Genomic DNA, 115,343 nt, shown 5'->3' with positions numbered 1-115,343 from the left:
TCGCCGCGTCCGGCGAACTGAAGGAGAACTCGCTCGCCGCCCGGCTGCCCACCGACGGCTGGAAGACCCTGGAACTCTCCGAAGGGGTCGACAGGGAGCGGCGGTTGACGGCGGGTCAGGGCCGCGCCTTCGGCCGCCACCACGTCCACGAGGTCCTGAACGAGTCCACCACCGAGCACGCCGTCTCGGTGCACGCCTACTACCCGCCGCTCCCGCAGATCCGGCGCTACAGCCGCACCGGCCAGACCCTGCGCCTGGAGTCGGTGGAACGCCCGGAGGACTGGCAGTGAGCGACTTCCCGAACGATGCCGCGCCGCACGTGGACCCCGTGGGCATCGACGAACTGCTGGAGCGGGTACGGTCCGGGCTCGACCGGATCGAGGCGCCGGAGGCGTTCGCGGCCGCAGCGGCCGGCGAGGCGCTGCTCGTCGACATCCGGTACGCGGCGCTGCGCGAGCGCGACGGCCTGATCCCCGGCGCCCTCGTGGTCGAGCGCAACGAACTGGAGTGGCGCCTCGACCCGCAGGGCAGCCACCGCGCTGCGGAGGCGACCGGACACGACCTCCATGTGGTGGTCGTCTGCAACGAGGGCTACGCGTCGAGTCTCGCGGCCGCCTCCCTGCGACAGTTGGGGCTGCGCCGGGCGACGGACCTGGTGGGCGGGTTCCAGGCGTGGCGCGCTGCGGGACTTCCGGTGACCGCCGGCTGACTCTGCTCGCATGACGCGAGGGTGCCCCTTACGGACATGGCTTCCGTAAGGGGCACCCTCAATGGCGAAGCGCTCCTTACTCCTTGGCCGTTGCGACGGTGACGGGGCGGACCCGCAGCGCCACGCGGCCGGGCAGCGCCGTCGCAGTGAGCGCGAGCAGTCCGGCGCCCGCGACCACGGTGACGTAGGTCAGGGGCAGTACGGCCGGGGCTGCCGTACCCGTCATGCCGAGGCTGAAGGCGCTGAGCACGGCGGCCGCGATGCCGCTGCCGAGCGCCACGCCCATGAGGACGACGGTCAGCGCCTCGATGCGGAGCATCCGCAGGACCTGGCGCCGCGTCGCGCCGGCGAGGCGGAGCAGGGCGAACTCCCGGATCCGCTCGGACACCGACATCGCGAGGGTGTTGACGACGGCGATGGCGGTGAAGGCGAGAACGAGGGCCATGGCGATGAGGTTGACCTCGGCGTTGGCCTGCTGCCGCGCCTCCTGGAGCCCGTCGGCGGCGTCCGGCGAGAGAACTCGCACGGCCGGGAACTCACGGAGCGTGTCCGCGAGTTGTTCCTGTGTGCGGCTGGTGGAGACGAGCACGGAGGAGGCGAGCGGATTGTCGATGTGGCGCGAGAGCAGATCGTGGGAGACGGTCAGATCGCCGAAGCCCAGACCGCGGGCGTAGACGGCGGCGACGGTGAGCGTGGCGGGTGTGCCGTCGCCGAGCGTCAGCTTCAGCTTGCTGCCGGGCTTCAGGTGCTGCTGATCGGCGGCCAGTTCACTTACGGCGACCGAGCGCTCCCCGAAGCGCGAGAGCGAGCCCGCGGTGACGTCCGGGTCCCAGGTGCGGGTGAGCCCGGTCGGCGTGACGCCTTGCACCGGGTACTTGTCGAGGCCGACGCGGACCGTGGAGCGGACGACCTCGGTGACGGTGGTCCCCTTGTCCGTACGCAGATCACGTACGGCCGCGTCCGGGATGCCGGGCCCCTGAGCGGCGAGCACCCAGTCGGCGCGCACGCCCTCGCGGGCCTGGGCCCGCGCGGCGTCGCCGAGCGTGGGCTGGACGAACAGCACGGTGCAGGTCATTCCGACGAGGAGGGTGAGCGGGGTGACCACGGCGGCCATGCGGGCGGCGTGGCCGCGCAGGTTGGCGGTGGCGAGCCGGGCACCGGGGCCGACCGCGCGCAGCGGAAGACCCAGGACGGCCATGGTCGCCCGGACCAGGAGCGGCCCCAGAAGGGAGACGGCGACGGCGAGGACGACAACGGACAGGAAGGTGACGGGAGTCGAGGCCGCCTCGGTGCGCAGCCCGCCGAGGACGACGACGAGCACGGTGCCGCCCGCGAGGGCGACGAGCCCGGCGACGGTCCGGAGCACGGCGGGGCGTGTCGGTTCGACGCTCGCTTCGGCGAGCGCGGCGGCAGGGCGGATCCTGGCGATGCGTCGGGCGGCGACACGGGTGGCGGCCCAGGCGCCGAAGAGCGTGGCGGCGAGTCCCGCGACGACCGGGAAGAAGCTCACAGTGCGTTCCAACGTGGCGGGTACGGCGCCGAGTTCGACGAACCGCCCGTAGAGCCAGCCGCCGAGCGGCAGGCCCGCGAGGGAGCCGACGACGCCGGCGGCCGCGCCGACGATCAGCGCCTCGCACCCGAGCAGCTTGCGGATCTGCCGGGGCGTGGCGGCGATGGCGCGCAGCAGGGCGAGTTCGCGGTGGCGCTGCTGCACGGACAGGGCGAAGGTGCCGACGACCACGAGGACGGCGACGAGCAGGGACGTGCCGCCCATGGCCCCGCCCATGCTGACGAGCTTCACCCGCGCGGCGGCCCCGTCCAGGAACTCGACGGGGCCGCGCTCGTCCCCGGAGGTGACGCGTGCCGTCGTCCCCTTGAGCGCGTGCGCGACGTCCTGCTTCAACTCGGCCACGTTCCGGCCCGGTTCGGGCACGACGCCGATCGCCGTGACCCGGCCGGGGTGCGCGGCGAGCCGCTCGGCCTCGGCGGTGGAGAAGAACAGCGACGTCTGCCGGGTGACGGTGGCGCCCGCGCCGGGTGCCGCGATACCGGTCACGCGGTACGTCCGCGGGTCCTGGGTGGACTGCACGGCGAGTCGGTCGCCGACGGCGAGGTGGGCGCGGGCCGCGAGGTCCTTGTCCACCACGATGTCGCCGCCGGACCGGGGCGCGCTTCCCTCGGCCAGCTTGTACGGCGTGAGGGCCGCGGAGTCCCAGGCGTGCCCGAAGGCGGGCCGGTCGGGATCGACCGCTCCCGATGCCGAAGGCTCGGCGAGGAAGGTGAGTTCGGGGACGGCCTGCCGCACGCCGGGCACCGCCCGCACCTTCCGTACGAGGTCCTGCGACAGCCAGGCCCGCTCGGCGATCGGCTTGGCCTTGTGCTTGACCTTCGTCTTGCCCTTCTTGTGCTTGACGATGGTCTGGTGCACGTTCTGGTCCGCGGAGACGAGGACCGGCGCGGCCGCGTAGCGCTCGGTGCGCACCGAGCCGCGCAGCCCTGTCTCCAGCAGGGTGCCGCAGGCGGTGACGAGGGCGGCCGCGCACATCAGCGCGAGAAAGGCCCCCAGGAACCCGCCCTTACGGTCCCGGACGGTCTGCAGTGCGTAGCCCAGCATCATGACGTCCCCCGGCGAACCGTGCGCATCTTCAAGGTCATGCGTCAACGATGGCCCGCGCACAGGGTCCGACACACTGCGGCGACCAGGCGTCTCGAGGTGGGGTAAACCCCACCAGCTCCCCTCAGGGGCGCGAGGAACTGTGCGAGCGACCACGCACAAGGCGCGCGTTCAGACGGCAGGCAAGCGTGCAGGGGGTCTGGGGTCACAGCCCCCAGGAACGGGACGAGAAGGGGAGGAGGGGGCGCCCCCAGGAACCCCAGCCACGACGCCCGAGCACCCGGCCACTGGCCAACCGCCCCGGACCACCGCTACTCCGCGAACCCCAGGTCCTCGGTCTCCTCCCCCTCTTCCTCCAGCGCCTGCCGGACCACCCTGAGCGCCATCCCCTCGGGATACCCCTTGCGCGCCAGCATCCCCGCGAGCCGTCGCAGCCGCTTGTCCCGGTCGAGCCCGCGCGTGGAGCGGAGCTTGCGCGCGACGAGTTCGCGCGCGGTCTCCTCCTCCTGATCGGAGTCGAGCTGCCCCACCGCATCGTCGATCACGGTGGAGTCCACGCCCTTGGTGCGCAGCTCACGTGCGAGCGCCCGGCGGGCAAGGCCTCTCCCGTGGTGCCGGGACTCCACCCACGCATCGGCGAAGGCACTGTCGTTGATCAGCCCGACCTCCTCGAACCGGGACAGCACCTCTTCCGCGATCTCGTCCGGGATCTCCCGCTTGCGCAGCGCGTCGGCGAGCTGCTTGCGCGTGCGCGGGGTCCCGGTGAGCAGGCGCAGACAGATGTTCCGCGCCCGCTCCGCCGGGTCCCCTGACGGTTCCCCCCGCTCGGCCCTCGACGAGTCAGGAGGGCCGTCGTCCTGTGCGGCGCCGGACGGATCCCCGAACCCGCCCTTGCGCCGACGCCCGCGCGGCCCGGCTCCGCCACGCGAACGTCCACCACGGCGCGGTCCACCCGCCGCGCCGTCCCCCGATTCCCCGTCGTCACCGGCCGCCCCGTGCGCGGCATCGTCGTACACCCCGGCGCCCTCGCTGCCCCGGAGGGAGGCGGGGCGGGCGTCGTACTCGGCCCAGTCGGTTCGTCGTGTCACGGCGGATTAGCTCTTGGCCGCCGTGGCCTTGGACTTCGCGGCCTTGGGTGCGGGCACCGCCTTCGCCGCGTTCACCGCGTCCTCGGCGGGGACAGCGGCAGCCGCGTCCGCAACCGGCTCGCCGACCGGCTCCTCCGTCTTCTTCACGCCGACGCCGAGCTTCTCCTTGATCTTCTTCTCGATCTCGTTGGCCAGGTCGGGGTTGTCCTTCAGGAAGTTGCGCGCGTTCTCCTTGCCCTGGCCGAGCTGGTCGCCCTCGTACGTGTACCAGGCGCCGGCCTTGCGGACGAAACCGTGCTCCACGCCCATGTCGATCAGGCCGCCCTCGCGGGAGATGCCCTGGCCGTAGAGGATGTCGAACTCGGCCTGCTTGAAGGGCGGCGCGACCTTGTTCTTGACGACCTTGACGCGGGTGCGGTTGCCCACCGCGTCGGTGCCGTCCTTCAGGGTCTCGATGCGGCGGATGTCCATGCGCACGGAGGCGTAGAACTTCAGCGCGCGGCCACCGGTCGTGGTCTCCGGCGAGCCGAACATCACGCCGATCTTCTCGCGGAGCTGGTTGATGAAGATCGCGGTGGTCTTGGACTGGTTGAGCGCGCTGGTGATCTTCCGGAGGGCCTGGCTCATCAGGCGGGCCTGCAGACCCACGTGCGAGTCACCCATCTCGCCCTCGATCTCCGCGCGCGGCACGAGGGCCGCGACGGAGTCGATGACGATGAGGTCGAGGGCGCCGGAGCGGACCAGCATGTCGACGATCTCGAGCGCCTGCTCGCCGTTGTCCGGCTGCGACAGGATCAGGTTGTCGATGTCGACGCCGAGCTTCTTGGCGTACTCGGGGTCGAGGGCGTGCTCGGCGTCCACGAAGGCCACCGCGCCGCCCGCGCGCTGGGCGTTGGCCACGGCGTGCAGGGTCAGGGTCGTCTTGCCGGAGGACTCCGGGCCGTAGACCTCCACCACACGGCCGCGCGGGATGCCGCCGACGCCGAGCGCGACGTCGAGCGCGGTCGAGCCGGTGGAGATCACCTCGATGGGCTCGTTCGGCCGCTCGCCCATGCGCATGACCGCGCCCTTGCCGAATTGCCGTTCAATCTGTGCGAGCGCGGCGTCGAGCGCCTTCTCGCGGTCGGTTCCTGCCATGGGTTCCACCCGATTTGCTTGAGTCGATCGCTTCACGTCAAAGACGCTAACGCCTGCCACTGACAATCGGCCTCGACGCCCGTCCGGCCTGTGGATAACTCGAGGCTCCTCGCCCGGGCACTCTCTTCGAATCCCTTGGGAATGCTGGGGTGAGAGCCCCTGGACACTCCATAAGAATGGATGTTCGATTTCGGTGTCAAGCGCACCACGCGGCACGGGAGGAAGACGTTCCGGCACCCCGCCCCGTGCCGGCGGGCTTGGATCGGGCAGGCCCGCGGCCGTGAGATCCAAGGCTTGAGACCTCCCCGAAACCGTTGACTCTTCGCCCGGGCCGCGGCCTACGTTCAGCCGCATGGCTGACGACTGCTTCGCCCATCCACGGCTCGCGGCGATCTATGACCCGCTCGATCCCGACCGCGGCGACCTGGACGCCTATCTCCGGCTGACGGACGAGCTCTCGGCGCGCCGTGTCCTGGACATCGGCTGCGGCACAGGGGTGTTCGCGCTCCTCCTGGCCGAGCGCGGGGTCGAGGTGGTCGGTGTGGATCCCGCCCTGGCCTCGCTGGACGTCGCGCGGGCCAAGCCGGGCAGTGGGCGCGTGCGCTGGATCCACGGCGACGCGACGGACCTCCCACCGCTGCGGGTCGACCTCGCGACGATGACGGCGAACGTGGCCCAGGCCATCGCCGACCCGCAGTCGTGGCGGAAGACGCTCCAGGGGGCCCGTGACGCGCTGCGGCCCGGCGGACACCTGGTCTTCGAGACCCGTGTCCCGGCTCGGCGGGCCTGGGAGGAGTGGACCCGCGCGTCCTCCGACCAGGAGACGGAGATCCCTGGCGTGGGCTCCGTCAGGAGCTGGGTCGAGCTGATCGATGTGAGCCCGCCCCTGGTGACGTTCCGCTGGACCTACGCCTTCGCCGCGGACGGCCAGGTGCTCACGTCGGACTCGACCCTGCGCTTCCGGGAGCGGGAGGAGATCGAGCAGGACCTGAAGGCGCACGGCTATGTGGTGCGGGACGTACGCGACGCTCCCGACCGCCCGGGAAGAGAGTTCGTCTTCCTCGCGCGACGTCCGTGATCTTCAGTGGCCCGCCGTCCGACGCGGCCGACGGCACGGCCGGGCGTGATCCCTACTCCCCGTGGCGTACCGCGAGTGTCTTCGGCCGGACGACGTCCGGGCGGGTCCGCGCGAGGACCCTTGTGCCCATGGAGACCGCCCGCGCCATGGACCCCGCCCTCGCGCCCCGCCGCACAGACGCCCTGTGGCGGACGGCCCGCCCCGCCGAGCGTCTCTGTTACGCGACCGGTGCCGCCCTGATGGCGTCGGGCCTCGTCCACCTCGCCGTGTTCGGGGTCGACGGCGGTCCGTGGAACGGCCCGGTCTCCTGGCGCAAGCCGATCACCTTCGGGCTCTCCTTCGGCCTGACCCTGATCGCTCTCACCTGGGTGACGTCGTACCTGCAGATCGGCGCCCGGCGAAGGAACGCTCTGCTCGTGGTGTTCGCCGCGGACTGTGTCCTCGAGGTCGGGGGCATCACCCTTCAGGCATGGCGCAAGGTCCCCTCGCACCTCAACATGGAGAGCGCCTTCGACACCGCCGTCTCCCTGTCTCTCGCCGTGGGCGGCGGCATTCTGGTGGTGCTCCTGACGCTCTTCGCCGTCGCCGCCTTCCGTAAGCGGCCGAGCGGCCCTACGGGAATGCCGCTCGCCGTGCGCTCCGGTTTCGCCGTCCTCCTGGTGGCTCTGGCGTCCGGCGCGGCCATGATCGCGCGCGGGGTGACGCTGACCAGGACCGGGCACCAGGAGGCGGCCTATCACTCGACAGCCGCCCTCAAGCCGCTGCACGGGGTCAGCCTGCATGCCGTGCTCGTCCTGCCGGCCCTGGCCTGGCTGATGTCCCGTACGACATGGACGGATCGTGCCAAGGAGAGCGCCATGTGGATCGCGGTGGCCGCCTACGGCGTGGCGGTACTCGCCGCAGGCGCCTGGGCGGCGGTCACCTACTGACCGGTCCGCCCACCGGCTTCGGAATCGCTCTGGGACGCCGCGCCCGGCTCGTTCGGCCCCCTCAGGGCACGCCGCATGCGCGCGAGCAGCGGCGCCCCGCCACGTCGGCGGTGCCCGTGCACCCGCGGGTCGTCCGTCACGTCGTACCGCTTCACGTACGCCCCCAGGAACGCCTGCAGCGTGGCGACGGCGGGGATCGCGATGAGCGCCCCGACAGCACCGAGCAGCGCGGTACCCGCGATGACCGACCCGAAGGCGACCGCCGGGTGGATGTCCACCGTCTTCGAGGTCAGCTTCGGCTGCAGCATGTAGTTCTCGAACTGCTGGTAGATCACCACGAAGATGAGCACCCACAGCGCGTACCAGGGATCCACCGTGAAGGCGATCAGCATCGGCAGCGCGCCCGCCAGGTAGGTGCCGATGGTCGGGATGAACTGCGAGACGAGGCCCACCCACACGGCGAGCACGGGCGCGTAGGGCACCCCGAGCGCCTGCAGCAGGATGTAGTGCGCGATCCCGGAGATGAGCGCCATCAGGCCGCGCGAGTAGAGATACCCACCGGTCTTGTCGACGGCGATCTCCCAGGCGCGCAGCACCTCGGCCTGCTTGGCGGGCGGCAGCACCGAGCAGAGCGCACGCCGCAGGCGCGGGCCGTCGGCGGCGAAGTAGAACGAGAACAGCCCGATCGTCAGCAACTGGAAGAGTCCGCCGAGCACCTGCGCGGAGACGTCCAGGACGCCGGTCGCGCTGTTCTGCACGTACTTCTGCAGCCAGTCCGAGTGCAGCAGGCTGTCCTGGACCTCGACTCGGCTCAGGTCCGTGTGGAACGTCTGGTTGACCCAGTTGATGACCTGGTCGAGGTACTGCGGGAAGTCCTCGACCATGTCGACGATCTGGCCGGCGAGCATCGATCCCATCAGCACGACGAAGCCCGCGCCCGCGACCAGCACCGCGAGGAAAACCAGGAACGTGGCCAGGCCGCGACGGAGTCCACGCGCCGACATCCAGCTCACCGCGGGCTCCACGGCGAGTGCCAGGAAGAACGCGATCAATACGTTGATCAGCAGCCCTGTGACCTGGTGAAAGGCCCAACTGCCCAGCTGGAAGCAGGCGATGAGGGCCAGAGCGAGCACCATGGCGCGCGGCAACCAGCGCGGCATGCCCGCGCGCGGAGTCACCGCCGGGCCCGGCGGCCGCTCGGGCGGTGTCGTGCCGGGCGGAGCGGCGTCGGTCGCCACCTGGAGGTTCTCGTCTGTCGCTGCCACGGTGCCAGTCTCGCCCACGTCACCGACAATCGACGCCAGGCCCCACGCATCACGCCGCTCGGCGGGCCTCGGGGTTCTCAGCGGCTCTCAGCGGTTTTCCTGAGGCACGTCCATCGTGCTGCACACCACACGCCAGACCTCCTTCGCCTCCCAGCCGGCGTCGAGCGCCTCGTGGACCGTGCGCCCGCCGAGCCCCGCCATCACGTGGTCGCGCGCGAAGGTGTCTGCGTACCCGGACCCGAAGTGATCCGCCATCTGCTGCCAGAAGACCGTCAACCGCATGACTCCAGTATCCCGCCCCTGAGAGTGCAGCCGTGTCGGGGAGGCTTGCCGAGAACGCTTTCCGTCCTACGGTCGGTGCATGGCCGAATCCGGAGCATCCCCACTCCCCTCATCGCCGTCGGCACGCTCCCCGCTCTCCCGTGCCGAACACTTCATCTGGCTGACCGCGCGCGTCCTGGAACAGCGCCGCTTCGCCTATCACTTCCTGGAGGACCGGGCAGTCGCCGCCGACGCCGTGGAGGCCGCCCTGGCCGCGTACCGCAACGAGGACGACGGATACGGGCACGCCCTCGAACCGGATCTGCGCGGGCCCGTCAGCCAGCCCCTGCACACCGGTCACGCGCTGCGTGTCCTGGACTCCATCGGGCGCTGCTCCGGGCAGCGCGTGGAACGCGTGTGCCGCTATCTCACCGCCGTCTCCACTCCCGAAGGCGCCCTTCCGGCAGTGCATCCCAGCCAACGCGGCTATCCCTGCGCTCCCTTCGTCCCCATCGTGGACGACCCGCCGAGCGAGCTGCTCGCCACCGGCCCCGTCGTCGGCCTGCTGCACCGCAACGAGGTGTGGCACGCCTGGCTGTTCCGCGCCACCGACTTCTGCTGGACCGCCGTCGAGTCCCTTAAGGCGTCGCATCCGTACGAGATCCAGGCGGCGATCGCCTTCCTGGACGGCGTTCCGGACCGCCCACGCGCGCGGGCGGCCGCGGACCGGCTCGGCCGTCTCGTGCGTGAGCAGCGTCTCGCGGTGCTCGATCCGGACCGCAGGGACGACTGGCCGGTGGCGCCCGGCTACGCACCGGGCGAACACCACTTCCCGTACGACTACGCGAAGGTCCCCGAGTCACTGGCGCGCTCCTGGTTCACCGAGGAGGAGATGACTCGTTCCCTCGATCACTTGGCGCACGAGCAGCAGGAGGACGGCGGCTGGCCGGTCAACTGGCGACAGTGGGCACCGGGAACCGCATTGGAGGCGCGCCCCATGGTGACGATCGAGGCGCTGCGCACTCTGCGCGCATACGGGCGCCCTTTGTAGCGGCCCGTCGCGGTACTCGTCGTCGTGCGGTCAGCCTTCGGAGTCGCGCAGCAGCAGGGCGGCGATCGCGAGGGCCGTGCCGCGCGGCGACGACAGGTCGATGCCGGTCTGCTCGGCGATCTTCGCGAGCCGGTTGTCGACCGTGTTCGGGTGCAGCGCGAGCGCGGCGGCGGTGGCCCTCCGGTCCTGCTGGTGGGACAGGTGCGTGCGCAGCGTCTCCAGGAGCTCGGGACGCTCGGCCACCGGGTCCAGGAGGGCGGCGATGCGATGGCTGCTCTCGTTGCGCCGCGACAGGTGGTACTCGAGCAGGACGTCGTCGAGGCGGTGCAGTGCGGGCGCCAGCCCGCACACGCGCGTGATGCGCAGGATCTCGGTCGCGGTGCGGCCCGCGTCGGTGATGTGCTCGGGACCGTCGGCCCGCACCGCGGCCACCCGTACCTGCAGGCCGCTGGCCTTGCCGAGGCGCCGGGGCAGGTCGGCGGGCGGAGCGCAGTCCTTGGGGACGATGACGCGGCCCCCGTCGCCGTCGAGCAGCGCCAGTACGTCCAGGCCGAAGGCGTGGTCCAGGACGGTCTGCACCCGCCGCAGCCGGCGCCGCACGGCCACGGGGTCCTCCGGGGGCGGCGAGTCCAGACCGAGCGCCAGCACGAGCGACGGGCCTTCGAGCCGGAGCTGGTCTAGGAGCACGTGCCCGGGCGGCACCATCCCGTCGAGCAGTCCGCGGACCAACGACCGCTGCTGGGCGCGCTGTTCGGCCTCCAGCGCGGACCGCTCGTCCAGATAGGTCTCGGCGACCGCGCCGACGACGCCGGGGTGGGTCTGCAGCAGGATGTCGACCAGTTCGACGAGGGCCGCCTCCTCGCCGGGGTGCGCCACGTCGCGCAGTGCCTGCCACAGGACGTAGACGCCGAGGGCGTGGGTGCGCAGCAGGAGGTGCAGCGCCATGCCCTCCTCGGCACGCTGAGCGGCCCTCTCGCGGAACAGCCGGTGGCTGCCGGGGTGGTCCAGGTCCGGGTCGTTCACGCGCCGCAGGAACAGCCGTACGCCGTGTCGGGCGGTCGCGGCGATCTCCAGGTCCTTCACGTCGTCGGGCAGCTCCGCGTAGCCGGGCAGCTCCTCGAAGGACTCCCGGGCCATGCGGCGGGCCAGTTCGTTGACGCGCGGTTCGCAGCGCGCGGCGAGGGAGCGCGCCTCGGGCGACAGCGGCACGGATCCTCCCTCGGGCCGTTGCGGGGCACATCGTTGTGACGCGTCACATTACCCAGCCCGCCCTTGTGTGACGTCGGGCGGTGTTCGACATCACAGACGGCCCCTTAACTCGTGTGCAGCCGGTGCACGACAGCCCCCGCACGGCGACGGACCGCCCGTACACGAGGAGCCGCACACATGACAGAGCACAACGAAGCGGAGAAGAAGGCGGCGGATTACACCGCCTACACCGACCGGGTCTGGCAGGGCACCGAGACGCTGCTCCCGCATCTGTCGGGCGCGTTCTCGGGGGACGAGCTGGTGCGGCTGCGTGAACGAGTCGGGTTCTTCCCCGCGTTCGCCAACGTGACCGCCTTCGACACCGGTGACGGCGTGGTCCTCGTCGACTCGGGCGACTTCCGCACGGCGGCCCGACTGCACGCGGCGGTCAAGGAGTTCGGGGCGGGTCCGGTGCGGTCCGTGATCTACACGCACGGCCACGTGGACCACGTGTTCGGAGTGTTTCCCTTCGACAAGGAAGCGCGGGAAACCGGCACCGACCTCCCTGAGGTCATCGCGCACGAAGCCGTTCCGGCACGCTTCGACCGCTACATCCGGACGGCCGGTTACAACTCCTGGATCAACCGCAAGCAGTTCGGCGTGCCGTCCCTGGAGTGGCCCAGCACGTACCGCTACCCGGACACCGTCTACCGGGACCGGCTGACCGTCCGCCGCGGCGCGCTGACGTTCGAGCTCGTCCACGCGCGCGGGGAGACCGACGACCACACCTATGTGTGGATCCCGGAGCTGAAGACCCTGTGCACGGGCGACCTGTTCATCTGGAACACGCCGAACGCGGGCAACCCCCAGAAGGTGCAGCGCTACCCGGAGGACTGGGCCCGCGCGCTGCGCGCCATGCAGGAGCTGGGCGCCGAACTGCTGCTGCCCGGCCACGGCGTGCCCATCGTGGGCGCGGAGCGCGTGAACCGGGCCCTGGACGACACCGCGCGCTTCCTGGAGTCGCTGTGCGAACAGACGCGGGCCCTGATGAACGCGGGCCACCGGCTCGACGCGGTCATCCACGGCGTCAAGGTGCCCGAGGAGCTCCTGTCGCGCCCCTACCTCCACCCGGCCTACGACGAGCCGGAGTTCGTCGTGCGCAATCTGTGGCGGCTGTGGGGCGGCTGGTACGACCAGAACCCGGCCCACCTCAAGCCGGCTCCGGAGGCGGCTCTCGCGGCCGAGTTCGCGCGAGCATCGGGCGGCGCCCACAAGCTCGCCGAGCGGGCCCAGCAGCTGCTCGCCGAGGGCGAGTCGCGGCTCGCGGCGCACCTGGCCGAGACCGCCGCCCTCGCCGCGCCCACCGACATCGAGGTGGCACGCGTGCGTGCCGAGGTGTACGCACAGCGTGCCAAGAAGGAGACCTCCACCATGGCTCGCGGCGTCTTCACCTGGGCGGCCGCCGAGTCCGCCGCGGTGGCCGAAGGGACCGACGTGACGACGGAGTTGACGCGCTCCCCGGAAGGCCGCAAGGCCGCCGAGGGCATGATCAGCGTCGGTATCGTCGACGAAGACGAAGACGACGGGTGCTGCTGATGCGCGGGGCCTGGCGCACGACCTGGCTCCTGCTCGCCTTCATGGTCGTGAACTTCGCCGACAAGGCGGTCCTCGGGCTCGCGGGCCCGGAGATCCGAGCGGACTTCGGCATCAGCCGCGCGGAGTTCGGCACCGCGCAGTCGGCGTTCTTCGCGCTGTTCTCGGTCGCGGCTCTGGGCGTCTCCGCCCTCACGAAGCGGGTCCGTACGACGACGCTGCTCCTGGTGCTCGCCCTGATGTGGTCCGCGGCGCAGCTGCCGATGCTGTGGGGCGCGGCCGGGTTCGGCATGCTCGTGGCCACGCGCGTCCTCCTGGGCGCCGCCGAGGGGCCCGCGTCGCCGGTCGCGATGCATCACGTGCACGGCTGGTTCCCGCAGCGCGAACGGACGCTGCCCACCGCGATCCTGCTCGTCGGAGCGGCGGTCGGCGTCGCGGTGGCCTCGCCGGTGCTGAGCTGGGTGATCTCGCACTGGGGCTGGCGCTCGTCGTTCGGCGCGGTGGGTCTCGTGGGGATCGTCTGGGCGGTGGCGTGGCGCATATGGGGCTCCGAAGGCCCGATGGCCCCTTCGGTCGGCAAGGAGGCGGCCAGGGCACCCGAGGCCGCGCTCACGGTGCCGCTGCGGGCGATCCTGCTCTCGCCCACCTTCCTGACCGCGGCCTTCGGTTCGTTCGCCGCCTACTGGTCGATGAGCACGCTGCTCACGTGGGCGCCCGACTACTTGGAGAGCGTCGTCGGCTGGGACCTGCACCAGGCGAGCACCATGGTCGGCTTGGGCGCGCTCGCCAATGGCGCCGTCCTTCTGGTGCACGGTCTGCTGTCGCGTCGCGCGGCACTGCGCGACACGCCTCCGCGCATCCCTGTGGGCGCGGGTGCGGGCATCCTTGTCGCGCTCGCGGGCTGCGCCACCGCCGTCTACGGGACGACCGGCTCCCTGGCCGTGAAGATGCCCATGATGATGGGCCCGATGGCGCTCGCCATGGTGATGCTCACGGTCGCGTCCACGGCGTGCGCCCGCATCACTCCGCCGTCCCGACGGGGCCTCGTCCTGGGCGTGCTGACCTTCGTGTACGCCCTCGGCGGCATCCTCTCGCCGCTCGTCCTGGGCAGCATGGTGGACGGCGCCGCGACCGTGTCCGCGGGGTACGAGCACGGCTGGCTGCTGACCTCGGGCCTCCTGGTGGCGGGCGGAGTCCTGGCGGCCCTCTTCTGCCGCCCCGAACGTACAGCCCTCGAGCTCGGTGTCCCGGAGACCCAGGGCAGCACTGCGGCCGTCCCCGTGGCCCACTGACCACCGCTGACACGGAGGGGGTGGGTCCCACGACGTGAGCCCACCCCCTGCGCCTCACGGGCGCCTCACCCGGTGAGCGCGCGCACTCCCGCCGTCACCACCACGGCGGCCGCGACGATCACCAGGAAGGGCGCCCGCAGCATCAGTGCGACGGCGGCCGCGGCGAGGCCGGCGGCCTTGGCGTCGAGGACCAGCGTGCGGCCGTCCGCGAAGGTCTGCTGCGCGGTGAGAGCGGCGAGCAGCGCGACGGGCAACAAGGCGGAGAGCCGCTTCACCAAGGGCCGCTCCAAAGCCCCCGCGGGCACGAGCAGACCGATGAGCTTGGCTGCGTAGCAGCCCACTGCGGTGACGCCGATGGCGATCCAGATGTTCAACGGTCTTCTCCTTGCGGCGCGTTGGAGGTCTCGGCGCGGCGACGTCCCTCCAGGTAGAGCACGATCGGCGCGGCGAGCGCGGCCACCAGGACGGGCACTCCGCCGGGCAGCACGGGCAGCAGTCCGAGCATCAGGAGCACGGCGAGACCCGCGACGGCCCGCTCCGTGGTGGTCTTCAGCATGGGTGCCAGCAGGGCCAGGAACACCGCGGGCCCGGCCGCGTCGATCCCCCAGGCGTCGGTGTCGCCGATGGCTTCGGCCCCGAGGGCGCCGAGCAGCGTGGTCGCGTTCCACAGCACGTACAGGGTCAGCCCGGTGACGGTGAACCCGATGCGCGCACCACGCCGGTCGGGCTGGGCGAGCGAGACGGCCGACGTCTCGTCGATGACCCAGTGCGCGGCGAACGGCCGCACCGCGCGTGGGAGCGCGAGCAGTTGCGAGAGACGCAGCCCGTAGAAGGCGTTGCGCACGCCGAGGAAGAACGCCCCCGCGGCGGCCGTGAGCGGGTTGCCGCCGGCCGCGAGCGCCCCGACGAGCGCGAACTGGGATGCCCCGGTGAAGACGAGAAGGCTGAGCGTGCAGGTCTGCAGCACGCTGAGGCCGCTGCCCGCCGAGGTCACTCCGAAGGCGAATCCGGAGAGTCCGACGGCGATGCCGACCCCGAGGGCGTCGCGGACGACGACGGCGTCGGACGTGCCGGTTCCTCCGGCGCGCCCGCCGACGGCTTCGGGGGCACGGTCCGCGGTGCGTTCGTCTCGTATGTCTGCGGGTGTTGTCTGTTCTGCCACGTCCCCGACGGTACGAGCAGGCCGGCGTCCGGGTCTTGTACGTTCTTGCGCTCCCGCTGGTACGCCCCCGGGGGCACGCCGACGATCCGGGTGAAGTGCCGGTTCAGGTGCGGCTGGTCGGTGAAACCGACGGAGACGGCGGCCTCGGCGGGCGCGGTGCCCCCTTCCAGGAGACGTCGTGCGGCGCGCACCCGGACGTTGGTGAGCCAGGTGTGCGGCGGCATTCCGTAGGCGTCGCGGAAGGCCCGTAGGAGGGCGAACGGGCTGGTCCCGAGTTCGCCGGCGAGGGTCTCCAGGGCCGGAGGATCGGCCATGCGCCCTTCGAGGAGCTCACGCGCGCGTGCCGCGGCCTTGGCGCCCGCGGTCCTGCGGGGACGTTGTTCGAGCGCCGTGCCGTGGTCGCGCAGCAGCCGGGCGACCACGATCCTCAGGAGGCTGTCGGCGGCCAGCGCGTTGCCCTGCTCGGCCGCGCGGTGCACCTCGCTGATCATCCGGGCGGCCTGCGGGTCGGTGACGATCTGCTCCCCGAAACCCGCGGTGCCACGGACCGTGGTGGTCTCCGCGGCGATCTCGGCGACGACCTGTGCCGACGGGTAGAGCGTGGAGTACGACCACCCCTCGGGGGCGCCCGCCTGCGCGGTGTGGGCCACTTCCGGGTTGATCATGACGACGCTGCCGGGCCCCGCGAGCAGGGTGCCGTCGGGCATGCCGACCGCCTCGACACCGCCGGTGACCGCGCCGAACACATATCCGTCGTGGCTGTGGCGCGGAAAGGTGTGGCGGAGGTAGCGGGCACGCAGCAGGTCGAGGCCGGGCAGCTGCTCGTACCGCCAGTGCCGTGCCCATTCGCCCTTGCCCGCCATAGCCCCATTCTGCGTCATTCCCGGCGCGCCGAACCACCCGTTTGCGCTGGTCACAGCCGTTGTCAGTGGTGGGGTGCAGGATGGAGGCATGGTCAGCTCCAGGCAGGGGGCCCACAGCGCCCACGACCCCCGTGGCGCCCTCGGTGCGCTTGACGGGTTCTCCCCCGCGACCCGCGGCTGGTTCACGGGGGCCTTCTCCGCGCCCACGTCCGCGCAGGCCGGAGCGTGGCGGGCGATCGGCGAGGGCTCGGACGTGCTGGTGGTCGCGCCGACCGGCTCGGGCAAGACGCTGGCCGCGTTCCTGGCGGCCCTCGACCAGCTGGCGTCGTCGCCACCGCCCGCCGACCCCAAGAAGCGCTGCCGGGTGCTGTACGTGTCGCCGCTGAAGGCCCTGGCGGTCGACGTGGAGCGCAATCTGCGCAGCCCGCTCACCGGGATCCGCCAGGAGGCCGTGCGCCTCGGCCTGCCCGAGCCCGAGGTGAAGGTCGGCATCCGCTCCGGCGACACCCCGCCCGCCGAGCGGCGCGCCCTCGCCACCCGCCCGCCGGACATCCTGATCACGACCCCCGAGTCCCTGTTCCTGATGCTGACGTCGGCCACGCGTGACGCGCTGACCGGCATCGAGACGGTGATCCTGGACGAGGTGCACGCGGTGGCGGGCACCAAGCGCGGGGCCCACCTGGCACTCTCCCTGGAGCGCCTCGACGAGCTGCTGCCCCGCCCGGCCCGCCGCATCGGCCTCTCCGCGACGGTCCGTCCGGTCGACGAGGTGGCGCGCTATCTCTCCCCGCAGCGCAAGGTGGAGATCGTCCAGCCGCCCTCCGGCAAGGAGTTCGACCTGTCGGTGGTCGTCCCTGTCGAGGACCTCGGAGAGCTGGGAGGCTCCCCGGTCGCCGACTCCGACCAGAAGGCCGAGCGCCCCTCCATCTGGCCGCACGTCGAGGAGCGCATCACGGACCTCATCGAGGCCCACCGCTCCACCATCGTCTTCGCCAACTCCCGCCGTCTCGCGGAGCGGTTGTGCAACAGGCTGAACGAGATCGCGTACGAGCGTGCCACCGGCGAGGCGCTCCCCGAGGACCACTCCCCGGCCGAGCTGATGGCCGAGTCGGGTGCCGCCAAGGGAGCTCCCCCGGTCATCGCGCGCGCCCACCACGGTTCGGTCTCCAAGGAGCAGCGCGCGCTGGTCGAGGAAGACCTGAAGGCGGGTCGGCTGCCCGCCGTCGTGGCCACCTCCAGCCTGGAGCTGGGCATCGACATGGGCGCCGTGGATCTGGTCGTCCAGGTGGAGTCGCCGCCCTCGGTCGCCTCCGGACTGCAGCGCGTGGGCCGGGCGGGTCACCAGGTGGGCGCGGTTTCCACGGGAGTCGTGTTCCCGAAGTACCGCGGCGACCTGGTCCAGTCGGCGGTCGTGACCGAGCGCATGCGGTCGGGCTCCATCGAGTCGCTCCGCGTCCCGGCCAACCCTCTTGACGTGCTCGCTCAGCAGTTGGTCGCGATCACCGCCCTGGACACCTGGCAGGTCGACGACCTGATCGCCCTGGTCCGCAGGGCTGCCCCGTTCGCCTCGCTCCCCGAGTCGGCGTTCACCGGTGTCCTCGACATGCTGGCGGGCCGCTACCCGTCGGACGCCTTCGCCGAGCTGCGCCCTCGCGTCGTCTGGGACCGCGTCGCCGGCACGGTCACGGGCCGCCCCGGCGCGCAGCGCCTCGCCGTCACCTCGGGAGGCACGATCCCCGACCGCGGCCTCTTCGGCGTCTTCCTCGCGGGAGCCGACCCCAAGAAGGGCGGCGGCCGCGTCGGTGAGCTCGACGAGGAGATGGTCTACGAGTCCCGCGTCGGCGACGTCTTCACCCTGGGCACCAGTTCCTGGCGCATCGAGGACATCACGCGCGACCGCGTCCTGGTCTCGCCCGCCCCCGGCGTCCCCGGCCGGCTGCCGTTCTGGAAGGGCGACCAGCTGGGCCGCCCGCTCGAACTGGGCCGTGCGGTGGGCGCGTTCCTCCGCGAGGTCGGCTCCCTGAAGCCCGACGACGCGCGCGTGCGGCTCGCCTCGGCGGGCCTCGACACCTGGGCCGCGGACAATGTCCTGTCGTACCTGTCCGAGCAGCGCGAGGCCTGCGGTCACATCCCGGACGACCGCACCATCGTGGTCGAGCGGTTCCGCGACGAGCTGGGTGACTGGCGCGTCGTCGTCCACTCCCCCTTCGGCGCCCAGGTGCACGCCCCGTGGGCCCTCGCGCTGGGCGCCCGCCTCAGCGAGAAGTACGGCATGGACGCCCAGGTCATGCACGCCGACGACGGCATCGTGCTGCGCCTGCCCGACGCCGACCTGATGGGTCTGGACCTCCTCGACCAGGAGCCCGCCAAGCAGGGCATGGAGTACGACACCGAGCAGGCCCCCATCGGAGCGGCGGACGTCGCCTTCGACAAGGGGGACGTGGATCAGATCGTCACCGACCAGGTGGGCGGATCGGCCCTGTTCGCCTCCCGCTTCCGCGAGTGCGCGGCCCGCGCGCTGCTGCTCCCCAAGCGCAACCCGGGCAAGCGCACTCCGCTGTGGCAGCAGCGGCAGCGCGCCTCTCAACTCCTCCAGGTGGCGAGCGAGTTCGGATCGTTCCCGATCGTCCTGGAGGCGGTGCGCGAATGCCTCCAGGACGTCTTCGACGTTCCCGGCCTCGCCGAGCTGATGGGCGACATCGAGTCCCGCAAGGTCCGCCTCGTGGAGGTCACCACCCCAGAGGCCTCCCCCTTCGCCCGCTCGCTCCTGTTCGGCTACGTGGCGCAGTTCCTCTACGAGGGCGATTCTCCGCTCGCCGAGCGCCGCGCGGCCGCGCTGTCTCTGGACGCACGCCTCCTGGCGGAGCTCCTCGGTCAGGCCGAGCTGCGCGAGCTGCTCGACGCGGACGTCCTGGCCGAGCTGGAGCAGGAGCTGCAGTGGCGTACCGAGGACCGTCGCGTCAAGGACACCGAAGGTGTCGCGGACCTGCTGCGCCTCCTGGGGCCGCTCACGGACGCCGAGTTGACCGAGCGCGGAGCGGAGCCCGGCTGGGCCGAGGACCTCGCCGCCGCCCGCCGGGCCATCCGCGTCCGGATCGCCGGAACCGACCACTGGGCGGCGATCGAGGACGCGGGCCGCCTGCGCGACGCCCTCGGCACGGCCCTCCCGGTCGGCGTCCCCGAGGCCTTCACGGAGCCGGTCAAGGACCCCCTGGGCGACCTGCTGGCCCGCTACGCCCGCACCCACGGCCCGTTCACGTCGACAGGGGCCGCGACCCGCTTCGGCCTCGGCACGGCGGTCACCGAGGGCGCCCTGCAACGCCTGGCGGCCAACGGCCGGGTCGTACAGGGCGAGTTCCACCCGGCCGGCATCGGCCAGGAGTGGTGCGACGCCACCGTCCTGCGCCGCCTGCGCCGCCGCTCCTTGGCGGCACTTCGCCACGAACTCGAACCGGTACCGCCGGCGGCCCTCGCTCAGTTCCTGCCCCAATGGCAGCACTTGGGCGGTCACGGCCTGCGCGGCATCGACGGTCTGATCCGCGCCGTCGAGCAGCTCCAAGGCGCCTCGGTCCCTGCCTCCGCCCTGGAGAAGCTCGTCCTCCCGTCCCGCGTCTCCGGCTACGCACCGGCGATGCTGGACGAACTCACCGCGTCCGGCGAGGTGTTGTGGGCCGGGGCCGGATCGCTGCCCGGCAAGGACGGTTGGGTCAGTCTGTATCTCGCCGACTCCGCCCCACTCCTGGTGCCACCCGCGCACCCCCTGGAGCCGACGGCACTCCACCAGTCGGTCCTCGACACCCTCTCCGGCGGCTACGGCCTGTTCTTCCGCCAGATCGCCGACCAGGTCCGCGCCACCACCCATCCCGAAGCCACCGATCCCCAACTCGCCGACGCGCTGTGGGAGCTGGCCTGGTCGGGCCGGCTCACGAACGACACGCTGGCCCCGATGCGCGCCCTCCTCGGCTCCGGCCGCACCGCGGGTTCCACCGCCCACCGGGCTCGCCGAGCCGTCCCGCGCGGCCGCTACGGAAGCCTCACCGCGGCGGCCCGGCCCACCTCGCGCACCGGCCCGCCCACGGTCGCCGGCCGCTGGTCTTTGCTGCCCGCCCAGGAGCCCGACCCGACCCTGCGCGCCCACGCCCTGGCCCGCACCCTTCTGGACCGGCACGGCGTGGTGACCCGCGGCGCGGTGGCGGCCGAAGGCGTCGAGGGCGGCTTCTCGGCGACGTACCGGATCCTGTCCGCCTTCGAGGAGAGCGGGCAGGCCCGGCGCGGCTATGTCGTGGAAGGACTCGGCGCGGCACAGTTCGCCATGGACGGCGCGGTGGACCGCCTGCGCGCGGCGGCGAACGCACGGGAGCGCGGTGCACCCCCGCCCGACCCCTACGCCCCGGTCGACGCCCCGGCCCGGAAGTCCGCCGCGTCCCGCGCCCTCGTCCTGGCCGCGGCCGATCCGGCGAACGCCTACGGGGCGGCGCTCCCCTGGCCCGAGCCGCCCACCGGCGCGGGCCACAAGCCGGGCCGCAAGGCAGGCTCCCTCGTGGCTCTGGTGGACGGCGAGCTGGCGCTCTACATGGAGCGTGGCGGCAAGACGCTGCTCGCCTGGCCCGCCACCGAGGCCACAGCCGCAGCGGACGCGTCGGACCCCACCCCGGCCCAGCTCGCCGACGACCCGCGCCTGCCCGCCGCCGCGCAGTCCCTCGCCGAGGCGGCCCGCTCCGGAGCCCTCGGCACGATCACGGTCGAGCGGATCAACGGCACGGCGGCGCTCACCTCCCCGTACGCCCCCCTCCTGGAAGGAGCCGGCTTCCACGCGACACCCCGGGGCCTCCGCCTACGCGCATGAAGGCGCACGCACACCGCACCCGCACCCGCACCCCACAGCCACACAGCCACACAGCCACAGCCACAGCCACAGCCACAGCCACAGCCACAGCCAGCGCAACACGCCCCACCCAAGCCCACTCGAGCCCGCGCGAGCCCACCCAAGCTCCAACCACATCACCACCACGCCCGCCGCCACCCGCAGCATCAGCCCCGGCACCCCTCCCGCCACCACACGCGCCACCGCTCCCGCCACCACGCACACGCCTACCCTGAACCCATGCCCGAAGGAGACTCCGTCCTCCACGTCGCGAAGCGGCTGCACAGCGCCCTGGCGGGCCAGGTGCTCACCCGCTCCGACCTGCGCGTGCCCCGGTTCGCCACGGCCGACCTCACCGGCCGCGAAGTCCTGGACGTCACCCCGCGCGGCAAACACCTGCTGACCCGCATCGAGGGCGGCCTCACGCTCCACTCGCACCTGCGGATGGACGGCGCCTGGAAGATCTTCGCTCCGGGTGAGCGCTGGCGCGGCGGCCCCGCCCACCAGATCCGCGCGATCCTCGCCAACGACACCCGCACAGCCGTCGGCTACCGCCTCCCCGTACTCGAACTCCTGCGTACGGCAGAGGAGTTCAAGGCGGTCGGCCATCTCGGCCCCGACCTGCTCGGCCCGGACTGGGACCCCGATCTGGCACTGCGCAACCTGCTCGCGGACCCGGCACGCCCTCTCGGCGAGGCGCTCCTCGACCAGCGCAATCTCGCCGGCATCGGCAACATCTACAAGTCCGAGGTCTGCTTCCTCCTCCGGGCCACACCCTGGCTGCCCATCGGCGAGCTGCCGGCCGACACCGCCACCCGCCTGCCCCTCCTCGCCAAGAAGCTCCTCGAAGCCAACCGCGACCGCCCGTCCCGCGTCACCACGGGCCGCCCCCGCCCCGACGAGCGCCTCTACGTCTACGGCCGCGCCGCACGCCCCTGCCTGCGCTGCCGCACCCCGATCCGCGAGGCGAACCAGGGTGACGGGTCACGCGAACGCCCCACCTACTGGTGCCCCACCTGCCAACAGGGCCCCACTCCGTGACCAGCCGGCCACCCACACCGGAGACACACCCACACTTCAACCCGCGCAAGACAATTGACGACCCGTCAGAAATGCTCGTACGGTCCCCTCATGCCTGTCACGGCGTACGACCTCACCGGACGCACCGCATTCGTCACCGGCGCGGCGAGCGGCATCGGCCGCGCGTCGGCCGCGCTGCTCGCTCAGGCGGGAGCCACCGTGCACTGTGCGGACCGCGACGAACAGGGCCTGCACGAGACGACGGATCTGATCAAGCAGGCCGGCGGCACCGCGCACCCACACCCCCTCGACGTCAGCGACCGCACCCAGATCACCGAGGCGATCGCCACCGCGGCCCGGACCTCCGGCGGCAGCCTCGACATCATGGCCGCGATCGCCGGGATCATGCACAGCAGCCCCGTCCTGGAGACCCGCGACGAGGACCTCGACCGGGTCCTCGCCATCAACTTCAAGGGAGTCCTGTACGCCTGCCAGGAGGCCGCCCGCACCATGATCGCGTCCGGCACCCGCGGCAGCATCGTCACGATGGCCTCGGGCGCCATCGACACCGGCGGCCCCGGCCTGCTCTGCTACGGAGTCACCAAGGCGGCCGTCGTCCAGCTCACCAAGACGCTCGCCACGGAGGTGGGTCCGCACGGCATCCGCGTCAACGCGGTCGCGCCCGGCTGGATCCGCACCCCGATGACGACCCGGCACGACGACCGCGCCCAGGCCCACACCGAGTCCTTGATGGTGCGCATGTCCCCGCTCGGCCGAGTGGGTGAACCCGAGGACATCGCACACGCGGTGCTGCACCTCGCCTCGGACGCGGCGGCCTTCACGACGGGCCAGATCCTCCGCCCGAACGGCGGCGTCGCCATGCCCTGGTGACCCGCCCCTGAAGCCCGCCCGCGACCTCCCGCCCCGCCCGCAGCGCCCTGGCCCGCACCCGCCGCGCACCGTGGTGACCCGGCGCTCCCGCGACCCCCGCGGCCCTCGACTTGGGCAACGCGTGCACCGGCAACAGACTCAACCCCCAGCCCCCCGCCGCGACCGCCCCCTCGAACGCCCCGGCATCCGACGCGAAGGCCAGCCGCAGCACACCCCACCACCACAGCACCCCGAACGCCACGGCCGGTATCCAGTACAGCAACCGCCTCCCAGCCACCGCCACCGACCGCTCACCTCCACCCGTCGCGCACTCGAAGCACACCCACCGCACCCAGCCACACACGCCGCACATGGGCGCTGAAGACGCTAACGACGCTCGAACCCCACGGACAGGGCGCACCGGGAGCACGCCACCGAGAAGGTGACGCGCCCCCGGTATCCGCGTGCCCCCCCGCTCGGCCGGAGCCACTCGGTAAAGATCCACCCAACCCAGCCTGCTCAGCCGACCCAGCCGACCCAGCCAGCCAGGCCGTCTCAACCGGACCGCCCCAGCCGGACCGCCCCAGCCGGGCCGTCTCAGCCGCCGTTCTCGGCCTGGAACATCCAGTGATGCTTCTCCAGATCCGCCGTGATGCCGATGAAGATGTCCTGACTCACCGGGTCCGCCTCGCCGGTCGCCTCGATCCGCTCGCGCATGCGAGTGATCACGGCACCGAGGGCGTCCACGAGCGTCCCCACCGCATCCACGTCCTTGACCCAGCCGTCGGCGATCGCGCCGATCCCGCTGGTCGACGCCACGGTCTGGGCCCGGCCGTCGGGCGAGACTCCGAGCGTGGAGGCCCGTTCGGCCACCGTGTCGGAGTGCAGCCGCGCGGTGTCCACGACCTCGTCGAGCTGCAGATGCACCGACCGGAAGCGGGGGCCGACCACGTTCCAGTGGACCTGCTTCGCCACCAGCGAGAGGTCCACGAGATCGACCAAGGCGCCCTGCAGTGCCTCGGACACCGTCTTCAGGTCAGCATCGGACAGCGGGCTCTTCACGACGTACATCCGTTACCTCCGTATCGAAACCACCTTCAACAATGGCACATACGAACCACTACGGACACATCGGTAAAAAGGCATGACCGCCGACCTCCCTACGCACAGCAGAAGGCCCCGGCCGGATTCCCCGGCCGGGGCCTTTCCACATGCACGCTGAGCGCAACTGCTACGCCGCTACGACGTCCACAGCCTCCGCAGGCGCCTTGATCGTCACCCGTTCCGGCGGGACACCGGTCACGGAGACGGAACCGAGCATCGGACGAACCGGCGCTGGCACCGGCTCCGACGGAACGGCTGCTGCCGACTGGGCCAGCTCGGCGAGGCTGAGCTCGTCGCTCACCTCGCGCATCAGCTCGGACATCCGTACGTCAAGCGCGTCGCAGATCGCGGAGAGCAGCTCGGAGGAAGCCTCCTTCTGCCCCCGCTCCACCTCGGAAAGATAGCCGAGCGAGACTCGGGCGGACGAGGAGACTTCGCGCAGAGTACGGCCCTGGCGCTGGCGCTGCCGACGCAGCACGTCACCCAGCAGGCGACGGAGCAGAATCATCGGTGGCTCCCTCCTCGGACCGCGTAACCGCATCCTTCACGCCCCACCGTACCGCCTCGTGCCGCGGCCGTGCGGGGAGCGATGTCGTGTTCACTCAGGGCTGCAAACATCAAAACCCCCCGGAGAGTCGCTACAGCGCTGTCACCTGCGAAGAAGCCAGAATAACCGTCCCTAAGGCTACTTTGGGGGCTACTTACGTCTTTCACTCCGTCCCGGGCTTCACTGCGGTACCTGCACGGACGGGCCGCAGGGGAGGCATCAGAGCGTCGAGCGAGGGGCCGCTGCCGCCAGGCAGAAGAGTCCAACATGTGGACGCGCGGCGTGAGCTGCGTCACTCGCCACCTTCGAATGCCCACCAGCCCCCACATCCCCTGGCTACTCGACGCGTGAAATTCTCGTTCCCCACGCTGAGGGTTACACCTCGATTCTCGCCCATGCTTCATGGCGCTCCTTTTACCCGTTAACGGGTCGACACATCCGCTTCATTCCAACTTCTCCGGGCGGGCTCGAGCGACGTTCAAGGAGGCGGGCGCCGGGGCGCCGGCATTCGCGGCCCGCGCAGAAGAATCACCACTGCGTCATGCGTCGATTCCGTTACCGACAGGGCGTGTGCGGTGCAGCAACTTGAACGCCTCGCGCAGCTTTCGCTCCATGCCCGCAGAGCCGGAGCCGTCGGGGGCAAGGGAGTACAGGACGGAGCCACCCCTCGCCATGATCCATTCATGGGCTGGATGCATTACGTACCTCTCATGAGGGCCTTGCTTGATGTACCCACGGTGCCGGCCGACTCGACCGCGCACTCCGCGCCGCCCGCCCTCCCCCTTGCCGAGGTACACGATCGAGGACTCCCCGCGCGGGTAGGCGATCTTCTTTCCGCCCGCCAAGAACACGTAGACCCCTTGCTGCGTCGGGAGGTCGAAGCGCCCGTCACTGAGCAGGTCGAACGTGCCGCTGAACGGAGGCCACCCGTTGGCTTCGAGGACGGTCTCGTTGAGGTGGCACAGCGTGGGGTCTGGATGCTCGTTCACCGGCATGACCGTACGGGCGGGGTCTGACAGTGGGCCGGTGAGTGCGACGTGCGGCACCATCGGCGCCTGGAGCGTCGTCCATATATACGTGCGGGGCCCCGGCCGTCCCCCCTTTGGTTCGGTCGGGACCCCGCACGAGCTTTGATCGGCCGACCGGCGGTCGGGGCTCGGTTCGAACGGCGACGTTGCGCGCTCGCTCGGCCGTTACGCGCGGACGGCCGCCCAGGTTGACCAGCCGCCGCGGTCGCCGCGGTGCTGCCCGATGGATTCGGCCCAGTTCCGCACGGTGAACATCCCCGGCTCCTCTTCAGCCGGCGGGAGAGCGATGTCCATGTCTCCGATGGTGATGAGCGCGTGTGTGCCGTCCCAGGCGAGGTGGCCGGTCAGGTCGGTGCCGGGGATGCGGTGCCTGGCGGTGATGTCGACGAGTTCGTTGATGACGGCAAGCGCCCCTTCGGTGAGGGTCGCCGTGGAGTGCGCGGTGTCCCCGAGGAGCATCGGCAGCGTGCGGCGCACGAGTGCGACGGATCGGGCCATCGCGTCGACGGGCTTGACGGCGGGGCCCACACAGAAGGTGATCGTGCGGTCCATCGCCAGATCCGGCCAGGACGTTGTCGACGCCTGACGGTCTCGGCCTGTGCGCGAAAGCATCGTGGATCCATCCCGTCGCTAGAGCACCCGTTGTCGAATGTTCGTTCGAACTATGCTGCGATCACCATACGGCGCCCAACACGCTTGCCGCGAGAGGAAAGCGTGGCCAGTGCGATCAACCTGAGTTGATATCGTAAGCCTCACTGCACACCAGAGCGAAAATCGAGGTCAACTCAGATGTACGAGAGAGGTGAGGTCCGCTGTGACTGACTCTCATGGGGCGTCAGGCTCGGCGGGGGCTCCTGACGGGGAGAGCTTCGCTGAGCGGCTGGACTTCCTGTGTCGGAACGACCCCCGCGGGCCGTTCACCAACCCGACTGTGGTCCGGCTGCTTGAGGAGCAGGGCCTCCCCACGTTCTCCACCACGTACATGTGGCAACTGCGCACCGGCCGGGCCGACAACCCGACCAAGAAGCACATGGACGGGCTTGCCGCCTTCTTCGGGGTGCCGGAGGACTACTGGGCGAACCGGGCCACCGCCGAGGTCTTCAACGGGATCATCGAACGCCTCAACGGGTTCAAGGAGAACGGGGCCGCCCCCGAGCAGCTTCATCGGCAGCTCGTCCGTTTCACGAAGCGGGTGAGCGAGGGCGCAGCCCCAGAAGCGCTGATGGCCCAGCTCGAAGAACTGGCCCGGATGAACAAGAGCGGAGTGACGGCCGATACCGTAAAACGCCTACAGGACGCGCGAGTTGCCAGCATCGCGATGCGTGCCGCCGCCCTCTCCGACGAGGGCCTCAATGCCGCAGCAGCCATGATCGAGCAGGTTCGCCGACTCGAAGGTCTACCCGCGGAGACGGAACCCCCCACTGTCGGGCCCGGGACACCTTAAGACCAGCGCAAGGAGCTTAGATGAGGCGCCGCTCACGCCGCACCGCCCGAGGATTTCAGGAGCCGACCCCCCTGTCGGCGGACCCGGTCCTCAACGAATGCAGAGTCTTCGTTGAGTCCCTAGGTCTACCTCGCGTCGGCAGCGTGCGTGAGCTGCGTGGATACATCGAGGAACTCATCGGTGAGCCGATCATCATCGGGCCCGGGCAGCCCACCAGCAAGGACACGCCCTGCGGGATGGTCATCCGCAGGGGCGGGGTCAACTACATCTTCTACGACCCCGACACCAGCGAAGCCCACCAAGATCACATCATCGCCCACGAGTACGCGCACCTGCTCAAGGGCCACCGCATCACCATGGCCGCGCAGAAGCCGGACGGCGACACCGACGACGAGGACGCAGTCATCCTCGGCGACGTCGACGACGAACTCATGTCGATCATCCTCGGCCGCAGCGACTACAACGACGACATCGAGCGGGAAGCGGAAGGCATCGGATCCTTCCTGCAGGCGTACGTCATCTCCAGCCGTCCGGCTCCCCAGAGTGAGTCGGCGGATCGCATCACGCGCACGCTCATGCGGCGCGGGGACTGACAACGGACCAAGTTGAAAGACATCCTTCACCCGCTGTGCTTGTTCATCGCGGGCGCTGGCTTCCTCCTGCTCATGCGCGATCTGCGCACGGCATGGCGCAAGCCCGAGCAGCGTGACCCGGCACTGGTCGCGCTCGCCTTCACGTACCTCTTCTCGGCCCTGAGCTACGCGATATCCCTGACGTGGGTCTGGGTCCGCATCGACGGCGTCTTCGGCGTCACGAACATCGCCGTCCCGCTCGCCCAGGGCTGCGTCATGCTCGTCTTCGGCCTGCAGGCGTCCGTCCTCGCGTACTGGACGAAGGAACCCGCCGCGGCCCACCGCCGGGCCCGCTGGATGATGGCCGGCGCCCTCACGGTCATCGCCATCATGGGCGTGCTGTTCGTGATGCTGACCCCGGTCTCACAGCGGCCCACCGACTTCACCCTGTACTACGCCCACGACCCCGCGTTTCAGGCGTACTTGCTGCTCTACATGGGCGCCTACTCGGTAGCGGAAATCTACCTGGCCCGGGTGTGCTGGAAGTACGCCGGAGAGATCAAGGACCCGTGGATCAGCCGCGGCCTGCGCCTGATCGCCGTCGGCGCCGTCATCACCCTCGGCTACAGCGGCATCCGTCTGTGCGCCATCCTCGGCGCCGAGTACGGGTTCAGCGTGAAGCCCGCCGAGCCGTACGCCTGGGTCTGCGGCGACGTCGGCGCCACCCTCACGCAGATCGGCTACTTCATGCCGATCGTCGCCAGCCGCATCGTCGGCGCCCGCCGCGAGCGCACCGAAGCCCGCCAGTACCAGCAGCTGGAGAAGCTGTGGCAGGCCGTGTCCGCCGCCGAGCCCGGCATCGTGTTCGTCAACCCGACGGCCAACTCCCGTGACCTGACGTTCAATCTGTACCGCCGAGTCATCGAGATCCGTGACGCGCAGATCGGACTGCGGCCCTACCTCGCCCCCCAGGTCCGCGACCGCGCGGAGGCCGAGCACGCCGCCTGGTGGATGTCCCGCCAGCACCGCGTAGCCGCCGTCACCGCCGCCCAGATCCGCGCCGCCCTGGACCAGCGCGAGCACGGGCCAGTAGCCGAAGCGGCCACCTATGGTGACGCCGCCCTGGACACCTCGACCCCGCACAAGGACCTGCGCCACATGGTCCGCGTCGCCCGCTACTTCACAGCGCCGACGCCGACCGCGCAGGCCGCCCCCGCTTCTGGAGCACGCACGTGAACCGCAGAACCCTCCTCGCCGCCACCGCGACCGCCGCGGCCACCGTCACCCTGCCGCGCACAGCCTTCGCCGCCGACGCCACCACCACCAAGGAAACGATGACCAGCACCGCCCTGTACCGCTCCACCGCGCGCGCCCAGCTCGCCGCCCTGCGCACGGGCGCCATAACGGCGCGCGACCTCCTGGAGCAGGTCCTCGACCACCACGCCAAGGTCAACAAGGACCTGAATGCCGTGGTCACCCTCGACGCCGACGCGGCCCGCGCAGCCGCCGACAAGGCCGACGCCCACCTCGCTTCCACCGGCGAGACCCTCGGCCCGCTCCACGGCCTGCCCATCACGGTCAAGGACGCCCTGGAGACCAAGGGCCTGCTCACCACGTGCGGCTCCACCACCCTCGCCGACCACGTCCCCGACCAGGACGCCGACGTCGTCGCCCTACTGCGCGGCGCCGGCGCCGTCATCGTCGGCAAGACGAACGTACCGACGATGTGCCAGGACCTGCAGACGTCGAACCCCATCTTCGGGAAGACGAACAACCCGTACGACGAGACGAAGACCGCGGGCGGCTCCTCCGGCGGCCCGGCCGTCGCCGTCGCCACCGGCCTGTCCGCCCTGGAGGTCGGCTCCGACCTCGCCGGATCGCTGCGCCTCCCGGCCGCCTACTGCGGCGTGTACGCGCTGCGCACCTCCCGCGGCACCGCGGGCCCGATCGTGCCCACCCACGGCCACATCCCGCGCCCGCCGGGCTGGCTCACCAGCTCCGACATGCTCACCCTCGGCCCGATCGCCCGCACCGCCGACGACCTGGCGCTGCTCCTCAACGTGATGGCCGCCCCGTCCCCCGCCGACGACACCGCATGGTCGGTCCGCCTCCCGGCCCCGGCAAAGACCCGACTGGACCAGTTCCGGGTCGGCGTGTGGGCCGATGATGACTACTGCCGCGTCGACACCGCGACCGCGAACGTCCTGGCCCAGGTCGTCACCGCGCTGCGGCAGGCCGGAGCCCCCCTCGACGAGACCACCCGGCCCGTCGACTTCAAGGACTCCAACGTCCTGTTCGAGCGCCTCATGTACGCCACGAGCGCCGCCACGGCCACCGACGAGGCGTTCGCCGGGGAAGTCGCGGCCGCCGACAAGGTCGCCGACGACTCGCCGTCTGCCCTGTACCTGAAGTCGCGCACCATGCGGCACCGCGACTGGGCGCGCGCCGACGAGGACCGGCAGAAGCTGCGCGCGAAGTGGGCCGCCTACTTCACCGACCACGACCTACTGATCGCCCCGGCGACGCCGACCGCCGCCATCGACGACCAGACGGACACCACCGACCGGTACATCACGGTCGACGGCGCCAAGCGCGACTTCTACGACCAGACGAGCTGGGTCAACCTGGCGTCCCCCGTGGGCCTGCCCGCGATCGTGATGCCCGCCGGGCGCACCAAGGAGGGTCTGCCGCTCGCCATCCAGATCATCGGCCCGTACCTGTCCGACCGGACCGTCGTTGCCGCGGCGAAGGCCCTCGCGAATGTCCTGCCCGCGCACGTTGCGCCGCCCGCCTTCAACGCCTGAGCAACATGTGGGGGCCCGGCCGTCTACAACGGCCGGGCCCTCACGCATGCATTGGGTGGTCAGAACAGTCCGGATTGGCCCGCGTCCTCGAGGGCCTGCCGCGCCGCGGCCGCCTTCTCCTGCGCCTCCTGCTGTCGCAGGAGCACGACGACCGGCGCCTGTCGTTTCGCGTGTGCCAGCTTGGCAGCCTGCAGCTCCGCAGACGTCGCCCACCACACCATCACCTCGTGGTCGCCGGTGTCGGGCGCTTCGGCGTCCACCGTGCGCTTGCCGTACGGATGCTCCAGGTGTCCGCGCAGCTTGCGCAGGGTCCTCAATACGTTCGGGCGTACGGCTCCGAACGGATCCCTCCCACAGGTTGTTGCGGAACGCGGACGCCTCGACGATCGAACGTAACCGAGGTCGCCGCGATCCTCACCCAGACCGGCGCCGCCGCGCCCGCTCCTGTTGGGGCGTTTCCCATTTGAGAGGTCACTCGACACGGAAGACGAGGCGGAGTAGACGCTCGGCGCGTTCCCGCACTTCGGGGTCAGGGTGACCCATAGCGATTGTCAGCAGGCCCACGAGGGCCGCGCTGATTGAGCTTCTTCGAGTTGGCCACCGATCGGGTGATGGGCCGTGGAGCGCAACGAGCGAGGCTCCCGGGCTGTTGGTCGAGATGTCTGACGTCTCAATCACGTTGCTCGGGGGCCTCGTTGGTCGTCCATCCTGCCGCACTCGACCTGCCGCATGCACTCGTGGAGTGGGTCACGATGCTGATCGTCACCCGTGAGGGCGACCGGCGCTGCAAGCTCCGTCCGTCTCAGCGCGCGATGGTGGCACTGGTGTACCTGCGCGAACACACCACTCTCGCGAAGATCGCCGCCGGGTTCGGGATCAGCGAGTCCACCGCCCACGCCTACACCAGCGCGGTCGTCGACCTGCTCGCCGAACGTGCACCGGGCCTGCTGAAGACGCTGCGCGAGCACGAACCCGACTTCGTCCTGCTCGACGGCACCCTCGCCGAGTGCGACAGGGTCGGCGACGGCCGGGCCGACTACTCCCACAAACACCGGCGCCATGGTGTGAACGTGCAGGTCGTCACCGACCCCGGCGGTCGGCTGCTGTGGCTCTCGCCCGCCCTGCCGGGCCGCGCCCATGACCTGACCGCGGCCCGCACCCACCGGATCATCCGGATCTGCGAGCACCAGGGCGTCCCCATCCTGGCCGATCTCGCCTACCAGGGCGCCGGCCCGTGGCTGACCACCGGCATCAAACGCAGGCCCCTGCAGGAACTCACCCCCACCGAAAAGACCCTCAATCAAGCACTGGCCGCAGCGCGAGCACCTGTCGAACGCGGCGTCGCTCGGCTGAAGTCCTGGCGGATCTTCCGCAGGTCCCGATGCAGCCCCAACCGCATGACGTCAATCGCCAAAGCCATCCTCACCCTGGAGCGTCGCCGCTGAAGAAGCTCATTGTCTTAGCTGTTCTTAGCAGGCATGACATCCGCCGCACCGGCTGCGCTTGTATTGGGAAGGCAACGCACCGTTGCTGACGCCAATGGAGCAATGGCGGCGAGAGCGAAGATCGTGCCAGCCAAAGTAACGACTACATATTCTCCAAATTGCGAGGCCAGAGGGCCCACACAGAGCTGCCCAATAGGGATGGCCCCGAACGAGAGCAGGTCGTCATACGAGGTCACCCGGGATAGAACGCGTGAGGGTACGTGGTCCTGCAAAGATGTATCCCAGGCGATCGCTCCGACACAGCCTCCCGCGCCTGCAATAAATCCGCCGACTATGAGCCACGCGGGCCCCGCATGCGCCCCGAGAAGAAGAAGAGGAACCGCACCTAGCGCGCTGAAAAGTTGACCCGCCCGTAGCAAATATCTCGAGGTGAATCGGAACATCAGCGTGTTCATCACCAAGAGGCCAACACCTTGCGCACTGAGCACGAAACCCCACGTGGCTTTACTGCTCAACTCCTCCGTCAGGCTCGGGCCAAGGATCTGCCACGTCCCGGTTTGCACCAAATTGATCACACAGAACGCGAGCGAAACGCGCCAGACCCAGGAAATGCCTCGGTACTGGCTCCATCCGTCTCGAATGTCTTTAAGAAGGCCAGCCGATCGTCTTACCGGCGCACTGGTCGCAGAGTTCAGCCGAAGGAGACACCCGGCTGCGAGCAAGTACGTAAGAGCGTCAACTGCAATTGCCGGGCCACTGCCGATAGCAACGACGCAGATTCCAGAAATACTGGGTCCGAGAATCTTCGTGGCGCTGCGCGTCCACCCCAAAAGCGCATTAGCCTGCTGCAGGTGCCCCTTACTCACAAGTTCTGGAACAAGACCACGCAACGCCGGATTGGTGAAAGCAGTGAGTACACCATTAAGACACTCAAGAGTAGCCACTAGCGAAATCGAGAAGTGCCCCGTAAGAAAGATTGCCGCTACACAACCTTGCGTCACTGCCGCCCCTGCATTGGAGCATACGAGCACTGCACGACGTGAAAACCTGTCGGCTGTGGCGCCACCCACCAAGAGGAACCCGAGGAAAGGAATCATGTGGGCCGCAAGTACTACGCCCAAGGCACTGGCACTGTCTGATGCATCCAGGACCGCGAAGGCCAGGGCTACAGGAGCCATTGAGCTTCCGATAAGCGATATTAGGCGCCCGCAGAAGAACCAGCGAAAATCTGACGAGCGACCGAGCAGAGCGCGCACATCGCCGAATCGGCTCATATCGCACCCTCTTGCTTCTCTCGAATCACCACGACTCGGCCGCGATTGTACGGAACGTTGATCTTTTCGTTAGCGCACATTTCAGCGAAGTTCTGGAATCCTTCAATCTCAGGACGCTCAAGATGAGGATTCTCAAGGCCGAGAGCGCTATAGTCGATGTCCAGCTTCACCTCCACATCTGTGGGCGCCCAACTGGCCAAGGCGACAACCGTGTACCCATCGCCGACCCACGATGTCGCAAGCACGTCACTGCGGCCAGTGGTCACGGGAGGGGTTGCTGACCACCACCCGATCATCTCCGCCTCGGATAGACCAATTTCGTCCCAGAAACGCCACATAGGTCGCGGGTCAACTCTGGGTGCTCGTGCAGTGGCTCCGAACACAAGCCCTTTCCAGGGATTACCGCCGCCCTCAAGCATCTCGCCAAGAACTCCGAACGGGACACCAGACAGCTCTATTAGCCACTGAACGGGCCCGATCTCGTCATAGTCAACATACTCGGAGAACCAAAGGCGGTCGACATACGGGAGGTGCTCCATATATAGATTAGCCGAGGAAGCGAAGCCATCTGCTTCATGAAATTGACTCGCCGAGTGCAGATCGATAAGCGGCTGTTCCCGGTGCCGAGAGAGCACCTTACGAACTCTTTTCATCGTATTTCTGTCGAATCCGACCTCATCGAGATACACTCCGTCGATTTGGCATTCGCGAGCAAGCCAGTCAATCATTTCGACATACAGATTAAGCCAGCGTGACGCACCGCTCGTAACGATGGGTCGATCTTCGACATTCGAGGACACATAACCTGGAACGACGCTAGTCGGCAAGTGCTCTTGCAGCCAGATATGTCCCACGTTAATTCCTCTTGGCCCAACTGCAGGGCCGCGTGCGTATACCTCACCGTCGAGAGCTCTAAGCGCATGCACTTCAGGACTTTCTGAAGGCAGTTCTCGTACCGTGTTGTATATCTTCACCCGCAAGCCGACGTCATGCGCGCTGCGAACGTAATCCGCAAGTGCTTTTGCGCTCAGCATCGGATCGTTTATGTACGGCATCACGGCTGTGGCATGGTGAACGTTAACGACTGTGGCGCCATACTCACGCACCGATTCTGGGGAGCCGGGGTGGTTGATAGGAACTGGACGCGTGCCGTAACCGCTGATCTCCTCGACGCGGTTCGGGGCGTGAAAATAGCGTTCTGTAATTTGCCGTTGCGGTGAGATCATCTTGAACGGCGTTATCAGAAGCCGGAAGTCGAAACGCAAAGGGCCATCGACACTCAGCTCGATTGGGCCCGAGTATGCTTCAACTGTTGTCTCGGTTCGGCCCTTAACTACTCGGACACCACCGCGCCCGCCGTTACTCCAAGACTTTGGCGCTCTCAGCGGTTGTGAACGGTACCAGTTGCTGTTCAAAGGCCGCTGATAGTCTTCATCTCGAAGAGAGATCTGAAGACCTGCGTTGACATCGCCGATCCATACAGAATCTTGGTTTTTGTTAGCAACATCCCACGACCAATCAAGCGTATCGGGGCAAGTGCCCCCTTGTACTCCAAGCCCCATCAAAAAGCGTGAGGCGTCGGGATGGATCGGAATCGTCAAGCGGACATCCGGGAGCGAAAGAGTAGATTGAATGGCACTCAATTCGCAGTTGTATGCCAAATGCCCATCAGCCTCCAGGGTAGCCTCTACCTGAAGGATGCAGCCGTCTGCCGAGAATTCTTGCCGCCAGAAAACTTCGGCTGGCCCCTTCGCCTCAACATGAGGCTCTCCGTGTGCCACCACTTCCCGTCCGATATTAAACGAAATCGGGCGGCTCAAAATGCTCTTTGGATGATCAGTCAGGGTTGTGATATCACTGGAGAAATGAGATGAGATTTGAGCAGGAAATCCGTCATCTCCGATATCGACTCGCCTTCCCAGAATGGACATGGCGCGCTTATCTGAATCAAACCGTACGGCCTCATAGGGTGCTATGAGCGAGCAGTCGTGCGCGATAGAGGAGTCTAGCCAACCAAGGCGGGCCATCGAGTCCAATTCCCGGACGCCGCCGTCAGCAACGATAGCGTTCTCGGTTGATGTGAGCGTGACTTGTACGGTCTCTCCTCCGATAAGGAGAGAGCCCTCGTGGACGCCGAGACTGCAGTTCAACGGTATTGGGGTGACAAACCATAGCGCGGCAACCTCTCCCTCGCGCACCAATATCGTCTTTCCCTGGAATGAACTGCCGTCTGCGCGCACACCCTCTGTCATCAATGAACGTGTGGGAAAAGGCATGCCGGCAGTGTCAACTTCGACGGCGACATCGGTAAGAGCATGGACGCCAACTTGAAAACAGAAAAACTCGCCTCGCCGAATTACCCCAGACAGACGTGAAGGTGTGCGATTCAACCAAAGTGCAGGGATGTGTCTAACCATCTCGATCGGGCGAAAGCGAGATTCCGGAAAAAGGACAAAGCGTTTACCCTGATGCTTAAGATGAAGTTCCTTCAATTCCCGATCGGTAGCCGGGAATCCCATCGGGGCGAAAGTATCGTGCTTTGAAATTGCCTGATAGGTAGTAGCAGTCGCTCGGGGAAATGAGTCCCAGGACGCGGGGTCATCCACACCGCTGGCGAATCGCCACTCTGGGCTCTCTAGAGGTCGCCACGGAAGGTAGAAAGCGTCTGGGTAGTTGCGGCCACCGATAAGTGCGTAGGGCAGATAGTAGAAGTAGTACTCACCGGCGCCAGCCGTTGGTTCGAAGATGATGTCGCCGCAATACTGCTCATCGCACAGCCGAACCACATTTCTCACACGCTCGCCAGTGGCGCGCGCTATGACAATTAGATCGACGCGCTCGGGCCGTTCATCCTGACGTCGCCATGGCAAAATGACGCGAACCGCCTGGGCCGGGGTGTCGACGAGAACCAAGATTCGATGGTTGCCCAGAAGTCGAGCATCCCAGTCCCCCAGCGAGCACTCGAGCTCAGGATGCAAGTTGTCGCCCCTTGTCTCTTTCACAGTTGCTCCCCTACTCGTGTGCGTAAGACGTCTTTCTCAATCTCTCCCCCGCGGCCGGCAGGCTCCGCCAGTAGGGCGCAGGGCGTGGGGGCCGGCGAGGACTGGTGTGCACCAGAAGCGACTCCTCGCAGGATGGCTCACTTCCTAGGTATGCTCAACGAGATCCACTACAGAGCTGCCCCGCCAAACAGGAAAGTCCGCTCATGTGGAATTACTGAGTCGTTGGTGAAGTTCGTAAGTAGACTGGCAAGCATCATCAATTAGGCGTTCACATGATTGAATGTCAGACCCCTCGACTAGCACCATGGCTACGCACACTGTGCTCGTGGTGGCTTCCGTCATGACCTCACCGAGCGGAACCCTCATTCGAACGTGACGGACACCGGGCAACGCTTCAATGTCTGCGTGTGAAACCCCGTTGCGTCTCCCGGGACTGACAGGCAGACAGGCGAACCCGAAGGCCGCATCGGTCTTGGGGTGGCCTAGCACAACATCGGAGCCAACGAGCGAGCGAACATGGGCGGTCCACAAATCCAGGCCGATGGTATTAACCGCTACCAAGCTGGCCAGGGCTCCTGACGGTCGCCAGGCCAGTTCACCGGCGACGAATTGCCCCGGCTCCCCAAAGACTTCGAGGTGAAACACCCCACTGATACCGTTCAGAGCGCTGACGGCAGCTTGTGCGAAATCGCCTGCATCCGCATAGAGACTTACATGTTGATGCGGCGGAAAGGACACTGAGCGATTAGTCAAGCCTCTTTTTGTCTCAAGCAACGGCGCCAAGTATCGCGACACCATGAGATGTTGGACTCGACCGTCTTTCAGAACGCCGTCGAAATGCCACTCGGTGCCATTTTGCTTTTCCTCCACAACAGCGTGTCGCAACGCAGGGTTGTTACTCAGCAGCACGTACACTTCATGCGTGGTTGAGCACTCAGAGACGAGCGTACTACCACCCATGGCTGGAGGTTTGACGATGAAGGGGCCTTGAAGCTCCCCAAGTTGTGTCTCCAGATCTGCGAGGCTCTGCGGAGTGTTAGTCAGCGCGACATGTCTGGATGTCGGAACGCCGCAACGCTCCCACAAGGACTTCTGGAATGCCTTGTCGCGGCCCGCCATAGCAGCTACAGGTCCATGAGCCGCAGGGAGCTGCAGTGCATCATTGAGGAAGGCAGCGGTGGTGACGGCCATCTCGTGTACCGGTATCACACTATGCACGTCATGCGTTGCACCGAGGTGAATCAGAGAAGCCCAGGCAAGCTCCGGACAGTCATACGAGGGCACGAAGCCGCTTCTCTTGATTCGGTCAGCCGCTCCGAGTACCGCATCACGATTGCGTTCGGTGTACAGAACAGTGATTTCGTGGCCAAGATCAGCAAGGGCATGAACGGCCGCAGCCTCCGGACCAGGGCCTAGCAGGACGAAGTGCATGTTCCCGTCCTCACTCCTATAACTTTCACTAATGTTGGGTGAAGCGGACAGGAAGGGAGTCCATGCTGCGCACTGTTGCGGTCGCCCGGCGCACCGGCTGATCAACCATTTCCAACGTGGCCGGCGTACCCAGAAGGCACCGGATAATCTCCTGGATGGCCACATTTCCGAAACGGGCACCGAGACAAGCGTGGGGTCCCCAACCAAAGCCCAGGTGCCGGTTCGGGGAGCGGTTGAGAACCAACTCCTCTGGGCGGGGGAACTCGTCTGGGTCGCGATTAGCTGCCGCAAGTAGCGTGATAATCGGTTGGCCCGCCTCGATGGTTTGCCCGCCAAGTTGGCTCCGCTTCACGGCGATTCGGGTGGTGCCCTGAGCTGGACCGTCGAAGCGAATCAGCTCTTCCACCCCACGTGCCATGATCTCGTCATCACGAAACTGCTCGAGTGTGCCGGGATGGTTGAGCAGGGTGTACACAAAGTTGCCAGCTGCAGCGAACACCGTCCCGTAGCTGGCGTTGAACATCACGCCCGTCGTGTTCCTAATGTAGTGCTCGGGGACTCCACTGCCTTCCAACGTTTCCTTGATGGTCGTGAGCAGACCCGCCTTCGCGTAATGGCTGTCCAACCACTGATCTGCGAGAGAGTTGAGTTCCTTGCGCGCCTGATCGCCGGCAAGCACGACGCTCGGGTCAAGTCCTGCATCCATCCGCCTAGTGATGGCATCGGCAATCTGCGTATACCTGTCGAGGTCAGGCTCGACTATGCCGAACAGTTCCGAAGTAAGTGTCAAGGCCACTGGTGCAGCAACCTGGCTGATCCAGTCAAATTCGGGCTCATCGAGAAAACGGGTGAAGATCTCGCTGACACGTGCCCGAGTTCGGAAGCCGACTTCTTCGAGGTCCTGAGAGTGAAACGCATTCATCAGCAGACTTCGCAACGGAGCGAGTTGCGGCGGGTCGAGTGATTGCAGGTTTTGACGGAACTCCGGCACGTCTATGCCTACACGCCGCCGATCGCGCGCGTACCTCGCGTGGTTGCGGAGGACCTCTTGGCAATCTCGATAGCGCGTGACTACCCACGACTCCATCTGGTCATGCCAGAAGACCGGATATTCCTCTCGCAGTTTCCGATATACGGGATATGGGTCAGCGAGCACCGTAGGGTCGAGCGGGTTGTAGATCGGTTTGGAAACCATGACACCCATTCCTTTAGGACGGATTTATTCACTGGTATCAATTTGAAAAAGAAGCTCGTCCCGCAGGACCACCCATGAGCACTCCGAAGTCACGAAGAAGATTTCTCGTTGGTTTACTCGTACCGCGTTAATGGCCCCGTGCTTCTTCCGCTCGTAGCGCGGCAGAGGACCCCAGTAATAAAGGTGTCCACCAGGAGCTCTAAGCCACCGGAGACCTTCAGGTAGTGGATTCTTGCGAGTCCCTGAATTCAGGCCGCGGATCAAATTTCGCATGTATTGAATATGTCCGCGAACGAAGTCTGCTCTCCACTTTGATTGCCCGTATTCATCCTTGATGTCCAGCAGATCTCGACCATGGATGCGCATATCTAGGAGAAGGTCCTTGAGCGAGCTATCTTCAACGCCTCCCATGGAAAAGGTCACCACAGGTTCAGTAGTCAGATAATTACCCAGATCCCGACCATATTCCCGGTCATGGGGGCTGAAGTGATTGTTGTACAGGCCGACGACTAGGCCACTGCGCGTGACTGCCGTCCAGTAGACACGAGAGGTGTAGGGCGTATCCCACCATCCCAGGCCTGTGGGCTTCCATGACCATTTGGAAATTGCAAGAAGCAAAATTCCAATGCTTAGTCCACATGGAGCGATTCCAAAGGCAGTTGAGAAGTCCTGAGGATGGCAGAGGACGGTCAGTCCGATGGTCAAAGCTATCCCGATATTCTCCCAAAAGAAGAGGCCGGAAAGTAGCGCTACCATTACGTTGAAAACGATTGCCCCCATTAGCGCTGTAATCAGACACCATGGGGTTGTGTACGCCACGAGCCCAAGAGCTTGAGTTACTAGCGTCGCAGTATTAATTGGGACAACCCAGGGGGAGAGGCGTCGGATCAAAGAACTCACGCGCTCTTGAGGTAGGAAGCGTCCCCACCCCCATGCGTATGCGTTCGCTACTAGGAGATCTGTACGATTGTTAGCGATCCATTTCCAAGGATTCCCGGCAAGAACAGTCTTCGTCTTGAATGCCACAACGTAATGAGAAAGAAAGACTGTGCCGAAAAGGACCAACTGGCCAGTGGTAGATATGGGGCGGCTAGACCCGAATGCGATAACTGCGAACCCGTCAACGAGCATCCAAGCACAGGACATTTTAACGATGCGTAGACATGCCTTGGAGTGATGTGTCCAGGCTCCGAGTCGCCCACACAGAAATATTATCGCAGCGAGCTGCAGGGGTTGATAAATTGGGGCTGCGACTCCTAGCGCCAGGGCTACCATGCGATCGATTCGTTGCCACGAAATGTCCCTGGCAACGTCATAGTCGGATGTCAAGCATTTCCAGAGGACCAGACCTAGCGCGGCCCCTGGAACAAGCGCGATGGTCTCCCAATCGAATTTGAAAATGACACAGAGAACCAAGGTGGCCGGCAGCACGATCGCGACTACTCGAATAGTCTCGGTGCGCGCTGCGCTGCCCTCTGGATACGCCCCGTTTAGCGAATTTTGCGGATAGTCACCCGCTCCCAATTTCCTTGCAGCCCAACGGATACACGGGGAAACCAGATACCGGTAGGCCATGATGCTTGCAGTGAGCTCACCGGCCAATCGGAGAACGGCACTCATCACGCCTCCCACCAAATGTACATGTTCACAAGGTCATCAAGAGAAGCCATTGGGCTCGGCCGAAGCCGAGCCCAATGCACATATTTAGTGGTCGTAGGTCATGATTACCCTCCTTTCGTGTAAGTAGGTCTATTGAACGGAACTGAACTGGCTCTGCACGCGGTGGTACATCGCATCTCGGTTCTGTTCCGAGTCGTAGGTGATGCAGAGCATCCCACCTTTTCCCTGCCCGGTAGGAAGGAAGGGAACGGACAGCATCACACCAAGTCGGGAATCTGAGTCGTAGAGGTCACCGGACTCTTCCATTGCCTTCAGGAACTGGTCCACACAGCCGACGTTCCATGAATCCGGTATGTCGTACTCCGCAACGTATCGCCGAGGGCTATCAACGGTGCGGATAATCTTGTCAGCGATGACCGAGTAGAGATGCAGTGAGCCGGAAACTTGTGAGTTGGCTTCCGTGAATGTCACTTTCCCAGAGGGGTCTACCAAGGCGTCGGCCGAAAGGTATCCTCGGTAACCTATTGACCGGTACACCTCGGCAAGTTTTCGACCTTCATCGATGAGCGTTCGAAACGATTTGGCGCCAAGATTCTCCGGCTGAAGCGGCACAATCTGTGCTGCAAGCTGTCGATTCTCATAGGAGAGAATTCCGCTGCCTGTTGCTGTCACGCCTCCATCGTCGACGTGGTACTCCGAGTAGACGGACTTTGCTTCAGGAACGAACTCCTCCAACACAACTGGGAAGCGTCCGTTTACTGATGCCCAACTCCACTGCTCAGCCCAGTACTTATCGACCGCATCTGGTCCATGGTCCAGAGCGTAGAGGTGGCGCGCCCCCGCCTGTCCGACTTCCACTTCGCTGCGCAGCACGAGTTGATTTCCGTTGCCGGAACCATTATGGGCCTGCTTGACAACCACCGCGTCTGAGTTGGACAACAGACTCACCATGGCCTCGCGTGCCTCAGAGACGGAGTGGCAGACCGTACCTGCAGGTATCGGAACGCCAGCGCCTCCAGCAAAGGCTCGGAAGTAGGCTTTCGAGTTGGCTAGCGCGCCGCCAGCTTGCTCGATGAATGCCGCGCCTGCCAGATTTTCTCGGAGACCCAAGGCTTTGGAAAAGGCAGCTACATGCGGTGAAGGCCACAAGGCGAACACCTCCGTGCAGTTACCCAAGCCATCGTTGACGTCACGCAGAAAGTTCTTGTCAGTAAGACTGCTGGAGTCGAGCGAACCTCCAGGTGGTACGTAGAACCGGATGGTGTTGGCGTCAGCTCCGGTCAAAGCGGTCACGTGACGCACGTAGTCTGGGTCTGGCTGCGCAGGCAATACCACTACGTCCTGCGAACCGGCGAACCAGATGATTCGCTGTGCCGAGCTGCGTGTGTCCTTGCGTTCTCGTATGGAGCGGTCGGCGTCGTTTCCTATCAAGATCCTCATGCCGCCTGCCTCCCGGGCGACTCGTACTTGCCGCGTCTTGTCATAGCTGATTCGCCGCTCGGAACATAAGGGCCGTACTGTCGTCCGTGTGACTGTGCCCAACGCCAGAAATGGTCACCAGCTCAGCATCCGGCCATGCTTCTGCAAGCAACCAGGCCATGTCATAGGGATTAGCGCGATCCTCGCGTCCGTGCAAGATGAACCCTGGTATTCCTTTGAGTCGATCAGAATTTCGAAGTATCTGATTCTCGTCCAGCCATGCATCGTTACTGAAATAGTGTGTAACTATGCGTGCGAACTGCATGGCAAAATCTGGATCGGTGTATCGCTTCGAAGGCTTCCAACCCGGGTCCAGGCTTGAGATCACGTCTTCCCAGGCACACCAATTGCGGGCCGCTTCACGCTGAACGATCTCGTTGTGCTCAGCGTTGAGGAGCCGGTTATAGGCCGTCAGGAGATTATGATCACCGCTTGTGTCGTTTCCAGCTCCCGCCCGGAAGGAGTTCCACTCTTCCGGGAAGTATCTCCCCATCTCCTGGTACAACCAGCGCAAATCTCCCTTCCGCGCGAGCATCATGTACATGAGAAGTAGAGAACGTACACGCTCAGGATGTGTTTGGGCATAGATCAACGCGAGCGTTGTTCCCCACGAGCCACCCCACAATCCCCACTGCTCTACGCCGAGATGCTCGCGAAGCCGTTCCATGTCGGCAACGAGATGCTGGGTAGTGTTGTGGGTGATCCGGACGGCTGGATCTGCCGCAGACGGCGTGCTTCGTCCACAGTTTCGCTGATCCATCTGGATAATGCGGTACCGCTCCGGGTTCCACATCCTTCGCAAGCCGGCGCCACTGCCTGATCCGGGTCCCCCATGCAGGGTCAGAACTGGCGATCCCTCTGGGTTGCCGCTCGTTTCCCAGTAAATCTCATGTCCGTCACCGACGTCCAGCATTCCGTCGGCATAGGGCTCGATCTTCGGATACAGGTCCAACGCTCGTCCCTCCACTTCCTGAGCCACCCAAAGGACGACTGAGGCATAGCGAGATTGGGAACTCTCCAGGACGCTCCCACTCACAGTGCGTCCCGACCGAGTCCATTCTGAAACTGGGGGCCTTGCAAGGACTTCGTAAATTTCAGCTGGGTGTACTTGCTGTGTACAGCCACCCGTTCCCCCCAAGTGATCGACAAAGCTAGATAGCGCTTGCTGTAGGCGTCAAGCATCGACCGGGAACTCGGATCATACGTACATGTTTGACCGGTTTCGGCAGTTTGTATTCGCTTGCGCTATAGGTCGTCACAGAAGCGTTATGGCGCCCCTGCCCGGGGGGTTGACCTGTGATGATCGGCAAGCAAGACTCCGGATCTCGGGGCGACTTGCGGCTCTCATGCTTACGTGCTCGAGCAGTGTGCGCCCGCATCCCCGATTCAATGGGTGGGTATTGCGCAGTTCCAACGCGGCTCGCGTTGACGGAAACGTCTGGATACTTAAATGTGTGTGGAGTCCATCGTTTTTCGGGCGCACCGGCTCGGTTCCGCGGTTGGCTTCGTGTGATGCCGCGCTCCTGATCCTTGGGCAGGAAAGGTATGTTCCATGCAACTCAACAGCCATAACGACTGGTCCCCGCTGCGAGAGATCGTGGTTGGGTCCGCCGAGAACTACACGTCCCATGACCGCGAGCTCTCGTTTGATCTCTTTTTTCACGAGAACATTTTCCGGTCCGACTGGGCGTATCCCCGCCTACAGCAAGCAAGCGGCTCGTCAGTGAAGAGCCGTAGTTGGGAGATTAAGCAGCGATACGTCGAGGAGCTGCACGAGGACGTTGAGGCTCTTGCTGGCACCTTTTCAGAGTTGGGCATCACGGTGCACCGTCCGAAGCCGTTGGCGCCCAACCCCGAGCCGATCAGCGGCTTCGGCTGGAGTGCCGCCCCTGTTCCTGCGCTGAACATCCGGGATAACACGCTAGTCCTGGGTGATGAGATCATTGAGACGCCGCCTGCGATTCGATCTAGGTACCTGGAGACGCGGCTTCTGGCCCAGGTTTTTCAGCACTACTACGATCACGGCGCCAAATGGACCACTATGCCCCGTCCGCTGCTGACGGATGCTTCGTTCGATCTCTCGTATGCGCGCGATACCGAAACGACATTGGGTGGTCCCACCGAGCCGATCGAAGACCCCCACCCGTCGCCCTACGACGTCGGTTACGAAATGATGTTGGATGGCGCCCAGTGCCTGCGGCTCGGCCGAGATCTCATCATCAATATCGCGAACGCCAACCATGCTGCAGCATGTGACTGGCTCGAGCGGCACCTTGGGGATTCGTATCGCATACACCGCGTGAGTCGCATGGCCGACAACCACATCGACAGCATGCTGCTCGCGCTGAGGCCGGGCACCTTCCTTGCGCGCCACGCTGGAATCAGGGACTTTCTGCCAGCACCCTTCAACAAGTGGAAGTTCATCGTCCCGCCAGAGCCTGGTACCGGGCATTTCCCCACGTATGACGGCGATGATCTTGTGCTGACCAGCCCGTACATCGACCTCAATGTCCTGTCGGTAGATCCGAACACCGTAATGGTCAACCAAGACTGCATGGAACTCGTCAAGACACTTGAGCATGAGGGCTTCACGGTCGTCCCGGTGCAGCACCGGCATCGGCGCCTATTCGGCGGTGGGTTCCACTGCTTCACCCTTGACACGGTCCGCGAAGGAACGCTCGAGGATTACTCCGCCTGATGCGCATGCCAGTACCTACGTGCCGGTGATTCGAGCGGTCGTGGTTACATCGCCAACGTCGCAGCTCCCGACGGTCCGCTATGACGGATAGCAGAGGCTGGGAGTCTTCCCTGGTCTGGCCGCGGTTCCAACTCGACGAGGTCGACTCGCCGAGTGCCCGTAGGGTGATGATTGAGCGGCTGGTGATGGGGCGCATCGGAGTGTTTCTCGTAGCCCTGCACCAGGGCGGTCAGCCTTCGGAGTTGGTCCCTCCCCTTGCTGAGCGCAGCACCCGGAGGGACCAACTCCGAAGGCGCTGACAGATCTCTAGCGGGATGTCCATCGTCCCGCCCCAGGTCAGGAGCTTCTTCGGAGCATGGATGCGGCGATAGTCGCCGTGGCGAGGTCGGCCGCACTCAAGCCTGGACACTCGCGTTGCTGTCTCTTTTATCGCACTCACGGCCAGAGGCGCTGCAGCACTTAAAGAGACTCAGCTGCAGGCCGCAGAGACGAAGGCACTCTTGAAGCGAAATCGCTCGACTTCACGAGCCATTTTTCTGGCAGGGGTTGTTCGTGGACTGATTCTGTCGATTCGTGCCAGCGTTTGCTGTCCTGAATGCGTCGCGCTTCTAGCTCGCGGTATCGACCCCCTTGGATTTCATGATTCATCTGCTGGTCCGGATGCGCGGCAGACTTCGGGCAACAGACACAACCGAAGGGGTGGGGAGGGCGAGAGCACGCCAGTGAGTCGTTGATCCTTTTCAGCGTGGCCACTGAGCGGGTGACGGGGCGGTGTGAGGCCGCGGTACCCAACGGACAGGGCTCCCGTGCCGTTGAGAGAGGTGTTGAACGTCTCGACTTAGCAGCTCAGGAGCTCTGTTGGTTCTGTATTCTGCCGCACTTGACCTACCCCACACCTTGGTCGAGTGGGTCACCATGCTCATCGTCCCCCGCGAAGGCGGCCGGCGGTGCAACCGCGGCACCAACGTGCGCTGGCCGCACTCGTGCATCTGCACCGCCACGCCACCTCGCCCGGACCGCTACGGCCTTCGGGATTTCCGTCGACACCGCCCACACCTACGTCACCGGGCTACGCGCCGAGCAGGCGCCGGGCCTGCTGAATTCGCTGCGCGTGCACGACCCAGACTTCATCCTCCTGGATGGCGCGCTCGTCTTCGGCATTGCCGGGCCGGACCCATGATCTGACGGCCGCCCGTATCCACAAGATCCTTCATATCTGCACACGCCAGGGCGTCCCGATCCTCGCCGACATGGCCTTCATCAGCGCGGGCGACCGGGTCACCACCGCCAAGCGCCACCCGCCAGGTGGTGAACTCACCCTCACCGAACGGACCGAAAGCCGGGCCCTGTCTTGGACCGTGCATCCGTAGAACTAGGCATGTCCCGGCTGAAGTCCTGGCAAATCTTCCGCAGGTCCCGCATCAGTCCCGACCGGATAAGCGTCACCACCAAAGCCATCCTCGTCCTGGAGAAGCAAGGCTCATCGTCCGGGCTGATCGGACGCCCGCCAGGTCGGGCACCTCAATGGTCAGCAGCGACCCGCCCTCCGTGCGCCGTATCCCGGAGGAGAACAGCACGTCGGAGTAGGCCGCGTTGCGGTCGTCGTTCCGGCCCCGGAACGACGGGTCTCGGCGGCCTTCCGGCGTGTAGCCGCGCAGGCCGACGTCCCTCCACATCCGATACGCCCTCGGCGTGAGCCACTTCACGTTGCTGGCGCGGGCGTCCTTCGCACGAGCGGCGGGAACACTGATCATCTGCCCGTGACGGCCCATGACCTCGCGCTCGACCACCGGGCTCACGGCCATGTAGCGCTTGCCCACCGCCCACTTGTACAGCCGCCGCAATGCCGCCAGCTCACGGTTCCACTTCGAGCTACCGATCCGCTGCGGATTCCGCGGCGACCACCGGCGCCAGTCCTCGAAGTCCAGCAGGTCTTCGGCAGTCACCTCGTCCCAGTTCTTGCCCCGCTGCCACAGGAAGTTGAAGAACAGGCACAAGTCGGTGGCGTAGTTCTTCCGCGTCGAGACAGCGAGCCTCGCGTACGCCGAGCGCGTCGTGTACAGCGTCAGCCGTGGATCAACCCGGCTGTTGGGGTCAACGAGGATCGAGTCGCCCGGATCGATCCGCAAGGCGGCCTCACGGTCCACGAGGTCGGCCCACCTCTGAAGGATCGGACTGTCACTGACTGTTACCGGAGACTCGTTCGTCACCCAGCACACATGCCATTCCGTGCTCAACGTGCTTCCTTCCATGCGCAACACAAACAGGTGTAACACGTAGATTCAATAGAGAAGACGTCGCAGTAGCTCTTGCGGATCTTCTCGCCGAGCTGCTCGAAGACGTACGCCTCGACCGCGGCCCGGTCCATGCCGTCGGTGTCGATCAGCGGGTGGTACGGCTCGCACACGATGCGCCCGGCGTCGTGGTTGATGCGCTCCTGGATCACCGAGTCCTTCGCCGCCCTGGGGCGCTCCCCCGCGTGGTAGCCGATCACGCGCCGGAACGTGGCCGTGCCGAACTCGTACGCGGCCCACGCGTCAAGGCACCAACCCTTGAACCGACTTGAGCACGTGCGCCGCCCGTTCGCCATCTGGAGCACCGTGCCGGCCGCGCGGAGCTCCACTGACAGCCGCCACGGCCCCGACGCCCAGATCCGGTGCGGGGTACGGGAGTCGTCCAGGATCACCACCCCGTCGGCGTCCCGACGGCCGCCGCGCGCGATCTGCACCGTGCGCACCTTCCGGGCCGCGAGCAGCGGCAGCACCAGGCGGTCGACGTACGAGAGGGAATCGGGCCACTCGTCGCCGGTCACCGAGTGCACGACGATCAGGTCCGACAGGGCGGGCTCGAGACCGTACGCGGCCGGGTCGGCGAGGAACTTGAGGAGGATCGCGGTCGAGTCCGCGCCCAGCCCGTACGACAGGACGGTGGGCCGCTTCCCCGCAGGCTCGGCGGGGGCGGGCGCCGGATCGGCCGGTGCGGGCAGCTCGAAGAGGGTCTGTGCCGTGGCAACCACGTGCAGGGCCTTTCGGTTCAGGTCGGGTGGGGCGGCGGTCGCTCTCCGCCGCCCCGGCTGGATGTGGGCTACAGGTCGCCCTCGGCGTCGGGGTGCTCGGGGCACGGCCCGTACTGGCCCTGGGTCAGGGGGTGGACGTGGCGACGGCCGGAGAGGCTGCACCCCGACCGCGGGTCCTCGGCGCAGTTGATGACGCACGTGCACTCGTCGTCCGCCTGGAGCGCGGGGCCGACCGCCGCGTGCGCCAACTCGGCCAGCGTGGTTGTGCCGCTCTCCGCGCGGCGTGCGAGGTCACGGACGTACCGGATGGAGTGGTGGCGGGTCAGCTGCCGTACGAAGTGCTCGCCGAACAGGTTCAGCTCCGGCCACTTGGTGAACGCGCTGGCGTACTGCTCGTCGGTGAGCGGTGCGACGCGCCATTCCTCGGGGCGGGTCTGACCCTGGGAGCGGGTCAGGTGCTCGTCCAGGGCCTTCCAGGCCGCCACCAGCGTCTCGGCCGTCTTCTCGCGCTCCTCCGAGCGGTCGATCTGCCAGCCCAGGGTCTGTGAGTAACGGCCCGCAATGCTGGCGTCCATGCTCTCGGTCCAGGTGGCGACTTGCTCGCGCACGAGGGCGAGCGCTTCGTTCACGTCCAGGGGCTTCTTCACGGGGTCTCCGGTCGGTGGATGGTGGAGGGGCGCGCCGCACGGGTGGCGGTGCGACCCCGGGGGAACGGGGCGGGCTGGACGCCCGGCGCGGTGCTACAGGTCGTCCTCGTCCCACCCCGGCAGGCGCAGCGTCACGTTGCTGATGTACTCGCTGCGCTCCAGGAGGGCCGGGAGGTCCTTCAGCAGCGTGCCGGGGCGCGGAGTGGAGACCAGAACGATGTGGGAGGCGGGGTAGCTGATCACGATGTTGCGGACCTCGGCCGTCAGGGGCTCCTCGCCGTCGCCCAGGGGGAGTTCGACGGTGGCGCCGGGGACGAACGGCAGGTCCGGCGGGGTCAGGTCGAAGCGCAGCTCGGCGCCGTCGATGACCAGGATGATCTTCATGGGTAGCTCCGTGGTGTGTGGTGTGGTGCAGGGGTGGACGGGGGCCGCGCCGTGCGGGCGGCGGCGCGGCCCCGGGGAAGGGCTCAGGCGGCTCTGTGGGCCTGCGGGAAGCCGGAGGTGAGGCGACGGCCCAACTCGGTCACGTACGGGGCGTACAGGGGTCCGCGGACGCCGTCGTCACCGTCGCCGGTCTGCACGGTTCCGTCGGCGTCCCGGTACTCGACCAGGCCGTCACGGTGCAGGGTGCGCGCGGTCGGCCACGCGGTGCCCGCCGGGAGGCGCCCGTCGGCGTCGGCGCCGTACAGCGCGGTGCGCCCGGCCTCCGTGAGCAGCGCGGCACGGCCACGGGAGTTGATGGACAGGAACGTCGGGCCGTCGTACCCGGCCCAGCGGGCTCCGGCGGCGGCGCGGCCATCGTTGGTCACCTCGGTCACCCAGTGCGCCAGGTCGATGGCGTCCAGGACGCGGGTCGAGAAGTGCCCGGGGACACGGCCCTTGGGGTCGGCGAGCGAGGCGAGGAGAGCGCGACGGTGTGCGGGGGTCGGGGTCGTGCGGGGCTTGCGTGCGGTCATGACTGTGACTCCTTTACGGAGGGGCGCAGGACAGGTGGGCCCTGCGCCCCGGGGCGGGTGAGGGAAGGTCAGATCAGGTCGGTGGAGTCGTAGAAGGTCGCCATGCCGCCGACGAACCGCGCGCGGCCCACGGGCAGGGTCGGGCGGGCGAACTCGGCGCACACCTGCCGCTCGTACTCGGACTCGATGACCAAGCGGACGTCGTGGTCGACGGTGCGGAACCCGGTGACGTTCCACGCTTCGACGGCGTACCGGGTGGTGCGCTCCACGGGGTCGATGTACTCAACGGCCCGGATGATCAGGACGGGGCCGGTCGTGGAGTTGATGACGGACTCGCGCAGCGTCTTCCCGCCCAGGACTTCCAGCGAGTACACGTCGTCGAGTTCGGCCGCCACGTCGGTGTTGCCCGTGTGGTCCAGGACGGTGCGCAGCGGCCCGTACAGCTTCGTGAGGGTCTCGACGTTGTGCAGGTCGATGGTGATGGACACAGGGGTCCCCTTTCGGTTCAGGTCGATGGCGGTCGCTCTCCGCCAACACCTCAGATATTACAGGACCCGTCATGATGGGGGTAGGGGTTCCCGAAAAATCCGCTCCCCCCATCCCCCTGCGACGTCCCCTGTACTGTCCGCGCGGGCCTGCGCCTAGTTCGTCTGCTGGTTCGTCAGGTGCTCGCCCACGTACCCCACGACCAGACGGCCGGCATTCGGCCCCTGGCTCTCCTTCACCGCGTCCAGGAAGTACAGCCGCGGTGCGATCCGGCCCCCGCCGATCTTCAAGTGCGCCTGCATCTCGACGCGCTCGCCGTCCAGGCCCGGGAACTGCCGCTCGTCCCCGTACTGGCCCATCGTCTTGCCGCTCTCCGCCATCGCGAGCTGCTTACGCGGGTACGGCTTTGCCCCGGGCGGCGGCGTCGTGCAGAACTGGTAGAAGCCACCCTGGAACCCCTCGCGGGCCGCCGTGGCGTACGAGTCCAGCGACACCAGCGCAGACCAGCACTTCGCCGCCCACGTACGCGACAGGGTGTGCTCGTCCAGGGCGACCGCCGTCTCCGGGTCTGCGGTGACCGTGACGCCCTCCAGCTCCCCCAGACGCTCCCACAGCTCCTCGAACGAGCCAGGAATCCCCGGAAGGCCTTCTGCGGCCTCTGCAACGTCCTGGGAGCGCCCCTGACGCAGCAACAGCACCCGGAGCCGGTCCGCTTCCGCCCGGGCCTGCTGCAAGGCGTCCAGCGTCTCCAAGTGGTCCTCGACCTCGCTGTCCCGCTCGGCCGCGACGGTGCGGAGCTGCTCCTGTGCCGACGTGCTCGCCCGCTCCGCGAGCTCCACCGACCGCGACAGCTCCCCGAGCTCCTTGTCGGCCTGGCCCAGAAGCCCGTTCAACAGGGCGACCTCGGCGCGCAGCTCCTCGTCGTGCTCGGCCGTGCGCTGCGATGGGATCGCCTCGGCCAACTGGCGGGCCTTGTCGATGGACTCGCGCCGCTCCTGCCGGTGCTGCTCGGCGACCCGGTCCGGGAACGTCACCGCCGACAGGGCAGACGGCAACGGCCGCTCCAGGGCGAGCGCGTGGACCCGGCGGGCCACACCGTTCCATGCGGAGTCGGCAGGGTTCATCCACCGTGCGGGGCCCAGCACCCGGTGCCGTGCCGCGTCCGGCACCCATGCAGGGTCGACGCCAGGCAGGAAGGTGCGCACCGCGCCCAGACCGACCCGGTGATCGTGCCCGATGGCCTCACGGAACGCGTCGACCGCCTCGACGTCCCACAGCAGGTACGTGGACGCGTCCCCGGCGAGCTGCTGCATCGTCGACGACACCCGCTTCGACCACAGGGGGTCAGCCAATGCCGGCCGGGCCGCCACCACCGTGGGCATCACGCGCTCGGGGTCGCACAGCTTGTCGATGAGCCGGTCGACGTGGCTCCCGGTGACACGGAGCGCGTTCCCCGACAAGCGCGACATGCCGTCGTACGGCTCCAGCTCGCGGACCAGGTCCCGTACGAGGTTCGGCTTACCGGTGCGCGGCATGGGCCCCGTGTTCGGGAAGCACTCCAGGTCGACGCACACGGTGCCGGACTCGCGGTCGGTGGAGCGGACGGCCGTCACGGTGGTGCGCCAGGTGGCATCCGGCCTGTCCTCACGGAGCTGCAACCGGGTCGCGTACTCGGCGCCGCCGTCGTCGTACGCGGCCTGGGAGAGCAGAGACGCCCCATCGTCCAAGGTGTGCTGGCCCGTGCCCAGCTCGACGGCGGTGCGCGGGAACTTCTTCTTCAGCCAGGCGCCGGACACCCAGCGGACGGTGTCGAGCAGCGTGGCATCGGGCACGGAGAACACGCTTCGGTGAGCAAGCGTGGTGGCAGGAGTGGTCACGAAAACCTCAACGTGGACTCGGCCTGTCCTGTGACAGGCGAACGGTCAGGGGGAGGAACACGCGGGGGAACTGGCCCTCACTCGTCACCAAGGGAGTCGGTGACGTGGGACAGGGCCGCGAAGCGCGGGGCGCCCGCCGATCACGGGCGCCCCGGGCAGGTCACACAGAGAAGAAGCCGCGCCCGTCGGGGCGGATGTTCAAGTTCGCCCGCACACACAGGTGCTCGGTGTCCGGCACGAAGTAGCTGTCTTCGGTGTTCCACCCGCTCACGCCGACGACGAACCCGTACCAGTGGCCCGCGCCGTACCGCATCGACGCCTCCAACTGGTCGATGGAAACCATCTCCCGCAGCTCCAGGCCGAGCTGGGTGAACGCCTCACGGCCCGGACCGACCAGGGCCTCGAAGATGGTCCGCATGGTGCGCGTCTGCCAGTCCTGGGCGTCGAACGAGCGGGACTCGAAGTAGCTGCCGTCACCGTCCATGTGGCCCTCAGCGGCAACGGCAAGGCACGCCGCCACCGCATCGGGCAGCAGGACCACACCCCGCCCGTAGGGGTCGACGGAGAACGTGACGGACTCGACGGACAGCTCAACGGCGAACGTGGCAGCGGTGCTCACAGTGGGATTCCTTCCAACGGGGAGAGACGAATTTCGAGCGTTTTGAGCGGCCTCTACGCACGCGCACGCGTAAGAGCGCGCTGTTTCACGAAGTTGAGGCCGGTGTGACTGGTGGGGCTGGTGGGGCGCCGCCCGCCCGATGTGGGGCGGGCGGCGCGGCCGGTCAGAGGCTGCGGAGGACCGTCTCCGCGTCGCGGATGACCTGCTCGCCGTAGAAGGTGCGGCGGGCGATCCCGGCGGCGTGCGCGGCGCTCTTGGCGTACACCTCGGTGAGGGTGTGGCCGGGGGCTCCGGCGATCTCGGCGAGGAAGTCGGCGCGCTGGAACTCGCGCTCGACGTCGTTGTTGGAGGCGCGCTCGACGTGGAGGACGTCGCGGTGCGGGGTGGTGGGGAGCGGGCTCCACTGGCCCTCGTCGTCGGAGAAGACGAAGAACATGCCGGTGAGCTTGCGCAGTTCCACGCGGTAGGCGGGGGCGACGTCCATGTCTTCGGGGCGCGGCGCGGGGGTCTTGTTGAGGGAGACAGGCATGGGGCTCTCTTTTCGGTTCAGGTCGTGCGCCCGGTCGCTCTCCGGGCGGTTGGCGGGGTGTTCCTTGCCAACACCTGCATAGTACAGGACACGTCACGACGTTGTGAAGTCGAATCCCGAACTTTCACGCTGAACTGCACTTATGATGTCGCCTCACCCTCTCTGAATGACGCCACCTGTACTTTCTGAGTGAACGTGTGTAGCGTGCGGAGCGCACCAACGGCCCGGAGAGCGACCGGGCCGCAGACCTGAACCGAAAGGGATCTCCCATGCGTAAGCGCATCGCGTTCCGCCGCCCCCGCCCCGCCGTGCTCCTGGCCGCTGGGCTGGCCACCGCCGCACTCGGCACCTTCGGCGTTCTCTCCACGGACGCGACCGGTACGGACCGCCCGGCGGCCGGCCCCCAGGCAACGGCCACCGCCACGGCCACCCCGCGCGCCAAGGTCAGCGTTGTCACCGCGTACAACAAGGGCTGGCGCGAGGGCGTGGCCGCGCTCGGCGCGAACGGGAAGGCCGCCGCCGCGCCCGCCCTGTCGCCGACGTCCCCGTACTCCTGGGACCCGTACGCGACCGCTTGGCACGACGGCTGGGTCGACGGGCAGGCCGACGCGCTCGGCGACGACAACCGCGACGGGAAGGTCACCCGGGGGGAGACCGGCTACAACCCGTGCGCCGGTGAAGTCGAGTTCATCGACATGTGCAAGGCCATCGCGAAGCACCCCGCGTACGCCTTCACCGACGAGCAGGACCGCGTGCACTCCGTCGCCTCCGGCCGCGCGCAGCTCGTCCAGCTCCGGCAGACCGGCGTGCGCCCGGGCACCGACCGGTTCGCGGCCGCGCTGTCCGAGCTGGACACGCAGTGGGTCCAGCACAACGAGAACTGACCGCGCGACCTTGCCGGGGCGCAGCCTCCACGCTGCGCCCCGCGCCCCCTCGTGGCTCTCTCGCCCCCTTTCAGCCCCCGCCCGGGGCCCTGGCGCCGAACGGCGCGCCCCGGGCCCTTGCCGCCCTCCTGGAGGACTTGTGTTCACCCTTGATGCGTTCTGCCACACCGCCCCGCTGCCCGCCCCGACGGCGGCGCCGGTCAAGCCGCTCCGCGTCGTTGGCGAGATCAGCGACCGCCGGTTCCTGCCCGCCGACGTCGACATGGCCGTGATGCGGTTCGTCCGTGCCCAGGACGTGCGGCGCGGCGACCTGGTCATCGGCACGCTGTCGAACACGTCGCTGGCCGTGGGGGACGCACGCATGGGCGCGCTGCCGTACCCGTTCGTCGCGGACGGCGCGGTGCCGTTGGAGGACCGGTCGTGCAGCTGCTACATGTGCGTGCCTGACACCGCCGGGGTGACCGACTACCAGGGCTTGAACCGGCTCGTGCACTTGGGCAAGTTCGTCGTCACCGACGGGAACGAGCCCAACGTGCACTGCGCGGTGTCGAGGGCCAGCCAGTTCATGTGTGTCATCCCGGCGCTGCGCCCGGGCTACTCGTTCACGCTCGCCGACACCGGGGAGCAGCGGACCATGTCGCCGCGCCCGCAGCACGAGACGTTCGAGGCGCTGCCGTACGGGCTCACCCTGGACGACGCGGTCGCCGTCCGCGCCCACCAGGTGGCCGCCGGGGACGTCGTGTGCGCCACGTTCGGCAACGGGACGCGGCAGAGCCCTCCGGCGCACGTCCCGGCCCCGTACGAGGCGAACCCGCACACGATGGCGGAGTGCCCGTGCGAGGGCTGCGACGAGTGCGACGACATGGAGTCGTGGACGCTCGCGGCCCCGGAGCGGGTCGCGGACCTCGGTTGGCGGTTCGTGTGCCTGGCGCCCGCCGAGGACGGGGAGCCGTGCGAGATATGGCCCCGTGAGCGGCCCGTGGTGGTGCTGCGCGCCGACGTGGTGGAGTCCGCCCGGATGGCAGCCGAGGAGGCACAGCGGGCCGAGGAGGCGCCGGTGCGCACGTTCGGGGTGACGTGGACCGCCGACTTCGAAGCGTCCACGCCCGAGGAGGCGGCGCAGCTCGCGTACGAGCAGCTCAAGAGCTACGCCGACGCGGACGCGTGGGCGCCGGTGCTGGTGGTCGAGGACGAGGGCGGGACGTCGACGACCATCGACCTGCACGGCGACGAGCAGGCGGAGGCGGACCGGTGACCGGGCGGGACTGGACGCAGATGGGGCGCGCCGACTTCGACGAGGGCGCCCCGCCCGCCCTGGTCGACGTGCGCGACGCGCGGGCCAGCACCCCAGTGCCGGAGGTCTCGCCGTCGCGCGTGCGGGCACGGCGCCCGGGGCCGGCCGCGGCCAAGTGGGCGGCGATCTCGGCAGCAAGCGGACCGGTGAGCGCCTGCGAGCGGACAACGCGTTCGTCGGGCAGTCGTACGACGAGGTGCCGTGGCCGAGCCGCAGGGCCGGTGAAGCCGACGACGGCGCAGTCAACGGTCTGGGTGTGCCGCTGCTTGAGCCACTTCCTTTTCCCGCCCTCGTAGCGGCCGCTGGTCAGCTTCCATACGAGCCCTTCAACGCCCCTGTCGGCGAGGGCCTCGAACCACAGGTCGGCGGTCTCGCGGTCCTCGGTCGCGGGCACGACCTGGATCGGCGGGCCGAGCGGCGAGACGAGGTCGTCGAGGAGCGCCCTGCGCTCGCGCCACGGCCGCATCCGGACGTCGCCGAGGTCGGGGTGGGAGATCACGTCGAACGCGACGTACGAGGCGGGGAGAGCGGCCGCCAGCTCGCGGGCCCGGGCAGGGGTCGAGGCGGCCCGTGACTGCGCGGCCGAGAAGTCGATGCGCTCGCCCACGTAGATGCACGCCTCGCCGTCCAAAATCGGGCCCGGGCGGAGGCTCATTCCGGCTACGGCGAGATCCATCCTTGCCGTGGTGACGTTGTTCCCGGAGCGGGCCTGCAGGATGACCGTGTCCGCGGTGCGCCACATGGCCTGACGGTGCCCGTCGATCTTCCACTCGGCCGCGTACGGGCCGGTCGGTGGCGCCTGGATTGGTGCGGCGAGGGCGAGCGGCACGGGGAATTCCACAGGGTCAGCGTCACCCGCTGTGTGGGTGGGGTGCTCGGCCCAACCCGCCAATCGGACGTAAAGGTTCCGCGCGGTGCAGGGTGCACCGCTTTGCCCGCGCGCCTCGCTCCACCGACTGTGGCCGCCGACCGAAGCGGCCCCGCGGCCGCGGGCGGAAGGGAGCCCTTACGTGCAACCGCACGTCATTCAGGCCCTGCACGACTGGCGCGGAGCGTGGACGGTCCACGAGCGCGCCGCCCAGGCCGCGTTCACGACGGCGTTCCCCGCGCTGAACGTCTCCGATCCGCGCTGCTACTGCTTCGGGCCGACCCTGCGCTACAGCACGCCCGGCGAGGGCGAGGGCAAGGTGTGCCTCGACGACCACGGACGCGCCACGTTCGAGTGCGAGAAGGTGCCCGTGTCCGCCGTCGCCGCGGCGATGCTCGAAGTGTGGGGCGTCGACTGGTTCGGCGAGGGCCCGGCCGGCTTCGGGGAGGCGCCGCCCGGCGCGTACCACTACGAGGACGAGCAGACGTACGCCGAGTACGAGATCACCGTGCACGACGACGGCACCGCCGACGTGTCCATCGCGTACGTCAAGGTCGACGACGTCGTGACGATCCTCGACGCCCTGGAGCGCGCCCTGGACGTGCTGCGCCCCGCCTGACCCGCGCGTGAGGTGACGTGACGTGGCGGCGCCTGCACCCCGCACGTCACGTCACCTCTGGGGTGGGGCGCGTCAGGCGCGGCCCTCGTTCAGGTACTGCCGCGCCTGCTTCAGCAGTTCGGGAAGGTCTTGACCGAGGCTCGCACGCGCTTCGTTCCACATTCGTGCGCCCCCAGGGCTGTCCCTGTCGATCACTACGATGCGCCCACCGTTGGGGAGCCGCTGGCCCCCAAGCCGGCACGCGTTGTGGTACATCCGGTCAGCGATTTCAGCAAGGTTCTCGGGACCTTCCAACGCGACCATGTCGGCCGCTTCCTCCAGCGCGTCGAGAGCTGGGGGGACCTGCGCCTCCACCGCCGTGTCGCCCGCCACCTCAAAGGCTTCAAAGACGGTGGAGAAATGTCTAGCTGCGCGGTAGAGCTGAGCGTAAGCCTCTCGCTGGGAGGTCCTCCGGACCGCGTCGACAGAACCGCGGTAGGTGCCGCGGCCCTGTGCACGCCCAGCGGCCCAGGCCGCAGCAGCAGCGATCAGAACGGCTGGTGCACCGACAACTGCCGTAAGGACTTGGGGGTTCATGCGCTGGGATTCTAAGAGGGTTCTTCCCTGTTCTCTGGTCCGTCGTTGAAGCAGCCCGAGGGAGTTGGGGCCCGCAGTCCGCGACGTAAGCCGTGGCCGCCGCCCACTCTCCGCTCCTCGCCCCGCCGCCCCAGTACGCGGCCGCACCCGCGGCCTGGTGGCCGGACAGGACGGAGACCGGCACTGTGGCTCGACGCCGTACCGGCCCCACCGACGTGGTGAAGGCCCTCGTTTACGAGCGGGATGGCGGCTGGTGCGTGCGCTGCACGGCCCGGCACGACCTGACCATCCACCACCGTGTGAACCGCGGCATGGGTGGCGCCCGCGAGGAGTGGATCAACCAGGCGCACAACCTGCTGTTGGTGTGCACGCGGTGCAACAGCTGGTTCGAAGACCACCCGCGCGAGTCGTACGCGGCCGGATGGAAGGTGCGCCGGCCGCAGCTCCCCGCCGAGGTCCTCGTGCGCTACGCCGACATGATCGAGTACCGGCTCTCCCCCGACGGGGCGCGCACGGCGGTCGCCACCGTGGTGGTGCGCTGATGCGCGGCGCCCCGGGGTTCGTTGACGTCGGCCGGTGGACGGCGGGGACCTGGACGTCGACCAGGCCCGGCACCTTGCTCTCGCTCGGCTACGCCTTCCGCGGCGACGCCAGCTCGTACGACCGCTGCGGGCTGACCGTGGCGGTCGGACGCCGCACCTGGGCGGTGTTCACCCTGTACTCCCGCGCCGAGTACCGGGACCGGAAGCGGGACCCGTGGGCGAAGGCGAGCGAGGAGTTCCAGCCGCTCTCCCGCGCGCGTTCGGGCCGGTGGGGCACGGTGGCCGACTGGGTGGAGGGCGTGATCTGGTGGTGGTGAGGCGGCTGATGGGACTCGGGAGGGTGCGCTACGGCCGCGCGGGCACCGCCGTCGGGCGTATCGCGTTCACCACGCCCCCGCAGACGGACGGAGCGGCCGCTACAGACGACGTCGAGGGGCGGTTCATCACCCTCGGGCCGGTCGGGTTTGCCCTGCTCAGGAAGGTTCGCGTAAGCCACAATGACAAGTCGTGACGAGCGCTGTACTATTTCGGCGTTCGTTCGGCATGGGGTTGCCCCAGCCTTCGCCGGCACCAAGACCCTTGGCGCCGAATCTTCAACGGAGGCCAGTTATGCCTACTCTCACCATCACCGTTCCCAACCACGCCAAGCTGCGCGCGGACGCCGAGAAGTCGGTCACCGAGGAACTGGGCAAGATCGCCCGCCCCGACGACCGGTTCAAGCGGGCCTGCGAGATCGTGCAGCAAGCCGACCTCGAGATCGCCGCCCACCAGGACGAGCGCAACCAGGCCGCCCTGAGCCTGTGGTTCTACGACGACGTCCGCGGCCTCAACAAGATCATGGGGATCACGCCCAACGCGTACTCCGAGATGCGGCGCATCGCGCTGCGCGGCGACCGGAAGGCGACGATCAACCACGGCGGCAGCATGCAGGGCCGCCTGACCGCCGAGGAGCGCGCCGCGGCCGCGAAGGAGGCAGGCGTCCCCCACGTCGAGGACGCCGCCGAGACACTGTCGGAGAACTCCCAGATCGTGTCCGTCGCCACGGCACGCCGCTCGGCCGCGATGCCGTTCCTCCAGGACGCCGCGCTCGCCCTGACCGAGGCGCCGTACGAGATGACCACGAACGAGCTCGCCGAGCTCGGCAACGTCACCCCGAAGTACGCGCGCGACGTGAAGAACGACGCGAAGCGCCGCCGCCAGCGCTGACCTGCTCGTTTCCTGTGACCGGCCCCGATGCACCACCGGGGCCGGTTTTTCAGGCCCCGGTGACCGGAGCCTGATTTTCCGGCGCCGGTGAACCCGGCTTCCGGTGGATCGGGTCCCGGAAGATCAGGCCCCTTTAGTAAGAACATCAACTAGAACAATCAAGTAGTTACGGCGCCTTCGCTTCGCTCAGGCACCGTCGGATGCAGCATCCGAGGGAGAGAGCTGGCCAAAAGCGCGGCAGCGCCAAGTAGCTCGACGAGAGGGCAGACTCCGAGGCACGGTGCCGAGTAACCTCACCGATGGTGAGCGGCTGTAGCCGGTCACGACGGAAGGCCCTCCGCTCCTGCCAGAGCAAGGTCCATCCACACAGCAGTTCACGACCCTGCTCGTCCAACATCCGAGCAGGTGCGTGCGAAGTTCAGGAGCCCGGTCGTCCTTCGGCCGGGCTCTCTGCATACGCAGCACCGAGCCCTGCAGGAAGCGGGCTGTAACGGATTCGGGCCCGGGCCCGTTCCGATCACCATGACGACGACCCTGCCCAGCCCCGTCCCGCTGGCCCGCCACTACTACGAACTGCGCCGCCAGGTCCTCGAAGCCGGCGGCGTCACACTCACCCCCTGGTACCAGCTCAGCGAGAACGAACGAGCCGTCGCCGTCACCGAGGGCGTGATCATCCTCGAAGCGCTCGAACGAGCCACCACGGAGCAGACGCTCATGACCGACGCCATCCGCCGGGCCGGTGTCTCCCCGGGCGCGCTCGCATGACCTACTACGTCGACGGCCACACCGTGCGCCGCCCGCCGTCCACGTGCGGCTGCGGCTGCCCCCACTTCCGGCCCGTCCACGAGTACGAGAACGACCAGGGGATCGGCCCGGCCTGGGCCTGTGTGGACTGCGGCAACATCTACGACGGCATCTGACCTGCTCACCGCAGGTGTAACGGATCCGGTCCGCCGCACGTACCTATAAGTGCTGAACCCCCGCACGGCCCCTCTCCCCCCGGCCGGACGGGATCCGGGCGCGCGATCCCCCAGCAGATCGCACTTCAGTCAGGCGCCCCGAGCACGCGGTCTGGCCGGACAGTCTGGGCATGGGCACCCGGCCAGACCGCGACACAAACGCCGCCCGGACTGCACCTTCGCCCTTATGTCCAGCACGCAGCCTGACCAGCCGACACGCACCCGCGTGGCCCCCTCGGCGGCCAAGCTGCAGCACGCCCGCCCTGGTGTCATCTCCCGGGAAGGCGCCAGCGTCGCCGACACCCTGCTCCGACTCCCTCCGCTGCAGCGCCGCCGCGCGTTCAAGGACCACTTCACCGCCCGCGAACGCGCCGTGATCATGACGGAAGTCGAGCGGGAGACCGGCTCCCTGTACGGCCTGTGGCGCGACACCCCGAGCGGGTTCGTCGAGGACGTCCTTGGCGAGAGCCTGTGGTCGAAGCAGCGTGCCGTCCTGGACGCGATCGTCGACCACAAGCGCGTCGCCGTGCCCGCAGGGTTCGGCGTGGGCAAGACCCACCTCGCCGCCCGCGCCGCCGTCTGGTTCGCCAACGTCTATCCCGTCGGCACCGCCCTGTGCATCACCACCGCGACCCGCTTCCGCCAGGTCCAGCGGCAGCTGTGGCCGCACATCCGCAAGATCGTCCCCCGGGCCGGACTGCCCGGCGTATGCGACACCGTCCAGTACAAGATGCCCACCCCGCAGGGCCACGACTTCGTCGCCGCGTACGGCTTCTCCGCCCCCGCGAACGACGAGGCCGCCATGCAGGGCATCCACATGGCGCACATCCTCCTCATCGTCGACGAGGCCGGCGGTATCGCCGCGAGCATCGGCCACGGCACCAACAACTTGCTGACCGGCGGACATGCCGCGATGCTCGCCATCGGCAACCCGGCGATGGACGACCCGAACTCGTGGTTCGAGGGGTTGTGCAACGACGGCTACAAGCCCGAGCACCCGGGCACCACGACCATCCCGATCTCCTCACTCGACTCCCCCGCCATCACAGGCGAGCGCGTCCCGTTCTGCACGGACTGCCCGCCCACTTCCGGCGACATCCACACTCTGGCCCGGCACATGCCCGACCAGGACTGGGTGGACGACACCATCCGGGCCTACGGCGAAGATCACCCGTACGTCATCGCGAAGGTCTACGCGAAGTTCCCCAAGGGCGGTGGCGGAGTCGTCATCCCGCCGAGCTGGATCGAAGCGGCCACCTCCTACGAGGACCCCACGGGAGAGGGCTGGCACCGCCTGTGCGACCTCGGCCTCGAAGACGAGACGGCCACCCACACCGTCCGCGAGGGCGCGTGGGTGCGCCTGGGCGTGGACGTCGCGGCCGACGGTGGCGACGAGTTCACGGTCTACCGCACGGTCGGCGACGCCGTGGAGTTCCGGCACGCCTCCTCCGGCGCCGCCAACGACAGCCAGGTCACCGTCGCGGAGAAGGTCCTCGAGGAAATCTTTGCCGCGCAGCGCCTCGCCAAGGCCCTGAACTCCCCGCACCCCGTGCGCGTCAAGGTGGACCAGAACGGCATCGGTCACGGCGTCGTCAGCATGTTGCAGCGCTGGGCCGAGACGGGCCGCCACCAGGCGCAGATCGTCGGCGTGATGGTCTCGGAGTCCCCCAGCCAGGACGACCCCGGTGCGCTCATGAGGCCGTGGCGCAAGCGCGACGAAATGTGGCTCGCGACCAGGGCACTCCTGCAGCCCGACCCATCCACCGGCATGGGCCGACTTCGCCTCCACGTCGACGAGACCGCCTCCAAGCAGCTCGCCACCCCGAAGCTGCTCTCCACGACGTCCGGCTACACACAAGTCGAGTCGAAGAAGGCGATGAAGGCCCGCGGCATGTCCTCACCCGACCGCGCCGAAGCCGTGCTCCTGGCCCTGTACGAGCCGGAGCCGCTTAACAAGCCGCGTCGCCGCGGTCTGCTGAACTGACGCCGCCCTGGTAAGTGCGATCGCACGCCGCAGAGAACCTATGCGGCGTACCTCGCGCCCTCTCTCAGCCTCGCCTACCGCGGATGCTGCAAAGCCTCACGAGCCTCACGGAGGAACGCGTTGCTCGCCTCCATAAAGTTGGGGAGATTCAGATTCGGGTCAGGGGCGGAGTCCCTGGGTCCGCAAAGAGCCATGATCAATCCGATGTCCAGCTGCATGCGGGCGAACAACTGGCGTAGTTCAGACAGGATTTCTGCGCTGCTGTCCTCGGTCGTGCCGATCGTGTGCCAGGTTCTTTGAGCGGCTCTGATCAACTCCCAAGTCCGATCTGCGTGCTCCCTATGGGTGTCTGTCCGAGCTGCGACCTGCTGCATCGCGCTTCGATGGCGCGCGTGTCCCTGAGTCACGATGGCCAGTCTCTCGGCGGAGTTCTGCAGTTCCCATGCGGCCTGGGCCACTTGCTCGGGCCCCTCCAGCCGCACGACCCAGCCTTTGTGGGACATGTCTGCCGCCAATGGCTTGAACGCCGCACTCCACGCGCGCCGTTCGTCCTCCTCGCATGGAAAATCCAGGTTGTGAGCGTGATCGTGGTAACTCAGCACCGCTTGGAGAAAGGCCGCATAGGCGTCTCGCTGGATCCCCCGCCGCCATTGAACGTGTTCTATCTGCCCTTGCGCTCGCACGGCGTCCAAGGCAGCGCGATAACTTGCGTCTGCCTGAGCCAGTCCGGCCTGTGCGGTCGCGTCCGCCGCGCGAAGGCCCGCCCGGAGCTGCCAGCGCCCAGCCACGAGCGCCCCCGGGACGCCGACGAGGGTGACTGCCGCTGCGGCTACCGCCCCAACTCCCTGTAGATCCATGCCCCGATGATCCCCTAGCTCAGACCGCAGGCGGGACGTTTTCCGTACAGCCTCAGGGCATGCTCATGGCGCGTTGCCACGCAGAAGGGCGCAACCACGATGTACCGATGGATCACTCACAAGGCGCGGAACGTCCGGTGAACCCGCCCGTCAAGAGGGCTGGGTTGTTCACGCGGCTGGTGTTCACGTACGCCTTCCCGCCGCCGCCCGGCCCTCCGCAGAAGCAGACTCCCCTCACCAGGGCCATCACCCGCTCTGCTCAGTTCGGGCCCGCACGACCTGCGGGAGCGGACTACCAACGACGCCCCATCGGAGGCCCTTCCATCTGCCAGGACGCCGGCAGATGGTGGCCGACATGGCACTCCGCAGAGCCTCGCGCTCCACGGCGCCCAGTAGGCCCGCTGACGGAGACATGGGTGCAGCCGGGGACGATCCCTCGCTGGTACGTGTGGTGGCGCCTGTGGGGCCTCCAGAACGGCCGCTGCGCAACCTGTCCAGGGCCCTGCGAGGTCGTTGATCACGACCACACCACCGCGCGCGTCCGGGGCCTGCTCTGCTACGACTGCAACCACAAGGAATCCCTGCACGCCCGCGACCTCGTCGAGAACCGCCACCGCGGCGAACGCTGCTGGTTCCAGGCCTACTGGGACACCCCGCCCGCGAGCCCCTTCAACTGGTACTGGCCACACGAGAAGCGCACCGCCACGGTCTTCCACACTGAGCCGCCCGCATGGGCCCGCACAGAAGCCCCACGAGCGCTGTGTCGCCGTAGCGCCTGCATCACCCGACGACGGGGCGCCTACGCCCTCCCAAGGCCGTCGGCGTCGGCGCTAACCTGCCTGCCATGACGGACGTGTTCAGCGCAGCGCTCGCCCATGCCACCCGCACCGTTGTAGCCCGCACCCGCGGGGAACTCCGCGTTGCGGCGCCCGCCGACGCTGCCAACCGGCCCAGCGGCACGATCGCGCATACCTTCTGCTGCCATCAGGACGTGGCGCTGTGCGGCCTCGAAATCACCGGCACACCGGCCGCCACCGAAGACGAACAGGACTGCGTCGTCTGCGCCGACCTCACTCTCAACGGCGGCGGCTGCCCGCTGTGCAGCAACGACGCCACAGCATGAAGCAGACGTAGACGGCCCGTTCCTGACGGGGGGACAGGAACGGGCCGTATGTACTTAGTACGGGCATGCTTGTGCTGCCTGTAGTGCTGAAGAGGCGCGGGCGCGGAGCAGGGGAACCGTCAGTCGGCAAGCCGCGTTATTGGTAGAGCGAAAGGGTGAGCATGACAAGACGGGGGGCCCATGAGCACCATTCCAGATGCAGATCCGCCTACGGTGCCCCCGGACGGGGACAGACCGTCGCCCCACGTCCCCCCGGCACGGCGGCTTGGTGAGGTGGCGGCGGCCGTCTCAGCAATCGCGGCCGTACTCGGAGTCGTAGTTGGCTTCCTCGGCCTGCCCGCCGTTCTGCGGTCGCCGACCTCAAAGGAACCGACGGTCGTCACCGTCACCGTGACGGCCTCTCCCGACGACGAATCGAGCGCTGGCTCAAGTCCATCGCCAGGCGATGGCCCGTCCGGCTCGGGCTCGTCCTCGACCAAGCCCGGCCCCACACGAACGGCTGAGTTCGACCTCGTCGAAGGCTACGGATTCGACCTGGATGCAACCCCACTCCGCCCCGGCAAGACGGCGGGCAGCAAGAACGCCGACTTCTATTGGAGCACCACCCAGGAGCTTCTTTGGGCCTCTGGCGAGAAATTGGTCGACGCCGGCGAAACCACACGCGACGGCTGCCTCAAATCCACTCGATACAGCTTCGACATAAGCCTCTTCGATGTCTTCGTCGGACAGACCTTGTGTGTCATCACCGATGATCGTGTCGCGCTCATCGAAGTCACGAACACCGACCTGGGCAACCACAATTCCCGCTTCATCAGCATGAAGGTCACGTCCTGGGCCAAGCCGTGACCCACACCCCACTGCCGACGATCAAGTCTCTGTGTGGGCAACGGCTGAGGGCCGACAGACGTGAGTCTGTCGGCCCTCAGCTATCGAATTGGCTACGCCTTGATGTACGAGCCCGACACGGTGATGATCTCCGCGTCCGTGGCGCCCTCGGCGTCGCCGTACAGGTGGACGATGTTGAGCAGCGCGGCACCGTTGGAGTCGCTGGTGGCGCGGAGCCGGTCGACGCTCTTGCCGTCGGATCCCGCCCACATGACCGCGTTGCCGGTCCACACGCCGTGGTCGGCGTCCCGGCCGTCGAGCTCCAGGTTGAACACGACCCGGGTACCGGTCTTCGCCGGTACCGGCAGGGTCAGACCGAAGCCGGCCGACGACGCCGCGGTCGTCTCGTGCTTGGCGACGATCTGCGCGGTGAACGTGACCGAGCCGTTCACCTCGGTCACGTAGTAGCCCTCGGTGGCGGTGCCGTCGCTGCCCTTGATGTTCGTCAGCTTCGGGGTCCAGTTGGTCAAAGGGGATCCTTCCGTCGTGCCTACCCTGGTGGGCAAGCTCGCGGAAGGATCAGGCACCCAAGTACCTACCGTCGCGTCCTGCCGATCACGACCCCAGAGCCCCTGCCCCGTACGGATCCGAGGGGCAGGGGCCGGTGACTTCGGGCTACTTGGTGGGGTGCTGGTCGAGCCACTCCGACAGGTCGTTGCCTGAACCGAACACCTCGTCGCGGTTCGACCGGACCCCGGCCGCGTCGATGCTCTCGCCCTCCTGCGCTCCACCCAGGTCCTCGCCGACGTCGAACCCCTCCTCCATGGTGTCGATCAGCGTGTACGCCTCGCTGTAGAACGAACCGTCCACCGACTTGTCGGCGTTCATCGACTTCCGGAGCTGCCGGGCGCTCTTGAGGAAGTTCTCCATCTCGCCCCAGCACGAGCCGGGCTCCATCGTGTCGCAGTCCCTTGACGCGACCACGTCCTGGTACTTCTCTGCCGCAGCCTGCACGCTCATCGTCTTCGGCTTCGCGGCCGGCTTCTTCTGCGCCTTGGCCTCCCCGCCGCACGCACTCGTCCCCAACACCGCGGCCGCGATCAGTACGCTCGCCACGGTCCTCCCCCAAGTGGATCTCCCCATAGCAGCGGATCATGCCACGCGATCACCCGATCGGGAGGGCGCTTGGAGCCCTCGATCGCACGCACGCCGCCGGCCTCGCATACCCGGAGCAACGACCACCGACCTGGTGCCGTACCGTCGCAGGGCCGATGCTGCCCCAACCTGACAATAGGGCGGGGGCAACAGCAGAGGGGCCCGGATGCGTCCGGGCCCCTCACCTCACCGTGATGCCTTCTGCCGTCCAGGCCGCCGGCGACTACTTCTTCTTCCCCCCAACCAGGCCCCGCAACATCCGCGCCGCGAACGCGACGCACAGCGCGCACGCCCCGGCCGCTATCAGCGTCACCACCAGGCCCACGAGCAGCATCACGGTGATCGACGCCGCGGCGAACCCGATCGCGAGGTAGCGGCCCCACCGGTCCGGCTGCTTCACGATGATCTGCTGCACCGCCGGTCCGTGCCCGTGGCCGCACTGGCACGATGCGGGCAGACCGGCCTGGTACTGCTCGACGGGCAGGTGCTGGGCCAACTGCTCGTACGGGTACGGGTACACGTTCGTCGGGTACACGGGCTTACCGGGCAAGAGCGTTCTCCTTCTCAACGGCCGACGCAGCGGCGGGCTCGGGGGTGTGGTCAGCGGCAGTGAGGACGTAGACCTTCGCGGTGCCGCGCGTACCGGAGTCGTCGACCCAGCCCTTCGCGACCCACTGCGAGACGGGGCCCTGCACCGAGGTGCGGTGGCCCAGCTTGGGCAGGCCCAGCGCGACGACCTCCTGCAGCGTCATCCCGTCGGATCCGGCCTGCTGCAGCGCCTGCCACAGCGCGAGCCGGTTGTCCGGAATACGCGCTCCGTCGGGGTACGTGGGCACCGCGCGCAGCCGCGGCCGCTCCACGGGTGCCGTGGGCACCGGTACGGGCGTTCCGCCGCCCGTGCCTCCGCCGTTCGGGCCCTGCGGGGGCCCCGCGGGCTCGAGAAGATCCCCGAGACTGCTGACACCCCCGTACTCGGCGATCGTCGCGGCGATGTCCTCGTCCGTCGGGTAGTACGCGCGGCGCTCCAACGGCGCCTGGTGGGCCTTGTCGCGGGAGGCGATCATCAGCTTCCCCGGCAGGTTCAACTGGTCCAGGCGCCAGCCCTCACCGTGCGCGCCTGGGCCCATGATGAGGTTCGTGGCGGTCGACTCGGTCACGCCCAGGCCGATGCGGACCTGGTACTGCTGCCGGGCGTCCGTGCTGTCGCCGAACACCTTCGAGGACGGGGACTGCGTCGCCTCGATGAAGGTGATTGCCACGAACCGGGCGAGCTGCTTGAGGGACTCAAGCTCCTGTGCCAGGTGCGGGGCGCGGCGCATCAACTCGGCCAGCTCGTCGATGACGACGAACCAGGCCGGACGGCCGTGCTTGGCCGGGTCCCACTTCCGCACCGGGACGCCGGTCTCCCGGCGCCACCGGGACATCTGCTCGCCGCGCTCCTTGATCTCCTGACGGACCATCGCGAACAGGGCCTCGGCCTTGTCCACCGTGTCGGCCAGGGCGAGCGCGCACGGCTCCCACGGGCCAAGCTCGACCGCGCCGGGCTTCATGTCGACGAGGAGGACCTCGGCGTCCTTGCAGGCAACCAGGTTGCCCAGGACGACGTTCAGCACGCCGGATTTGCCGTTGTCCGTCGCCCCCGCCACCAACACGTGGTTGTAGAGCGGGTGGAACCCGAACGGGGTGCCGTCCGGCGACAGACCGACCGGCAGCCAGTCCGCGCACGACGTCATCGACGGGCCCGCCCACGGGATCGTCGCGGCGAGCGGATCGCGGACCTGCATCTGCACCAGGAGCTGGTTCTCTCGCTCACCGACGCGCAGCCGCAGCGTGCCCGGCAGGTCGAGGTTCGCCGCGAGCTGCTTCTGCTTGGCGATGACCTGCGCGGCCGACGTGTTCTTGCCGGGCGGCAGCGTCACCATGCAGTGCCATCCGGTGTCGGTGAACACGATCCGGGAGACGTCCTGCGCGGGCGTTCCGAGCGCGACCAGGGCGCGACGCAGCGCGGTCTCCTCGGTGGTGTCGCCGGTGACGCCGGGCGTCGCGATGTTGAGGCCCACGGAGTTCGGCAGGGCGCCCGCCTTCGCGGCCTTGATCTGCAGGTTCATGCGGTCGTGACGGGTCTTCACCAGCCACGGCCCGTACGCCCAGTACGCGCCGATCATCGTGGCGCCGCTCGCCATCATCGACGGCAGCGACGGGCCGAGCGCGGCCCCCAGCCACGTGTCGACGGACACCACCGCACCGCCGAGCCCGGCCAGGGCCACCGCGTTGCTCTTGTGCTGCAGCCCCTTCCAGCACAGGGCGCCCGTCGCGACCGTCGCCGCGCCGTACCCGGCGTGATCGGTCAGGCCCAGGCCCGTGGCGTGGTGCCACCACGACAGGACCGTCATGCCGGACGTCGCCGCGGCGGGGATGAGTTCGTAGCGCAGGCGCCCGCAGAAGCGGCACACGGCGCCCGCCGCGCCCGCGAGGGCACTGCCGGCACGCCGCGCCACCGTGATGGCGCGCTGCTGTCGTATGTCGTTCATGGAGTGCCTTCCGCATGTGGTGACGTGACGAGATGGGAAAGCCCCGGGCCGGGGCACGTCACGTCACCTGCAGAAGGCAACGGAAATGGAGTACGCGAACATCGCGGGTCCCTTTCGGTTCAGGTCTCCGGCGGTCGCTCTCCGCCGGTCAACTGGTGGGCCCAAGGCCCGTATTCGGTTAGACGATCACTGTACGCCGGGCCGCCCCTCGAAGGTGGGCCCGGCGGCAGTGGCCGACCTAGTTGTATGAGGGCTCGACGTTGGTGACGCTCTCGCGGAGGCGGGCTGCTGGCGGCTTTCCAGCGGCAGCACTATGTGGACGGTGGTAGTTGTAGTGGATGTTCCACACTCCGATCGCGGCTGACCGAGCGTCCTCGCTGGTGAACTCGCGGGCGTAGAGGACTTCCTCGGCCATGATGCGCTGGTAGCGCTCCACCTTCCCGTTGTGCCGAGGTGTGTAGGGCTTGGTTCTCTGATGCCGGGTGCCTTGCCCGACGATGCGGGCGAAGTCGACGGAGCGGTAGCAAGCGCCGTTGTCGGTGACGACGCGGTGGATGTGGTTGATGCCGTGGGCTGCGAACCAGACCTTCGCCCGGGCGAGGAAAGCAGCAGCCGTCGCGCCCTTCTCGTCGCCCAGCGGTTCTGTGTAGGCGAGCCGTGAGAAACCATCGACGGCGGAGTGCAGGTAGACGTAGCCACGCTTTGCCCCGGCGGACTTCGCCCGATTAGCGACCTTGGCTTGATCGCTGGCCCGTCCGTGGATCCGTCACCCGCCGCCATCAGGGATCCGGCCGATCTTCTTCACATCTTAGGTGCACCATGTGTCCAGGCCAGCGGGCAGTGATCTTCCCCGGTTTCCGGTTGTTCTCACCGCCTGGGTCGATGAAGCGGCGTTTGCCGAGGCCGAGCCGGGTCAGGTGTCGGCTCACAGTTCGCGGGTTGATCACGAACTCGATGCTGACAAGTTCGTTGGTGATCCGTTGTGCGGACCACTTGAACTCGCGGCGCCAGGACTCGATCTGCTCGATGACCCATGCTGGAGTCGCGTTCGGACTCCGGTGCGGACTCGACGGCCGGTCTTGCAATCCCGCATCACCCTGTAGCCGCCAGCGGTTTACCCACTTGCTGGCGCATGCGCGAGAGATGCCCATCTCAGCGGCGACGTGGGCGATGGGACGTGTCTGGCACCGCTTCACGAGCCGTCTACGGCCCTCGACGCTCAGGGGCGCATTCGCGTGGGGCACTCGTCGTCCTCTCGAAGTCGGACGACGGCAGGCGCGACACCTATCGTGCGCGCCTGCCGCCTTGCGGCCTTTCAGCCACGCGGTGCGACACGGATTCGGTTCCCGTCCGGATCGGCTGCGAGGAAGGTCAGCCCGAACCCCGCATCATGTGGCTCCTGCAGGATCGTGACGCCCTTGGACTGCCACTGCTTGAAGATCGCATTGATCTCGTCGGGCCCATCGTTACTGGCCAGACAAACCTCACTGGTGCGCGGGACGTCCGCTGACAGATCGTCGAACCGGCCGGACCACAAAGCGAGGTCAGCGCCTGGCCCGAGGTCGAAGGTGATGTATCTCCGGGTCTCGAATGAAGGGCTCATGCCGAGGAGGTCGCCGTAGAAGCGCGCTGCGGCGGGAGCATCGTTCACATAGACGATGGACACGACGGATGTGGTCATGGCTGTCCCTTCTCACAGGTCGTAGGTACGCACCCACCAGCCTCACCGGGATATGCGCCGTCCCCTGTCGCAATTCCTGAAAAAATTGGTGCGTGACCCCAGACCGCTTCTTCTCCCTGATGCTGCTCCTCGCATCGAGGGATGCCGTGACCACACAGGAACTTGCCTCGGCGCTCGGGGTGTCCCTTCGAACCATCAACCGGGATCTGAACTGGCTCCGGGACGCCGGTCTGCCGGTGACCGCGCAACGGGGCCGCCTTGGAGGCGTGACCATGCTGCCCGGGTCCGGGCTCGACCTCACACGACTCACACCGGGCGAGCGTGATCATCTCTCGCTCGCCGGGCTGGACGAGAAGCAACGCGAGGACCTTGACGCATCGGTCGAAAGCCGGCGCGCGCTCTCCAAGATCGCCGCTGCACAGCCACGCCGAATTGATGAGCTCCTGCCGCTCACCGAGGTAGTGCACGTGGACAGCCGCCCCTGGCTCCAGGCCCGTACTTCCGGCACGACTCCGGCTTCGCTGATCGGCCCGGTGCGGCGCGGTCGCCGGCTACGGATCGAGTACGACAGCCCACGCGAGTCATGCCCACGCGACCAGGTCGTGGATCCCTACGGGCTGCTCGCCAAGGCCGGCATCTGGTACCTCGTCGCCGACTGTGCCCGAGTGCCACGGATGTACCGACTCGAACGGATCACCACGTGGAAAGAAGCCGACCAGCCACGACGGATCCGCGAAAACCAGACCCTGACCACCGTCGCTGCAGCACTTGTTGACCAGTGGGAACACCACCATGCGATAGAGGTCAGCGCCACCATCGACCAGACTCAGATCGAGCGAGCGCGACGGATCCTCGGCCAACGACTCGTCCAAGACAACCATGAGGAATCCACCACGGGCCACAGAGTGAGGATCCGCTTCCCGCACCTGGAGGACGTGCGTTCACTGTTGCCGTTCGGGAGCACCATCACTGTTCACGGCCCCGCCGAAGCCAGAGCTCACCTCGGCGGCCTCGCCACCGACCTCGCCCGCCACTATGCGCCGTCACCAACGTCCTGACCCGCAACATCTAGTTGTACGTGTACGCAATCCCCTGGGCTACGCCGCCTCCCCGTCGACGATCACTGGTTCTGGCCCCTTTCGGTGTAGGGGGCGACCCAATCGACCGCAGCTCGGCTTCGACTACGAAGCGAACGCCGATGACCAGCCGCAGCACCGCGGATGCTTCGGCGGCATGGTGCGTGCACCGGAATCAGCCACGCGTTGAACGGATCATCACCGTGAGGCGGGGGGAAGCCGGTGAGGGTTGGCTGTGCCCAATGTCCTCGTACCCCCACGAGCGGTACAGGGCGTGCACCTTCCCGTCCCCAGCCGCCTCGTTGACCATGAGCGTCACGTACGGCTCGGTCCGGTCAGCGAGGAACGCATCATGGATCCGACGCGCTACTCCCGTCCCGCGCCATCCCGGGCGCACCCCGATCTCCTTCAGCGCCACAGCGGGGCGACCCGTGTACTCCTCGCTGGGCGCGGGGTCGGTGCGCTGCCAGTAGCGATCCCCGTCTTCGATTTCATTGCCGTAGGCGTATCCCACCGGATGGCCGTCTTCATAGGCGAGCACCGCGAGGAACCCGGCTTCGGAGCCGTGTCGGTCCAGCCGCTCCCCGAAGGAGGAGATCGAGTAGTTCGCAAGGTGCAACAAGGGTGCCCGGACTTCGGCGTACACGTCGAGCAGGTCGCCGCGGGCGACGTCCAGCTCGGTGAACGACCTGAGTTCGATGGCGGGTGCCGAGGTCATGCTGTGGCCCTCCAGGCGGCGGTCTGCTCGGTCCAAGTTCGTACGCTCTCGCTGCCCGGCGCGGTGGCCCGCAGGGCTGCGGTGAACTCTTGCAGCATGCGCGATACCCGGGCGTGTTGGGTAGCGGCTTCGGCCGAGACCTTCATCGCGGTATGGGTCGCGGTGTCGACATCTCCCTGAGCCAGTTGCGCCTGGGCAAGGCGACTGGTCGCGATGGCACGGGAGCGCTTCATGTGCGGCCGCAAGACGCGCAGGCATTGGTGGGCGTGATACTCAGCGGTGGGCCAATCACCGGCCGCAAGATACGCGGTCAGAGCAAGCGAGTGCAGTTCGGCCTCGTCATAGAAGGCGTGCAGCCAGACGGGCCGGAAGGCGTCCCGGTCGGCGCGCGCCATGGCGGTTTGGGCATGGTCGAAGACGCGCGGCAAACCGCCACGCTCGTGGGCAACGCCCTGGATGGCCATTTGGCGGGCCAGGCCGAGCGAAGCGAACATCGGGTCGCGGCGCGTGATGTGGAGGTTGCGGGCGACGTCGTTGGCCGCACGAGCGTCGGCTGAGCGTCCCATGTGCCGGTAGAGGCTGCCCGCGTGGCTCCAGATACGGAACTTGATGGCCTGATCGCCGGAGAGTTCAGCGAGCGTCTGCGCCTCTTGCATGTGCGCAATGGCGTCTTGGAAGCGGCGCCCGTCGATCGCTGCCCACATCGCTGAGGAGCGGAAGGAGGCGGCGGTGGCGTAGAGAGTGCTGCGTACGCGCTGAGTGGCACTGCCCGCGTTCTGGAGGTTCAGGGCCTGATTGGCGAGGCGGATAGCGCGCTGCTCGATGTCGAGCTGTCCGCCGTGTTGGTGGTCGCTGGCGACCACGGCGGCGAACTTCTCCTGAAGGCGCGTGACGTCCGTCATCCCGATTCTGCGCGTCGAGGCGGTACCTGGGGCGGCGGCAGCCACGACCGCCGAGACCGTGCCGGCGACAAGGGTGCGGCGGTGCATGGGATCCTCCTGCGGTGGAGCTGCCATGGACGCGGCCCGGCTCCGTGGCACGAACCCTAATTCCACAGCCGTCCGCCCAGAGAGTTCTTCCAGCACCCTCCGCGTCGCCGCGCTGGGCCAGCGAGCGCGTCCCGAACGCCACTCCCGGACCTGACGGCCGTCGCACTTCCCCAGCTTGCCAGTAAGGCGCTCCATGCCCGAATTCACCTCCCTGGCGAGGCTGTTGGAGCTGTACCCCTCACCCTTCATCCACGCCTCAAGCGCCTCGTTGCGCGTGGTGTTCATGACCGCACGGTAGACCTACGAGCACACACCGTCACGCAAAGGGATAGTCAAAAGCTCCTATGGGCCACGTCGCAAAACTGCCTACGGCCCCCTAACCACGCGTAGCTGAAGAGGAGTTACCTAATGTGCACGGCGCCGGACAGCAGGCTGGACCATCAGCCACTGACGCCGATCCATACGGGCATCCGGACGAGCAGGAGCACCCCACATGCACCCCTCCCCTGGCAGAGCCGTCACCATGAGCATCGCGGGTCTGGCCGGTCTCGGGAGCCAGCGGAATCGCGTGGCGTCAGCCCCCGTTCGGTGTCTTCTGGCCGATGAGCTGCCGGTGGTCCGCCCGACTCCTGTGGCGATGTCCGTGGACCCGGCCCCCCAATACGTGCGACGGGTGCGCAAGGTAGCGAGGGCCTGGCTGCGGCAGATGTGCCGGATGCCGGAGGGTCGCGTGGAGTCGACGCTCGTGGTGGTCTCCGAACTCCTCACGAACGCGCTCCGGTACGGCAACAGCGCATCCCTGGAGTACCTGAACTGGTCGCCGCAGCCGGGCGTGATCCGCATCGAGATCGGCAACGGAACCACAGCCCCCACCCCCCAGCCCACGCAGGCCGCGCCCCTGGCCGAGTCGGGGCGAGGACTGTTCCTCGTGGACCAACTCGTAACCGAGCTGCGGGGCGAGTGGGACTACTGCGAGGACGGCACGACCGCGTGGGTCTGCGTGCCCATCAACGACGAACACCCCGCGTAGCGGCGGGCACGCGTGGCCACCCCTGCCCTGTCCAGCACGTACACCGAGAGGACGAGCATCATGTGCCGGCACTTCCCGCCGTGCCCCGCGGCCGAGGACCCCGACCGGGAGTTCGCGCAGATCGTTGCGCACCACCCCGAACAGGGATGGAGCCTCTTGTGCAACAAGGTGCTGACCTTCGAGGACACCGGGCTGTTGCTCAACGGCACGTCCATCGCCCCGCGCCGCCCGCTCCCCACGCAGGCCGCGAGCTGATGACCACAGCCACCGCCGCGCGGCCGACCCGCGAACCGCTGCCCCAGCGCGAGGGCGAGTTACACCGCATCATCAACGCGCTCGCCCGCTCCCTCGCCGAGGACGGCCTGAGCGACTCCGTCTACGACGCACTGAACGACGTCCTCGACGCGGCCGAGAACTTCGCCCCCGAACAGTTGCAGCAGATCGGCAACAGGTTCCGCAGCGCGGCCCGGCAGCTCGTCCACACCGCTCCCTACCGGACGACCGTCTACCCCACCGCCCAGATCGCCCGCCTGAAATTGCTGCATGAGGAGCGCCCCGACCCCGACGGCGCACTGTCATACGCCCGTCGCTTTGCCGTCGCGATCAGCGCGCTCCTCGACGAAATGGGAGACGACTGATGCGAACTCCCTCCACCAACCCCCGGCGCGGGGAACCGACTTCACCCATCCCCCGCGGTCAGTCGCAACACCCTCGTGCCGGGTCCCCCCCTCCGCCACAAGCCGACCTCCCACGCCGCGCTGGCCGAACAGCTCGGTCTTCTCCCGAAGTGAGTCCCGCCCCATGGTGAAGCTGGTTCTCCTCGCAGCCCTCGGTGTGATCATCGCCGCTCTGCTGCGGGCTCAGCGCCGCGCGACCAATGCGGCTCCCATGGCACGCCTCCAGGCCGAAGAGAACCGGCGCTTCACGCAGATGCCCCGGGGCCGCCATGAGGCTTGAACCCGCCCCCGTGGCGGAGCAGCAGGGCCTCTGGTGGAAACCCCCACAGGCCCGGTTCCGGCCGACCACCGACGCCCGCCTGAACGCTCTGCGCCACAGCTTCTACGGGGATGCCATCGCCGCGTTGAAGCCCGGGCGGGCCGTCACGGTGACGACATACGTCCTCGCCAGCCCCGGAGTCGACGTGGATGCCACACACGAACTCCTTGGACGGCACGCCCGTGACCGCGGCTGGACGGTCCACCGGGATCGCTTCACCGACACGCCCGTGAACGGTCCGCTGCCGATTCGCCCACAGTTCAACCTCGCGTGCCGGCATGCCGGAGCGGGCTTTGCCACCGGCGTTCTCGCGGTCGGACGCGCGGCCATGCCCAGCACCGACGAAACGTACGAGTCGTACTTGCACTGGCTGCACAGCCGTTGCGCCTTCATTGCCTTCCTGCAACCACAACCCGGGGGATCGCCATGGGACGCCCAGTAGCTCCGTACGTCACCGTGTGGCCTGGGGAGAGAACCCTCCCGGCGGACCTGCAGCTCACGGCGGCAGGCGTCTCATATAAGGACGCGGCCGCGCGCGACCTGGACCCGCCCGGACACCGGCGGCGCGCCCCAGACGAACACGCTGGTCCGCTACGGCTCCCCCACCTCCCCTTCATCGTCGCCCACGAAGCCGTGCGCGAGCTGAGACGCACCACCGTGGAAGCGCTGACCGCAGCCACCCCCTGATTCTGTCCGGTGGCCCGGCGCCGAACGGGCCTTGGCCATCGGACAGGCACAACCCCCGGCGCGGAGGTTTCCCCCAAGCCCCGCGCCGGGCCTGGACCGGATCGACCTGGAGGAAACGATGAGCAGTCCTGCGTTCCTGGGCGCCGTGCCGCTGCCCGACCTGGTGCACCAACTGCTGTCCCAGACCCGAGAACCGAGCGAAGTCCCCGACATCGACCTGGACGCGGCCGACAGCTGGGTGCGCCCGCTTGCCCGGTTTCTGTCGACGTGGCTGGACGGGCGCTCCTGCGTGGACGGTCCCGCATTCCTCCACAGCGGGTATGCCTACCTCCCGCTCCCCGACGTCGTGGGCCAGTACCTGCGGGTGTCGTACAGCAGCACCCGGCAGATGTGGCCTATCACGTCCGCGTCCGCGCTGCTCACTCTGTCGGGCACAGCGGAGTTCGAGATGTACGCGTCGGAGGACGACGTCCCCGCCGGCCGACCTCAGTACGCCCGACTCCTGGGCCCCGGGGACGTCCTCGCGGCTCACGTAGACACGCTGTGCTCGCTGCGGAGCCTGCGCGACACCGCCCAGGTCCTCGTGATGCGCAGCCCCGAGCCGAACACTGCTCAACGCCTCCTCCAAGACGATCAGGCCGTCTACGTGGCCCGAGCCCGAAGCCTTGTGGAGGCCGCACGATGACCTGGCTAGACGACTTCCTGGCCGAGGACCGCAGCGACGTCCGCGACGTACAGCGCGTGGCTCGCGTCGTCCTGGACCGCCTGAGCAAAGACCGCGGGCTGCTGACCAAGCTCGTCGACGCGATCCCGGACGACCCCGCGCGGATAGCGGCGAGCCGTGTCACGGTCCTGCTGAACCGGCTCTCCCTGTACGAGGCGCACGGCTTCGAGATCCGCCTCAACCTGAACCCACGCGAGGACAACCAGCTCGTACCGCACGACCACTGTTACACGTTCGCCACCCGCATCCTGCGCGGCGGCTACGTGCACGTCGTACGGCGTCGCACGAACGGGTGGGAGGGACCATTCGGCGGGGACGACGTCGAACCCGCCATCGTCACGGTGGAACGCCCCGGAAGCACGTACACGCTGGGCCACTCGATGGTGCACCAAGCCGTGATGAAGCCCGACACCGTCACCCTGTTCATGCGCGGCCCCCGCTGCAAGGAGACCTCCCACGCGGTCGAGGAACTGATGCCGCCGGTCTCATCCTGGCCCACGGCCGAAGGCCCGGGCGCGGGGCCCGTCGACTCCCGCTCGGCAACGTTGGACGAGTACCACGCGATGCGCACCTACCTCTCCGAGCGCTCCCTCATCGACTGATCTTCGCCGTAGTCCCCGGCGCGGCAGGGCCGTGACGCGAGAGGCTACGCAGCACCACTGGCACCACACGAGGAGCACCACATGAGCACCATCCTGACGACCGATCACCCGGCGTGGCACGAAACGGAAAACGGGCGCGCGCGGGCCGTGCGCGCCGGATCCGGCGTGTGGGTCGTCACCCTGGACCGCGACGGCCTGCACACGAAGTGCGTGCACGGAGCTGAAGACGAGAAGCCCGAGTTCGTGGCCACCGACCCGGCCGCGCTCCCCGCCAAGGCGCCGTCCGCCCTGCGGGACGGGCTGACCGCACTTGGTGTCACCCGGCGTCTGGCGAACCCGTGGCTGTGGGACGCGATCACGACCGCGATCCTGCGCCAGGTCGTGCGCGCCGACCAGGCCCGCAAGCTCTACCGGAAGTGGTGCGAGCAGTACGGCACCACGGTCGAGGGCCCGCACGGCACACTCACCGTCGCCCCCACCCACGAGCAGGTCCTGGAGCTGAGTGACGATCAGTTCGAGGACATCGGCGCGAAGTTCCACCGCTCCGCACTGCAGGCCGCCGCTTCGCTCTACGCAGGGCACTACCGGCAGTGGCAGCATATGGACGCTGCCGACCTGGTCGAAGCCCTCGTGAGCATTCCCCGCATCGGCCCGTGGACCGCGGCCGCCGCCGCGTGTGACTACACCGGCGACTTCGCGATCTACCCCCACGACGATCTGGCCGTGCGCACCTGGGCCGCCCAGATCGCGACCGCCTACCCGTGGCCCGACAAGAAGGACAAAGGCTTCGGGCCTCTGTGGACCGGCTGGGCCGGTGCCGATCGCACCGCCCTGCACACCCTGACGCTCTCCACCCTCACCTGGGGCTCACACGCCCGCGCTGATCTGGAGGACCCATGCGGCACTTAGGACTCATCTCAGGCGCCGACACGAGCGGCCGCCTTGACGCCCTGTTCGTCAACGCGCCGCTGCGCGACTACGGGCTGAGGCCACGCACCAACGACTACACCCTCCCCGTCCTCGGCATGGCGTACATCGCGACCTACGCCCAGCGCTGCGGCTTCAACGTCGGCGTACTCGACGCCGAAGCCCACGGCCTGGGCATCAAGCAGACAGCCGAGATCGTCAACGAGATCGGCCCCCGGTGGGCGGCGATGAACCTCCTTGCCCCCACCTACGAGATGTCGGCCCGCATCGCCGAGCACCTGGACCCCGGCATCGCGCTGATGGTCGGCGGACACCACGCCAAGGCCATGCCCGACCGGATCCTCAAGGACCCGCGGATGCGCAGCCTGCGCGCCCTGGTCCTCGGCGAGGGCGAACTGCGCGTCGCTGAACTCCTCAAGGACGAGCGGCGGCGCGCGGACCTGCCCAACATCCTGTGGCGCGACCCGCTCCTCGGCACCCACAATCTGGGCCGCGGAGACCCCAAGGAGTCGGCTCGCCTCCTCGGCCCCGACATCAACGCCCTCCCGTACGTGAACCGGGCGTTCCTGCCCCAGGACCCCTACCGGGCCGCCCCGACCCCGACCGACCGGCGCATCGCGCAGTCCCGGGGCGGTGACTGGCTGACGACCGCGGCCCGCGACGGGCACATGGAGGCCAACATCGTCGGAAGCCGCGGCTGCCCCTACAACTGCACCTTCTGCGGCGCCGCGTGGAGCGCCAACAAGGACGTCAAGATCCGCGTCCGCAGCCCCCAGAACATCATCGGAGAGCTGGACGAGCTGCACGACGAGTACGGCGTTACCTGCTTCCGGTTCGTCGACGATCTGTTCCTCGGCGTCCGCGACGTCATCCACGAGCACATGCGGGCCTTCGCCGAGCAGCGGATCGGTGAGCGCTACGTGTGGGATGCCACCGGCCGCATCAACGTGCTGGACCGCCTCTCCGACAGCGACCTGGACGTCCTGGTCGGCAACGGACTGCGCGAGGTCGCACTCGGCATCGAGTCCGGCAGCGACAGCATCCTCGATGCGATGGACAAGCGGATCACCGCCGAGATGACCGAACGCGTCGCCCACCGCCTCATGCGCCACGGCATCGGCGTGAAGGGGTACTTCATCCTCGGATTCCCCGGCGAGACCCGCGAAGACCTGGACGCGACGGTGCAGCACATCCGGAACCTGTGGGACATCGCCGACCGGAACCCGGGCGATCTGCGGGCGTCCGTGTTCGAGTTCCGGCCATACCCCGGCACCCCCGTATGGGAGACGCTCACCGCCGCCGGCCACGACCCCGACACTCTCCTCGCGTACGGCGACGTCGACCTCACCGCGGACGGCGCCGACGAGTCGATGCGGCAGCGCGACGAGTTCAACTTCTCCGTCGGCATCCAGTTCGGCGGGGTGCCCCTCGGTGACATCCGCTCCACGCTCGCCATGCTCACCCGCGAGCAGCACCAGCGGAACCAGCCGACCGCGGAGGCCGCCGCGTGACGCGCGGGTTCTTCGTCACCGTCGACGGCCCCAGCGGCGTCGGGAAGTCCACGACGATCAACGCGCTGCGGCGCCTCCTGGAAGACCAGGGCCGGGACGTGCTGCTGACGACGGAGCCGCCCAGGACGACCCTGGGCGCCTTCACCCGGCAGAACGCGGGCACGCTCCACGGGCTCTCCCTGGCCTGCCTGGTCGCGGCCGCCCGCTACGAGCACATCGACACCGTCATCACCGCGGCGATGGAGGACGGCCGCCTCCTCATATCCGACCGGTACATCGCCTCAACACTCGTCCTGCAGCGTCTCGACGGCGTGCCGCTGGACTTCCTGCTCGCCCTGAACCAGCACGCCCCGAACCCCGATTTGGCGGTCATCCTCACCGCGAGCCCGGACACGATCGCCGAGCGCATCGCGGCGGCCGGCATCACCCACCGCTTCCGCGGAGACCCCAAAGGGCCAGACCAGGAAGTGGAGCTGTACGCACAGGCCGCGGAACTCCTGGAGCAGCGCGGCGTCGACGTACTGCGCGTCAACTCCTCAGCCATCACCCCTTCGGCGGTCGCAGGCCGAATCGCTGAAGCAATCCTGCATCGGCGGCTACCGTCGGTGCCCTCACAAGCCCTCCCAACCCCCCGGGAATCATGAGTAACGACGAACTGGCACACCCGGTCATCGACACGCACGTGATCGTCCGCGACGGTGACAAGATTCTTCTCTCGCAGCGCGGCGGCCCGTACGGAAGGGGGCGCTGGCACATGCCCTCCGGGAAGCTCGACAAGGGCGAGAAGTTCACCGTCGGCGCCGCCCGCGAGCTGTACGAGGAGACCGGCCTGACGGTCCTCCCTGCCCACCTGGAACTCGTTCAGATCGTCCACCACCGGCAGGACGACGAGATGACCCGCATCGGCTTTTTCTTCGAGGCCACCGACTGGACGGGCGACCCCGTCAACCGGGAGCCTGCCAAGTGCCAGGCACTTGAGTGGTTCACCGTGCACGAACTGCCTGACGACATCATCGAGTATCCAGAGGCAGGGCTACGCGGCTACCTGGATGGCACAGGCCCGCTCGCAGAGCACAACTGGGCGTAACAGCTCACCCTCAAGATCGGTTTTGCATAGTCGCGCAAGATCGATCTTGAGGCACTTCTCGGGGCGCGACCCGTCACGCGGCCTCGCAGCGGCCTTCGTTAACCGGGAACCGGACAGACCCCACCATTACTCGAACGGAGAACACGTTGACCACGTTCGCCGACCCCACTGAACTGCGCAACGCTCTCGTGCAGCGACTCATCGATGCCGGGCACCTGCGCACCCCGGGCGTCATCGATGCGTTCCGTTCCATGCCGCGTCACGAGTTCCTTCCCGGGTTCGACGTGCGCCAGGCGTACAAGGAGGACGCCGTTCACACCAAGTACAACGAGCACGGCGAGATGATCTCCTGCATCTCCGCGCCCGCGGTAGTCGCCATCCAGCTCGAACAGCTTGGTCTACAGCCGGGCCTCACGGTCTTAGAGGCCGGGGCTGCCACCGGCTACAACGCCAGCCTCCTGGGCACCCTCGTTGCGCCCGGTGGCCGCGTGTGGACCCTGGACGTCGACCAGGACTTGGTCGATGGCGCGACCAAGCACCTATCCAACGTCGGGGCATCGAACGTGACAGCTCTCCTCGGCGACGGGGCCCTCGGCCTTCCTGAGCGCGCCCCCTTCGACCGCATCCAGTTCACCGTCGGCGCCGGGGACGTCCCGGTGAAGATCCTCGATCAACTCGCCCCTGGCGGACGTCTAATCCTGCCCATGCGCATCCGCGGCAGCATCTCCCGTTCCTTTGCCTTCGAACGCGATGGCGACACCTGGAAGACCGTCTCCTGCGAGATGTCAACGTTCGTACCGCTGCGCAAGGGCGTCTGCAACGACGTCTACACCGTCGTGCCGATGGCCGGTGAGGGCAACGTGCGTCTGGAGACGTTCAGCGAGCAGGACGTCGACCGCGAGGCCCTGGCCACGGTCTTCGACCAGAAGCGGACCAGGCTCGACACCGGGGTGAAGTTCCGCGGCGCGTTCGCGTGGGAGTGGATCTACCTCTACCTGGCGTGCACGTTGCCCAATGGGCTGTCCCGGCTGCCAGGCCAACGCCCCGGCTTCGCGCCGCACTTCGGCTGGGGCTCCATGGCCGCACTCGACGGCGGCTCCCTCGCGTACCTGACGATCCGAGAGGACGACGACGCCGAGGGCCACTTCTGGGAGATCGGCGTCGTCGGCCACGGCCCGGCCGGTGCGGGCCTGGCCGAGCAGGTCGCCAGCGAGATCCGCGAATGGGAGGCCAGCGGGGGCAACAACGTGCCCGACCCGGAATTCCGCATGGCCGTCGGTGACGCCCGCAAGCACTTGACCGGCGACTCTGGCTTCGCCATCGACAAGCCCTACAGCCGTCTTGTCGTCGACTGGGCGCGCAATGGCTGAGCCCGCAATTCCGCGATAGCCATAAGCATCCCGCTGGTCCGTTGCCGCAAGGAGCAACTCGGCTTTCAGGCTGCCCAGTTGAAGGTCCACAGTCGCCCGAGAACCCCATGCGTCACAGGCGTAGCGGGCATCGGCGATTCGGCCAACCCAACGCCCTCAGGGACGGCCTCAACGCCGCATCTACGTGTTCGACCCCGTACATCTCAAGGCTTCCAGCACGTCCGGAATCGAGCGCGTTCGAATCCCACAGCGCGTCGTTATGCCGTGCACTGCCGAGCCATCCAGGTTCGGCACCGACCCCCCACGGAGGGATGCAGGTGACTTTGACTGACGCCTCGACCACGAACGAGGAGCAGCCACCACCTCCGCCACCTGCGGAGATCCGCTACAGCGGCGAATATTCCATCAACCCTCTGGGCGACGTGTCGTTCCTGCACATGTGCGCCCGACTCCCATCCGTGCTGCGCCGCATCTGCCGCATGGCGTGGCAGCTCGATCGCACAGCCGTGCTCCTCCTCCTGGCGTGCCAGATCGTGACAGGCGCCGCCGCAGCAGTGGGCCTGGCCGCGACGGCCCGGGCGATGCGGCCGATCCTCGGCACCGGCGCAGTGTCCGACCGCATCCATCAGGCACTCCCCGCACTGCTCGTCGTGGCCGGCGCCGCGGCACTCGGGCGACTGTCCAGCGCGGTCGCCTCGTACGGAGACCGCAGGCTCACGCCGCTGCTGACGACATACGCCGACTCCGCGCTGGTCGAGGCCGTGTGCCGTGTGGAGTCTGCGGCCTATGCCGAGGACGGCTTCGCGGACCGGCAGGAAGCCGCGGAGATGGGCGTGGTCCGCACGCACGTGATGGTGAGTGACGCGCAGCGGTTCATGGCCGCGCTGATCAGGATGGTGGCGGCGAGCGGAATCCTCTCCGTGCTGCACTGGGCGATGGTGCCGCTGCTCGTGCTCGCTGTCCTGCCGGCAGGAGTTGGTGCCGTGCTCACCGCCCGCGTCGACTACGAGATGCACTACGCGAATGTCTCGGACCGCAACGTCCGGCACATGATGCGCTGGTGGGCCACCACGCCCAAGCACGGCGACGAGGTCCGCGCCAATGGCATGACCGGCTACCTGCTGTTCTGGTACCGCTCCCTGTCCGAACGGATCGACGGACGCCTCCTGGCCGTCGCCCCACGGACTTTGCGCATCACCCTGCTGTCCGCAGCGGTCGGCGGCCTCTTCCTGCTCCTGACCTGGGCCGCCCTCGCCTGGCTGGCCATCACCGGGCGGATCGAACTCGCCATTGCCGCGACCGCAGTCGTCGCCGTCCAGACCACGCTGGCCGCGCTCTCCCAAGTGGTCATCAACGGGGCAGCCTTGTTCCACACCAGCCTCTACCTCACCGACATGCAGACCTTCCTCGACGACGCCGCCCAACGGGCCCCACAGCGAGGCGAGTTGAATGCAGCGGAAACCGTGGAGGAGGTCCGCGTCGATGACGTCGTGTACCAGTACCCGGGCAAGGACCGCCCGGCCGTGGACGGGGTCACCCTCTCGCTGCGCCGCGGGGAGATCCTGGCCATCGTCGGCGAGAACGGCAGCGGCAAGTCCACACTCCTGCGGCTGATCACCGGTATCTATCTCGCGGACAAGGGACGCGTGCTGTGGAACGGCGCAGACCTCGCCACCCTCAACCAGGAAACGGTCTGGGCCCGGACCGGGCTCGTGCCGCAACTCTTCGCCCAGTGGCCCTTGCGGGTCCGTGAAAACGTCACGCTCGGGCAGCCCCGCACCCGCAACGACGCTCCCATCTGGGAGGCCATCGACGCCGTCGGTATGCGTGAGGCAGTCGAGGCGTTGCCCGACGACATCGAAACGCTGCTCGCCCGCGAAGTCTTCGGCGGTGTCGAACTCTCCGGCGGGCAGTGGCAGCGTTTGGCGTGCTCTCGTGCGATCTACAGGTGCCCTGAACTGCTCATCCTGGATGAGCCGACGTCTCAGATGGACGCCCGGGGTGAGCACCAGATTTTCGAGCGGATCAAACGCGATGCTGCCGACCGCATCACGATCGTGGTGACGCATCAGCTGGAGAACACCCAACTCGCCGACCGAATTCTCGTCATGGACAAGGGCCAGGTCATCGAGCAGGGGCGCTACGAGGACCTGGTCACTGCAGACGGGCTGTTCGCCGAACTCGTCGCCTTGGCCCAAGACCGCTGATCCGGACCCGCGGCACTCACCACACCCAACCGCTCCTGATCTCCGCCTGAAGGTGAAAGGAAGCACCGATGCCGAAGCCCACGAAAGCCTGGTCCGAACTCCACAGAGAAGGAATGGGCCCCACTCAAGAAGCCTTCCTCGACCTCGTTCGCAGCACAACGGACTCCCAGCACTACTGCCAGAACATCGTCTGGGGCAATCTGCAGACGCCAGACTACGTACGCGCCATGCTGAAGCTCGTCGTCGACTTCCACGGCTTTCCCGATGACATCGAAGCCGGAGTTGCCGCCCGGACAGCTCGGGCGGAACTCATCGGCCAGGACGGTCGCACCTATCACGTACTGCTCGGCGAGTCCGCGCTGCGCCGTAACGTCGGCGGGGTCCAAACCATGCGCGGGCAACTCGCACGCATTCTGCACTCGTTCGGCCTCCCAGGGCTCACGCTGGGCGTGATTCCCGAGCGAGCCCAGCTCGGCATCTACCCCGGCAACTCGTTCAGCCTCTTCGACGGCGCACGCGTCGAGATCGAGAACTACGGAGACACACCAACGATCACTGATGACGAGCAAGTCGCGATCTACAGCAGAGCTTTCGCAGTGCTCAAGCGCGATGCGCTCTACGGAGAGGAAGCGCGGGCCTTGGTTCAGGCCGAGCTAGACGAGTTGTAACAGAAAGCCACCCATCCGCGTTCCGTGCTGTGACAGGGGGTTGATCTTGCGTCAACCCCCGCCACCAGGCAGGCATGGAGGATTCGGGTGACGACCGCTTTGGCTTCTATCGCATCGGCGGAGGGCCACGCTTTCTGGCAGGAGTCCCTCTTCCAGTCGTGCGCCGTGCCCAAGCCCTCAGTGAAGGTGGAGGAAGCAGAGGCGACGGCGGAGCAGCCGCCGTCGCCGCCCCTGCCCAATGCTCCGGACGAGTCCGAGCCGGCCACCGAGGCCGAGCCGAAGCCGGACCTGTCCCACACGTGGGTCGTCGCCGCCGAGATCCAGGTCGAGCCTCGCATCGCGTCCATCGCCGACTTCCGGGGCTCCTTCAAGACGACCGCCGGGCAGCGCGTGGACGCCCTGGAGGTCTACTGCAAGGGATGCCGCCGCCCCTACGACGAGGTACGCGGCGACGACTGCGCCGCGAAGGTCGACAACACCCACCTCATCGGCGGCGACCAGACCAAGCGGGCCAAGCGCAAGCCCGGCCCGACCCCGCCCCCGAACTCGCGCATCATCCCCGGCGGCACGATCCAGCGGCGCGGAATCGGCGCCTACATGTCCGGCGTCAGCCGCCCCCGGTAGCCCCCACCCGCGAGGACGCGACACTAAGCGGGCCGCGCACCCATCGTGCGCGCCGTGAGCACACCGCCTGAGACACCCTCGCCTCGACGCATCGCCCGTGAGATCGCCGGACTCCTGCTGACGACCGTCGGCGTCCTCGTCGTGCTCGTCGTCCTGGGCGCCGTCCACCTCGTACTCGGCGTCACCGCGGCCGCGGCGGGAACGCTCGTCTCCTACCGCCTGGTGGGGCCACCCAAAAACCGCGGGCCGCTCCTCCTGTCCCTGGCCAGCACCGCGGTCGCCAACGCCTCCGCCGTCGCCCTCACCTTCATGTACTTCCCGCTCCTTGGTTGGGCCGAAATCGGCACGGCCATCGCGGTGACGGGCATATGGCTGGCCAGTGAGGGAGCCTGATGCCCCGCCAACTCTTCCCGGGGCTGCGCCGCCTGTTCGTGCCGCCGTCCGTCACCCCGCCCGTGGAGGAGAAGTCCGCCGGGGCGATCGGCAACTCGTACGTCTCCATGAGCTACGCGGGCACCACCACCGTGTGGGGCACCGAGAACCGGGCCGCAGGCTGGGATCTGGACCGCGTCATTCAGGAGGGATACGAGCGGTCGGTCTGGACGTTCAAGGCCGTTGAGGCGATCTCCAAGCACCCCGCCGCACTCGACATCGAGATCGGCCGCGGCGGCGACTCCCGCCAGTTCGCGGAGACTCTCACCGACCACCCACTGCTGCACGTCCTCAACGTGAAGTCGAACCCTCTCGAGCGCGCCAGCGTCTTCAAGAAGCGGCTCGCCGCGCAGCTCCTGCTGTCGAAGAAGGGTGCGTTCGTCGAGATCACCCGCACCCGTGCGGGCACCATCACCCGCCTCGACCTGCTGCCGCCCGACCGGGTCCAGCCGATCCCGGACCCGCACGGCGACTACGTCTCTCACTTCGAGTTCACCACGTACGACGGACGAGTCCGCGAGCTCGACCCGAGCCGCGTCATCTGGATCCGCGACCCGCACCCCACCGACCCGTTCTGTGGCGTGACCCCGCTGGAAGCTGCCGGCCTCTCCGTCGACCTGGACGTCAAGGCGCGCACGTACAACATCGCTTTCATAGACAACGACGCGCGGCCCTCCGGGATCGTTGGCATCGACGTCGACGGACTCGACCAGCGCGAGATTGACCGCATTCAGCAGCGCCTGGCACCCGGCGCCGCGCAGGCTGGTGAAACCGTCGTGGTCGGCAGCGGGCCCGGCGGACTCAACTACGTCGACACCAGCACGCGGCCGCGCGACATGAACTACGAGACGCTGTCGAAGACCGCAAAGGACGAGATCCTCTCGGCGTTCGGCGTCCCGGAGAGCATCGTCGGCAACGCGAGCGAGCGGACGTACGCGAACGCCGACCGCGAAGAGTGGAACTTCTGGTCCCACACCATGCTGCCGCACCTGTCCCTCATCGCGACCTCGTTCGACCTGGACCTCGACGACGGATGGAAGCTGCGGTTCAACACCTCCGGCGTCGAGGCCCTGGAGTTCCCGCGCCGCCAGCGCCGCCAAGAGGCCCGCGAGGAGTGGAACGCCGGACTGATCACCGTGGACGAGTACCGGGAGATCGCCGGACGGGACCCGTTCGACGTCCCCCACACGCGCGCACTGTGGATCAGCCCGCAGAAGGCGCCCGTACCCGCCAACGAGCAGGACGCGGCCGCGCTCGGCGTCGCCCAGGACCCCTCCGCGGGCGCCATGCCCGGCGCCCCTGGAGGGCAGCCGCCCGCCCTCGCCCCGGCCGGAGGCGAGCAGCCGGGCACCGCGGCCGCAGACGTCGCCGCAGCCCGCGGCCAGGACCAGAGCGCCAGCGCGGCCGCCGACGTGGCAGCCGCGCGCGGTACCGCACCGGAGGCCGCGGTCGGCCCGGGCGGGGACAGCGCGGCCGCCGTCGTCGACCAGGCGCGCGCCAACATGCCGCTCACCCTGCCCGGCGACGCCGCTGACGACGTCGCCGCCGCGCGCACCACCCCCACCAGCGTGCCCGGCCCGGGCAACGCGGCCGCAGACGTGGAGGCCGCCCGCGTGGAACGCAAGGCCCACCCGGCAGACCAGGGCGACGGCTACGAGGTCACCGACGACGACTTTGACGGCCTGTCCATGGCCGTGGCCGCAGTTCTGACCGCGCTCCTCGCGCGGCAGGAGGGAGTCATCCTCGCCCGGCTCCGCGCCCCGAAGATCCGCAAGAACACGCGGTACTGGACGCCCGAGAACGACGACGACACCCGGCACGTCGACGCCGACCTCGATCCGGACCGCGTGGTCTCCTCCGCCCGTTGGGCCGAGGAGACCCACCAGACCCTGGCCCCGATCCTTCACCAGGCCGCCATGGCGACCGCCCGCAAGGTGCGCCAGTCCCTCACCGGCGCAGACGCCGTCCCCCCGGCCACGGCCGTTCTCGCCGCGCACGTCATCTCGTGGCACGCAGGCGAAGCCATGACCGCGCTGCTGAATGACCTGGCCGGGCACCTACTCGATGTGCAGCACGGCTCACCGGTCCTCAGCACCCTTGAGAACGCCGTGGAGTTCTTCTACCGCACCGAGGGGCCCCGCCTGGTGGAGCGGATGGCCGAGACGTGCGCCGTCGCGACCATCAACGGCGCCGCAGAGACAGCCGCGGAGGACGCCGGGCCCGCAGTCGTCCGCACCTGGATCACCCGCGGAGACGACCGCGTACGGCCCGCGCACAAGGCCCTGAACGGCCAGACGCTGCCCGCCGGTGCGCCCTACACCGTCGGCGGGGCCAGTCTGCGCTACCCCGGCGACCCGTTCGCCCCGATCGACCTCACCATCAACTGCCGCTGCCGACTGCACTACCGCACCGGCCTCACCGCCCTGGAGAACCCCTGATGTGGGCTGCCATCTGGATCGTCTGGTCCTGCTTGTTCGGCGCGTTCGAGACGATCGCGCTCGTCAACCGGCGTGAGGGAGACACCCTGTCGGAGAACTTCCGGCGCCTGTTCCACACCCGCACCTCGAAGGCGGGCCGCGCCGTGTTCGCCGTCGGCTGGTCGGGGTTCAGCGCATGGTTCTTGATCCACATCCTCACCGAGACCATGTGACCGCACGGCACGGGACTTGCCCAATTGTGCAAAAACGATCTTGAGGACCCGGCTTGCGCAATTGGGCAAGAATGATCTTGGTCGGGGATCTCGTCCCGCACCCCTGAGCAGCGCGCGACGCTAAACACCCCGGCGCCCCACCCTCCGCGCATGGTGAATCGCCCCACTGCACAGGCTGAGTCGCAGGACCTGAGTCGCGGACTCGAACTCAAGGTTTCCCGCAGGCCGTGGAACCCCTCCCTGCACCCGCGCGACAGCAAGGGACGGTTCATCGAAACCGGCGGCATCGCCCGCCTCTGGGCGGGCAACCTCGCCCGCGTCGTTCGCGCACTGCCCCGCGACCGCATCCTCGTCCAGGACCAGGCCCCGGACGGCACCTACACCGGCCGCAGGCACAGCACCAGCGCCCGCTGGGTCACCATGGTCGCCCGCCCCGACGGCAGCGCCCCCACCAAGAACCAGCAGAAGGTCGAGGAGGAGGACGCCCGCCGCGACGCCGACGACCGGCGCGGCCTGGGCCTGTCCCGCGACGACAGCGGCGACCCCGACACCTCCGACAACCCGCACAACGCCGACGACGAGGGCAACGCCATCGGCGACGACGACGGAGACGGCCCCGACGACGGCGACGACCAGGACGAACCCGAAGACGGCGACCACGACGTCGACATCACCGCACTGCCGAACCGGCAGGGCGCCGGCAGCTCCCGCTTCAAGGACACCGCGGCGGTACGCCAACACTTCCTGGCCCTCGCCCAGCAGCCCGGCGCGAACGCGACCGCACTGCGCCGCCTGGCCGGTGACGAGGACCTCCAGGTCGTCCTCGACGGCGGTCTCGTCACCACCCGCGACGACTCCAACGGCCTCTGGTACCTGACCGCGAGCGGTACCGGCGCCTACCTCGACGGCGACTTCGCCACCCGCCGGGAAGCCGAAGCCGCGGCCGCCGCCATCCACGCGAACGTCCGCAACGGCCACATCATGCCGGGCGAGCTCAACGAGCCGATCGACTTCTCCGACCCCAACCTCGCCACTGTCCTTGCCGGTTGGCGCTCCACCAAGAGCGAGGACGCCGGAGCGGCCATCACCCGCGCCATACAGGACTTCCGCGCCTCCCGCCCGGGCAACGACCAGCAGCGGACTCCGGCGCCTGCGGCTACCGCCCCGGCCGCCCCCACCCCGCAGCGCCCCGCGGACGACGCTGACATCCCGGAGTACGCACGCGCGGGCTTCACCCAGAGCGGGGAGACGGGCGCCCCCGAGCAGCCGCAGACGGACACCGAAGCGAACGGTCGGCCCGCTGGGGTGCCCGCGGACGCCGAACCCGTGGACGGTGTAGACGGCTACTGGTCTGCCTGGAACCAGGGCAACGTCACCGTGTACGGCCCGGACGGCACGCTCATCGGCCGCGTGGAAGGCAGCTACGAGGAGCGTCACGCCCGAGTCGACGGCGTCTACATCCCCATCGCCAACCAGCTCACCAACGCCGACCAAATCATCGCCCGCCACCACCTGGCCACCGTCGACCCGTCCAAGGCCGACCACGTGACCGTGGCGTGGACGACCCACAAGGGCAAGCGGATCATCGCGATCCGCGGCACGATCAAGAACGACGCCAAGGACGACAAGGCCGTCGGCGCCGGCGGCAAGCTGCCGTGGTCGGGCATGCAGAGCGCGCGCGTCACCACCGGCACATGGAAGCCGGAGACCCGCGACCGCAAGACCGCGGACATCCTCGCCGAGTTCGCCCGCCAGGGCCGCAACGTCCGCGTCGTCGACGAGGACGCCACCCCACAGGGCGAGACGCGCAACCCGGCCCAGCAGCTCGACGAGGACACCAAGAAGCTCCGCGCCATGTCCGAGGCGGACCTGGAGGGGCACCGCGAGAACCTGCAGCTCCACGTGCAGGCCGCCAAGCAGGCGGGGAAGCCGCAGCGCGAGCAGCGGGCGCGGGCCGCGCTGCAGAAGATCGAGGCGGAGATCGAGCGCCGCCGCGCCACTCAGGACGACGCCAACAAGCCGGGCACGAATGACTCCAGCGAGCCGCAGGCGCCGGAGCCCGCACAGTCCCCACAGGAGCGGGCCGCGGCGATGGGCGACAGCGAGCTCCGCGACGCGATCCGTGCTTCCGAGCGCGAGCGCGGCACGTACGGCAACCGTCGCGGCGAGGCGCTCAACGACGACGAGCGCGCCCTGTACGAGGACCGGCGCCGCCGCACCACAGAGTCCCTCAACGGCACCGACGCGCCCGAGGACCTGTCCGACGAGGACCTCTCCGCGCACATCAAGCGCCTGAACGCCGCCCGGGCCGCCCACAACCCGACGATGGGCCCCGGTCGCAGTGAAGACGACCTCGCCCCAGATCGCGACCTCTACAACGACCTCGGGAGCCGCCTGGAGACCGCCGAGCGGACACAGCAGCTCCGCAAGATCCGCAACATCGAGCAGCGCAAGCCCGTCCAAGACCTCACGGATGACGAGCTGAGTCGCGAGTTCGTCGGCCTGCCGATCAACATGCCGCGGTTGACGGCAGAGGAGCAGCGCCCGCTCAAGGCCCGCAACAGAGCGGTGTACGCGGAAAAGGAAAACCGCAAGGCCGACAAGTATCGCAACCGGCCCGACGTGGCTGGCATGGACGACGAGGCCCTGAACAAGGAATTCCTGGCCCTCAACAAGGACCGAAGCACGGTCCACGGTGTGTCCCGCGAGGCTCTCGACGAGCGCGTGAAGGCGGTCTTCGACGAGCAGAACCGGCGGGCCATGAAGGGCCGCGAGGCGAAGGTCCGCCGCGCAGAGACCAACGCGAGCCCGACCAGCACCTACACCGAAGCCGTTCATGTCGACGGCTCCCGATACGGCTCGATCACCTACCACGCCGTCGACAGCGCCGACCAGTACGGCTACAAGGCCGGATGGAACGCCAGCAAGGGCCGCAGCGGTTCGCGTCTGGGCGCGTACCCCACGCTGCCCGAGGCCCTGGCCGCGATCGTCGACGCGTACGACGGAGACCCGGACACCGAGCCGCAGCGCCTGTACGGCACACCGCGCGCGGTGTGGGTGCCGAAGATGTTCTTTGAGCTGTACCAGAGCAACCGGCGCGCGGACTCCTTCACCACGGCGAGCAAGGAGCGGCAGACCCTCTACAGCCTGTTCGCCAGCCACAAGTACGGCTGGTCGGACGGCACGAACCCGCTGACCGGGAAGTCCGGCAAGGGCGCCCGGCTGGAGATCCCCGAGGGCCTCCTCGCCGAACTGCAGCGGGTCTCCGAAGAGATGTCCCGGGAGATGATGCTGCGGTCCACCGACCGCGAGCTGGACTCCTCGGACCGCTCCAAGGCCCGCAGCCGACTGGCCTCCATCAACGCTGCGCTGCACACCATCGGCGCGAAGCGGGAGACCGTACGCAAGGATGGCGGCGACGACGACCTCAAGGTCATCTCCCGCGCAGACATGGAAGCGCAGCAGGCAGCCCTGCGTGCCGCGCTCGCAAACGACGACGAAGGGGCTGACGGTGAGCGTCTACAGCCAGGTGGCCAGGGACCACTGGACGAAGTACCGGCCGAAGGAACTGGCGGAGATGGCCGACCCGGAGAAGTTCTTCCTGAACAAGGGCAGGGAGATCGAGACGGCGATTCTGGTGGCCGAGGAGGCACTGGAGACGACCGTGCCGGCGGCGACGGAGTACGAGGACCGCGCCGGACAGATCAGGCAGATCAGGGCGACGGCAACGGATCAGGTGCTGCGGGAGCTGCTGCCGGAGCCGGAGCCGGAGACCGATCAGGCGCCGGAGCTGACGCCGGAGATGCGGGATCTGCAGGCGCTGCGCGACTCGGTGTACGACATGTAGCGCCGCGGTTCCGGCCGAACCCGGCCGACGCCGCGACGAAGGGCCCGGTGCAGCGCGCCGCGGCGAACGTCGAGGCGATCCGCGTCATGAAGCGGCTGGAGCGCGAGCAGCGCCCGGCCAACGACAAGGAGAAGCGCACCCTCGCCCGCTGGACCGGGTGGGGCTCGGTCCCGATCATGTTCGCGGCCGAGCCGCAGGAAAAGGAGCCGCGCTACCAGCAGGGCGGCGCCCGGCACGGCAAGTACGAGCAGGACCACGCCCGTTGGGCGGAGTACCGCGAGCTGCGCACCATGCTCAGCGACGAGCTGACACCCGTGGAGTGGCGGCAGGCATCGCGCGGCACCATGTCGATGCACTACACGCCGCAGCCCATCGCCGAGGCGATGTGGGACGGCCTCAAGGCGTTCGGCTTCGAGCGCGGCGAGGTCCTGGAGGCAGGCTCCGGCGCAGGAACCTTCTTCGGGGTGTCCCCGGAGGGCGCCCACCTCACCGGCATCGAGCTGGACCCGACGACCGCGCGCATCGCGCAGGCCATCTACCCCGACGCCAACGTCCTCAACGAGAACTTCGCGGAGACCGACGCCGAGCCGGGCACGTTCGATGTCGCCATCGGTAACGTCCCGTTCGCGTCCGTCCCCTTCGGCGACAAGCGGTACCCGGCCGAGTCCCTGCACAACGGGTTCATCACCAAGGAGTTGGCGCTCACCCGCCCGGGCGGCATCACCCTCCTGATCACCTCCCGGCACACCCTCGACTCCAAGGGCACCAAGGCCCGCCAGAAGATCGCCCAGTACGGCGACCTGGTCGGCGCCGTACGCCTGCCCGCCGGTGTCTTCAACGACGCCGGCACCAACGTCGTCACCGACGTCCTCGTGCTGCGCCGCCGCGCCGACGGCGACGAGCCCGGTGACCAGTCGTGGATCAACGCCCCCGAGCGGAAGATCGGCAGCCACCGCGAGAACGTCAACACCTACTTCACCGAGCACCCCGAGCACGTCCTCGGCGACCTGGCCGTGGAGTCGTCGCCGTACGGGCCGCGCCTGACCGTCAAGGGCAACCCGGGCAAGGCCGCCGAGCAGCTCCGTGACGCCCTCAAGCAGATCGCAGAGAAGGCCACCGCCGACGGCAACGGCTACGAGCCGCACCCCGACGGCGACGACCGGCCGCGCGTCGTGCTGCAGACCGCCCGCGAGAAGCACGCCAACGACTGGACGGGCCGCCTGTACGAGGGCGACGACGGCCAGCTCTACCAGCACGTCAACGGCGGCAACCCCGTCCCGGTGCAGCCCTCCGACGGCCGCACAGACCAGCTGCGTGCCCTCATGCAGCTCCGCGACGTCGCCGCTGAACTGCGCACCCTGGACCGGAAGAACGCCGAGGACGGGCGCGCCGAGAAGCTCCGCGCCCAGCTCGGCGACCTCCACACCGCGTACGTCAGCAAGTTCGGCCCCCTTTCCAAGCCCGGCCAGACCCGCACGCGGAAGACCGGCACGACACCGGAGGGCAAGGAGGAGCGCACCCCGACCGCGTTCGGATACTTCCGCTTCGACCCCGACGCCGGATCGGTCCTCGCGCTGGAGCGGTGGGACGCCGAGAAGGGCGAACCGGTCCTCTCCCGCGTCTTCACCGAGCGCGCGGCCGCCCGCCGCCAGCCGCTGGAGTCGACCGACGACCCCAAGACGGCGCTGTCCGCCGTCGTCGCCGCGCACGGCCGCGTCGACCTCCGCGAGATCGCCCGCCTGCTCAACACCACCCCGGACGCCGCCCTCCAGGCCCTGGGCAACGAGGTCTTCACCGACCCGGCGACGGGCCGTCTCGAGCTGGCCGGCGCCTACCTGTCCGGCGCGGTGCGCAACAAGCTCGCAGCCGCCCGCAAGGCCGCCGAGCGTGACCCCGCCTTCCAGGTCAACGTGGCCGCGCTCGAAGCAGTGCAGCCGCCCGAGCGGACCATCGGCGAGTTCACGCCGGAGATGGGCGCGCACTGGACACCGCCCGCGCTGGTGCAGGGCTTCCTGCGCGAGTACCTCGGCGACAAGACCCTCCATGTCGCCCACGACGAGCGGTACGGGTGGATCCTCCACACCGGCAAAGTCCCGCAGGCCAACAACGTCCTGTACGGCGTCGCCGCCGACCCGAAGAAGGGCACCAAGGGCCGCGCCGCCGTCGAGATCGCCCGCGCGCTCCTCGGTAACGGCTCGCTGACCGTTTACCGCGACGACAAGCAGAAGGACGTCGACGAGGAGACGTCCCGCCTGGTGCGGCAGAAGGCCGACCAGATGCGGTCGGAGTTCGCCAAGTACGCCACCGCGGACAGCGAGCGGCTCACCACGCTCACCAACGCCTACAACGGGATCATGAACGGGCACGTCGTCCGTTCGTACGACGGCATGAGCCCGTCCCTGGACGGCCTCACGCCCGACCGCACCCCGCACGCCTGGCAGCTCTCCGGCGCCGCCCGCATGCAGTTCGAACGGTCCGTCGTCCTCGCCCACGAAGTCGGTCTGGGCAAGACGGGCACGCTCGTCATGGGCACCCAGGCCCTCAAGTCGTCCGGGCAGATCGAGAAGCCGTTCGCGGTCGTCCCCGACCACCTCGCACAGCAGTGGTACGACGAAGCCCGCTTCCTGTACCCGAACGCCGACGTCCACCTGATCACCTCGGCGGACCTGGCCGACGGCCGCCGCGACGCCACCTTGGAGTGGCTGCGCGCCAACAAGGCCGACCTGGTCATCTTCACCGAGCCCGCGTTCGGCTCGATCAAGATGAGCCCCGAGGCTCAGGACGATTACGAGTTCCGCGAGCTGGAGGCGCTGCGCGAGCAGCTCGACCGGCAGTACGAGGACGCCAGCAACCCGGACCACCCGTTCATCGTCGCGAAGATCGAGCAGCGCATCGCGACGGTCCAGAACCGCATCAGCAAGAACGCCGCGCCGATGCGCACCCCGGGCGAAACGTACTGGGACGACCTCGGTTTCGACTACGCCGTCATCGATGAGGCGCACCGCTACAAGGGCGTCGGTTTCCGCTCCAAGGAGGGCGGCGGCGACCCGGCCACGATCCGCGGCATCGACCTGCACCAGAAGCTGACCGACCTCCACACCCGGCGCGGGGAGCGCGCCACGGTCACCCTGGCCACCGGCACGCCGCTGTCCAACTCGATCACCGAGCAGTACACAATGCTCGCCCTGGCCGCCCCGTGGATTCTCGACTCGTACAACGCGGGCGCCCCGGACCTGTGGGCCGCCACGTTCGGCCGCAAGACGCTGCGCGTGGAGAACGCGCCCGACGGCTCCGGCCTGCGGATTGTGGAGCGGTTCTCCGAGTTCCACAACCGGCGCGCCATGAAGACGATGTGGGGCCTGGTCGCCGACACCAAGCGTGCCGACGACGTCGGTATCCCGCGCCCCAAGGTGAAGGGCGGCGGCCCGAACCTGATCCTGGTCGGCGCGACCAAGGACCAGACGGCCCGTTTGAAGGGGCTCGTCGGCCGCGGCCGTGCCATCCACGAGGGCAAGCCGAAGGCGATCCGCAACCGCAAGGGGGCGATGGTCGACGACAACATGCTCACGGTGTCCAACGAGGGCACCTCTGTGGCCCTGGACCCGCGGCTCATCGACCCGAAGGCCCCGGCGGGCAACAAGCTCAAGGCCGTCGCCGACAAGCACGTTGAGCGCTACCACCAGCACAAGGACCGCGTCTACAAGACGTACTACGGCAGCGACGAGGACCACCCGGTGACCGGCGCCCTGCAGATGGTCTTCCTGAACGAGGGTGTGCCCGGCGGCGACAACAAGGGCGGCTTCGACGCGTACGCCGAACTCAAGCGGCAGATGGTTGCGGGCGGCATCCCTGCCGAGAAGATCGCGTTCGTCCAGGACGTCAAGAAGAAGGGCAAGCCCGAAGAGGTCGCGGAGCTGTTCCGCAAGGCCCGCGACGGCGAGATAGCCGTCCTCATCGGTTCCAGCAGCGTCGCCGGTACCGGTATGAACGCGCAGAACCGCATGGTCAGCCTCACGCACGTTGACCTCGACTGGGGCGCCGCGCAGATGGAGCAGCGCAACGGCCGCGTCCTGCGCTACGGCAACCAGAACGCCGAAGTCGAGATCGACATCTTCGCCACCAAGGGCTCCCTGGACGGCTGGAAGGCGGGATTCGTCGCGTCCAAGGCCGAGGGCCTGGTCGACATCCAGCGCCCGGAGATGGCCGACAGCGACACCCGCGACACCGTCACCGAACTCGACGTCGACTACCCCGACTACGAAACGATGGAAGCCGAGATCGGCGGCAACCCCTACATGAGCCAGCTCATGAAGGCCCGCCGCAGCCTCCGCGACCTGGAGATCGACCAGCACAACGAGGCCGCCGAACGCGTCCGCCGCGCCGAAACCCTCACCGAGCTGCAGCACCGCCTCAAGGCCACCCGCGAAGCCATCGCGCTACGCGAGGAGGTAATGCCCCGTATCCAGGATGTGCGCGGCAACTTCACCATGACCATGGGCGGCTTGCCGTACCGGGACCGCGGGGACGCCGGCAAGGCGCTGCACCGGCAGGTCGCCACCGCACTGCTGGAGCACAACCGCGACGGCATGGGCGACAGCAAAGTCATCGGCATGTTCGGCGGCCTGGACGTCGAAGTGCGCACCGAGCGCCGGGCCGACGGCACGCTCGTCGCCCACGTCGGCTTCCGTGACCTGGCCCGCAGCGACTTCGAGCGCACCCCGGAGGACCTGAAGAAGAAGGGCGTCGGCGCGGGCATGATCACCCGCCTGGAGAACGCCCTGCAGAAGGCCCCGGATCTGCAGGCAGCCGACCGCGACAGCCTGCCCGGCCTCGACGAAGAGATAGCCCTGCTGCAGACCGCCCAGGCGAGCGCAGACCTCACGCCGCAGATCCAGCACGCCCGGGCCCGCGCGAACCTCCTCGACGACGTCGTCGGCAAGATCGCCGACCTCGACAAGCTGCCCGAGATCGACGAGAGCGAACTCGACAAGAAGCTCAAGCCCAGTGAGCGCGCCAAGATCGTGGCCGATCGTCGCGAGGAGCGCATCCCGCTGCAGGCCGCGGTCGGCGCCGCCAAGCTGCGCCTGGAGCAGTTCGACGAGAAGTTCCCCGCCCCCGAGCGCGCCGAGAAGCCGCAGCAGGACTGGGACGAGAACGGCGACCAGGACCGTGTGCAGCTCTCCGCCGATGAGGTCGCCCAGACCCTCGACGAGATCCGCCCCGGCGACGCCACGACCGGTGAAGCCGCCCCCGACGGCGGGGACTTGGACGAGGAGCAGGAGCCGCCCGCCACCCCCGCCGACGCGGAGGCGAACGTCGACGATGAGGACACGGTCCACCTCACCCAGGACGAGGTGAACGACACCCTCGCAGGGATTCAGCCGAACCCCGTCGACGACAACGTGACCCCGGCCGCCCCGGCGAAGCCGAACAAGGACGAGGAGCAGACGCCGCAGGCCGACGGGTCCCAGGACGGCGGCAGCGACGAGCCGCCGGCCGACGCCCCGAACACAGCGGCGGCGGACGACGGGGGCGAGAACGAAACCGACGGCGCCACGGACGGCGAGGAAGACGGCGGCACGCTCACCCTCGACCAGGACGACGTCGCCCAGCAGCTCGACGCGATCCGCCCCGAAGGCGTCAAGGCGCCGACCGCCATGTCCGACCAGGAGATCGCCGACGAGATCGTCTCCCTGATGGAGCGGGAGATGGCCGACGGCGAGCTGACCGGCGCCGACCGCACCCGCATGGCAGTCCTGGAAGCGGAGAAGGACCGCCGCGCCGGACGTACGCCGAAGGCGGAGCCGAAGAAGCCCGCCCCGGCCGAGCCCGAGGGCGGCCTGTTCGACGTCGACGAACCGGAGCAGGCTCCGCAGGTCGTCGACCCGAACAACCCCCTGGACCAGCCCGACGACGAGTTCGGCACGCCCGACATGTTCGCCGACCACGAAGGCCGTGACACCAGCCGTCTACGCCCCGTGGACATGCGCAACCCCGCCGAACTCGCCGAGGGCGACCGGTACATCGACGCGGAGGGCCGCACGCACACCGTGGCCGAGCCGCCGAAGATGACCGGCCGCGGCCGCGTCCGCATCGTCACCGAGGACGGCGAGGAGCGGTTCTACAGCCGCGACGCCGAGCTCCGCCTCCGCCACCCCGACGAGGACGTCAACGACGACGACAACGAGGCGGCCCCGCAGCTCGGCGACGACAACGACCAGGACAACGAGCCGGGCGCCCCGGACGTCCAGAACGACGACACCGAAGGCGACCGCGAGGAGCAGGAGAACCAGGACGACGAGCAGCGAGACGACGACGGACGCCGCGGCCGCGACCTGGACGCCGACGGTGCGGCACCCGACGAAGCCCCCGAAGGGGCCGACGGAGGCCCGCAGACCCCGGACGCGGACGGCGGCCAAGGCGAAGGCGCCAGCGACGCCCAGGACGGAAACAACGACGGCGAGCAGGGCAACGCGCCGGGCGCCGACACCGACGAGCCCGACGCGGACGAGCCCGACAACGAGGAGGACGAGGACGACCGGAAGCGCCGGCGCCGTCGTCGCCGCCGTGGTGGAGACAACGGTGGCCCCGGCGGACCCGGCGGCCCGGGCATGCCCGGCCTCGACCTGCCCCACCTCCCCGACCTGAACAACGAAGCCCCCAGCGGCGACGGAGACGGCGGAGAGCGCGGCGACGGACGCACCGGCGGTGACCGCGACGGCCACCGCAAGCCGATCCGGAGCATGGACGAGCTGCGCCAGTCGTGGCGCAACGGCGACCGGCTGACCAACGACGAGAACACGCCCGCGCGGCGCGCCTTCCTTGCCGCCCTCGCCGACAACCCCACCCTCACCCTGTCCACGGGCGGCGGCCTGATCACCTGGACCGACGACCCCGGAGACACCCCTGACGGCATGCGCACCTGGCAGTTCGCGCAGGCCCGCAACGGCGGCCGCTTCGGCAACATCACGCTCACCGCCCGCGACAGCGAGCAGGCCCGCGAGCTCGCCGACCTGTTCGAGCTGACCCCCGACGCCAACGGGCACGCCATCGACTGGAACGAGCCCCTGTCCGCGGACACGCTCGACCAGTGGCGCGACTCCGACGGCCGCCCCCTGCCCAAGGCCCTGCGCTCGACCCGCGACCTGTTCCAGGGCGACAGCGACCAGGACACGGAGCCGCAGGCCCCCACCGCCCCGCAGCCCGAAGCCCTGCCGGACGACCTGACCGCCCTGAGCGACGACGAACTCGCCGCCGCCTGGGGCCGCGGACTGTCCCCCGAGGACCAGGAGCGTGCCGTCGCCGAGATGGACCGGCGTGACGCCGTCGACCAGCGTGTCCGCGACGCCATCCCCGCCACCCCCGCGGCCAGCGCCGCAGAGGTCGAGGCCCGCGGCAAGGCCATGGACGCCGCCCTCGGCTTCGGCGACGCCGACGTCACCCGCCGCCCGCAGACCGAAGAGGAGCGGATGCAGCGGGAGTTCCAGGACTTCGACGAGGCCCGCTACTCCGCTGCGATCGATGCGACCAACGGCTACTTCTTCTCCCGCAACAGCCGGAGCCTGCCGCCCGTCGACGAGCGTGACCTGTTCTCCGGCGGCACCCTGTCCCGGTTCGGCCGCTGGAAGCAGTACGCCAGCGAAGAGTTGATCGAGTGGTACGACAACAACGGCGGCCGCATCACCTACAACCAGTTCAAGCAGCAGCGCCGCCACCAGAAGCGCATCGAGCAGCACGAGTACGCGGAGCAGCAGAAGCAGCAGGCCGCGAACGCCGCCGCACCGGACGCCGCGCCCCAGGCCGACGAAGGCGAGCGGGACCCGAACGCGCCCCGGTTCGCCAACCTGGACGCCGTACGCGACCACCTGCGTGCCGGGCAGCTCGACGAGCAGGGCACCAGCGGCGTACAGCGCACCGACGCCCCCAACGCGGAAGAACTCCAGGCCATCGCCGACGACAAGAACACCCGCCTGTCCAAGGGCGGCCGCCTGCTCATCTACCCCAACGACGCCGCCCGCAACGGCGCCGAGTACAACCGCCGCTTCCGCATCGCCGCCCCGGGCAACATGCTCCCGGTCGTCCACGACAACCTGGAGGGCTTCGGCACCCAGAAGCAGGCACTGAGGGCCGCGAACGCCCTGGTGGAGCACGTCCGCGACGCCGAGGGACAGCCGTTCCCGTGGGACGCGCCGGACGCGGCAGAGCGCGCCCGCGCCTTCCGCGGCCCGAACGGCGAGACCCTCGCGGACACCATCACCCGCGTTCTGACCGAGCACGCCCCCAACGAAGGCCAGTGGGGTTACTCGCAAGACCGCGCCCGCGAGCGTGAAGCGTGGCGTCAGCAGGCCGACGAATGGCACCGGCAGCAGGAAGCCGACGGGTACACGGTCGTCGCCGACCCCAACGACCTGCAGCCCGGCGACGAAGTCACCCACCCCACCGTCATCCGCCCCGACGGCTTCCAGCCGGGCCCAAACCCCATCGGCACCAACCGCGCCACCATCACCGAAGGCGACCGGTACCGGCACGCCCCGGTCGGCATCCAGGCCCTCGGCTCGCAGGACCACGACAGCTACCGCGCCCGCGGCATGCAGACCGCCCCGGACGGGCAGACCCGGCCGACCCGCGAAGTCCGCCCCGCGCTCGGCGTCGTCCGGCGCAAGCCGCGCCCCGACGAGCTGCCCGACGACGAGCAGCGCACCCGCCCGGGCCCGTCCGGGCAGCCGGACACGGCCGCCCCGCAGACGGACACGCCCGCGCCCACCCCGGAGCCGGCCGCCGACCAAGACGAGCCCACCCCGCAGGTGGCCGAGCCGGAGACACGGCCCGAGCCGGAGCCCATCGGCGGACAGCCCGCCCACTGGGCCGCCGTCGGCGACCTCCAGCAGGGCGACATGGCCCGCATCGACGGCACCACCCGCCGCGGCCGCGCCGTCACCCGCGCCGGGTACGTCCTCACCGCGCCCGAGACCGTGTCCGTGACCCGCCGGGGCCGCACCGAGGACATGCTGCGCACAACAATCAGCGAGAGCCCCGACGGCCGCAGCGGTGACCGCGGTGTCGTCTACACGCCGCTCAACGCGTCGGCCGCGCGCGCCGAAGCACCGGACACCGACGCGCCCACCACGCTGCCCACCGGAGCACAGGGCGCCGTCATCGACGGCAACCTGCCCGACCGCATCGCCACGGACACCCGCGGCCGCGGCCTGTTCCCCGGCACCAACGTCACCGGCAGCGGCGACCGCCAGGGCACCGTCACCGGCGTCACCGACACGACCGTGTCCATCCGCTGGGCCGACGGCGACACCGACAACGGGATCGCGCCCGCCTCCCTCACCGCCGACGACACCACCGACCTGCGGCCCGCCGGGTGGACGGCCACCGGCCAGCGCATCCGGCCCGGCTCGCTCGTCGCCAACGAGAACGGCACCCTCGGCGCGGTCGACGAGGTCGACGGCGACCGCGTCACCATCTCCACCGGAACCGGCCCGCAGACCCACGACGCCTCACGGCTGCGCGTCGTCGGCGAAGTCCGTGACGAGACCCCGCAGACCGAACCCGTCACCGGCATCAGCGACCAGACCGCCGGCCAGATCGCCAAGGGCGACGTCGTCGTACTGGACATCGACGGAACCCCGACGACGGTCGAGATCCTGGACGTCACCCGCGACGGTGACCGCACCACCTTCGAGTACGTCGACACGACCACCGGTCTCGTGGGCGGCATCGACATGGACAGCTCCGCGGTCGTGCACAAGGCCGAGGGCGCTGACGGCAAGGCGCCGGAACTCGGCCCCGAGGACGCCCCGGCCCCGGCCGACGACATGACGGTCCAGGAGCCGGTGCAGCCGATCGACCCCGTCGACGAGCCCACCATCACCCCCGACCTGACGCCGGGCGACCGGGACGCCATCGCCGACAACGGCCAGGGCCCCGAAGACGACCCGGACGCCCAGCAGGCCGCCGCCCGCATCAACGAGGACCTGCCAGTCACCGCACCCCAGGCCGCCGCGCTCGCCGCCCAGCTCCGCGCGAACGCCGACCCGGCAACCCTGGAAGGGCGAGCCGCGCTGCGCGCCGCCACGCACCTCGACCAGGCCGCCGGACAGCCCCCGGCCGTGGACGGCTTCGACCACCCGCGCCCCTCCAACGCCGCACAGATCGGCGAGGGCGACGTCATCGCGATGCCCGACGAGCGCCGCGGCGACGAGATCCGCGTCTTCCGCGTCATCGACGTCGAAGAGGGCCCGGGCGGCGTACGCAGCCTCCTCCTGGAGGACGAGGACAAGCAGTGGAAGCGGAGGATCGTGCACGGCGCGATGCCCGTGTGGCAGCTCCCCGAGCCCGCCCCGCAGGCCCCGGCCGCACCCGACGCCGACGACGCCCCGGACGCCCCACAGGCTCCGGCCGCGCCGACGATGCCGGTCACACAAGTCCGCCCGGGCAGCCTCAAGGTCGGGGACGTCATCGACGCCCCCACCTCCCGCGCCGGATACGCGTTCAACGGGCACCGCCGACTGACGATCATCGCCGAGCCACGCCGCAACGGCTGGTGGATGCAGCTCACCGGTATCGACGACGACGGCAACGTGCATGACTTCGGCCTGCACAACGGGCGGGACGTCAACGTGTACGAGCGGAACCGGCCCACCCCGGCCCTACCGCCGACCGGCACGCCCGACGGCCGCGACCCCAACCCGACCCCGCAGAGCGTCGCCGACCAGCTCGTCGACGGGCACGCCCGCACCGTCGCCACCCGCATCATCGACAACGCGATCCAGGGCACCGACCCCGCCGGGGACATCCACGCCCTGCGCGAGCAGATCGCCCAGCGCCTCACCCCCGAGGCGCTGCGCGACGCCCGCAACAGCGCCCGGCAGGAGGCCCTCGACGCGCTCGACGCCGCCGAAATCACCGGCGCCGACCGGGACGCCGCGAAGCGGGCCCTGCGGCAGAAGCGGGACGAGGCCCAAGTCGCGACGGTGCGCGCCGCACTGCGCACCATCAACGACCTGGAGCCGCTGCCCGGGGAGAGCGACGAGGAACTCGCCGCCCGAGCCCGGGACCTGCTCCAGCTCATCCCCGACCACATCGCGGGCAACGCGCCGCAGCGTGACGGGGACGGCGACGTGACCCGTGCGGTCGCCGGGCACGCCGACGACGCGGTGAACGCACTCCTGCAGCAGCTCCAGGCCGCAGGCGTCGACCCGGGCGACGCCGAAGCGATCGTCCGCAACCTCATGGGACACATGGACGGCACCCGGCCGGCCACCGCCCGCCGGATCGCCCGCCGCGTCGCCGCCAACAACCCCGCCGCGGGACGCCAGCCCGGCCTCCTCGCCCGGATCATCGCCGCGCTCGTCCGACTCGCCAAGCGTCTCGGCCTGCTCCTCAAGGCCGCTGCCGAGAAGATCGCCGAGAAGTGGCGCGACGCCCGAGAGCGCCTGGCCAAGCTGCGTGCGTTCCTTGCCCGCGTCGTCCGCCGCATCGGGGACTGGCCGGAGTCCCGCCGTATGTCCCGGCTGCACCGCGCCCTCCACCTGCCGCAGACGGACGGCGAGACGCTGTCCGCCCGCATCGCGCACTGGGCGGAACTCCTCCCGGAGACCGGCCGGTTCGGTCAGGCACAGCGCCGCGTCACCTGGTGGCAGCCCACCACGTGGGCACAGCTCGCCGCCGGACGCCTGCCCGGGCGCAGCGACCGCATCCGCTGGGCGCCGGACCAGGCCGCAGACGGCGGCCCCGGCCTCACCGGTCTGCGGCACCTGGCCGCGCTCCGCGCCGCCGGTACGGACATCGACCAGGACGTGACGCGCCGTCTGGCAGACGCCCTGGGTCACGACTTCGGCGGCGACCCGCACGGCACCCTGCGCCACGCCGATGACTACCTGGCCACGGCGGAGCGACGACTGGTCAACCTGCAGGCCGCCCACCCGGCCGGCACAATCCCGGACCCGGAGATCGAGGTGGAGATCGAGGCCGCCCGCGCGGAGGCCGCGACCGCCCGCCGCGAGTGGGAGGACCTGCGCACCCGGTACGCGGCCGCGATCCCCGACGCGGTCGCCGCGACCCTCGCCGACGTCCGCGACCTCGGCCCCCAGGGCACCGCAGGGATCGTCTTCGGCCCCGGCGGCTCCCCGGACGCCGAGCGGGCCATACGGGACGTGCAGCAGGCCATCCCGCGCGCGTGGCTCGCCAACCGGGCCGGTCGCCGCCTGACCGCCGTGGAGGGCGACAGCGGCCGCTACGAGCCCGCCACGCGCCGCGCCACGGTCGCCGACCTCGGCGACGACGGACTCGGCACGGCCGCGCACGCCCTGGGCCAGCACCTGGCCGCGACAATGCCCGACCTGGACGCCGCACAGCGCGCCTGGTGGTTCACCCGCACCCACTCCGGCCGCCCCGGCGCCCGCCGCCCCGACGCGACGAGCCTGTCCCACCTGTTCGACCAGCGGCAGACACAGCCGGACAGAGGTGACAGCCTCGCCCGATCGCTGCAGGCCATGTTCAACGGCGACTGGTTCGAGGACGACGACATGCGTGCCTTCCTCCTCGGCCTGATGGCCACCCGATGAAGGAGACGCAGATGCAGTACACCGTGACCGGCCGGTTCGCCGACGGGTCCGCCTACCAGGTGCAGGTTGCCAGGGGCGCGGACCGGCCGGTCGTCGGCTCCGCCCGCGTGGCCGCCCTCGTCGCGCTCCATACAGGCGAACTGATTCCGCTCGCCCCCACGGGCCCGATGAAGCGGGTATCCGCAGATGATGAGAAGTCCGTTCTCGCCGTGCTGCACCGGCACACCGACGTCATCCACGTGACGTGAGGGCCCAAGTTGTCCTATTCCGCTGGCAGATGATGCCACTTCAGAGGCAGCGGACGATGTTGGCCGCAAGGGCGGCCACCGCACTATGGTTCGAGAACACACTTTCTCGGCGAGGAGAACGACCGTCGTGGCTGGAGCGAACCAGTGGATTACGGACGAGTGGCTGGCATATTGCCTGGTCTTCTCCAGCGAGCCTGATGCACAGTCCCTCTTGCTGCAGCTTGGGTGTGATGGAGCGAGCATCGAGCAGATTGACGACACTGAAGAGTTCGACGCGCTCCTCTACCAGGGCATGGATGAGCACGACGTGTGGAGCGCCGCCTTCGCCGGGACCTCAAGTGATTGGGCCTACTGCCTAGTTCCCCTCAGCGGCTCGCCGTTGAATGACGCGCGACTTCGCCGGGCATCGGCTCAGTCCAGCGTGATCTGCTACGCGAGCATGGGCGCGTTGTGTGTCTTCGAGTACTGGGAGAACGGGCGGAAGTTGACCGGGGCCGAGCTAATGGCTCCCCAGCGTCGACATGGTGAGGAACCGGATCGCTTGCTTGCGCCCATGGAGCGCGCTGGTTGTTTCGACGCCGAGGTAGGCGTGGACGAGCGCGGACGAGCGCTCTGCTTCGAGATCACCGGCGTCGAAATCCCTCTGCTGGTATCGGACGATGTCCTGTTTGCCGGTCGGATGCCTGCTCTCTACCGTGGGTCTGAGGGACCTTCTCCGTACGACGAGGGCTGAGCACGCGGCTGTGCCGCCACCGAGACCGTGGCGGCACAACACTGAAGAACTAGTGCACGTACAACCAGAACTTCTCGTCATCGAGGACACGTTGCCCCTGGTAGAAGGTCGACAGGGAGCCGCCCACAGATACGTTCTCGGCCAGCGGGACATGCCCGATCGTGCAGCGCTTGCTGGTAACCGAGCCGTAGTAGTAGACGACCCACTGGCCGTTCTCCTTGGCGGGCCGGATCTGGGCGCAGTCCTTTCCGGTGAGCTGGAGCTGGCCGCCGCTCTGATTGGTGGCCGCGAACGCGAATTCGTCGCAGGAGTCGGTCGGCACCACGTCCGGCATCGCCTTCCAGGTGCCGTCCTCGCAAATCTTCGCGCGGTTCTGGTCCCGGATCGTCGTATTCTTCTCCCGAGTGAGGGGCTGCCCCTTGCCCTGCCAGCCCCATTTGTCGATGAGGTTGTTCATCGACCAGGCGACGTTTGCGTGACCAGCGTGCGTGATGGCCATGTCGAGCGTGGGGATGTAGTTCGGGAACACGCAGCCCATCCTGGTTCCCGACCCGAAGTCGTTGTCGCATCGGATCTGCTGGGGGAACGCGAACCATGCCGGGTTGATCAGCACGGCGCCGGCCGCGTTGATGGTGATGGTGTTCTTGAAGCCGAACTTCTGCTGATTGATCCCGGATCCGGCCGCCCAGGTCAAGGTCGTGGCGCCATCGAGGACCTTGCCCACGCTGATGGGCTGGGATCCCGTCCACGCGTTGTCGCTGCTGGTGCAAGCTGAGGAGTCGCAAGTGGTTTGCCAGGCGGCCGTGAGCCCCGTAGCCGTTCCGGTCGCGGAGTCCTGACGCAGCGATACCTCGGAGTGCCACATGGAATCATTCGCCAGGAGCGTCACGTCTTGAATGGCGGTGAAGCTCGCGGTGCCGGTCACCTTGCCGGTCTTGGTGTCGATGACCTCGTAGCTGACCTTGGTGTTCACGCAGCCGGTGAACCGGTCATAGAAGTACAGGTTCGGCGAGGTGTCGCACGCGCCCACCGCGTTCTGGAGCTGCGGCGGCGCGGTAGTTGCCTTCACCGTCGTTTCCGGAACCGGTTTTGCGTCTCGGAGACAGAAGATTTCGTCTTCGCCGGTGCGCGCAACGGAGCTGAGCATGCTGGGCGTTACGTCGTCACAGGTCTGCCCTGCGAGTTCCACGCCCGCCCCCTCCGCCGGGCGGGGCGCCTGACCGGCGGAGCTCGGCACGGTCTCGCGCACCTGCGCCGCGACCGGCGCGGCGGACGACTCTTGCACTGTGGCAGCGAGCAGGGACAGCGCCCCCAGCGCGGAAAACGCCATCGCGGTCAACCTTTGCCACGATCTCTTTCGGTTGTTCTGTATCACGAAGTCTGTTTCCTCTCTGGCCTCGTTGGCGCCGAGGCCTCACCAGAGGGGAACGGTATGTACGGAATCGGCAGATCCATTTAGTTTTGTTGCTGGCCTGGCCAGAAAGCGCTTGCCGCCCGACAGGCACGCAGGGAGTCGACGCGCACAGCGATGTGCAGGTAAAGCGCATATGCGTGAGGATTACCATCCCGGCAAAGTCGCGGAGCGTGGCCAACCTAGCCACAGGTGTGCACTTGGCTGAATTCGACGACCGAAAAGCTGAACGGGCCTGCCGTCCGTCGAGGCGATCGCTGCGACCGGCGCGCTGAGGTGACAACACCGTCAGCACCGACGAGTACGAGCGGCGATCGGTCAAGGGGTCACCAGTGGGCTGAGGCGAGAACCCACGGATACATCTGGCTACCTGGACAGGACACAAGCCAGCCCAACAGTCACGCTCACGTCATGAGATACGGACTTGCCATCAAGGCGCTGCCCCAAGGCCGCAAGCCGTTCGGGGACGACAACGAGGACGAGCAGAACCCGGACGCCCCCGCAGCGGAGATCTCGGAGGATGTCCCGGAGCCGGGCGCCACCGAGGACGAACCGGCCGCGGACCTCGCGGCCGACCCGATGGCCGATCCGGCAGCCGACCCCACCGCCGAGTCGCCGCAGGAATCTCCCACCGAAGGGGCCGCGGACGAGGAGATGCCGGACGGCGACACCTCCGACGACTCGGCAGCCGCAGGCCCCCAGGACGATGCGCGCCCGTGGTCCGGCGACATGTACGACGAGGGTGACGAGACCGACCCGGCCAGCGCATTCGCCGCCTACAAGGGAGCAGCCGGGGAAGAGGCGTGGCTCGACCAGGCCCCGGACGGCACACTGACCGGATGGGTGCGCGACACTGGCGGCCAGGTCTGGCGCTACACCGACCCCGACGTCTGGGCCATGGACGTCGACGACGCGCAGATGACCCGCACGCACAGTCAAGCCGACGGCAGCAGCGGACAGGAGTCGGCAGCCGCCCACGGCGGACAGACGCCCCTGTTCCCGCCCGCCCCGCAGAGCTAGGAGACGACCGTGGACCTGGACCGGACGCGGCAGTCGGCGCGCTTCAACGAAGGCAAGGCCGCCTTCGCCAAGGGCGACCCGTCCGACGGCAGCCCCTACGACGAGTACAGCGCCGACCAGGCCCAGCAGTTCGACGCTCGCTACTGGAAGCAGGGATGGCTCGCCGCGCGCACCGCACGTGAGGCGGCTACGCCCCCAGCAGGGGCCAGCGCAGGACAGTAAGCAGACAGGCACGGCACGGTCCCGGCGGCCAACAGTCCACCCGCCGCCGGAGGTTCCACGCCGTGCCGTCCGCCCCCACGCCCCGCAAGGGCGTGTGCCGAGCGATCTTCGCTGTAACCGGTGTCGTCGACGAAGTCGCCGACCTGATCCTTCCCGGAGCCTTCGCGCACACCCTGGCGACCAGACCCGTCAAGACCGTCTGGCACCACGAGTGGAAGGAGCCGATCGGCGTCGTCCTGGACGTCGCCGAATGGCAGCCCGGCGACCCGCGGTTCGCCGACATCCCGAACTGGCCGGCAGAGGCCGGGGCGCTCGTCGCGACAATCCAGTTCAACCTTCGTACGTCCAAGGGCCGCGACGTGTACGAGCAGGTGCTGCAGTGGCACCAGCACGGCGAAGCACAGTTCTCCATCGGCTACCGCGTCCCGCCCAGCGGCGCCAGCAAGCGGCCCGACGGCGTCCGCGTCATCCGCAAGCTCGACTTGTTCGAGGTCTCCCCGGTCCTCCACGGCGCGCACCCCATGACGCGGAGTTTGGAGGTCAAGGCCGACCCCGGCGCCGTCGAGCTGGAGCACAAGACCACCGCATCCAGCGGCCCCCTGGACGTGAAAGCCGCCGAACAGCAGACAGGCCGCGGCGTCATGGTGGCCCTGTACGTGCCTGGGACCGTCGCTGAACGGATCGCCCGAGCCGACGGCACCGCGGCCCGTGATCTGCACATCACGCTCGCCTACCTCGGCGACGCCGACCAACTGCCCGGCCACCCCGACGACCTGGCGGGCCTCGTCAGCGCAGCCCTCGACGGCTTCGAGCCGCTATCCGGGCAGATCGGCGGCATCGGCCGCTTCCCCGACTCCGGTAACGGCGAGCCCACTTTCGTGCCCGTCGACGTGCCCGGCCTGACCGAACTCCGCACCCGCGTCGTCAACGCCATCGCCCTATCGCCCCTGGGCTCCGCGCTGCGCACCAACCACGGGTACACCCCACACATCACCCTCGGCTACGACCTGCCCGCCGACGTGCCCGCCGTGCCCGCGATCCCCGTCGCGTTCGACACCGTGCACGTCGTCCGCGGCATTGACGCCACCCCTGTACGCCTCACCGGCCCCGCCATTGACACCGTCGACCTGGCACCCGGATTTGCACAATTGGGCAAGAACGATCTTGGTCCGCGTGCGAGCACCGAGGCGAAGACCGCCCGGGCCGCCGTCCTCGAAGCGAAATCGGCACACCCCGCCACCCGCCGCGCCCTCAACCACAAGAGCGCCCGCGTCACCGTCCTCGAAGCGAAGGCCCGCATCACCACAGGAGAAGTTGCCGTGACCCCGATCCAGCCGCTCCCCGCCTCCTACGAGGAGATACGCGACCGCGTCGCGGGCGCCGTACGCCGCCTACTCGCCACCGAGCCAGGCATCTGGACGTGCGTGGAGGCCACCTACCCCGACCGCGTCATCGTCTCCGTGCACCAGGACGGCGGCGAGGAGGCTACGTACGCCGTGTCGTACGACGCGAGCGGCCCCGAAGTCGCCCTCGGCACACCCGAACCCGTCGAACTGACCACCGTCGTCATCCCCGACCGGGGCCCGGCGCGCACCGCCGACGAGGAGGAGACCACCGACAGTCGACTCGTGCAGCCTGCCGTAACCGCCCTGGCCGACGCCACCGCCTGCGTCCGGGCCGCCGACGACGCCGAGCAACTGGAGCCCATCCGCGACCCCCTCGCCGAACTCCTCGCCGCGCTCTCCAAGAAGGGCATGGACGTGCCCGTCGACGACGACGCGGAGACACTGCCCGCCCCGTCGTCCTCGGCCGCGGCCGCCAACGGCATCGACCTGTGGGACGACCCGTACGACGAGCCCCACGACTCGGCCGCCGACACCGACCTGGAGGACCCCGACGACGAGGACGAGGCGCCGGCCACGGACAAGGACACCCCCACCGACGACGACACCGTGCGCCTGGACCCCGACGAGGTGAAGGCCCAACTCGCCGCGATCCAGGTGTGACAGCCGCGATCCAGCGGCACCGCAGGCCGCGGCCGCACCCTCCGGCCCCGCCCCACCGAAACAACAAAACAGCAGGTCAGAGCCCGCGTGCTGCCGCTCCCCGAACCGTCGGGGACGGCAGCACGCGACGTTAACCCCCTCCGGTCTCTCAAATGCCCCGCGTTGTCGGGTCGTCCCGGTGCTGGCCGGGCGAGCGACGCACGTCAACCGCACCCCAGCACACGGGAGAGAGACCCCCGCAATGCCACAGGACAAGTCCCTCATCAAGGGCCTCAAGGCCCAGCTCGCCGAGAAGTCCGCCGAAGCCGAGCGGATCTCGCAGACCTTCAAGGTCGAGGACAACGGCGGCTTCGTCGTCTCCACCGAGCAGGCCAACGCATTCAAGAAGGTCTCCGCCGACGCGATGGAGCTCAAGCAGCTCATCGCCGACGCGGAGGGCATGCACGAGGTCAAGCAGTACCTCGACGCCCCCGACGCCACCCCCGCTGCCGGGCAGCACTACGGGCAGCAGCCGCAGCAGTTCACCGAGGGCAAGAGCCTCGGTGACATGTTCGTCGAGTCCGACGCCTTCAAGCGCGCCTCCGAGGGCGGTTTCCGCGACCGGCCGTACGTCCGCGCGGAGATGGAGGGCAAGTCCATCTTCAGCCTGTCCGCCGGGTCCGTCACCCACCAGACCCTCGGCTCCGCCCAGAACCTGGGCATCTCCGAGCGCGAGTTCCGCAAGTTCCACGTCCGCGACCTGTTCCCCAAGAGCAGCACCAAGCAGGCCGTGCTCTACGGCGCCCGCGAGACCGGCTGGACGAACAACGCCAAGCAGGTCAAGGAGCGCTACGCCGCCGACGGGACGTCCCCGGCGACCGGCGCCGACACCGACACGTGGGGCCGCGCGCCGCGCTCGAAGCTGTCGCTCGTCCCGGTGATGTACCCGGTCGCCGAGATCGCGCACCTCATCGACGCGCACAAGAACATCCTCGCGGACGAACCCAGGCTCAAGACCTTCATCAACTCGCGCATGATCGAGGGCGTGAAGTACCAGGAAGACTGGGACCTCCTGCACAGCGTCGGTGACGGCCAGTCCCTCACCGGCATCTTCAACACCCCGGGTGTCCAGCAGTACAGCGGCCTGTCGACGGACAAGTACAGCGTCCAGATCCGCCGCAGCATCACCAAGGCCCTGCTCGCCGAGTACGACCCGACCGGCATCGTCCTGTCGCCCACCATGTGGGAGCACGTCGAGGTCGAAGAGGACGACACCGGCGCGTTCCGCGTCGCCCTGCAGATCGCGGTCGGCGCGAAGAAGCAAGTCTGGAGGTTGAACGTCGTCGAAACCACGGCGATGGCCGACGAGAACTTCCTCGTCGGCGCGTTCGGCCTCGGCGCCCAGCTCCACGACCGCGAGGCCGTCAGCGTCACCGTCTCCTCCGAGAACGCCGACAACTTCGAGAAGGGCCTCATCACGGTGCGAGCCGATGAACGAGTCGCCTTGGAAGTGCCCCGTCCAGAGTCGTTTGTCATAGGCACGTGGACCCAGCCGACGGGCTGAAGTAGCAGCTAGAAGCCGACTTGAAGGCCGCCCACGCCACGGGGCGGCCTTCTCGTTTCGAGATCACAGACGTGCGAAAGTTGTCGTTGTTTCGTTGACGCTCGACATAGCCGATCTCTACCGTCGAGACACAAGGGACCCCGGCGACGGCGGCAACCGTCCCGGGGCATGGCGATACCTAATCTGGAGGTACTCGCGTGAGTGAGCTTACGCAGAGCAACGCGGATGACCGCAGTCAGCAGCCCGAGAAGTGCAAGGCGCCGAACTGCTCCGACTCCCGCATAGGGCGTCTCGACTGGTGCAACCGCCACTACCAGCGCATCCGACGAAACGGGGATCTCGAGCCCCGCAAGACCGGCCCAAAGCCCAGACTCCCGATGTTGAAGTGCGCGCGGTGCGCGCTCTCCTTCAAGGGAACCGCCCGTCAGGCAACAGCACAGCAAGACGGCCGCCCGGTCTACTGCTCCCGAGGCTGCCAGAAGGCCGCCAACCTCGTTACTTTGCCCTGCGCAGCTTGCGGGGCCGACGTAGTGCGTCGAGCCGTCGACGTGCGCAATGGGAGGACCTTCTGCAACGCAGAATGCCGCAACCGGGCGTCCAAGCCGAGAACCGGCGCGACGAAGGAATGCCTTCAATGCGGCACCGACTTCTACGTCATCAAAGCCCTTGCTGAGACCGCGAGGTACTGCTCGGTTCCCTGCAAGACGGCCGCTGCCCGCAGCCGCCAGGTAACGCGCGAATGCGATCACTGCGGCGAGCAATACACCCGGGCTCCATCCACCATCGGACGCTTCTGCTCAAAGCCCTGCGAACACGCGTTTCGGACAGGCAATGGTGCTGGCTACATCAACGCCGACGGCTACCGCGTCATCTCGCAAGGCAGCGGCAAGTCAGCAAAGGGGGAACATCGGTTGGTCGTTGAACGGCTCCTCGGCCGTCTACTGCTGCCCACCGAAACCGTGCACCACGTCAACGGCGTGAGGCACGACAACCGGGCCGACGGCCCGCTCGCCATGGACGAGCGAGGACGGCTCCGCTCCGGAAATCTCGAACTCTGGTCGCACTCCCACCCCCGAGGGCAGGAGATCGGACCGAAGCTCGACCACGCCCGCAGCTTGCTCGCCTTGTACGGGACACCTGAGGAGCAGGAGAGGTACTCCGAGTACACCCACGTTGTAACTGTTGAAGCCAGGGACGATGCGCCGCAGGACGATTGAGCAGGGTGCGACGTAAGAGTGGGGCGGACCGTACGGTTCGCCCCACTTCTGTTCGTACTGACTTGGAGTTTGCCGGTGACCGAGAAGGAACTCGTCGGGCTCTCCGCCGACCTGGAGGCGCTGACCCGGGCGCCGGGCACACGCAAGGGCCCGCCGTGCACTGTCGGCGGGGTCCTGGCGTCCGTCGACGAGGACACCGCGGCGATGCTCGGCCGCATCCTCGACACCCCCACGGTCACCTCGACCGCCATCGCCGACGTCCTCAGCCAGCACGGTCAGCAGGTGACCTCGTACACCGTGGCCCGCCACCGCCGCCGCGGCGACTCCAACGGATGCCGGTGCCCGCGATGACCCTGACCAGCGACCTGGAATCCCTCCTGCAGCCCGCTCCCGCCGCGCAGACGCAGCCGAGCGAGAACCTCCGCGCTCCGGTCCCGGCGCCGCGCGGCTGGGAGGCAGGGGTGCGCTACGAGCCGGGCGGCACGATGGTCGTCACCGCCCCGGCCGCCGAGAAGCCCGCCAACAGCGAAAACGACTGGCGGGCCCGTGTCGAAGAACTCGGCCTGGTCGTCCCCGAGGGATGGCAGGTCCGGCTCGTCGAGGCCCGGCACGACCCGGCCGCCTGGCACCGCGACGCCCAGGGCGAGGACGCCGTCACCCGACCCGTGTGGCGCTGCCGTTACGTCATCGAGCCCGCCGCCCCGGCCTGGCTGTCCGCGGGCGACGTCGACGCCCTGGTCCGCGACGCGATGCGCCGCCGCCGCAAGCCGCGCACCACCGCGGACACCGCCGAACGCAGCCTCGTGGTCGTCTACGCCGACGCCCAGGCCGGGAAGGTCGGCAGTGGCGGCGGCACCCCCGAACTCGTCGCGCGCGTCGCCGAGCGGTTCGACCGACTCGACGACCACATACGCGACTTGAAGACCATCGGGCAGGACCCCTCCGCCGCGTACTGGCTCGACGCCGGCGACTGCGTCGAGAACTACGAGAACACCGCCCAACAGGCGCAGACCAACGACCTGTCGATGACCGAGATGATCCGGGTACACCGCAGGATCACCTTCGAGGGCCTGGACAGACTCGCCGGTCGCTTCGGGCGGGTCGTCGCAGCGACGTGCGGCTCGAACCACGGCCGGGTGCGCCGCGGCCGCGAAGCCGTCGGCCCGCCCAGCGACGACTGGGGCATCGAGGTCATGTCGCAGATCGCCGACGCCTACGCCCGCAACACCGACGCGTACGGGCACGTCTCCTTCGTCGTGCCGGAGAAGTGGCGCGAGAGCGTGAGCCTCGACATCTCCGGCACCACCGTGGGCCTGGCGCACGGCCACCAGTATTCGCGCCCGGAGAAGGCCGGAGACTGGTGGAGATCCCAGAGCTTCGGCCGTCAGGCCGTCGCGGACGCCTCGATCCTCGTCACCGGGCACTTCCACCACTTCAGGGCCATGCAGCTCGGGAACGGACGCCTGCACGTCCAGGCACCCACGCTCGACAACGGCAGCGACTGGTACACGGCGCGCTCCGGCGAGGTGTCGGCGTCCGGCCTGCTGGTGTTCAGCATCGGCCCGGACGGCTGGGACCACCTGCGGCTGCTGTAGCCGAGCAAGATCGTTCTTGCCCAATTGTGCAAGACCGATCTTGGGGAAGCGTCACGGGTACTGGGTCTCGCACCGCTCCTGAATGGTCGGGGTGGCCTCGGCGACCCCCTCGGTCACGGTCGAACCGTTATTGAACGCCGTGACGGCCTTGCTCGTCGCGATGAAGAAGATGTCCATCTCCGGCGTGCCGAGGTATGCGGCGGCGAACTTGTCCTGGTAGGCGTGGCGCTTCACGCGATCCGCCTCGTCGTCAACTTGGCCGCTGTCGATCCACAGCTTGTTGGCGACCGCCGCGGTGACGGTCTTTGTACACTGCCGCGCTGGGCTGTCTGGTGCGGGAGTCTCGCTACCTTTCCCGACAATCTTCTCGCGCAGTCCGGCCGCGTCCTGCCCCTTTGCCTCGCCGCTGCCATTGCTGCAGGCCGCCGCGCTGAACGCCAGCAACGCCGTTATCAGGCAGGCCAATAGGCGTGGTGCTCTCACGTATCCCCCCTGTGGCGGCCCCCCGGCCGCGCATGTGCACATCATGGCAGGGGGGGGTATAGGCCCGCCCGGCAAATTTCAAGATCATCCTTGCCCAATTGGGCAAACCTCCCGCCGTCGTGGAGTGCGCGACCCAAGCCCGCCTGCTGCCCCATCCTTCCGCGACCACCACGACGAGGAAGGGCACCCATGGGCCTCTACAAGGAGAACGGCACTCGCATCACGAAGGCGGCGTTCCCCGCGGCCGCCGTCACCGACCCCCCGAAGCGGATCACCGAGAACAT

The 115,343-nt window shown here is 68.4% G+C and carries 99 protein-coding genes and 3 pseudogenes (2 of these 102 cut by a window edge); 59 read left to right on the top strand and 43 right to left on the bottom strand.

The annotated features are described in order from the left end of the window. Window positions 1–290, top strand: partial view of a cysteine dioxygenase gene (locus B072_RS0141425; RefSeq protein WP_018535904.1) — the 3' portion only. Its footprint begins 247 nt before the window's first position; 290 of the gene's 537 nt are visible here — the last part of the coding sequence; its start codon lies off the left edge, out of view; the stop codon is at window positions 288–290. Next, complete coding sequence (locus B072_RS0141420; protein WP_018535903.1) at window positions 287–709, top strand: rhodanese-like domain-containing protein; 423 nt, start codon at window positions 287–289, stop codon at window positions 707–709. Before B072_RS0141425 ends, B072_RS0141420 begins: the two co-directional genes overlap by 4 nt. Before the next feature lie 76 nt (window positions 710–785). On the opposite strand, the gene B072_RS0141415 is transcribed toward B072_RS0141420, so the two are convergent. The 3 genes from B072_RS0141415 to recA form a co-directional block, all read right to left on the bottom strand. Continuing rightward, window positions 786–3,326, bottom strand: coding sequence for an FtsX-like permease family protein (locus B072_RS0141415; protein WP_018535902.1), 2,541 nt, complete (start codon window positions 3,324–3,326; stop codon window positions 786–788). A gap of 308 nt (window positions 3,327–3,634) precedes the next feature. Then, window positions 3,635–4,411: a recombination regulator RecX gene (gene recX / locus B072_RS0141410; protein WP_018535901.1), complete on the bottom strand. Its 777-nt coding sequence runs from the start codon at window positions 4,409–4,411 to the stop codon at window positions 3,635–3,637. Between the two features lie 6 nt (window positions 4,412–4,417). Beyond that, entirely contained in the window at window positions 4,418–5,548 is a 1,131-nt protein-coding gene (gene recA, locus B072_RS0141405) for a recombinase RecA (protein WP_018535900.1), read from the bottom strand. A gap of 352 nt (window positions 5,549–5,900) precedes the next feature. Here recA and B072_RS0141400 point away from each other — a divergent pair, with 352 nt between their 5' ends. Further along, complete coding sequence (locus B072_RS0141400) at window positions 5,901–6,626, top strand: class I SAM-dependent methyltransferase (RefSeq protein WP_018535899.1); 726 nt, start codon at window positions 5,901–5,903, stop codon at window positions 6,624–6,626. A gap of 146 nt (window positions 6,627–6,772) precedes the next feature. After that, on the top strand, window positions 6,773–7,555 hold the full coding sequence (locus B072_RS0141395) for a hypothetical protein (protein WP_043245702.1): 783 nt from the start codon (window positions 6,773–6,775) through the stop codon (window positions 7,553–7,555). On the opposite strand, the gene B072_RS45285 is transcribed toward B072_RS0141395, so the two are convergent. Together B072_RS45285 and B072_RS0141385 are read right to left on the bottom strand one after the other, a co-directional pair. Then, a complete protein-coding gene (locus B072_RS45285; RefSeq protein WP_078506814.1) occupies window positions 7,549–8,820 on the bottom strand; it encodes an AI-2E family transporter in 1,272 nt (423 codons plus the stop codon). The genes B072_RS0141395 and B072_RS45285 overlap by 7 nt on opposite strands. 87 nt (window positions 8,821–8,907) lie before the next feature. Continuing rightward, window positions 8,908–9,102 carry a DUF3046 domain-containing protein gene (locus B072_RS0141385; RefSeq protein ID WP_018535896.1) on the bottom strand — a complete coding sequence of 65 codons (195 nt, stop codon included), beginning with the start codon at window positions 9,100–9,102 and terminating at the stop codon, window positions 8,908–8,910. Between the two features lie 79 nt (window positions 9,103–9,181). Here B072_RS0141385 and B072_RS0141380 point away from each other — a divergent pair, with 79 nt between their 5' ends. After that, window positions 9,182–10,132: a hypothetical protein gene (locus tag B072_RS0141380; RefSeq protein WP_018535895.1), complete on the top strand. Its 951-nt coding sequence runs from the start codon at window positions 9,182–9,184 to the stop codon at window positions 10,130–10,132. A 30-nt stretch (window positions 10,133–10,162) separates the two neighbouring features. On the opposite strand, the gene B072_RS0141375 is transcribed toward B072_RS0141380, so the two are convergent. Next, window positions 10,163–11,341, bottom strand: a complete 1,179-nt coding sequence (locus B072_RS0141375) for a PucR family transcriptional regulator (protein WP_018535894.1) — start codon at window positions 11,339–11,341, stop codon at window positions 10,163–10,165. Between the two features lie 177 nt (window positions 11,342–11,518). Here B072_RS0141375 and B072_RS0141370 point away from each other — a divergent pair, with 177 nt between their 5' ends. Beyond that, complete coding sequence (locus tag B072_RS0141370) at window positions 11,519–12,916, top strand: alkyl sulfatase dimerization domain-containing protein (RefSeq protein ID WP_018535893.1); 1,398 nt, start codon at window positions 11,519–11,521, stop codon at window positions 12,914–12,916. Next, the gene (locus tag B072_RS45280; RefSeq protein ID WP_063746505.1) at window positions 12,916–14,205 is read left to right on the top strand and encodes an MFS transporter; all 1,290 of its coding nucleotides are present in this window, start codon (window positions 12,916–12,918) and stop codon (window positions 14,203–14,205) included. The genes B072_RS0141370 and B072_RS45280 overlap by 1 nt, the downstream gene beginning before the upstream one ends. 65 nt (window positions 14,206–14,270) lie before the next feature. Here B072_RS45280 and B072_RS0141360 read toward each other — a convergent pair whose 3' ends face one another. The 3 genes and pseudogenes from B072_RS0141360 to B072_RS0141350 form a co-directional block, all read right to left on the bottom strand. Beyond that, window positions 14,271–14,579, bottom strand: a complete 309-nt coding sequence (locus tag B072_RS0141360) for an AzlD domain-containing protein (RefSeq protein WP_018535891.1) — start codon at window positions 14,577–14,579, stop codon at window positions 14,271–14,273. Then, a complete protein-coding gene (locus B072_RS45275; protein WP_420707625.1) occupies window positions 14,576–15,367 on the bottom strand; it encodes an AzlC family ABC transporter permease in 792 nt (263 codons plus the stop codon). The genes B072_RS0141360 and B072_RS45275 overlap by 4 nt, the downstream gene beginning before the upstream one ends. A gap of 113 nt (window positions 15,368–15,480) precedes the next feature. Next, window positions 15,481–16,230 (bottom strand): annotated as a pseudogene (locus tag B072_RS0141350) (AraC family transcriptional regulator); the annotation flags it as partial. 88 nt (window positions 16,231–16,318) lie between these two features. On the opposite strand from B072_RS0141350, the gene B072_RS0141345 reads away from it, so the two are divergent. The 3 genes from B072_RS0141345 (at window position 16,319) to B072_RS0141335 (ending at window position 23,005) form a co-directional block, all read left to right on the top strand. Next, complete coding sequence (locus B072_RS0141345) at window positions 16,319–21,076, top strand: ATP-dependent helicase (RefSeq protein WP_018535888.1); 4,758 nt, start codon at window positions 16,319–16,321, stop codon at window positions 21,074–21,076. 258 nt (window positions 21,077–21,334) lie between these two features. Continuing rightward, window positions 21,335–22,135, top strand: coding sequence for an Fpg/Nei family DNA glycosylase (locus tag B072_RS0141340; protein ID WP_018535887.1), 801 nt, complete (start codon window positions 21,335–21,337; stop codon window positions 22,133–22,135). A gap of 90 nt (window positions 22,136–22,225) precedes the next feature. Next, window positions 22,226–23,005 (top strand): SDR family NAD(P)-dependent oxidoreductase, encoded by a 780-nt coding sequence (locus B072_RS0141335; protein WP_018535886.1) that lies wholly within the window; start codon window positions 22,226–22,228, stop codon window positions 23,003–23,005. Between the two features lie 576 nt (window positions 23,006–23,581). Here the strand turns inward: B072_RS0141335 and B072_RS0141330 are convergent. The 4 genes from B072_RS0141330 to B072_RS0141315 form a co-directional block, all read right to left on the bottom strand. After that, complete coding sequence (locus tag B072_RS0141330) at window positions 23,582–24,055, bottom strand: Dps family protein (RefSeq protein ID WP_018535885.1); 474 nt, start codon at window positions 24,053–24,055, stop codon at window positions 23,582–23,584. 160 nt (window positions 24,056–24,215) lie between these two features. Further along, window positions 24,216–24,596 (bottom strand): helix-turn-helix domain-containing protein, encoded by a 381-nt coding sequence (locus tag B072_RS0141325; protein ID WP_018535884.1) that lies wholly within the window; start codon window positions 24,594–24,596, stop codon window positions 24,216–24,218. 578 nt (window positions 24,597–25,174) lie between these two features. After that, a complete protein-coding gene (locus tag B072_RS0141320) occupies window positions 25,175–25,630 on the bottom strand; it encodes a hypothetical protein (protein WP_158689323.1) in 456 nt (151 codons plus the stop codon). Window positions 25,631–25,828: 198 nt separating this feature from the next. Continuing rightward, complete coding sequence (locus tag B072_RS0141315) at window positions 25,829–26,215, bottom strand: hypothetical protein (protein WP_018535882.1); 387 nt, start codon at window positions 26,213–26,215, stop codon at window positions 25,829–25,831. Window positions 26,216–26,594: 379 nt separating this feature from the next. On the opposite strand from B072_RS0141315, the gene B072_RS48930 reads away from it, so the two are divergent. From B072_RS48930 to B072_RS0141295, 4 genes are all read left to right on the top strand, one after another. After that, complete coding sequence (locus tag B072_RS48930) at window positions 26,595–27,107, top strand: hypothetical protein (RefSeq protein WP_199791151.1); 513 nt, start codon at window positions 26,595–26,597, stop codon at window positions 27,105–27,107. 143 nt (window positions 27,108–27,250) lie between these two features. Then, entirely contained in the window at window positions 27,251–27,700 is a 450-nt protein-coding gene (locus B072_RS45265) for a hypothetical protein (RefSeq protein WP_018535880.1), read from the top strand. 72 nt (window positions 27,701–27,772) lie between these two features. Next, complete coding sequence (locus tag B072_RS0141300) at window positions 27,773–28,915, top strand: MAB_1171c family putative transporter (RefSeq protein WP_234019029.1); 1,143 nt, start codon at window positions 27,773–27,775, stop codon at window positions 28,913–28,915. Then, a complete protein-coding gene (locus B072_RS0141295; protein WP_018535878.1) occupies window positions 28,912–30,483 on the top strand; it encodes an amidase family protein in 1,572 nt (523 codons plus the stop codon). Before B072_RS0141300 ends, B072_RS0141295 begins: the two co-directional genes overlap by 4 nt. A gap of 59 nt (window positions 30,484–30,542) precedes the next feature. Here the strand turns inward: B072_RS0141295 and B072_RS45260 are convergent, their stop codons facing one another. Beyond that, entirely contained in the window at window positions 30,543–30,800 is a 258-nt protein-coding gene (locus B072_RS45260; protein ID WP_018535877.1) for a hypothetical protein, read from the bottom strand. A gap of 378 nt (window positions 30,801–31,178) precedes the next feature. Between B072_RS45260 and B072_RS0141285 the strand changes: the two genes are divergently transcribed. Next, window positions 31,179–31,928, top strand: coding sequence for an IS5/IS1182 family transposase (locus B072_RS0141285; protein WP_026246868.1), 750 nt, complete (start codon window positions 31,179–31,181; stop codon window positions 31,926–31,928). 14 nt (window positions 31,929–31,942) lie between these two features. Here the strand turns inward: B072_RS0141285 and B072_RS50065 are convergent, their stop codons facing one another. The 7 genes from B072_RS50065 to pip form a co-directional block, all read right to left on the bottom strand. Beyond that, the gene (locus tag B072_RS50065; protein ID WP_063746497.1) at window positions 31,943–33,202 is read right to left on the bottom strand and encodes an MFS transporter; all 1,260 of its coding nucleotides are present in this window, start codon (window positions 33,200–33,202) and stop codon (window positions 31,943–31,945) included. Next, window positions 33,199–36,204 (bottom strand): glycoside hydrolase domain-containing protein, encoded by a 3,006-nt coding sequence (locus tag B072_RS48555; RefSeq protein WP_063746502.1) that lies wholly within the window; start codon window positions 36,202–36,204, stop codon window positions 33,199–33,201. The genes B072_RS50065 and B072_RS48555 overlap by 4 nt, the downstream gene beginning before the upstream one ends. A 201-nt stretch (window positions 36,205–36,405) precedes the next feature. After that, window positions 36,406–37,635: a hypothetical protein gene (locus tag B072_RS48550; protein ID WP_158689321.1), complete on the bottom strand. Its 1,230-nt coding sequence runs from the start codon at window positions 37,633–37,635 to the stop codon at window positions 36,406–36,408. 28 nt (window positions 37,636–37,663) lie between these two features. Further along, a complete protein-coding gene (locus B072_RS0141275) occupies window positions 37,664–38,830 on the bottom strand; it encodes a cytochrome P450 (protein WP_026246867.1) in 1,167 nt (388 codons plus the stop codon). 24 nt (window positions 38,831–38,854) lie between these two features. Continuing rightward, window positions 38,855–39,535: a hypothetical protein gene (locus B072_RS48545; RefSeq protein ID WP_158689320.1), complete on the bottom strand. Its 681-nt coding sequence runs from the start codon at window positions 39,533–39,535 to the stop codon at window positions 38,855–38,857. A 1,044-nt stretch (window positions 39,536–40,579) separates the two neighbouring features. Further along, window positions 40,580–41,890 (bottom strand): hypothetical protein, encoded by a 1,311-nt coding sequence (locus B072_RS48540; RefSeq protein WP_158689319.1) that lies wholly within the window; start codon window positions 41,888–41,890, stop codon window positions 40,580–40,582. Between the two features lie 40 nt (window positions 41,891–41,930). After that, the gene (pip, locus tag B072_RS47250; RefSeq protein WP_234019028.1) at window positions 41,931–42,908 is read right to left on the bottom strand and encodes a prolyl aminopeptidase; all 978 of its coding nucleotides are present in this window, start codon (window positions 42,906–42,908) and stop codon (window positions 41,931–41,933) included. Window positions 42,909–43,481: 573 nt separating this feature from the next. Here pip and B072_RS0141260 point away from each other — a divergent pair. After that, on the top strand, window positions 43,482–44,627 hold the full coding sequence (locus B072_RS0141260; RefSeq protein WP_018535871.1) for a hypothetical protein: 1,146 nt from the start codon (window positions 43,482–43,484) through the stop codon (window positions 44,625–44,627). Between the two features lie 858 nt (window positions 44,628–45,485). Next, window positions 45,486–46,107 (top strand): annotated as a pseudogene (locus B072_RS47245) (transposase family protein); the annotation flags it as partial. Here the strand turns inward: B072_RS47245 and B072_RS46045 are convergent. From B072_RS46045 to B072_RS0141205, 9 genes are all read right to left on the bottom strand, one after another. Continuing rightward, window positions 46,070–46,879 (bottom strand): site-specific integrase, encoded by an 810-nt coding sequence (locus B072_RS46045; RefSeq protein WP_078506786.1) that lies wholly within the window; start codon window positions 46,877–46,879, stop codon window positions 46,070–46,072. The pseudogene B072_RS47245 and the gene B072_RS46045 sit on opposite strands and share 38 nt — an antisense overlap. Further along, the gene (locus B072_RS45235; RefSeq protein ID WP_018535867.1) at window positions 46,861–47,643 is read right to left on the bottom strand and encodes a hypothetical protein; all 783 of its coding nucleotides are present in this window, start codon (window positions 47,641–47,643) and stop codon (window positions 46,861–46,863) included. The genes B072_RS46045 and B072_RS45235 overlap by 19 nt, the downstream gene beginning before the upstream one ends. Before the next feature lie 68 nt (window positions 47,644–47,711). Beyond that, window positions 47,712–48,290, bottom strand: a complete 579-nt coding sequence (locus tag B072_RS0141235; RefSeq protein WP_018535866.1) for a hypothetical protein — start codon at window positions 48,288–48,290, stop codon at window positions 47,712–47,714. 93 nt (window positions 48,291–48,383) lie between these two features. Continuing rightward, on the bottom strand, window positions 48,384–48,674 hold the full coding sequence (locus B072_RS0141230; RefSeq protein ID WP_018535865.1) for a hypothetical protein: 291 nt from the start codon (window positions 48,672–48,674) through the stop codon (window positions 48,384–48,386). A gap of 83 nt (window positions 48,675–48,757) precedes the next feature. Continuing rightward, window positions 48,758–49,246 carry a hypothetical protein gene (locus B072_RS45885; RefSeq protein ID WP_018535864.1) on the bottom strand — a complete coding sequence of 163 codons (489 nt, stop codon included), beginning with the start codon at window positions 49,244–49,246 and terminating at the stop codon, window positions 48,758–48,760. Window positions 49,247–49,314: 68 nt separating this feature from the next. Next, on the bottom strand, window positions 49,315–49,734 hold the full coding sequence (locus B072_RS0141220) for a hypothetical protein (RefSeq protein ID WP_018535863.1): 420 nt from the start codon (window positions 49,732–49,734) through the stop codon (window positions 49,315–49,317). 153 nt (window positions 49,735–49,887) lie between these two features. Beyond that, window positions 49,888–51,564, bottom strand: a complete 1,677-nt coding sequence (locus tag B072_RS0141215; RefSeq protein ID WP_158689318.1) for a hypothetical protein — start codon at window positions 51,562–51,564, stop codon at window positions 49,888–49,890. 205 nt (window positions 51,565–51,769) lie between these two features. After that, window positions 51,770–52,228, bottom strand: coding sequence for a hypothetical protein (locus B072_RS0141210; RefSeq protein WP_018535861.1), 459 nt, complete (start codon window positions 52,226–52,228; stop codon window positions 51,770–51,772). A gap of 163 nt (window positions 52,229–52,391) precedes the next feature. Then, window positions 52,392–52,757: a hypothetical protein gene (locus tag B072_RS0141205; RefSeq protein ID WP_018535860.1), complete on the bottom strand. Its 366-nt coding sequence runs from the start codon at window positions 52,755–52,757 to the stop codon at window positions 52,392–52,394. Between the two features lie 269 nt (window positions 52,758–53,026). On the opposite strand from B072_RS0141205, the gene B072_RS0141200 reads away from it, so the two are divergent. Further along, a complete protein-coding gene (locus tag B072_RS0141200; protein ID WP_018535859.1) occupies window positions 53,027–53,641 on the top strand; it encodes a hypothetical protein in 615 nt (204 codons plus the stop codon). Between the two features lie 139 nt (window positions 53,642–53,780). Continuing rightward, window positions 53,781–54,896, top strand: a complete 1,116-nt coding sequence (locus B072_RS48535) for a hypothetical protein (RefSeq protein WP_018535858.1) — start codon at window positions 53,781–53,783, stop codon at window positions 54,894–54,896. On the opposite strand, the gene B072_RS47230 is transcribed toward B072_RS48535, so the two are convergent. Continuing rightward, on the bottom strand, window positions 54,781–55,776 hold the full coding sequence (locus B072_RS47230) for an RNA ligase family protein (protein WP_158689317.1): 996 nt from the start codon (window positions 55,774–55,776) through the stop codon (window positions 54,781–54,783). The two genes, B072_RS48535 and B072_RS47230, sit on opposite strands and share 116 nt — an antisense overlap. A gap of 169 nt (window positions 55,777–55,945) precedes the next feature. Here B072_RS47230 and B072_RS0141185 point away from each other — a divergent pair, with 169 nt between their 5' ends. Continuing rightward, complete coding sequence (locus tag B072_RS0141185) at window positions 55,946–56,422, top strand: hypothetical protein (protein WP_018535856.1); 477 nt, start codon at window positions 55,946–55,948, stop codon at window positions 56,420–56,422. Window positions 56,423–56,494: 72 nt separating this feature from the next. Here the strand turns inward: B072_RS0141185 and B072_RS48530 are convergent, their stop codons facing one another. Beyond that, window positions 56,495–56,998 carry a hypothetical protein gene (locus B072_RS48530; protein ID WP_158689316.1) on the bottom strand — a complete coding sequence of 168 codons (504 nt, stop codon included), beginning with the start codon at window positions 56,996–56,998 and terminating at the stop codon, window positions 56,495–56,497. A gap of 185 nt (window positions 56,999–57,183) precedes the next feature. Between B072_RS48530 and B072_RS45880 the strand changes: the two genes are divergently transcribed. The 6 genes from B072_RS45880 to B072_RS0141145 all read left to right on the top strand — a co-directional run bounded on the left by B072_RS45880 (window position 57,184) and on the right by B072_RS0141145 (window position 61,689). After that, window positions 57,184–57,540 carry an HNH endonuclease signature motif containing protein gene (locus B072_RS45880; RefSeq protein ID WP_158689315.1) on the top strand — a complete coding sequence of 119 codons (357 nt, stop codon included), beginning with the start codon at window positions 57,184–57,186 and terminating at the stop codon, window positions 57,538–57,540. Further along, window positions 57,540–57,857, top strand: a complete 318-nt coding sequence (locus B072_RS0141170) for a hypothetical protein (protein WP_018535853.1) — start codon at window positions 57,540–57,542, stop codon at window positions 57,855–57,857. Before B072_RS45880 ends, B072_RS0141170 begins: the two co-directional genes overlap by 1 nt. 292 nt (window positions 57,858–58,149) lie before the next feature. After that, entirely contained in the window at window positions 58,150–58,746 is a 597-nt protein-coding gene (locus tag B072_RS0141160; RefSeq protein WP_018535851.1) for a hypothetical protein, read from the top strand. A 522-nt stretch (window positions 58,747–59,268) separates the two neighbouring features. Then, window positions 59,269–59,511: a hypothetical protein gene (locus tag B072_RS0141155; RefSeq protein ID WP_018535850.1), complete on the top strand. Its 243-nt coding sequence runs from the start codon at window positions 59,269–59,271 to the stop codon at window positions 59,509–59,511. Then, window positions 59,508–59,666, top strand: a complete 159-nt coding sequence (locus tag B072_RS48525) for a hypothetical protein (RefSeq protein WP_018535849.1) — start codon at window positions 59,508–59,510, stop codon at window positions 59,664–59,666. Before B072_RS0141155 ends, B072_RS48525 begins: the two co-directional genes overlap by 4 nt. A gap of 226 nt (window positions 59,667–59,892) precedes the next feature. Next, window positions 59,893–61,689, top strand: a complete 1,797-nt coding sequence (locus B072_RS0141145) for a hypothetical protein (RefSeq protein ID WP_018535848.1) — start codon at window positions 59,893–59,895, stop codon at window positions 61,687–61,689. Between the two features lie 74 nt (window positions 61,690–61,763). Here the strand turns inward: B072_RS0141145 and B072_RS0141140 are convergent, their stop codons facing one another. Further along, window positions 61,764–62,546, bottom strand: coding sequence for a hypothetical protein (locus B072_RS0141140; protein ID WP_018535847.1), 783 nt, complete (start codon window positions 62,544–62,546; stop codon window positions 61,764–61,766). 59 nt (window positions 62,547–62,605) lie between these two features. Here B072_RS0141140 and B072_RS50060 point away from each other — a divergent pair, with 59 nt between their 5' ends. The 3 genes from B072_RS50060 (at window position 62,606) to B072_RS48515 (ending at window position 64,515) form a co-directional block, all read left to right on the top strand. Next, entirely contained in the window at window positions 62,606–63,394 is a 789-nt protein-coding gene (locus tag B072_RS50060; protein WP_078506780.1) for an endonuclease domain-containing protein, read from the top strand. Further along, the gene (locus B072_RS48520) at window positions 63,391–63,669 is read left to right on the top strand and encodes a hypothetical protein (RefSeq protein ID WP_158689314.1); all 279 of its coding nucleotides are present in this window, start codon (window positions 63,391–63,393) and stop codon (window positions 63,667–63,669) included. The genes B072_RS50060 and B072_RS48520 overlap by 4 nt, the downstream gene beginning before the upstream one ends. Before the next feature lie 180 nt (window positions 63,670–63,849). After that, window positions 63,850–64,515, top strand: a complete 666-nt coding sequence (locus tag B072_RS48515; RefSeq protein ID WP_158689313.1) for a hypothetical protein — start codon at window positions 63,850–63,852, stop codon at window positions 64,513–64,515. Between the two features lie 92 nt (window positions 64,516–64,607). Here the strand turns inward: B072_RS48515 and B072_RS0141125 are convergent, their stop codons facing one another. The 6 genes and pseudogenes from B072_RS0141125 to B072_RS0141105 form a co-directional block, all read right to left on the bottom strand. Next, entirely contained in the window at window positions 64,608–65,024 is a 417-nt protein-coding gene (locus B072_RS0141125) for a hypothetical protein (protein WP_018535844.1), read from the bottom strand. A gap of 145 nt (window positions 65,025–65,169) precedes the next feature. Next, window positions 65,170–65,610 carry a hypothetical protein gene (locus B072_RS0141120; RefSeq protein WP_018535843.1) on the bottom strand — a complete coding sequence of 147 codons (441 nt, stop codon included), beginning with the start codon at window positions 65,608–65,610 and terminating at the stop codon, window positions 65,170–65,172. Window positions 65,611–65,872: 262 nt separating this feature from the next. Further along, a complete protein-coding gene (locus B072_RS0141115) occupies window positions 65,873–66,199 on the bottom strand; it encodes a hypothetical protein (protein WP_158689312.1) in 327 nt (108 codons plus the stop codon). After that, the gene (locus tag B072_RS0141110; protein WP_018535841.1) at window positions 66,189–68,180 is read right to left on the bottom strand and encodes an FtsK/SpoIIIE domain-containing protein; all 1,992 of its coding nucleotides are present in this window, start codon (window positions 68,178–68,180) and stop codon (window positions 66,189–66,191) included. Before B072_RS0141110 ends, B072_RS0141115 begins: the two co-directional genes overlap by 11 nt. A 238-nt stretch (window positions 68,181–68,418) precedes the next feature. After that, a pseudogene (locus B072_RS47220) lies at window positions 68,419–69,424 on the bottom strand (IS481 family transposase). A gap of 71 nt (window positions 69,425–69,495) precedes the next feature. Beyond that, a complete protein-coding gene (locus B072_RS0141105; RefSeq protein ID WP_018535840.1) occupies window positions 69,496–69,861 on the bottom strand; it encodes a VOC family protein in 366 nt (121 codons plus the stop codon). Window positions 69,862–69,953: 92 nt separating this feature from the next. Between B072_RS0141105 and B072_RS0141100 the strand changes: the two genes are divergently transcribed. Further along, entirely contained in the window at window positions 69,954–70,919 is a 966-nt protein-coding gene (locus tag B072_RS0141100; RefSeq protein ID WP_018535839.1) for a helix-turn-helix transcriptional regulator, read from the top strand. Window positions 70,920–71,112: 193 nt separating this feature from the next. Here the strand turns inward: B072_RS0141100 and B072_RS0141095 are convergent, their stop codons facing one another. Further along, entirely contained in the window at window positions 71,113–71,655 is a 543-nt protein-coding gene (locus tag B072_RS0141095) for a GNAT family N-acetyltransferase (RefSeq protein ID WP_018535838.1), read from the bottom strand. Then, complete coding sequence (locus B072_RS45220; protein WP_026246866.1) at window positions 71,652–72,929, bottom strand: hypothetical protein; 1,278 nt, start codon at window positions 72,927–72,929, stop codon at window positions 71,652–71,654. The genes B072_RS0141095 and B072_RS45220 overlap by 4 nt, the downstream gene beginning before the upstream one ends. 208 nt (window positions 72,930–73,137) lie before the next feature. Here B072_RS45220 and B072_RS47215 point away from each other — a divergent pair, with 208 nt between their 5' ends. The 21 genes from B072_RS47215 (at window position 73,138) to B072_RS0140985 (ending at window position 105,562) form a co-directional block, all read left to right on the top strand. After that, window positions 73,138–73,674: an ATP-binding protein gene (locus B072_RS47215; RefSeq protein WP_078506778.1), complete on the top strand. Its 537-nt coding sequence runs from the start codon at window positions 73,138–73,140 to the stop codon at window positions 73,672–73,674. 60 nt (window positions 73,675–73,734) lie between these two features. Then, window positions 73,735–73,929: a DUF5999 family protein gene (locus B072_RS0141080; protein ID WP_026246865.1), complete on the top strand. Its 195-nt coding sequence runs from the start codon at window positions 73,735–73,737 to the stop codon at window positions 73,927–73,929. Beyond that, window positions 73,929–74,312: a DUF6415 family natural product biosynthesis protein gene (locus B072_RS45210; protein ID WP_018535833.1), complete on the top strand. Its 384-nt coding sequence runs from the start codon at window positions 73,929–73,931 to the stop codon at window positions 74,310–74,312. The genes B072_RS0141080 and B072_RS45210 overlap by 1 nt, the downstream gene beginning before the upstream one ends. A gap of 163 nt (window positions 74,313–74,475) precedes the next feature. Continuing rightward, the gene (locus B072_RS48510) at window positions 74,476–74,631 is read left to right on the top strand and encodes a hypothetical protein (protein WP_018535832.1); all 156 of its coding nucleotides are present in this window, start codon (window positions 74,476–74,478) and stop codon (window positions 74,629–74,631) included. Between the two features lie 10 nt (window positions 74,632–74,641). Then, the gene (locus B072_RS0141065) at window positions 74,642–75,112 is read left to right on the top strand and encodes a hypothetical protein (protein WP_018535831.1); all 471 of its coding nucleotides are present in this window, start codon (window positions 74,642–74,644) and stop codon (window positions 75,110–75,112) included. A gap of 363 nt (window positions 75,113–75,475) precedes the next feature. Beyond that, window positions 75,476–76,042 carry a hypothetical protein gene (locus tag B072_RS0141060; RefSeq protein ID WP_018535830.1) on the top strand — a complete coding sequence of 189 codons (567 nt, stop codon included), beginning with the start codon at window positions 75,476–75,478 and terminating at the stop codon, window positions 76,040–76,042. Next, the gene (locus B072_RS0141055; protein WP_018535829.1) at window positions 76,039–76,683 is read left to right on the top strand and encodes a hypothetical protein; all 645 of its coding nucleotides are present in this window, start codon (window positions 76,039–76,041) and stop codon (window positions 76,681–76,683) included. The genes B072_RS0141060 and B072_RS0141055 overlap by 4 nt, the downstream gene beginning before the upstream one ends. A gap of 81 nt (window positions 76,684–76,764) precedes the next feature. Further along, window positions 76,765–77,592, top strand: a complete 828-nt coding sequence (locus B072_RS0141050) for a hypothetical protein (RefSeq protein WP_018535828.1) — start codon at window positions 76,765–76,767, stop codon at window positions 77,590–77,592. After that, on the top strand, window positions 77,580–79,121 hold the full coding sequence (locus B072_RS0141045; RefSeq protein ID WP_018535827.1) for a B12-binding domain-containing radical SAM protein: 1,542 nt from the start codon (window positions 77,580–77,582) through the stop codon (window positions 79,119–79,121). Before B072_RS0141050 ends, B072_RS0141045 begins: the two co-directional genes overlap by 13 nt. Beyond that, entirely contained in the window at window positions 79,118–79,765 is a 648-nt protein-coding gene (gene tmk, locus B072_RS0141040) for a dTMP kinase (RefSeq protein WP_018535826.1), read from the top strand. The genes B072_RS0141045 and tmk overlap by 4 nt, the downstream gene beginning before the upstream one ends. Then, complete coding sequence (locus B072_RS0141035; protein WP_018535825.1) at window positions 79,762–80,208, top strand: NUDIX hydrolase; 447 nt, start codon at window positions 79,762–79,764, stop codon at window positions 80,206–80,208. Before tmk ends, B072_RS0141035 begins: the two co-directional genes overlap by 4 nt. Window positions 80,209–80,354: 146 nt before the next feature. Continuing rightward, window positions 80,355–81,578, top strand: coding sequence for a methyltransferase, FxLD system (gene fxlM, locus B072_RS0141030; protein WP_018535824.1), 1,224 nt, complete (start codon window positions 80,355–80,357; stop codon window positions 81,576–81,578). Window positions 81,579–81,889: 311 nt separating this feature from the next. After that, window positions 81,890–83,785, top strand: a complete 1,896-nt coding sequence (locus B072_RS0141025) for an ATP-binding cassette domain-containing protein (protein WP_086020464.1) — start codon at window positions 81,890–81,892, stop codon at window positions 83,783–83,785. Between the two features lie 68 nt (window positions 83,786–83,853). After that, the gene (locus tag B072_RS45205) at window positions 83,854–84,453 is read left to right on the top strand and encodes a DUF5753 domain-containing protein (protein WP_051127408.1); all 600 of its coding nucleotides are present in this window, start codon (window positions 83,854–83,856) and stop codon (window positions 84,451–84,453) included. Between the two features lie 87 nt (window positions 84,454–84,540). Then, window positions 84,541–85,077, top strand: a complete 537-nt coding sequence (locus B072_RS49550) for a hypothetical protein (RefSeq protein ID WP_234019027.1) — start codon at window positions 84,541–84,543, stop codon at window positions 85,075–85,077. A 54-nt stretch (window positions 85,078–85,131) separates the two neighbouring features. Continuing rightward, window positions 85,132–85,470: a hypothetical protein gene (locus B072_RS0141010; protein ID WP_158689310.1), complete on the top strand. Its 339-nt coding sequence runs from the start codon at window positions 85,132–85,134 to the stop codon at window positions 85,468–85,470. Continuing rightward, complete coding sequence (locus B072_RS0141005) at window positions 85,470–87,947, top strand: phage portal protein (RefSeq protein WP_018535819.1); 2,478 nt, start codon at window positions 85,470–85,472, stop codon at window positions 87,945–87,947. Before B072_RS0141010 ends, B072_RS0141005 begins: the two co-directional genes overlap by 1 nt. Then, window positions 87,947–88,159 carry a hypothetical protein gene (locus B072_RS0141000; RefSeq protein WP_018535818.1) on the top strand — a complete coding sequence of 71 codons (213 nt, stop codon included), beginning with the start codon at window positions 87,947–87,949 and terminating at the stop codon, window positions 88,157–88,159. The genes B072_RS0141005 and B072_RS0141000 overlap by 1 nt, the downstream gene beginning before the upstream one ends. Before the next feature lie 150 nt (window positions 88,160–88,309). Further along, window positions 88,310–104,581 carry a hypothetical protein gene (locus B072_RS0140995; RefSeq protein WP_018535817.1) on the top strand — a complete coding sequence of 5,424 codons (16,272 nt, stop codon included), beginning with the start codon at window positions 88,310–88,312 and terminating at the stop codon, window positions 104,579–104,581. A gap of 11 nt (window positions 104,582–104,592) precedes the next feature. Further along, the gene (locus B072_RS0140990) at window positions 104,593–104,829 is read left to right on the top strand and encodes a hypothetical protein (RefSeq protein WP_043245662.1); all 237 of its coding nucleotides are present in this window, start codon (window positions 104,593–104,595) and stop codon (window positions 104,827–104,829) included. Window positions 104,830–104,956: 127 nt separating this feature from the next. Further along, window positions 104,957–105,562, top strand: coding sequence for a DUF6461 domain-containing protein (locus B072_RS0140985; RefSeq protein ID WP_018535815.1), 606 nt, complete (start codon window positions 104,957–104,959; stop codon window positions 105,560–105,562). A 49-nt stretch (window positions 105,563–105,611) separates the two neighbouring features. Here B072_RS0140985 and B072_RS0140980 read toward each other — a convergent pair whose 3' ends face one another. Continuing rightward, complete coding sequence (locus B072_RS0140980; RefSeq protein ID WP_158689309.1) at window positions 105,612–106,892, bottom strand: NucA/NucB deoxyribonuclease domain-containing protein; 1,281 nt, start codon at window positions 106,890–106,892, stop codon at window positions 105,612–105,614. 492 nt (window positions 106,893–107,384) lie between these two features. On the opposite strand from B072_RS0140980, the gene B072_RS0140975 reads away from it, so the two are divergent. From B072_RS0140975 to B072_RS0140945, 7 genes are all read left to right on the top strand, one after another. After that, a complete protein-coding gene (locus B072_RS0140975) occupies window positions 107,385–107,993 on the top strand; it encodes a hypothetical protein (protein WP_018535813.1) in 609 nt (202 codons plus the stop codon). A 9-nt stretch (window positions 107,994–108,002) separates the two neighbouring features. Then, entirely contained in the window at window positions 108,003–108,215 is a 213-nt protein-coding gene (locus tag B072_RS0140970; protein ID WP_018535812.1) for a hypothetical protein, read from the top strand. Window positions 108,216–108,277: 62 nt separating this feature from the next. Next, on the top strand, window positions 108,278–110,221 hold the full coding sequence (locus tag B072_RS45870; protein ID WP_018535811.1) for a 2'-5' RNA ligase family protein: 1,944 nt from the start codon (window positions 108,278–108,280) through the stop codon (window positions 110,219–110,221). A gap of 241 nt (window positions 110,222–110,462) precedes the next feature. Next, window positions 110,463–111,764, top strand: coding sequence for a phage major capsid protein (locus B072_RS0140960; RefSeq protein ID WP_018535810.1), 1,302 nt, complete (start codon window positions 110,463–110,465; stop codon window positions 111,762–111,764). A gap of 197 nt (window positions 111,765–111,961) precedes the next feature. Then, window positions 111,962–112,981, top strand: coding sequence for a hypothetical protein (locus B072_RS48505; RefSeq protein WP_158689308.1), 1,020 nt, complete (start codon window positions 111,962–111,964; stop codon window positions 112,979–112,981). A 75-nt stretch (window positions 112,982–113,056) separates the two neighbouring features. Next, window positions 113,057–113,332 carry a hypothetical protein gene (locus B072_RS0140950; RefSeq protein ID WP_018535808.1) on the top strand — a complete coding sequence of 92 codons (276 nt, stop codon included), beginning with the start codon at window positions 113,057–113,059 and terminating at the stop codon, window positions 113,330–113,332. Beyond that, a complete protein-coding gene (locus B072_RS0140945) occupies window positions 113,329–114,576 on the top strand; it encodes a hypothetical protein (protein WP_106433042.1) in 1,248 nt (415 codons plus the stop codon). The genes B072_RS0140950 and B072_RS0140945 overlap by 4 nt, the downstream gene beginning before the upstream one ends. Before the next feature lie 51 nt (window positions 114,577–114,627). Here the strand turns inward: B072_RS0140945 and B072_RS0140940 are convergent, their stop codons facing one another. Continuing rightward, window positions 114,628–115,059: a hypothetical protein gene (locus B072_RS0140940; RefSeq protein ID WP_158689307.1), complete on the bottom strand. Its 432-nt coding sequence runs from the start codon at window positions 115,057–115,059 to the stop codon at window positions 114,628–114,630. 189 nt (window positions 115,060–115,248) lie between these two features. On the opposite strand from B072_RS0140940, the gene B072_RS0140935 reads away from it, so the two are divergent. Continuing rightward, window positions 115,249–115,343: the 5' portion of an IPT/TIG domain-containing protein gene (locus B072_RS0140935; RefSeq protein WP_018535805.1), read on the top strand. It continues 367 nt past the right edge of the window; only the first 95 of its 462 coding nucleotides appear in the window; it begins with the start codon at window positions 115,249–115,251; its stop codon lies beyond the right edge, outside the window.

Origin of the sequence: Streptomyces sp. HmicA12, assembly GCF_000373565.1 — a bacterium.
In the GTDB taxonomy this organism is placed as follows: domain Bacteria; phylum Actinomycetota; class Actinomycetes; order Streptomycetales; family Streptomycetaceae; genus Streptomyces.
This window is presented reverse-complemented; position numbering and strand designations above follow the sequence as displayed.

Excerpts from the sequence above, each read along its gene's own strand:
- B072_RS0141415 (WP_018535902.1), bottom strand. The coding sequence starts at position 3,326 with ATGATGCTGGGCTACGCACTGCAGACCGTCCGGGACCGTAAGGGCGGG.
- recA (WP_018535900.1), bottom strand. The coding sequence starts at position 5,548 with ATGGCAGGAACCGACCGCGAGAAGGCGCTCGACGCCGCGCTCGCACAG.
- B072_RS0141400 (WP_018535899.1), top strand. The coding sequence starts at position 5,901 with ATGGCTGACGACTGCTTCGCCCATCCACGGCTCGCGGCGATCTATGAC.
- B072_RS0141395 (WP_043245702.1), top strand. The coding sequence starts at position 6,773 with ATGGACCCCGCCCTCGCGCCCCGCCGCACAGACGCCCTGTGGCGGACG.
- B072_RS0141385 (WP_018535896.1), bottom strand. The coding sequence starts at position 9,102 with ATGCGGTTGACGGTCTTCTGGCAGCAGATGGCGGATCACTTCGGGTCC.
- B072_RS0141380 (WP_018535895.1), top strand. The coding sequence starts at position 9,182 with ATGGCCGAATCCGGAGCATCCCCACTCCCCTCATCGCCGTCGGCACGC.
- B072_RS0141370 (WP_018535893.1), top strand. The coding sequence starts at position 11,519 with ATGACAGAGCACAACGAAGCGGAGAAGAAGGCGGCGGATTACACCGCC.
- B072_RS45280 (WP_063746505.1), top strand. The coding sequence starts at position 12,916 with ATGCGCGGGGCCTGGCGCACGACCTGGCTCCTGCTCGCCTTCATGGTC.
- B072_RS0141345 (WP_018535888.1), top strand. The coding sequence starts at position 16,319 with ATGGTCAGCTCCAGGCAGGGGGCCCACAGCGCCCACGACCCCCGTGGC.
- B072_RS0141340 (WP_018535887.1), top strand. The coding sequence starts at position 21,335 with ATGCCCGAAGGAGACTCCGTCCTCCACGTCGCGAAGCGGCTGCACAGC.
- B072_RS0141335 (WP_018535886.1), top strand. The coding sequence starts at position 22,226 with ATGCCTGTCACGGCGTACGACCTCACCGGACGCACCGCATTCGTCACC.
- B072_RS0141330 (WP_018535885.1), bottom strand. The coding sequence starts at position 24,055 with ATGTACGTCGTGAAGAGCCCGCTGTCCGATGCTGACCTGAAGACGGTG.
- B072_RS0141325 (WP_018535884.1), bottom strand. The coding sequence starts at position 24,596 with ATGATTCTGCTCCGTCGCCTGCTGGGTGACGTGCTGCGTCGGCAGCGC.
- B072_RS0141320 (WP_158689323.1), bottom strand. The coding sequence starts at position 25,630 with ATGCCGGTGAACGAGCATCCAGACCCCACGCTGTGCCACCTCAACGAG.
- B072_RS0141315 (WP_018535882.1), bottom strand. The coding sequence starts at position 26,215 with ATGGACCGCACGATCACCTTCTGTGTGGGCCCCGCCGTCAAGCCCGTC.
- B072_RS0141300 (WP_234019029.1), top strand. The coding sequence starts at position 27,773 with ATGCGCGATCTGCGCACGGCATGGCGCAAGCCCGAGCAGCGTGACCCG.
- B072_RS50065 (WP_063746497.1), bottom strand. The coding sequence starts at position 33,202 with ATGAGCCGATTCGGCGATGTGCGCGCTCTGCTCGGTCGCTCGTCAGAT.
- B072_RS48550 (WP_158689321.1), bottom strand. The coding sequence starts at position 37,635 with ATGCACTTCGTCCTGCTAGGCCCTGGTCCGGAGGCTGCGGCCGTTCAT.
- B072_RS0141275 (WP_026246867.1), bottom strand. The coding sequence starts at position 38,830 with ATGGTTTCCAAACCGATCTACAACCCGCTCGACCCTACGGTGCTCGCT.
- B072_RS48540 (WP_158689319.1), bottom strand. The coding sequence starts at position 41,890 with ATGAGGATCTTGATAGGAAACGACGCCGACCGCTCCATACGAGAACGC.
- B072_RS0141260 (WP_018535871.1), top strand. The coding sequence starts at position 43,482 with ATGCAACTCAACAGCCATAACGACTGGTCCCCGCTGCGAGAGATCGTG.
- B072_RS46045 (WP_078506786.1), bottom strand. The coding sequence starts at position 46,879 with ATGGAAGGAAGCACGTTGAGCACGGAATGGCATGTGTGCTGGGTGACG.
- B072_RS0141230 (WP_018535865.1), bottom strand. The coding sequence starts at position 48,674 with ATGAAGATCATCCTGGTCATCGACGGCGCCGAGCTGCGCTTCGACCTG.
- B072_RS45885 (WP_018535864.1), bottom strand. The coding sequence starts at position 49,246 with ATGACCGCACGCAAGCCCCGCACGACCCCGACCCCCGCACACCGTCGC.
- B072_RS0141205 (WP_018535860.1), bottom strand. The coding sequence starts at position 52,757 with ATGCCTGTCTCCCTCAACAAGACCCCCGCGCCGCGCCCCGAAGACATG.
- B072_RS0141200 (WP_018535859.1), top strand. The coding sequence starts at position 53,027 with ATGCGTAAGCGCATCGCGTTCCGCCGCCCCCGCCCCGCCGTGCTCCTG.
- B072_RS48530 (WP_158689316.1), bottom strand. The coding sequence starts at position 56,998 with ATGAACCCCCAAGTCCTTACGGCAGTTGTCGGTGCACCAGCCGTTCTG.
- B072_RS0141170 (WP_018535853.1), top strand. The coding sequence starts at position 57,540 with ATGCGCGGCGCCCCGGGGTTCGTTGACGTCGGCCGGTGGACGGCGGGG.
- B072_RS0141160 (WP_018535851.1), top strand. The coding sequence starts at position 58,150 with ATGCCTACTCTCACCATCACCGTTCCCAACCACGCCAAGCTGCGCGCG.
- B072_RS0141155 (WP_018535850.1), top strand. The coding sequence starts at position 59,269 with ATGACGACGACCCTGCCCAGCCCCGTCCCGCTGGCCCGCCACTACTAC.
- B072_RS48525 (WP_018535849.1), top strand. The coding sequence starts at position 59,508 with ATGACCTACTACGTCGACGGCCACACCGTGCGCCGCCCGCCGTCCACG.
- B072_RS0141145 (WP_018535848.1), top strand. The coding sequence starts at position 59,893 with ATGTCCAGCACGCAGCCTGACCAGCCGACACGCACCCGCGTGGCCCCC.
- B072_RS0141140 (WP_018535847.1), bottom strand. The coding sequence starts at position 62,546 with ATGGATCTACAGGGAGTTGGGGCGGTAGCCGCAGCGGCAGTCACCCTC.
- B072_RS50060 (WP_078506780.1), top strand. The coding sequence starts at position 62,606 with ATGCTCATGGCGCGTTGCCACGCAGAAGGGCGCAACCACGATGTACCG.
- B072_RS48520 (WP_158689314.1), top strand. The coding sequence starts at position 63,391 with ATGACGGACGTGTTCAGCGCAGCGCTCGCCCATGCCACCCGCACCGTT.
- B072_RS48515 (WP_158689313.1), top strand. The coding sequence starts at position 63,850 with ATGAGCACCATTCCAGATGCAGATCCGCCTACGGTGCCCCCGGACGGG.
- B072_RS0141110 (WP_018535841.1), bottom strand. The coding sequence starts at position 68,180 with ATGAACGACATACGACAGCAGCGCGCCATCACGGTGGCGCGGCGTGCC.
- B072_RS0141105 (WP_018535840.1), bottom strand. The coding sequence starts at position 69,861 with ATGACCACATCCGTCGTGTCCATCGTCTATGTGAACGATGCTCCCGCC.
- B072_RS0141095 (WP_018535838.1), bottom strand. The coding sequence starts at position 71,655 with ATGACCTCGGCACCCGCCATCGAACTCAGGTCGTTCACCGAGCTGGAC.
- B072_RS45220 (WP_026246866.1), bottom strand. The coding sequence starts at position 72,929 with ATGAACACCACGCGCAACGAGGCGCTTGAGGCGTGGATGAAGGGTGAG.
- B072_RS47215 (WP_078506778.1), top strand. The coding sequence starts at position 73,138 with ATGCACCCCTCCCCTGGCAGAGCCGTCACCATGAGCATCGCGGGTCTG.
- B072_RS0141080 (WP_026246865.1), top strand. The coding sequence starts at position 73,735 with ATGTGCCGGCACTTCCCGCCGTGCCCCGCGGCCGAGGACCCCGACCGG.
- B072_RS45210 (WP_018535833.1), top strand. The coding sequence starts at position 73,929 with ATGACCACAGCCACCGCCGCGCGGCCGACCCGCGAACCGCTGCCCCAG.
- B072_RS48510 (WP_018535832.1), top strand. The coding sequence starts at position 74,476 with ATGGTGAAGCTGGTTCTCCTCGCAGCCCTCGGTGTGATCATCGCCGCT.
- B072_RS0141060 (WP_018535830.1), top strand. The coding sequence starts at position 75,476 with ATGAGCAGTCCTGCGTTCCTGGGCGCCGTGCCGCTGCCCGACCTGGTG.
- B072_RS0141055 (WP_018535829.1), top strand. The coding sequence starts at position 76,039 with ATGACCTGGCTAGACGACTTCCTGGCCGAGGACCGCAGCGACGTCCGC.
- B072_RS0141050 (WP_018535828.1), top strand. The coding sequence starts at position 76,765 with ATGAGCACCATCCTGACGACCGATCACCCGGCGTGGCACGAAACGGAA.
- B072_RS0141045 (WP_018535827.1), top strand. The coding sequence starts at position 77,580 with ATGCGGCACTTAGGACTCATCTCAGGCGCCGACACGAGCGGCCGCCTT.
- B072_RS0141035 (WP_018535825.1), top strand. The coding sequence starts at position 79,762 with ATGAGTAACGACGAACTGGCACACCCGGTCATCGACACGCACGTGATC.
- B072_RS0141025 (WP_086020464.1), top strand. The coding sequence starts at position 81,890 with ATGCAGGTGACTTTGACTGACGCCTCGACCACGAACGAGGAGCAGCCA.
- B072_RS45205 (WP_051127408.1), top strand. The coding sequence starts at position 83,854 with ATGCCGAAGCCCACGAAAGCCTGGTCCGAACTCCACAGAGAAGGAATG.
- B072_RS0141005 (WP_018535819.1), top strand. The coding sequence starts at position 85,470 with ATGCCCCGCCAACTCTTCCCGGGGCTGCGCCGCCTGTTCGTGCCGCCG.
- B072_RS0141000 (WP_018535818.1), top strand. The coding sequence starts at position 87,947 with ATGTGGGCTGCCATCTGGATCGTCTGGTCCTGCTTGTTCGGCGCGTTC.
- B072_RS0140995 (WP_018535817.1), top strand. The coding sequence starts at position 88,310 with ATGGTGAATCGCCCCACTGCACAGGCTGAGTCGCAGGACCTGAGTCGC.
- B072_RS0140990 (WP_043245662.1), top strand. The coding sequence starts at position 104,593 with ATGCAGTACACCGTGACCGGCCGGTTCGCCGACGGGTCCGCCTACCAG.
- B072_RS0140980 (WP_158689309.1), bottom strand. The coding sequence starts at position 106,892 with ATGGCGTTTTCCGCGCTGGGGGCGCTGTCCCTGCTCGCTGCCACAGTG.
- B072_RS0140975 (WP_018535813.1), top strand. The coding sequence starts at position 107,385 with ATGAGATACGGACTTGCCATCAAGGCGCTGCCCCAAGGCCGCAAGCCG.
- B072_RS0140960 (WP_018535810.1), top strand. The coding sequence starts at position 110,463 with ATGCCACAGGACAAGTCCCTCATCAAGGGCCTCAAGGCCCAGCTCGCC.
- B072_RS0140945 (WP_106433042.1), top strand. The coding sequence starts at position 113,329 with ATGACCCTGACCAGCGACCTGGAATCCCTCCTGCAGCCCGCTCCCGCC.